118 protein-coding genes and 2 tRNA genes (2 of these 120 running past the window's edge) are annotated in these 110865 nt (G+C 61.9%); 66 read left to right on the forward strand and 54 right to left on the reverse strand.

Features of this window, described 5'->3' with window-relative positions; all coding sequences use genetic code 11:
* A protein-coding gene (locus tag MPC4_RS12655; protein ID WP_134487169.1) for an HNH endonuclease crosses the window boundary here: on the forward strand, positions 1-343 show its 3' portion. It extends 227 nt beyond the left edge of the window; 343 of the gene's 570 nt are visible here — the last part of the coding sequence; its start codon lies beyond the left edge, outside the window; the stop codon is at positions 341-343.
* On the opposite strand, the gene argE is transcribed toward MPC4_RS12655, so the two are convergent.
* The 3 genes from argE to MPC4_RS12670 form a co-directional block, all read right to left on the reverse strand.
* Positions 340-1533, reverse strand: coding sequence for an acetylornithine deacetylase (gene argE / locus MPC4_RS12660; protein ID WP_174512823.1), 1194 nt, complete (start codon positions 1531-1533; stop codon positions 340-342). The two genes, MPC4_RS12655 and argE, sit on opposite strands and share 4 nt — an antisense overlap.
* A 48-nt stretch (positions 1534-1581) precedes the next feature.
* On the reverse strand, positions 1582-1974 hold the full coding sequence (apaG, locus tag MPC4_RS12665) for a Co2+/Mg2+ efflux protein ApaG (protein WP_134487163.1): 393 nt from the start codon (positions 1972-1974) through the stop codon (positions 1582-1584).
* Positions 1975-2090: 116 nt separating this feature from the next.
* Entirely contained in the window at positions 2091-3317 is a 1227-nt protein-coding gene (locus MPC4_RS12670) for an O-succinylhomoserine sulfhydrylase (RefSeq protein WP_174512824.1), read from the reverse strand.
* A gap of 157 nt (positions 3318-3474) precedes the next feature.
* Between MPC4_RS12670 and MPC4_RS12675 the strand changes: the two genes are divergently transcribed.
* Both MPC4_RS12675 and MPC4_RS12680 read left to right on the forward strand, forming a co-directional pair.
* A complete protein-coding gene (locus MPC4_RS12675) occupies positions 3475-4632 on the forward strand; it encodes a 2'-deoxycytidine 5'-triphosphate deaminase (protein ID WP_174512825.1) in 1158 nt (385 codons plus the stop codon).
* Positions 4633-4721: 89 nt separating this feature from the next.
* On the forward strand, positions 4722-5294 hold the full coding sequence (locus MPC4_RS12680) for a cytochrome b (protein WP_134487154.1): 573 nt from the start codon (positions 4722-4724) through the stop codon (positions 5292-5294).
* Here MPC4_RS12680 and dapE read toward each other — a convergent pair.
* Positions 5291-6460: a succinyl-diaminopimelate desuccinylase gene (gene dapE, locus MPC4_RS12685; RefSeq protein ID WP_174512826.1), complete on the reverse strand. Its 1170-nt coding sequence runs from the start codon at positions 6458-6460 to the stop codon at positions 5291-5293. The genes MPC4_RS12680 and dapE overlap by 4 nt on opposite strands.
* Before the next feature lie 349 nt (positions 6461-6809).
* Here dapE and panD point away from each other — a divergent pair, with 349 nt between their 5' ends.
* The 3 genes from panD to metW all read left to right on the forward strand — a co-directional run bounded on the left by panD (position 6810) and on the right by metW (position 9341).
* On the forward strand, positions 6810-7277 hold the full coding sequence (gene panD, locus MPC4_RS12690) for an aspartate 1-decarboxylase (protein WP_134487148.1): 468 nt from the start codon (positions 6810-6812) through the stop codon (positions 7275-7277).
* A 220-nt stretch (positions 7278-7497) separates the two neighbouring features.
* Positions 7498-8694, forward strand: a complete 1197-nt coding sequence (metX, locus tag MPC4_RS12695; protein ID WP_134487145.1) for a homoserine O-acetyltransferase MetX — start codon at positions 7498-7500, stop codon at positions 8692-8694.
* 77 nt (positions 8695-8771) lie between these two features.
* Complete coding sequence (gene metW / locus MPC4_RS12700; RefSeq protein ID WP_244629004.1) at positions 8772-9341, forward strand: methionine biosynthesis protein MetW; 570 nt, start codon at positions 8772-8774, stop codon at positions 9339-9341.
* Between the two features lie 48 nt (positions 9342-9389).
* Here the strand turns inward: metW and ppa are convergent, their stop codons facing one another.
* From ppa to MPC4_RS12715, 3 genes are all read right to left on the reverse strand, one after another.
* Positions 9390-9926: an inorganic diphosphatase gene (gene ppa / locus MPC4_RS12705; RefSeq protein ID WP_174512827.1), complete on the reverse strand. Its 537-nt coding sequence runs from the start codon at positions 9924-9926 to the stop codon at positions 9390-9392.
* A gap of 594 nt (positions 9927-10520) precedes the next feature.
* A complete protein-coding gene (locus MPC4_RS12710; RefSeq protein WP_134487136.1) occupies positions 10521-11027 on the reverse strand; it encodes a GNAT family N-acetyltransferase in 507 nt (168 codons plus the stop codon).
* A 111-nt stretch (positions 11028-11138) separates the two neighbouring features.
* A complete protein-coding gene (locus MPC4_RS12715; protein WP_174512828.1) occupies positions 11139-12407 on the reverse strand; it encodes a hypothetical protein in 1269 nt (422 codons plus the stop codon).
* 377 nt (positions 12408-12784) lie between these two features.
* On the opposite strand from MPC4_RS12715, the gene MPC4_RS12720 reads away from it, so the two are divergent.
* Together MPC4_RS12720 and MPC4_RS12725 are read left to right on the forward strand one after the other, a co-directional pair.
* Positions 12785-13051, forward strand: a complete 267-nt coding sequence (locus MPC4_RS12720) for a hypothetical protein (RefSeq protein ID WP_174512829.1) — start codon at positions 12785-12787, stop codon at positions 13049-13051.
* Positions 13052-13471: 420 nt separating this feature from the next.
* A complete protein-coding gene (locus tag MPC4_RS12725; RefSeq protein WP_134487127.1) occupies positions 13472-13681 on the forward strand; it encodes a hypothetical protein in 210 nt (69 codons plus the stop codon).
* An 84-nt stretch (positions 13682-13765) separates the two neighbouring features.
* On the opposite strand, the gene MPC4_RS12730 is transcribed toward MPC4_RS12725, so the two are convergent.
* Positions 13766-14863 (reverse strand): hypothetical protein, encoded by a 1098-nt coding sequence (locus tag MPC4_RS12730; protein WP_244628997.1) that lies wholly within the window; start codon positions 14861-14863, stop codon positions 13766-13768.
* Positions 14864-14888: 25 nt separating this feature from the next.
* On the opposite strand from MPC4_RS12730, the gene MPC4_RS12735 reads away from it, so the two are divergent.
* The 8 genes from MPC4_RS12735 (at position 14889) to MPC4_RS12770 (ending at position 20966) form a co-directional block, all read left to right on the forward strand.
* Positions 14889-15227, forward strand: coding sequence for a hypothetical protein (locus tag MPC4_RS12735; protein ID WP_174512830.1), 339 nt, complete (start codon positions 14889-14891; stop codon positions 15225-15227).
* Between the two features lie 259 nt (positions 15228-15486).
* The gene (locus MPC4_RS12740; RefSeq protein ID WP_244628998.1) at positions 15487-15984 is read left to right on the forward strand and encodes a Na+/H+ antiporter subunit E; all 498 of its coding nucleotides are present in this window, start codon (positions 15487-15489) and stop codon (positions 15982-15984) included.
* Positions 15977-16264: an MrpF/PhaF family protein gene (locus MPC4_RS12745; RefSeq protein WP_174512831.1), complete on the forward strand. Its 288-nt coding sequence runs from the start codon at positions 15977-15979 to the stop codon at positions 16262-16264. Before MPC4_RS12740 ends, MPC4_RS12745 begins: the two co-directional genes overlap by 8 nt.
* Positions 16261-16554: a monovalent cation/H(+) antiporter subunit G gene (locus MPC4_RS12750; RefSeq protein ID WP_174512832.1), complete on the forward strand. Its 294-nt coding sequence runs from the start codon at positions 16261-16263 to the stop codon at positions 16552-16554. Before MPC4_RS12745 ends, MPC4_RS12750 begins: the two co-directional genes overlap by 4 nt.
* Positions 16551-17498 carry a hydrogenase subunit MbhD domain-containing protein gene (locus MPC4_RS12755; RefSeq protein ID WP_174512833.1) on the forward strand — a complete coding sequence of 316 codons (948 nt, stop codon included), beginning with the start codon at positions 16551-16553 and terminating at the stop codon, positions 17496-17498. The genes MPC4_RS12750 and MPC4_RS12755 overlap by 4 nt, the downstream gene beginning before the upstream one ends.
* The gene (locus tag MPC4_RS12760; RefSeq protein ID WP_174512834.1) at positions 17495-17839 is read left to right on the forward strand and encodes an NADH-quinone oxidoreductase subunit K; all 345 of its coding nucleotides are present in this window, start codon (positions 17495-17497) and stop codon (positions 17837-17839) included. Before MPC4_RS12755 ends, MPC4_RS12760 begins: the two co-directional genes overlap by 4 nt.
* Positions 17836-19329, forward strand: coding sequence for a complex I subunit 5 family protein (locus MPC4_RS12765; protein ID WP_174512835.1), 1494 nt, complete (start codon positions 17836-17838; stop codon positions 19327-19329). Before MPC4_RS12760 ends, MPC4_RS12765 begins: the two co-directional genes overlap by 4 nt.
* Complete coding sequence (locus MPC4_RS12770; RefSeq protein ID WP_174512836.1) at positions 19326-20966, forward strand: complex I subunit 5 family protein; 1641 nt, start codon at positions 19326-19328, stop codon at positions 20964-20966. The genes MPC4_RS12765 and MPC4_RS12770 overlap by 4 nt, the downstream gene beginning before the upstream one ends.
* Positions 20967-20978: 12 nt before the next feature.
* Here the strand turns inward: MPC4_RS12770 and MPC4_RS12775 are convergent, their stop codons facing one another.
* Positions 20979-22238, reverse strand: coding sequence for an alpha/beta hydrolase (locus MPC4_RS12775; protein WP_244628999.1), 1260 nt, complete (start codon positions 22236-22238; stop codon positions 20979-20981).
* Between the two features lie 224 nt (positions 22239-22462).
* On the opposite strand from MPC4_RS12775, the gene MPC4_RS12780 reads away from it, so the two are divergent.
* A complete protein-coding gene (locus MPC4_RS12780) occupies positions 22463-23953 on the forward strand; it encodes an alpha/beta hydrolase (RefSeq protein WP_425312466.1) in 1491 nt (496 codons plus the stop codon).
* 37 nt (positions 23954-23990) lie between these two features.
* On the opposite strand, the gene MPC4_RS12785 is transcribed toward MPC4_RS12780, so the two are convergent.
* On the reverse strand, positions 23991-24530 hold the full coding sequence (locus MPC4_RS12785; protein ID WP_174512837.1) for a DUF1269 domain-containing protein: 540 nt from the start codon (positions 24528-24530) through the stop codon (positions 23991-23993).
* Positions 24531-24636: 106 nt separating this feature from the next.
* On the opposite strand from MPC4_RS12785, the gene MPC4_RS12790 reads away from it, so the two are divergent.
* The 4 genes from MPC4_RS12790 to MPC4_RS12805 all read left to right on the forward strand — a co-directional run bounded on the left by MPC4_RS12790 (position 24637) and on the right by MPC4_RS12805 (position 29541).
* The gene (locus tag MPC4_RS12790; protein WP_174512838.1) at positions 24637-25698 is read left to right on the forward strand and encodes an AI-2E family transporter; all 1062 of its coding nucleotides are present in this window, start codon (positions 24637-24639) and stop codon (positions 25696-25698) included.
* Between the two features lie 370 nt (positions 25699-26068).
* The gene (locus tag MPC4_RS12795) at positions 26069-27109 is read left to right on the forward strand and encodes a patatin-like phospholipase family protein (protein WP_174512839.1); all 1041 of its coding nucleotides are present in this window, start codon (positions 26069-26071) and stop codon (positions 27107-27109) included.
* A gap of 3 nt (positions 27110-27112) precedes the next feature.
* Positions 27113-28573, forward strand: a complete 1461-nt coding sequence (locus tag MPC4_RS12800; RefSeq protein ID WP_174512840.1) for a GntP family permease — start codon at positions 27113-27115, stop codon at positions 28571-28573.
* Between the two features lie 377 nt (positions 28574-28950).
* Entirely contained in the window at positions 28951-29541 is a 591-nt protein-coding gene (locus MPC4_RS12805) for a TetR/AcrR family transcriptional regulator (protein ID WP_174512841.1), read from the forward strand.
* A gap of 72 nt (positions 29542-29613) precedes the next feature.
* On the opposite strand, the gene MPC4_RS12810 is transcribed toward MPC4_RS12805, so the two are convergent.
* The 5 genes from MPC4_RS12810 to MPC4_RS12830 all read right to left on the reverse strand — a co-directional run bounded on the left by MPC4_RS12810 (position 29614) and on the right by MPC4_RS12830 (position 36248).
* Positions 29614-32802, reverse strand: coding sequence for an efflux RND transporter permease subunit (locus MPC4_RS12810; protein WP_174512842.1), 3189 nt, complete (start codon positions 32800-32802; stop codon positions 29614-29616).
* Positions 32799-33890 (reverse strand): efflux RND transporter periplasmic adaptor subunit, encoded by a 1092-nt coding sequence (locus MPC4_RS12815; RefSeq protein WP_174512843.1) that lies wholly within the window; start codon positions 33888-33890, stop codon positions 32799-32801. Before MPC4_RS12815 ends, MPC4_RS12810 begins: the two co-directional genes overlap by 4 nt.
* Positions 33891-34024: 134 nt before the next feature.
* Positions 34025-35386, reverse strand: coding sequence for a TolC family protein (locus MPC4_RS12820; RefSeq protein WP_210253642.1), 1362 nt, complete (start codon positions 35384-35386; stop codon positions 34025-34027).
* Positions 35387-35847: 461 nt separating this feature from the next.
* Positions 35848-35923: transfer RNA gene (locus MPC4_RS12825), tRNA-Lys, on the reverse strand.
* 88 nt (positions 35924-36011) lie between these two features.
* On the reverse strand, positions 36012-36248 hold the full coding sequence (locus MPC4_RS12830; RefSeq protein ID WP_174512845.1) for a DUF1467 family protein: 237 nt from the start codon (positions 36246-36248) through the stop codon (positions 36012-36014).
* Between the two features lie 293 nt (positions 36249-36541).
* Between MPC4_RS12830 and MPC4_RS12835 the strand changes: the two genes are divergently transcribed.
* On the forward strand, positions 36542-37147 hold the full coding sequence (locus MPC4_RS12835) for a L,D-transpeptidase (protein WP_174512846.1): 606 nt from the start codon (positions 36542-36544) through the stop codon (positions 37145-37147).
* Positions 37148-37261: 114 nt separating this feature from the next.
* Here the strand turns inward: MPC4_RS12835 and MPC4_RS12840 are convergent, their stop codons facing one another.
* On the reverse strand, positions 37262-37639 hold the full coding sequence (locus MPC4_RS12840; RefSeq protein ID WP_174512847.1) for a gamma-butyrobetaine hydroxylase family protein: 378 nt from the start codon (positions 37637-37639) through the stop codon (positions 37262-37264).
* Positions 37640-37731: 92 nt separating this feature from the next.
* On the opposite strand from MPC4_RS12840, the gene moaA reads away from it, so the two are divergent.
* Positions 37732-38781, forward strand: coding sequence for a GTP 3',8-cyclase MoaA (gene moaA / locus MPC4_RS12845; RefSeq protein ID WP_174512848.1), 1050 nt, complete (start codon positions 37732-37734; stop codon positions 38779-38781).
* Between the two features lie 101 nt (positions 38782-38882).
* Here the strand turns inward: moaA and MPC4_RS12850 are convergent, their stop codons facing one another.
* From MPC4_RS12850 to apbC, 3 genes are all read right to left on the reverse strand, one after another.
* On the reverse strand, positions 38883-39248 hold the full coding sequence (locus MPC4_RS12850) for a hypothetical protein (protein WP_174512849.1): 366 nt from the start codon (positions 39246-39248) through the stop codon (positions 38883-38885).
* 68 nt (positions 39249-39316) lie between these two features.
* Complete coding sequence (locus MPC4_RS12855; RefSeq protein WP_174512850.1) at positions 39317-39970, reverse strand: XRE family transcriptional regulator; 654 nt, start codon at positions 39968-39970, stop codon at positions 39317-39319.
* Between the two features lie 116 nt (positions 39971-40086).
* A complete protein-coding gene (apbC, locus tag MPC4_RS12860) occupies positions 40087-41181 on the reverse strand; it encodes an iron-sulfur cluster carrier protein ApbC (protein ID WP_174512851.1) in 1095 nt (364 codons plus the stop codon).
* Between the two features lie 166 nt (positions 41182-41347).
* Between apbC and MPC4_RS12865 the strand changes: the two genes are divergently transcribed.
* From MPC4_RS12865 to MPC4_RS12875, 3 genes are all read left to right on the forward strand, one after another.
* Positions 41348-42250, forward strand: a complete 903-nt coding sequence (locus MPC4_RS12865) for an ABC transporter substrate-binding protein (protein ID WP_174512852.1) — start codon at positions 41348-41350, stop codon at positions 42248-42250.
* 123 nt (positions 42251-42373) lie between these two features.
* Complete coding sequence (locus MPC4_RS12870) at positions 42374-43246, forward strand: NAD(P)-dependent oxidoreductase (RefSeq protein ID WP_174512853.1); 873 nt, start codon at positions 42374-42376, stop codon at positions 43244-43246.
* Positions 43247-43317: 71 nt separating this feature from the next.
* On the forward strand, positions 43318-43605 hold the full coding sequence (locus MPC4_RS12875; RefSeq protein ID WP_174512854.1) for a GlsB/YeaQ/YmgE family stress response membrane protein: 288 nt from the start codon (positions 43318-43320) through the stop codon (positions 43603-43605).
* 134 nt (positions 43606-43739) lie between these two features.
* Here the strand turns inward: MPC4_RS12875 and MPC4_RS12880 are convergent, their stop codons facing one another.
* From MPC4_RS12880 to MPC4_RS12915, 8 genes are all read right to left on the reverse strand, one after another.
* Positions 43740-44594 carry a molybdopterin-dependent oxidoreductase gene (locus MPC4_RS12880; RefSeq protein ID WP_174512855.1) on the reverse strand — a complete coding sequence of 285 codons (855 nt, stop codon included), beginning with the start codon at positions 44592-44594 and terminating at the stop codon, positions 43740-43742.
* Entirely contained in the window at positions 44591-45427 is an 837-nt protein-coding gene (locus tag MPC4_RS12885) for a cytochrome b/b6 domain-containing protein (RefSeq protein ID WP_174512856.1), read from the reverse strand. The genes MPC4_RS12880 and MPC4_RS12885 overlap by 4 nt, the downstream gene beginning before the upstream one ends.
* Positions 45428-45858: 431 nt before the next feature.
* On the reverse strand, positions 45859-47235 hold the full coding sequence (locus tag MPC4_RS12890) for a chloride channel protein (protein WP_425312473.1): 1377 nt from the start codon (positions 47233-47235) through the stop codon (positions 45859-45861).
* Positions 47236-47352: 117 nt separating this feature from the next.
* On the reverse strand, positions 47353-50757 hold the full coding sequence (locus MPC4_RS12895; protein ID WP_174512858.1) for an error-prone DNA polymerase: 3405 nt from the start codon (positions 50755-50757) through the stop codon (positions 47353-47355).
* Positions 50754-52370 carry a Y-family DNA polymerase gene (locus MPC4_RS12900; RefSeq protein ID WP_342343632.1) on the reverse strand — a complete coding sequence of 539 codons (1617 nt, stop codon included), beginning with the start codon at positions 52368-52370 and terminating at the stop codon, positions 50754-50756. The genes MPC4_RS12895 and MPC4_RS12900 overlap by 4 nt, the downstream gene beginning before the upstream one ends.
* Positions 52279-53124 carry an ImuA family protein gene (locus tag MPC4_RS12905; RefSeq protein WP_174512859.1) on the reverse strand — a complete coding sequence of 282 codons (846 nt, stop codon included), beginning with the start codon at positions 53122-53124 and terminating at the stop codon, positions 52279-52281. Before MPC4_RS12905 ends, MPC4_RS12900 begins: the two co-directional genes overlap by 92 nt.
* Positions 53125-53257: 133 nt before the next feature.
* Positions 53258-53935 (reverse strand): TerC family protein, encoded by a 678-nt coding sequence (locus tag MPC4_RS12910; protein WP_174512860.1) that lies wholly within the window; start codon positions 53933-53935, stop codon positions 53258-53260.
* A gap of 9 nt (positions 53936-53944) precedes the next feature.
* Entirely contained in the window at positions 53945-54649 is a 705-nt protein-coding gene (locus MPC4_RS12915) for a pyroglutamyl-peptidase I (protein ID WP_174512861.1), read from the reverse strand.
* Between the two features lie 140 nt (positions 54650-54789).
* Between MPC4_RS12915 and MPC4_RS12920 the strand changes: the two genes are divergently transcribed.
* Positions 54790-56010, forward strand: coding sequence for an alpha/beta hydrolase (locus tag MPC4_RS12920; RefSeq protein WP_174512862.1), 1221 nt, complete (start codon positions 54790-54792; stop codon positions 56008-56010).
* Positions 56011-56452: 442 nt separating this feature from the next.
* Positions 56453-56752, forward strand: coding sequence for a hypothetical protein (locus tag MPC4_RS12925; protein ID WP_174512863.1), 300 nt, complete (start codon positions 56453-56455; stop codon positions 56750-56752).
* A 185-nt stretch (positions 56753-56937) separates the two neighbouring features.
* On the opposite strand, the gene MPC4_RS12930 is transcribed toward MPC4_RS12925, so the two are convergent.
* Complete coding sequence (locus tag MPC4_RS12930; RefSeq protein WP_174512864.1) at positions 56938-57513, reverse strand: type 1 glutamine amidotransferase domain-containing protein; 576 nt, start codon at positions 57511-57513, stop codon at positions 56938-56940.
* 83 nt (positions 57514-57596) lie between these two features.
* Complete coding sequence (locus MPC4_RS12935) at positions 57597-58376, reverse strand: phosphoadenylyl-sulfate reductase (protein ID WP_174512865.1); 780 nt, start codon at positions 58374-58376, stop codon at positions 57597-57599.
* 401 nt (positions 58377-58777) lie between these two features.
* Between MPC4_RS12935 and cysT the strand changes: the two genes are divergently transcribed.
* From cysT to MPC4_RS12970, 7 genes are all read left to right on the forward strand, one after another.
* On the forward strand, positions 58778-59614 hold the full coding sequence (gene cysT, locus MPC4_RS12940; RefSeq protein WP_425312469.1) for a sulfate ABC transporter permease subunit CysT: 837 nt from the start codon (positions 58778-58780) through the stop codon (positions 59612-59614).
* Positions 59607-60530 carry a sulfate ABC transporter permease subunit CysW gene (gene cysW / locus MPC4_RS12945; protein ID WP_174512866.1) on the forward strand — a complete coding sequence of 308 codons (924 nt, stop codon included), beginning with the start codon at positions 59607-59609 and terminating at the stop codon, positions 60528-60530. Before cysT ends, cysW begins: the two co-directional genes overlap by 8 nt.
* Positions 60531-60616: 86 nt before the next feature.
* The gene (locus MPC4_RS12950; RefSeq protein WP_174512867.1) at positions 60617-61696 is read left to right on the forward strand and encodes a sulfate/molybdate ABC transporter ATP-binding protein; all 1080 of its coding nucleotides are present in this window, start codon (positions 60617-60619) and stop codon (positions 61694-61696) included.
* Positions 61697-61825: 129 nt separating this feature from the next.
* The gene (locus MPC4_RS12955) at positions 61826-62488 is read left to right on the forward strand and encodes a DedA family protein (protein WP_174512990.1); all 663 of its coding nucleotides are present in this window, start codon (positions 61826-61828) and stop codon (positions 62486-62488) included.
* Between the two features lie 44 nt (positions 62489-62532).
* A complete protein-coding gene (locus MPC4_RS12960; protein WP_174512868.1) occupies positions 62533-63150 on the forward strand; it encodes a DedA family protein in 618 nt (205 codons plus the stop codon).
* 69 nt (positions 63151-63219) lie between these two features.
* On the forward strand, positions 63220-63558 hold the full coding sequence (locus tag MPC4_RS12965) for an invasion associated locus B family protein (RefSeq protein ID WP_174512869.1): 339 nt from the start codon (positions 63220-63222) through the stop codon (positions 63556-63558).
* Between the two features lie 85 nt (positions 63559-63643).
* Positions 63644-64600 (forward strand): MBL fold metallo-hydrolase, encoded by a 957-nt coding sequence (locus MPC4_RS12970; protein WP_174512870.1) that lies wholly within the window; start codon positions 63644-63646, stop codon positions 64598-64600.
* Between the two features lie 14 nt (positions 64601-64614).
* Here the strand turns inward: MPC4_RS12970 and MPC4_RS12975 are convergent, their stop codons facing one another.
* The 3 genes from MPC4_RS12975 to MPC4_RS12985 form a co-directional block, all read right to left on the reverse strand.
* On the reverse strand, positions 64615-65388 hold the full coding sequence (locus tag MPC4_RS12975; protein ID WP_174512871.1) for a DUF1499 domain-containing protein: 774 nt from the start codon (positions 65386-65388) through the stop codon (positions 64615-64617).
* A 19-nt stretch (positions 65389-65407) separates the two neighbouring features.
* Positions 65408-66370 (reverse strand): DnaJ C-terminal domain-containing protein, encoded by a 963-nt coding sequence (locus MPC4_RS12980; RefSeq protein ID WP_174512872.1) that lies wholly within the window; start codon positions 66368-66370, stop codon positions 65408-65410.
* A gap of 192 nt (positions 66371-66562) precedes the next feature.
* Positions 66563-66949: an RT0821/Lpp0805 family surface protein gene (locus MPC4_RS12985; protein ID WP_244605684.1), complete on the reverse strand. Its 387-nt coding sequence runs from the start codon at positions 66947-66949 to the stop codon at positions 66563-66565.
* 173 nt (positions 66950-67122) lie between these two features.
* Between MPC4_RS12985 and pdxH the strand changes: the two genes are divergently transcribed.
* From pdxH to MPC4_RS13030, 9 genes are all read left to right on the forward strand, one after another.
* Positions 67123-67737 (forward strand): pyridoxamine 5'-phosphate oxidase, encoded by a 615-nt coding sequence (gene pdxH / locus MPC4_RS12990; protein ID WP_174512874.1) that lies wholly within the window; start codon positions 67123-67125, stop codon positions 67735-67737.
* The gene (locus MPC4_RS12995) at positions 67734-68222 is read left to right on the forward strand and encodes an NUDIX hydrolase (protein WP_174512875.1); all 489 of its coding nucleotides are present in this window, start codon (positions 67734-67736) and stop codon (positions 68220-68222) included. Before pdxH ends, MPC4_RS12995 begins: the two co-directional genes overlap by 4 nt.
* A 27-nt stretch (positions 68223-68249) precedes the next feature.
* A complete protein-coding gene (locus MPC4_RS13000) occupies positions 68250-68822 on the forward strand; it encodes a TIGR02301 family protein (protein WP_174512876.1) in 573 nt (190 codons plus the stop codon).
* Between the two features lie 33 nt (positions 68823-68855).
* Complete coding sequence (locus MPC4_RS13005; protein WP_174512877.1) at positions 68856-69860, forward strand: P1 family peptidase; 1005 nt, start codon at positions 68856-68858, stop codon at positions 69858-69860.
* A 15-nt stretch (positions 69861-69875) separates the two neighbouring features.
* A complete protein-coding gene (locus tag MPC4_RS13010) occupies positions 69876-70877 on the forward strand; it encodes a c-type cytochrome (protein ID WP_174512878.1) in 1002 nt (333 codons plus the stop codon).
* A gap of 82 nt (positions 70878-70959) precedes the next feature.
* Positions 70960-72267: an adenylosuccinate lyase gene (gene purB, locus MPC4_RS13015; protein WP_174512879.1), complete on the forward strand. Its 1308-nt coding sequence runs from the start codon at positions 70960-70962 to the stop codon at positions 72265-72267.
* 50 nt (positions 72268-72317) lie between these two features.
* A complete protein-coding gene (locus MPC4_RS13020) occupies positions 72318-72959 on the forward strand; it encodes a hypothetical protein (RefSeq protein ID WP_174512880.1) in 642 nt (213 codons plus the stop codon).
* A gap of 4 nt (positions 72960-72963) precedes the next feature.
* Entirely contained in the window at positions 72964-73515 is a 552-nt protein-coding gene (locus MPC4_RS13025) for an RBBP9/YdeN family alpha/beta hydrolase (RefSeq protein ID WP_174512881.1), read from the forward strand.
* Between the two features lie 87 nt (positions 73516-73602).
* Positions 73603-73869: an RAG2 PHD domain containing protein gene (locus tag MPC4_RS13030; RefSeq protein ID WP_174512882.1), complete on the forward strand. Its 267-nt coding sequence runs from the start codon at positions 73603-73605 to the stop codon at positions 73867-73869.
* A 75-nt stretch (positions 73870-73944) separates the two neighbouring features.
* On the opposite strand, the gene MPC4_RS13035 is transcribed toward MPC4_RS13030, so the two are convergent.
* From MPC4_RS13035 to ygfZ, 7 genes are all read right to left on the reverse strand, one after another.
* Positions 73945-74631 (reverse strand): fumarylacetoacetate hydrolase family protein, encoded by a 687-nt coding sequence (locus MPC4_RS13035; protein ID WP_174512883.1) that lies wholly within the window; start codon positions 74629-74631, stop codon positions 73945-73947.
* Between the two features lie 241 nt (positions 74632-74872).
* Positions 74873-75505, reverse strand: coding sequence for a hypothetical protein (locus MPC4_RS13040; protein WP_174512884.1), 633 nt, complete (start codon positions 75503-75505; stop codon positions 74873-74875).
* A gap of 66 nt (positions 75506-75571) precedes the next feature.
* Positions 75572-75829: an exodeoxyribonuclease VII small subunit gene (locus MPC4_RS13045; protein ID WP_174512885.1), complete on the reverse strand. Its 258-nt coding sequence runs from the start codon at positions 75827-75829 to the stop codon at positions 75572-75574.
* Between the two features lie 71 nt (positions 75830-75900).
* Positions 75901-76413, reverse strand: coding sequence for a tyrosine phosphatase family protein (locus MPC4_RS13050; RefSeq protein ID WP_174512886.1), 513 nt, complete (start codon positions 76411-76413; stop codon positions 75901-75903).
* A 151-nt stretch (positions 76414-76564) separates the two neighbouring features.
* The gene (locus tag MPC4_RS13055) at positions 76565-77233 is read right to left on the reverse strand and encodes a phosphohydrolase (RefSeq protein WP_174512887.1); all 669 of its coding nucleotides are present in this window, start codon (positions 77231-77233) and stop codon (positions 76565-76567) included.
* The gene (locus MPC4_RS13060) at positions 77230-77820 is read right to left on the reverse strand and encodes a DNA-3-methyladenine glycosylase I (protein ID WP_174512888.1); all 591 of its coding nucleotides are present in this window, start codon (positions 77818-77820) and stop codon (positions 77230-77232) included. Before MPC4_RS13060 ends, MPC4_RS13055 begins: the two co-directional genes overlap by 4 nt.
* Positions 77821-78669 carry a CAF17-like 4Fe-4S cluster assembly/insertion protein YgfZ gene (gene ygfZ / locus MPC4_RS13065; RefSeq protein ID WP_174512889.1) on the reverse strand — a complete coding sequence of 283 codons (849 nt, stop codon included), beginning with the start codon at positions 78667-78669 and terminating at the stop codon, positions 77821-77823.
* Between the two features lie 110 nt (positions 78670-78779).
* On the opposite strand from ygfZ, the gene MPC4_RS13070 reads away from it, so the two are divergent.
* The gene (locus tag MPC4_RS13070) at positions 78780-80105 is read left to right on the forward strand and encodes a dihydroorotase (RefSeq protein ID WP_174512890.1); all 1326 of its coding nucleotides are present in this window, start codon (positions 78780-78782) and stop codon (positions 80103-80105) included.
* A gap of 194 nt (positions 80106-80299) precedes the next feature.
* Here the strand turns inward: MPC4_RS13070 and MPC4_RS13075 are convergent, their stop codons facing one another.
* From MPC4_RS13075 to glyS, 4 genes are all read right to left on the reverse strand, one after another.
* Positions 80300-80566: an RAG2 PHD domain containing protein gene (locus tag MPC4_RS13075; RefSeq protein ID WP_174512891.1), complete on the reverse strand. Its 267-nt coding sequence runs from the start codon at positions 80564-80566 to the stop codon at positions 80300-80302.
* 123 nt (positions 80567-80689) lie between these two features.
* On the reverse strand, positions 80690-81406 hold the full coding sequence (locus tag MPC4_RS13080) for an FkbM family methyltransferase (RefSeq protein ID WP_174512892.1): 717 nt from the start codon (positions 81404-81406) through the stop codon (positions 80690-80692).
* A 299-nt stretch (positions 81407-81705) separates the two neighbouring features.
* Complete coding sequence (locus tag MPC4_RS21505) at positions 81706-81831, reverse strand: hypothetical protein (RefSeq protein WP_280514802.1); 126 nt, start codon at positions 81829-81831, stop codon at positions 81706-81708.
* A gap of 216 nt (positions 81832-82047) precedes the next feature.
* Positions 82048-84219, reverse strand: coding sequence for a glycine--tRNA ligase subunit beta (glyS, locus tag MPC4_RS13085; protein WP_174512893.1), 2172 nt, complete (start codon positions 84217-84219; stop codon positions 82048-82050).
* 245 nt (positions 84220-84464) lie between these two features.
* Here glyS and MPC4_RS20945 point away from each other — a divergent pair, with 245 nt between their 5' ends.
* Complete coding sequence (locus tag MPC4_RS20945) at positions 84465-84992, forward strand: hypothetical protein (RefSeq protein WP_210253643.1); 528 nt, start codon at positions 84465-84467, stop codon at positions 84990-84992.
* Positions 84993-85011: 19 nt separating this feature from the next.
* On the opposite strand, the gene MPC4_RS13095 is transcribed toward MPC4_RS20945, so the two are convergent.
* On the reverse strand, positions 85012-85986 hold the full coding sequence (locus tag MPC4_RS13095; protein ID WP_174512894.1) for a glycine--tRNA ligase subunit alpha: 975 nt from the start codon (positions 85984-85986) through the stop codon (positions 85012-85014).
* A gap of 304 nt (positions 85987-86290) precedes the next feature.
* On the opposite strand from MPC4_RS13095, the gene MPC4_RS13100 reads away from it, so the two are divergent.
* Together MPC4_RS13100 and MPC4_RS13105 are read left to right on the forward strand one after the other, a co-directional pair.
* Positions 86291-86599 carry a hypothetical protein gene (locus MPC4_RS13100; protein WP_174512895.1) on the forward strand — a complete coding sequence of 103 codons (309 nt, stop codon included), beginning with the start codon at positions 86291-86293 and terminating at the stop codon, positions 86597-86599.
* 139 nt (positions 86600-86738) lie between these two features.
* The gene (locus MPC4_RS13105; RefSeq protein WP_174512896.1) at positions 86739-86963 is read left to right on the forward strand and encodes a hypothetical protein; all 225 of its coding nucleotides are present in this window, start codon (positions 86739-86741) and stop codon (positions 86961-86963) included.
* A 68-nt stretch (positions 86964-87031) separates the two neighbouring features.
* On the opposite strand, the gene MPC4_RS13110 is transcribed toward MPC4_RS13105, so the two are convergent.
* Both MPC4_RS13110 and MPC4_RS13115 read right to left on the reverse strand, forming a co-directional pair.
* Complete coding sequence (locus tag MPC4_RS13110; protein WP_174512897.1) at positions 87032-87805, reverse strand: tRNA1(Val) (adenine(37)-N6)-methyltransferase; 774 nt, start codon at positions 87803-87805, stop codon at positions 87032-87034.
* Positions 87798-88022 carry a putative signal transducing protein gene (locus MPC4_RS13115; RefSeq protein WP_134486937.1) on the reverse strand — a complete coding sequence of 75 codons (225 nt, stop codon included), beginning with the start codon at positions 88020-88022 and terminating at the stop codon, positions 87798-87800. Before MPC4_RS13115 ends, MPC4_RS13110 begins: the two co-directional genes overlap by 8 nt.
* A gap of 163 nt (positions 88023-88185) precedes the next feature.
* Here MPC4_RS13115 and MPC4_RS13120 point away from each other — a divergent pair, with 163 nt between their 5' ends.
* The 4 genes from MPC4_RS13120 to MPC4_RS13135 all read left to right on the forward strand — a co-directional run bounded on the left by MPC4_RS13120 (position 88186) and on the right by MPC4_RS13135 (position 93874).
* Positions 88186-89196: a polyprenyl synthetase family protein gene (locus MPC4_RS13120; RefSeq protein WP_134486933.1), complete on the forward strand. Its 1011-nt coding sequence runs from the start codon at positions 88186-88188 to the stop codon at positions 89194-89196.
* Positions 89197-89335: 139 nt separating this feature from the next.
* Positions 89336-90607, forward strand: a complete 1272-nt coding sequence (locus MPC4_RS13125; protein ID WP_174512898.1) for a cell wall hydrolase — start codon at positions 89336-89338, stop codon at positions 90605-90607.
* A 277-nt stretch (positions 90608-90884) separates the two neighbouring features.
* Positions 90885-92762, forward strand: a complete 1878-nt coding sequence (locus MPC4_RS13130) for a tetratricopeptide repeat protein (RefSeq protein WP_174512899.1) — start codon at positions 90885-90887, stop codon at positions 92760-92762.
* A gap of 236 nt (positions 92763-92998) precedes the next feature.
* On the forward strand, positions 92999-93874 hold the full coding sequence (locus tag MPC4_RS13135) for a 4-(cytidine 5'-diphospho)-2-C-methyl-D-erythritol kinase (RefSeq protein WP_174512900.1): 876 nt from the start codon (positions 92999-93001) through the stop codon (positions 93872-93874).
* 82 nt (positions 93875-93956) lie between these two features.
* Here the strand turns inward: MPC4_RS13135 and MPC4_RS13140 are convergent, their stop codons facing one another.
* Complete coding sequence (locus MPC4_RS13140) at positions 93957-94424, reverse strand: c-type cytochrome (RefSeq protein ID WP_244629001.1); 468 nt, start codon at positions 94422-94424, stop codon at positions 93957-93959.
* Positions 94425-95014: 590 nt separating this feature from the next.
* Between MPC4_RS13140 and MPC4_RS13145 the strand changes: the two genes are divergently transcribed.
* The 3 genes from MPC4_RS13145 (at position 95015) to MPC4_RS13155 (ending at position 96638) form a co-directional block, all read left to right on the forward strand.
* Positions 95015-95662, forward strand: a complete 648-nt coding sequence (locus tag MPC4_RS13145) for a c-type cytochrome (RefSeq protein ID WP_174512902.1) — start codon at positions 95015-95017, stop codon at positions 95660-95662.
* 60 nt (positions 95663-95722) lie between these two features.
* Positions 95723-96334 carry a c-type cytochrome gene (locus MPC4_RS13150; protein WP_174512903.1) on the forward strand — a complete coding sequence of 204 codons (612 nt, stop codon included), beginning with the start codon at positions 95723-95725 and terminating at the stop codon, positions 96332-96334.
* A gap of 230 nt (positions 96335-96564) precedes the next feature.
* Positions 96565-96638 (forward strand) — tRNA-Gly (locus MPC4_RS13155).
* Between the two features lie 77 nt (positions 96639-96715).
* Here MPC4_RS13155 and MPC4_RS13160 read toward each other — a convergent pair.
* The 5 genes from MPC4_RS13160 to zwf form a co-directional block, all read right to left on the reverse strand.
* Entirely contained in the window at positions 96716-97000 is a 285-nt protein-coding gene (locus MPC4_RS13160) for a hypothetical protein (protein WP_174512904.1), read from the reverse strand.
* 206 nt (positions 97001-97206) lie between these two features.
* Positions 97207-97875 carry a class II aldolase/adducin family protein gene (locus tag MPC4_RS13165; RefSeq protein WP_174512905.1) on the reverse strand — a complete coding sequence of 223 codons (669 nt, stop codon included), beginning with the start codon at positions 97873-97875 and terminating at the stop codon, positions 97207-97209.
* A 115-nt stretch (positions 97876-97990) separates the two neighbouring features.
* The gene (eda, locus tag MPC4_RS13170) at positions 97991-98638 is read right to left on the reverse strand and encodes a bifunctional 4-hydroxy-2-oxoglutarate aldolase/2-dehydro-3-deoxy-phosphogluconate aldolase (protein ID WP_174512906.1); all 648 of its coding nucleotides are present in this window, start codon (positions 98636-98638) and stop codon (positions 97991-97993) included.
* 163 nt (positions 98639-98801) lie between these two features.
* On the reverse strand, positions 98802-100613 hold the full coding sequence (gene edd / locus MPC4_RS13175; RefSeq protein WP_174512907.1) for a phosphogluconate dehydratase: 1812 nt from the start codon (positions 100611-100613) through the stop codon (positions 98802-98804).
* Between the two features lie 71 nt (positions 100614-100684).
* A complete protein-coding gene (gene zwf / locus MPC4_RS13180; RefSeq protein ID WP_174512908.1) occupies positions 100685-102157 on the reverse strand; it encodes a glucose-6-phosphate dehydrogenase in 1473 nt (490 codons plus the stop codon).
* On the opposite strand from zwf, the gene MPC4_RS13185 reads away from it, so the two are divergent.
* The 8 genes from MPC4_RS13185 (at position 102144) to truA (ending at position 108574) form a co-directional block, all read left to right on the forward strand.
* Entirely contained in the window at positions 102144-102467 is a 324-nt protein-coding gene (locus tag MPC4_RS13185; protein WP_174512909.1) for a hypothetical protein, read from the forward strand. The genes zwf and MPC4_RS13185 overlap by 14 nt on opposite strands.
* A 47-nt stretch (positions 102468-102514) precedes the next feature.
* A complete protein-coding gene (locus MPC4_RS13190) occupies positions 102515-103996 on the forward strand; it encodes a leucyl aminopeptidase family protein (protein ID WP_174512910.1) in 1482 nt (493 codons plus the stop codon).
* A gap of 15 nt (positions 103997-104011) precedes the next feature.
* Positions 104012-104875, forward strand: a complete 864-nt coding sequence (locus MPC4_RS13195) for a C40 family peptidase (protein WP_174512911.1) — start codon at positions 104012-104014, stop codon at positions 104873-104875.
* A gap of 186 nt (positions 104876-105061) precedes the next feature.
* On the forward strand, positions 105062-105286 hold the full coding sequence (locus tag MPC4_RS13200; RefSeq protein WP_174512912.1) for a hypothetical protein: 225 nt from the start codon (positions 105062-105064) through the stop codon (positions 105284-105286).
* Positions 105287-105544: 258 nt separating this feature from the next.
* On the forward strand, positions 105545-106033 hold the full coding sequence (locus MPC4_RS13205; RefSeq protein ID WP_174512913.1) for a hypothetical protein: 489 nt from the start codon (positions 105545-105547) through the stop codon (positions 106031-106033).
* Between the two features lie 113 nt (positions 106034-106146).
* Positions 106147-106734: a peptide deformylase gene (def, locus tag MPC4_RS13210; RefSeq protein WP_174512914.1), complete on the forward strand. Its 588-nt coding sequence runs from the start codon at positions 106147-106149 to the stop codon at positions 106732-106734.
* A gap of 138 nt (positions 106735-106872) precedes the next feature.
* Positions 106873-107829, forward strand: coding sequence for a methionyl-tRNA formyltransferase (gene fmt, locus MPC4_RS13215; RefSeq protein WP_280514803.1), 957 nt, complete (start codon positions 106873-106875; stop codon positions 107827-107829).
* Positions 107816-108574, forward strand: a complete 759-nt coding sequence (gene truA, locus MPC4_RS13220; RefSeq protein ID WP_174512915.1) for a tRNA pseudouridine(38-40) synthase TruA — start codon at positions 107816-107818, stop codon at positions 108572-108574. The genes fmt and truA overlap by 14 nt, the downstream gene beginning before the upstream one ends.
* 45 nt (positions 108575-108619) lie before the next feature.
* Here the strand turns inward: truA and MPC4_RS13225 are convergent, their stop codons facing one another.
* The gene (locus MPC4_RS13225; RefSeq protein ID WP_174512916.1) at positions 108620-108820 is read right to left on the reverse strand and encodes a hypothetical protein; all 201 of its coding nucleotides are present in this window, start codon (positions 108818-108820) and stop codon (positions 108620-108622) included.
* A 69-nt stretch (positions 108821-108889) separates the two neighbouring features.
* Here MPC4_RS13225 and MPC4_RS13230 point away from each other — a divergent pair, with 69 nt between their 5' ends.
* From MPC4_RS13230 to MPC4_RS13240, 3 genes are all read left to right on the forward strand, one after another.
* Positions 108890-109210 carry a PepSY domain-containing protein gene (locus MPC4_RS13230; protein ID WP_174512917.1) on the forward strand — a complete coding sequence of 107 codons (321 nt, stop codon included), beginning with the start codon at positions 108890-108892 and terminating at the stop codon, positions 109208-109210.
* Between the two features lie 71 nt (positions 109211-109281).
* Positions 109282-110058: a COG4705 family protein gene (locus tag MPC4_RS13235; RefSeq protein WP_174512918.1), complete on the forward strand. Its 777-nt coding sequence runs from the start codon at positions 109282-109284 to the stop codon at positions 110056-110058.
* Between the two features lie 117 nt (positions 110059-110175).
* Complete coding sequence (locus MPC4_RS13240; RefSeq protein ID WP_174512919.1) at positions 110176-110661, forward strand: DUF2380 domain-containing protein; 486 nt, start codon at positions 110176-110178, stop codon at positions 110659-110661.
* Between the two features lie 108 nt (positions 110662-110769).
* Here the strand turns inward: MPC4_RS13240 and pgeF are convergent, their stop codons facing one another.
* On the reverse strand, positions 110770-110865 hold the 3' portion of the coding sequence (pgeF, locus tag MPC4_RS13245) for a peptidoglycan editing factor PgeF (RefSeq protein ID WP_174512920.1). Its footprint extends 681 nt past the window's final position; 96 of the gene's 777 nt are visible here — the last part of the coding sequence; its start codon lies beyond the right edge, outside the window; it ends in the stop codon at positions 110770-110772.

The raw sequence follows: 110865 nt of genomic DNA on the forward strand, positions 1-110865 counted from the left end.
TATAAAGCCTTCGCGGCACCCTGCCTTCACACGGTTCAACGTCTTCCTTCGCGACCGATTCAGCTGCCAATACTGTGGCTCTCGCCATGATCTGACCTTCGATCATGTGATTCCCCGCTCAAAGGGCGGGATGACGACCTGGGAAAATGTCGTCGCGGCCTGTTCCACCTGCAATCTGCGCAAAAGCGACCGGCTTCCAGGCGAAGTGCATATGTGGCCAAGCCACAAGCCCTACCAGCCGACCGTCAACGATCTGCATCAGAATGGCCGGCTTTTCCCGCCGAATTATCTGCATGAAAGCTGGATGGATTACCTTTATTGGGATTCCGTGCTGGAGCCTTAGCTCAATTCCTTCGCAAGCCGCCGCATGAAGGCGATTCCGGCTTCCATTTGCGCGACCTCGATAAATTCGTCCGGCTGATGGGCCTGATCGATCGAGCCCGGCCCGCAGACCACTGTCGGCGCTCCGGCCGCCTGAAACTGCCCCGCTTCCGTCGCGAAAGGCACGCTGATCGTACGATTGGAATGGGCGAGCTTCAGCGCCAAAGTTTCAGCATGGGAGCCAGGCTCGGGACTGAGGCCTGGAACCTCGACCTCGGAACAGGTTTCGATGAAGGCGTCCTTGGCGTGCCGCCGCAGTTTCGGCTGCGCGACGCGGGCGATATAGCTTTCGAGATGGGCCAGCGCCAGATTTTGCGGAACATGCGGCAGGCTGCGAAATTCCCAGTCGAAGGCGCATTCCTTGGCGAGAATGTTGCGCGCCGTGCCGCCATGAATGACGCCGACCTCGATCGTGGAGGCCGGCGGATCAAATCGTCCCGAGGGGTCGCCCTGAGCCGCGAGCTGGTCGTTGAAGCGATAAAGTTCCGTGACCAGATCGCAGGCAGCCTCGACCGCGTTGGCCCCGAGGTTGGGCTTTGACGAATGCGCCTCATGCCCATGCACAATGGTGCGATAGGTGACGATCGCCTTATGGGCGTCGGCGACCTGCATCAGCGTCGGCTCGCCGACGAGCACGGCTCCCGGCCGCGGCAGATCGACGCCGAAGCGCGCAATCGTGTCGAGCGGCCCGCGGCAGGTCGTTTCTTCGTCATAGCTGAGCAAAATGTGGACCGGACGCGACAAAGAGGCCTGCTGAAACTCTGGGATCATCGCAAGGCAGATTGCGTCGAAACCCTTCATATCGCAGGTGCCGCGGCCAAACAGGCGGCCATTTTCCCGGCGCAGCCTGAATGGATCGCTGGTCCAGCTCTGGCCTGCGACCGGCACCACATCGGTATGGCCGGATAAAACCACGCCGCCGTCGACCTTCGGCCCGATCGTCAAGAAAAGCGCCGCCTTGTCGCCAATCTCATTTGGAACCTTGACGTAATCGACGCCGCAATCCTTGAGATAGGCTTCGACAGCCGCGATCAGCGCGAGATTCGACTTCGAACTTTCGGTATCGAAGCCAATAAGATGCTCCAGCATCTCGATCGACGCCGCGAGCCGCGCATCGCCGTCGCCGGTTGAGGAAGCATGATGCGAAGACATGAAACGGCCGCTCCTTGGTTCATGAAGCGGATCGGGCCCGCGCCCCGCTTAATTCAGAACGCGTCGCACGAAAGGGGAATCCAGCGAGAAAACCGGGATTTCCGCCTCGAAGACAACGCCGTTCTCATCCACCATGCTATAGGCCCCCGTCATGATGCCCGAGGGGGTCGTCAGATTGGAGCCGGACGTATAGCGGAAGGTTTCCCCAGGCTTCAAAATCGGCTGCTCGCCGACGACTCCGGGTCCCTGCACCTCGGCGAGCTTGCCATTCCCATCGGTGATTTTCCAGTGCCGCGCCGTGAGTTGCACGGTCTTGTCGCCCTGGTTTGCGATCTCGACCGTGTAGGCCCAGAAGAATGTCGCCTGCTCCGCGTTCGAGCGCTCGGGAATGAACTCTGGCAGAACGGTGATTTGTATGTCGTGCGTGACGGTGCTGTACATGGTCGCGATCTGATCTGCGCTCTCAACGTCCGGGCCGGAAGATTGTGGCGTCGTGGCAAGCCTAACACAGCTTTCCGGTCAGGAAAACGTCGCCGCGGATCGCGGTTCGCCTCTGCCTATTCGGCGGCGAGGCCGCGCCGGTCGAGCGCGCTCAACGCCGCCGACAGATCCTCAATCAGATCGTCGGCGTCCTCGAGCCCAACCGAGAGGCGCACGAGCCCTTCGGTCACGCCGAGCCCCGCGCGCGCCTCGGGCGTCAGCCGCTGATGCGTCGTCGTCGCCGGATGAGTGATGAGGCTCTTGGCGTCGCCAAGGTTGCTCGAGATCTTGATCACCTCGAGCCCTCTCGCGAAGGCGAAAGCCGCGCGCTTACCGCCGGCGATCTCGAAAGCGACAAGCGTGCCGCCGCCTGACATCTGCTTTTTGACGATGTCGGCATGCGGGTGATCCGAGCGGCCGGGATAACGGACGAAGCTGACGTGAGGATGGGCGGCAAGAAAATCCGCGATCCGCGCGGCGCTCTGCATCTGCTGCCGCACCCGCAAAGACAAGGTTTCGAGCGCCTTCAGAAGCACCCAGGCGTTAAAGGGGGACAGCGCCGGGCCAGTCTGGCGCAAGAACTGCTGCAAATCGCCTTCAATCAGGTCTTTGCGGCCAAGAATGACGCCGCCGAGGCATCGCCCGCCTCCATCGATATGTTTGGTGGCGGAATATACGACGAGATCGGCCCCCAGCGTCAGAGGTTTTTGCAGGATCGGCGTCGCAAACACATTGTCGACGACAACCAGCGCGCCATTCTCATGCGCGATAGTGGAGATCGCCGCGATGTCGTAGACGTCGAGACAGGGGTTTGTCGGGCTCTCCAGAAAGAGAACCTTCGTTTCGGGACGGATCGCGGCGCGCCACTCGTCGAGATTTGCCCCGTCAACCAGGGTCGAGGCGACGCCATAGCGCGGCAGCAGATCCTCGGCAATGTAGCGGCAGGCCCCAAAAAGCGCCCTGGCCGCAACCACATGATCGCCTGCCTTCACCTGCGACATCAACGAGGCGGTCACGGCCGCCATCCCAGTCGCCGTGGCGCGCGCAGCCTCCGCGCCTTCGAGCAGAGCCATGCGCTCCTCGAACATCGCGACCGTCGGATTGCCGTAACGCGAATAAACGAAGCCCGGATCGTCGCCCTTGAAGCGCGCCTCGCACGCCTCCATCGAATCAAAGACATAGCCTTGCGTGAGATAAAGCGCCTCGGAGGTCTCGCCAAAGGGCGAGCGCGTTCCGCCGCCGTGAACGAGCAGCGTCGCAGGGCGCAAGGCTCTGGAGCCGTGTTTCGACAGAGGATCGCCCATTTCATCTCCACGTCTTGATCTGCAACTCGTAATTCAAGGTTGATTACGCGCCTATTTCTTATATCTCAAGCTGCTTGAGCTCTCCTCTGGCCTCTTGCGCGCCCCTGCGCTCTAAGGCTTTTCGAGCCCTGCCCTTGGTCCTCGATGCGGGTTTTTAATGCAAACGCCTTTCCCGAAATCGGACCTGGACGACTTCGGCCCTCATTTCGGGTTGCTCTCGCGTCAGAAGATTGAGCTGATGCTGAGGCGCTCCATCATTCTTCCGCAGGAAGACGTCGAGGAGAGCCAGTTGCAGCCCGCGAGCCTTGATCTGCGCCTCGGCTCGCGCGCCTACCGGGTCAGAGCAAGCTTTTTGCCCGGCAAAGAGCGCACGGTCATGGATCAGCTGCGCGCGCTTGTGCGCGACGAGGACGCGATCAGCCTCGAACATGGCGCCGTTCTCGAGCGCGGCTGCGTCTATGTCATTCCGCTCCTCGAACATCTTAAGCTACCGGACAGCATCTCGGCGCTCGCCAATCCGAAAAGCTCGACCGGCCGGCTCGATATTTTCACCCGCCTCATCACCGATCGCTCGGAAGTCTTCGACCGCGTCGCGCGCGCCTATGAAGGGCCGCTTTACGCCGAGGTCTCGCCACGCAGTTTTTCGGTGCGCGTGCGGAAGGGCTCGAAGCTCAATCAAATCCGTTTTCGCCGGCTGAATTCGCAGCAGTTTGAGATCACTGACTTCAGCATCGGCGATAGGGAGTTGCGCGAGCATCATAAAGACGCGGCCCTTGTTGACGGCGATCTCAATCTTCGCGAGGGGCTGATCGTACGCGTGGCGCTCAGCGCCAGGGCGCATGGCGACGTCATCGGCTATCGCGCCCAAAAACATGCCGACATTCTCGACGTCGACCGGGTCGGCGCCTATAAGCTCGACGATTATTGGGACAAGGTTTTCGCCCGCGGCGACAATCGCCTCATTCTCGATCCCGGCGAATTCTATATTCTCGCCTCGCACGAGCGGCTGCACATTCCGCGCGACCTTGCCGCCGAAATGGTGCCGATAGACCCGGCGATGGGCGAATTCCGCGTCCATTACGCCGGATTTTTCGACCCAGGCTTTGGCGCCGCCCCCGATAAGCGGCCCGGCGCGCGCGCCGTTCTCGAAGTGCGCAGCCACGAGGTGCCCTTCATTCTCGAAGACGGGCAGATCATCGGGCGGCTCGTCTATGAGAAAATGGCCGAGCCGCCGCAGATTCTCTATGGCGAAGGCGACGTCTCGAATTACCAGGGCCAGGGCCTGAAGCTTTCGAAGCATTTTGTAATGGGATGAGAGCGAAAGGCGACTAAAAACCCCTGGCTTGATCGAAATGTCGCCAAAAACTTATAATGAAGCAGAGCTCAACAGCTCAAGGAGCATTCATGGCCAGCGTTCCCCAGGTCTCGACCTATGCGATCGATCGATATCATTTTGTCTCGCAATGGCTGCACTGGATCACCGCGCTTCTCGTCTTGGCGATCTTGCCCATCGCCTGGGTGATGGTCGTGCTGCCGCACGAAAGCCCGTGGGTCGGAACGCTGGTCATGTTTCACAAATCAATCGGCGTCACGATTTTCGCGCTCATCCTTTTCCGTATTTTCTGGCGCGCCCTAAACCCCGCTCCGCCGCTGCCCTGGACGCTCGAGCCCTGGGAAGCGATCGCCGCGAAACTCTCGCATGTGCTGCTTTACGTCGTTTTCCTCGTCATGCCGGTCAGTGGCTATATTTTGTCCGCGGCGAGCAACCATCCCGTCAATTATTTCAACCTTTTCACTCTGCCGCCTCTGCCTGAGAACAAGCCCCTGGCGAAGATCGCCGATGCGGTCCATGTCTGGACGCAATGGGCGGTCTACGCGCTCGTCGCCATTCATATTCTCGGGACGGCCTACCACATCATCGTCAAGCGGGACGGGGTTCTCGACCGGATGCTGCCAAAGCAGGTTAACGCGGATTAAGGGACGCTACTAAAGTAATCTTCGAGTAAAGTCGCGTAAATGGCTGTCAGAGTGCGTATATCCTTGACCGGGGCGCACTCGTCAATCATATGCATCGTCGCGCCGGCGAGGCCGAACTCGACAACGGGGCAATAGGCGCGGATGAAGCGCGCGTCCGACGTGCCGCCGCTCGTCGACAAGGACGGCCGGCGTCCCGTATGCCTTTCAATGGCGGCGCAGACGAGATCGGTGAAGCGATCGGGCGCCGTGAGGAAAGCCAGCGCGTTGCACGGTTCAAAGCGCATGAGGTAGTCGGCGCCGCGCCTCGCCGCCTCAATTCTTGCGTGAAGCTCGGCGCTCAGCGTCTCCGGCGTCCAAAGGTCGTTGAACCTGATGTTAAATCTGGCCTGCGCTTCGGCCGGGATGACGTTGAAGGCCGGATTGGCCACATCGACGCTGACGATTTCAAGGTTCGAGGCGTCGAAATGCGCCGTGCCGGAATCGAGCGGGGCGGCAATCAGCGCCCCGATGAGCCGCACGAGATGCGGGACCGGATTGATGGCGCGCTGCGGATAGGCGACATGGCCCTGCCGGCCCTTGACGGTCAAGGTTCCGTTGAGCGAGCCACGCCGTCCGATCTTGATCATCTGGCCCAGCGCGTCCGGATTGGTCGGCTCCCCAACGAGGCAATGATCGAACCGCTCGCCGCGCTCATACGCCCAGCGCAGCAGCTTTTCGGTTCCATTGATCGCCGGGCCTTCCTCGTCGCCCGTGATGAGAAGGCTGATTGAGCCCCTGCCCGCTCCGCCCCGTTCCGCGAAAGCGCAGGCGGCGGCGGCGAAGGCTGCGATCGCGCCTTTCATGTCGGCGACGCCGCGGCCGAAAATCGCACCGTCGGCGAGTTCGGCGCTGAAGGGATCGAAGCGCCAGCTGGCGGCGGCGCCAGGCGGCACGACGTCGGTATGGCCCGCAAAAACAAAATGCGGGGAACCCTCGCCAAAGCGCGCGTAAAGATTGGCGACGTCCGGCGTGCCTTCTTGCGAAAAAACAATCGGATGGGTCTTAAAGCCGGCCGCGCGCAGGCGCTTCTCCAGCACGCCCTGCGCGCCCGCGTCCTCAGGCGTTACGGAGGGGCATTGGACGAGGGCGCGGCAGAGATCGATCGCTGAGGCTGCTATATCCGACATTTTTCTTCCGAAGCCTTCTTTCGCCGCCCTTCGCGGCTGAAACCTGATTGTTCCGCCGGCCGCCAGACGTTTCTATCGCATGGGCGCCGCATCTGCCAAAGAGGCCGATTTTCGGCAAGATCCTTCTACAAAGTCGGAGCGAGCGATCCTATTTTCAGTTGTCGAAACGATGAAAATAGAGCATGTGCTGCGGGCGCCCGGCAGCGACGACGCCGGATCTTAATGCGCGCCCGGCGCGCGGACGGCTAAGAGCCAAGGCGACGGCGCGGCATGATATCCGCCGAAATCAAAGGGATTCTACGGAGGCGGCGGGGCAAAAGCCGGCGCGGCCGCGAATGGAAATTGATCGATGCGAAAACTGGTTGGCGGAAAGCTTCATGGCATCCGCGTCACAGAATCGAACCTCGAATATCATGGCTCGATCACGCTTGATCCGGACCATTGCGAAGCCGCTGGCATTCTGCCGCTCGAATTCGTCGACGTCTGGAACAAGAATTCCGGCGCCCGAATCTCGACCTACGTCATTTTGGGCCAGCGCGGCTCGCGTTGCTGCATCCTCAACGGCGCGGCGGCCCGCACCTGCCAGCCCGGCGACGAACTGATCATTTGCAGCTCCGTTTATCTGGACGGCGCCGGCATCACCGAGCTGAGCCCTTCGATCCTGACTTTCGACGCCTCAAATAACGTCATCGAGCGGCTGCGCTATAAGGTCAGCCGGGACGAGGCCGGCGGCTATCAATTCGCCATTCTCGACGAGGAAGGCGCGCGACTGGGCGTGCCTTTGAAATCCGGCCTACGTCAGAAGCGGGCGAGCTGAAGCGTTCGACACGCGCCAGATGATCCAGCTTTTGCTGGATTGAAGAAAGAAACGCGTCCAGATTGCGCTCCAAAGTCTGAATCCGTCTCTCCTCAATAAGTTAGGGCAGGTTGTCGCCCAAAAACCGGCGAGAACGCCACGGTCTAAACCTTGACACTCTCGACGCGGGTCTCCTATATATCGGACACCGTGTTCGCAATATCGAACGATTGGCAAGCCTTTGACCATCGTCGTGTCAAATAAGACCAGCGGCCTTCGCGAGGTTGACGCGCCGCACAGTCTCGTCGCCCATTTCGGGGCTGATCATCCGTTGCAGATGGACGCAGGCGGCTGTCTCGACCAGTGGACGATCGCTTACCAGACCTATGGTGAACTGAACGCCGACAAGTCCAACGCCATCCTCGTCTGCCACGCGCTCACGGGCGATCAGCATGTCGCCAATGAGCACCCCATCACCGGCAAGCCTGGCTGGTGGAGCAGCATGGTCGGTCCCGGCCGGCCGATCGATACGGATCGCTATTTCGTCATCTGCTCCAATGTCATCGGCGGCTGCATGGGCACCACTGGCCCGGCTTCGCTCAATCCCGCGACGGGCCGCCCCTATGGCCTCGATCTGCCGATCGTGACGATCCGGGACATGGTGCGGGCGCAAGCGATGCTGATTGACCATCTCGGCATTGAGACTTTGTTTTGCGTCGTCGGCGGCTCGATGGGCGGCATGCAGGTGCTCCAGTGGGTCGCGAGCTATCCCGAGCGCCTTTTCTCCGCCATGCCGATCGCAACCGCGGCCAAGCATTCATCGCAAAACATCGCCTTCCACGAGGTCGGACGCCAAGCGGTCATGGCCGATCCCGATTGGCGCAACGGACGCTATCTCGAGGAGGGCGTCATCCCGACGAAAGGTCTCGCCGTCGCCAGAATGGCCGCCCACATCACCTATTTGTCGGACGAGGCCCTGCAGAGCAAATTCGGCCGCAAGCTGCAGGATCGCGAGGCGCGCGCCTTCACTTTCGACGCCGAATTCGAGATTGAAAATTATCTGCGCTACCAGGGATTGAGCTTCGTCGATCGTTTCGACCCGAACTCCTATCTCTATGTGACCCGCGCCTGCGATTATTTTGATCTCGCCGCCGACTATAACGGCTCGCTGGCGCAGGCTTTCCGGGGAGTCAAGGCGCGCTTTTGCGTTGTCTCCTTTACGTCCGACTGGCTGTATCCGACGTCGGCCTCGCGCGCCATCGTGCACGCGCTGAACGCCGGCGGCGCTTCGGTTTCATTCGTCGACATCGAAACCGATCGCGGCCACGACGCCTTTTTGCTCAATATCCCCGAATTCATCGCGACATCGCGCGGCTTTCTCGATTCCGCCGCGCGGGCGCGGGGATTGCCGCCGGCCAAGCCACGGGCCGAGCCTTGAGCCTTGCCCCAAATGCCGCAGCGGCCGCGCTGCCGCGTGAATCGACGGCGCGCGTCGACCTGCTTCTCGTCGCCTCGATGGTGGAGGCGAATAGCCGCGTTCTCGACGTCGGCTGCGGCGACGGCGCGCTCTTGCGCCTGCTGGCCGAAGAAAAGGGCGTCGACGCGCGCGGCATCGAATTATCGCAGCGGGGCGTCAATGATTGTGTCGCGCAGGGGCTTTCAGTCATTCAGGGCGACGCCGATACGGACCTTGCCGCCTATCCCGACGACGCCTTCGACTATGTGATCCTGTCGCAGACGCTACAGGCCACTCGGCGCCCGCGAGAAGTGGTGGAAGGGATGCTGCGGATCGGGCGCCGCGCAATCGTCTCATTTCCGAATTTCGGCCATTGGCGCATTCGCGCGCAGATCGCGTTAGGCGGCCATATGCCTTTGACGCGGAACCTTCCGACCATCTGGTACGAGACGCCGAACATCCATTTCTGCACAATTCAGGATTTCATCGATCTCGTTCACGCGATCGGCGCGCGAATCGAGCGCGGCGTCGCGCTCGACCGTTTCGGCAGGCCTTTGGCCTATAGCGCGCCCTGGGTCTGGAACCTGTTCGGCGAGCAAGGCGTATTTTTGCTATCTCGCAAGGAATGAGGCAGGCCGCGCCGCGCCCACCCCAAGCGCCGACAAAAACAGCGAAGCCTATTTCTTCTCCGCTTTCGCCCGTTCGATCGATTCAGAAACCAGCTTTCGCGCCTCCTCAGCATCGCCCCAGCGCTCGATCTTGACCCATTTGTTCGGTTCAAGGTCCTTGTAATGGGCGAAGAAATGCTCGATCTGCTGCAAAGTGATCTCAGGCAGATCCGTGTAGTTTTCGACTTTCGCGTAACGCTGGGTCAGTTTCGCGGACGGAACGGCCAAGATCTTTTCGTCCTGTCCGGCCTCATCGCGCATGATCAGCACGCCGACGACCTTGACGCTCATCACAGCTCCAGGGACGATCGCGCGGGTGTTGGCGACAATGACGTCGCATGGATCGCCGTCCTCGGAGAGTGTGTGAGGAATGAACCCGTAGTTTCCGGGGTAACGCATGGATGTGTAAAGGAACCTGTCGACGATCAGGGCGCCGGCCGCTTTATCCAGTTCATATTTGATCGGCTCGCCCCCGATCGGGACTTCGATCACGACATTGACTTCACCAGGCGGATTCTTGCCGATCGAAATTGCGTCGAGGCGCATGGACGTCTCCTAAGTTTCCCAAGTCACGATCGTCTTCTGGCGATCATGGTTTCTACCTCTTTTGTCAAAGCCCGAACGCCGCGCCAGGAACGTTTGATGCTCCACGGATCCGCCGCGCTACGTCATTGTTCCCTGGAGTGAAGGAAATTGGCATGACGCGACGCCAGACAGCAAAGACGTCAATGAGATCAGCTGGATCAGCGAAAACGACGTTCCCGCAAGAGTGACGGAGAGGATAATCGACCCGAAAGCCTGAGATTGTTTCAAGCCCGGTTCCCGGGCCTTATGCTCCAACCTCCGGCGTCCTTCAAGTCCAACCTAAGCATTATCCCAAATGCCGCGACGGTCCTTCTGCGCGGCGAGCCTCTGCGCGAAACAGCAACCAGCGAGTCACGCCGGCGATGCGCCGGCACGATGCTTCGGCGTCGGATCGGCAGCGCTCCTTATCTCTCTGTTTCGACGCATGATCTTGTTCCCAACGTCGTCTGCAATCTTTGTGCACCCAGCCCGTGAGCAGAATGCGTTCAGGCGGAATTGCATTCCTCTCTCTAAGCCTTTGTTTTACCGCATGATGTCGGCCCGAAAGGTCTCGCTTCAACTGAAGGCGAAGGCGTGCCGCGCCCGTATCTCTGAGCCGAAACGCTCATTGGCCTGACGCACGTTCAATCCCCCGAGCCTCTTATAGAATTGCACGGCCCGCTCATTGTCGGCGAGCGCCCATACGAGGAAGGATGGATAGCCGTGCTCGGCGAGATCCTTGCGCGCCGTCTCGAACAGGCGCTTGCCGAAACCAAGGCCCTGAAACTCCGGCGCTACATAGAGCTCAAAGACCTCGCCGCCATAGCGCAACGACGGCACCCTGTTGCGCCCATAGCTGGCATAGCCGCCGATCGTCTCGTCAAAATCGAGAACAAGCAGCCGCGATCCCCGAACGATCGCCGAATGCCACCAGCGCGGTCCGCGCCGCGCGATCATGCGCTCAAGCTCCCGACCGGGGATGATTCCCCGATAGGCGTCCCGCCAAGCGGCGTCATGCACGTCGGCGATGCCCTGGGCGTCCCCTTCACGCGCGTTTCTGATGGTGATGACTGCCTCGATCATAAGGCAATGTTAAAACCGCTTGCCCCACGCCCGCAAGACCTTCTTGGAGCCGCATGCAATAATCGGGCGCGCGGATTCAAAAACCGCGCCGGCGCTCGACAAGCGCCGCCTTCAGCCGCTCCGCAGAGCCGCCGAAGCCGCATCTTCGCCATCGTAATCAAGAGCCGTCTCGGTCATCGGCGCCGCCGGCCGCTGCGTCCGGTAAATGCCTTTGATCAGGATGATGAAAGCGATGACGGCGCAATCGATCAATGTCACCCACCAGATCTGGGCCGTGGCGACGCCGAGAATAGACAGAGTGAGGACGGCGACGAAACCTGCCAGAACGGAGGGAGCGACGATGGCCGGACTCCTGGCGGCCAATCGGAAAATTCGCGCCGTTAGAAACGCGAACGCGACGGCGCCGATCACGCCGAGATCATACCAGATGACGAACAGGAGGCTTTTCGGCGTCAACGGGGGCAAATAGCCGAGGCCGAGGCCGTGATTGGCCGTATCAAAGCCATGCCCGGTGATAAGGCGGGGCCATTCCGAAATGATCAGATCGCGCCAGATCAACATGGATTGCGAAGCGGCGCCCGGATCGCGGCCGGTCCAGTGAAAGATCGGGGCGTAGATCAAGGGCAGCATTGGCGCGAACAGAACCAAGCCCGCGAAGACAAAGCCGAGAATGCGGGCGAGCGCGCCAGGATTCGACATTGCTAAAGCAAAGACGAAGGCCGCCGCCCCCATCGCCGCGAGGCCGATCTGAGCAAATCCAACAAGCGCCACTGCGGCGGCGAGCATGGCCAGTCCCGCCGCTAAAATCCAGTGTTCCCGCAAGGACAGAGCCCCGAGAGCCGGCCAGACCAGAACGATCAAGGTGATCATCGAGCGCTCAAACAGCGAATCGTCGAATTCCGAAGCGCCGATGAACCAGTCCGGAGCGCGCCATCGAAGGACCAGCATCGCGAGGGCGCTCAGCGTGGCGCCGACCGGCAAGAGATAAAGATCGACCGCTCTCGTCCGCGCCGGCAGAAATGCGGCGACGAGGGCGACGAGAAAGGTCGTCCCGACGATCTGCGCGAAGCGCTGCGCCGCCTCCCCCGGGAACGGGGTCCAAGCGAGGGAAAGGCCCGCCCAGAAAGTCAGAAAAAGCGCCGTGAGGCCTGCCGGAGAAAGCAGCGCGGTTCGCAAGTGACGCGGCCCATGGTCCGGCGCGCCGACGACGGCGCCGATCAGGATCAGAATGGCGCCGATCGGCATCAGCACGTAGATCGCGCCGCGCGCAACCACGCCGACGCAGGGCAGCGCCACCATCAAAATCGTCAATCCGAGCCGAATGAGCAGCTTTGCGGCGTCGGCGGCGGGCGTTTCAGTATGGTGGGAGGCGACGGACATGGCCCACTTCGGTCAAAGGGGCGCAGATAATCTGCCCCGCACATTCATCTTAGCGTCCAAAATCTTCCGGCGCTGTGGATCTTGCGCAACAGTTTATAGCCGAATTGCAAAAAGAAAGCGGAAGCCAAACGCCTCGCCGGGCGCGCTCCCATCGCGCAATCTGGATAGAACTTTAAATCACGCTCCAGAACATCTGTTGGGGCGCGACGCCATTTCCACGCGATCCGCCGTCCTATTTCATCGCCCGGTGAGAGGACTAAGAGCGCCGCCGCAAATGCGCCATGCCGTTTCGCCAAGGTCCATCCGGGATCAAGAATCCCAAAGGGTCGATCAGTCCATAAAAACGGGGCCAATGCGGCTCCCAAAGGAGATTTCCGATGAAAAGGCAATTTATCTTCGCGGCGGCCCTTGTCGGGGCGCTAGCGTTGCCGCTGGCGGCCGAAGCTCAAGGCGTCGTGCGTGGCGCGGAGCAAGGCGCGGCGACAGGGCATCGCGCGGCGGGTCCCGTCGGTGGCGTTGTTGGCGGCGCGGTGGGCGGCGCGGTCGGAGGGGTCGCGGGCGGCGTCAAAGGCGTGCTCGGCATTCCGCAGCACACCGGCCGGTATCACCACCATCACCGGCGCTATCGGCATTACCGGCATTAGAGCTGTTTGTTGGCGGCAAATCGCACATTGCGCTGCTTTGGGTCATGCGCCCGCCTTGCAGTGCGGTTAAGCACTCAGATTTCGTAAACACCGCATTAAGGATAGGGGCGCAGGCTCTTCCGACGCGGTCGCTCCCGCCAGGCGGATGGGGGGTTCTGCTCTTAAAATGGACGCAAAGCCTATGAAACTTCTTCGCAAAGCTTTCGCCAATGACACAAGGACGATCGCCGCCCTGGCACTGCTTGGCCTCGTGATGATGGCTCTTTTCAGACCTTAAGCGTCTGACGCGTCAGTTTTGTTCGCTCGAGGCGCTAAGGTTCGATCGCGGTCTTGGGCCGGCAAGCGCCAGCGGCACGGTACTTGCTTGTAACGGGAAAATGATGTCGGGAGGTCGGCGTCCAGAAAGACTGGAAAGCAGTGATGACCAAGATCTTGATTCTCGTTTGTTCCTTGTCGACCCCTGTCGAAGAATGTTCGCCCATGAACGCCATCAGCGCGTCGCGCGGGCCCGATGTTGGCAACGCCATGATGTGCGGCCTTTGGGGCCAGAGCCAGCTCGCGCAGTCTGCAATCGGTCCCCAGGGCGAAGAATATGAAAAAATCGTCTGTTCCGTCGGCGGCGCCGGCTGACCGTCGATCATGGCTCAGCTCAATCTTTATCGACGCGAGGCGGATCGCGCGCGGGCGCGATCGCACGGCGGGACAGGCCTCGCCTCAAAAGCGCCAGCCTGTCTTGAGCGCCGCGCCGACCGTCCATGTGCTGAAGCTCGAATTAGAGAAGCTTGACGAGGCCCTCTCGTAGGACGTCTGAAAATCGAGAGCCGGCTGGCCGAAAAGCCGCGCGTTTCCCCCTGCGCCGAGCCACGAAGCCGGCAGCACGAATTCGAGCGTGGCGATCGGTTCGACCAGCCAGTCCGCGCGCGAAACGCCGCCGTTCGAATCAAACCAGCGGCGGATCGTTTCCACGCCAAGGCTGACGTTCCATTGCTCGTCAATGACGTAGGATACCGATGGAATAACATAGAGAGCGTAAGATGACGGCGTTGGATCTCTGAACCTTCGCTGAGCAAAAAACGTCAATCCGAAGGACCAGACGGTCGAGGCGCGGGTATTGCCGGCGGCGGGGATGGCCTGAAAGTTTGCATCGAAATTGAAGATCTTGTTGAAGCCAAGGTTGAGATCCTGACGCGTCGCGATTTCCTGCGCGAAAGTTGGGGCAAGATCCATCCTCGGCGCATAGACGAGATAGGGAGAAAAGCCCTGATCATTGTTGGGGTCGATCGCCTGCAGGCGGAGCGTACCGGCGAGCTTGTCAAGATCTGGACCGCTCGACCCGGTGAATCGATCTGATTCGGCGCGCAGATTGGCCGAAACTCTTAGAGGCAGATCAAAAACCGGCGCCGCCCAGGAGAGCGATCCAACCGGGCTGACCTCGGCCGTCGAGACGCCTCCGGCCGAGGCCGATTCGGGGTTCGAATTGAAATAGACAGGCGTCAGAACATTGAACGTGAAACGTGGCGAGGGCGCCTGCTCCTCAAGGCCGGGACTGGTTGCGAAGATGTTCGTCTGCGGCGCTGGAGTCAGCGCGCTGGGAGTCGCCAAAAGCGCGTCGATCCGCGCTGCATCGGCGTCGTCCCTCGCATCACTGGCGCCTGCCTGAGCCGCGAGCCGCTGTGTCGCGCCAAGCAGCAAGATGGCCGAAAGGGCAATGAGCGCAGGGCGCGGGCAGATTCCACGAAGCCGTCGCCCTTGTCCCCTGCCCCCGAATCCCATTGCGCGATCTCCGACGATCGCCCCGCCGATGCCGGTCATCGCGACGAGGCGTCATAGGGAGCCTTTGCGACCCAATCTTGTCGCCGTTGCGACATGGCAGCGCGAAAGAGCAGAGAAAAGAGACGAATCTGCTGGCGTCGAAGCGGGCGAAAGAGATCTGCGGCAGGGATCCAGATCCCTGCCGCAGACCAACGAACCGACAATCTTTATGGAGGGGGGCCAGGAGAAAATTGTCGGGTCGATGGCTTATGAGGCGATGCCTGCGGCTGCTGGAGGGGCGCGGCGCTTCCGTGCAATGGTTTTGCTTTTCCTGAACTATGTCGGATTTCTGCTGGTTTGGATTGAGCTTGAAGTCTCGATTCTGTGCGCGATGTCCCAATCTTTCCTGCGCTCGAATTCATGATCCGCGCCGGCGAGGGTCGCAGCGGTCAGTCAATGCTATGCCGTGCGTCTTCGACGCATGAAACGCAGAGCCATTGTGCCGATGAAAGAAGCTGATAAAGTTTTTCAGAATCTCGGACGCTCGTCGTTTGGCGACGCCAGCCAAACGAACAGGCGGCGCGAGATGCCTCCGCGGTTTCGTGAATGTCCTTGAGCTTTTCGCGTATCTTGACCTGCGATTTCGCTCGTTCTGCGTCCCGCGCTGACGCGGGACGGTCGCTTTGAGCGCGTTGAGGGCCGAAGCCGGAATCCCGCGGGCCGCGGCGGCGCGCGGCGCGATTTTTTTCGCCTTTTGGCTGATGATCTCCGGGCGCGACCTCGCTAATCTCCCTGTCGGGGCCGCCGCCGCAACAGCCGCAACTTGGACAAGTCTGCGCCTGTTGCCTCCAGGAGAGTCGCGGCTGCGGCCGTTAGCGCTCGCAGCGCTGATCCTGCGGTTCGCGCGACAGTCTGTGGTCTCCGGCGTCGAGGTCGCCTGGCGCGCGCTCGACCCAAGGCTGCCGCTGCGTCCGGGATTTGTCGCCTACCCTTTGCGGCTGCCGCCCGGCGGCGCGCGGAGCGCCTTTTGCGCGTTCAGCAGTCTTCTGCCCGGAACCTTGCCGACCGGAATCGACGACGCTGGAGTTCTGCTCGTCCATTGCCTTGATGTTGAGCAACCCGTCGCTGCAAATCTAGCCGCAGAAGAATCCTTATTCATGCGGGCTCTCGGGCATGAGTGATTTTCTCCTCGCCGCCGCCGGCTTCGTTCTATTCACCGTCGCGATCGGCCTCAAACGGATTCTCGGCGGCCCCGGCAACGCCGACCGAATGATGGCGGCGCAGCTTCTCGGCACGGGCGGCGTCGCCTCGCTTCTGCTCGTCGCCGCGGCGACCCGCGCGCGCGGCGTCGAGGATGTCGCCTTGGGCCTCGCCCTGCTCGCCGCTTTCGCGTCGGTCGCTTTTGTCGGCGGCGGCGCGCCGGCCGAGCCGGACGACACGCAACGGACGACAGGCAGATGAGCCTCGTTCTCGACATCTTCAGCACCGTCGCGATCTGCGCCGGCGCCTTCTTTTTCTTCGCCGGCGCCGTCGGACTGCTGCGCTTTCCGGACGCGTTGAGCCGGCTGCACGCGCTGACCAAGGCCGATAATCTCGGTCTCGGCCTCGTTGTGCTCGGCCTGCTGCCCCGCGCGGACAATCTGCTTGGAGCGCTGAAACTCATCGCCATCTGGGCGCTCGTGCAATTGGCCGGAGCGACCACAGCGCAACTCATCGCGCGCGGGATACGGCGCAAGGGTCCTGTCGCATGAGCGTGCTTCAGGCTCTCGATGTCGGGCTCGGAGGCCTGGTTCTCGCCGTCGCGGCCTGGACCATACTCGCGCGTGAGGCTTTCGCGGCGGTCGTCGGCTATGTCGCCTATGGATTGCTGCTCTCGATCGTCTGGGTTCGCCTGTTCGCGGTCGATGTGGCGCTGACGGAGGCTGCGATCGGTAGCGGCGTGACCGGCGTTCTGCTGATAGGCGCCGCGGCGCGGCTGCGCGAGGCCGAAAGATCGACCGTGGACGAGCAACTCAGCACGCCCTTGCGCGTCCTTGCCGGAGTCCTTTGCGCCGTTGTGGCGGCGGCGCTCGCAGCTGTTGTGCTTCTTTTGCCTGATCCGGCGCCGACGCTGGCCCCGGCCGCGGCTGAGCACCTCGCCGCGACCGGCCTTGGCAACCCGATCACCGCTGTCCTGATCGCCTATCGCTCGTTCGACACCATGCTCGAGAAGGTGGTGCTGGTCCTCGCCGTCATCGGCGTATGGTCGCTCGCGCCTGACCACTTGTGGGGGGGCGCCCCCGGCGCCCCACGTGCGGGGCGGCCTGAGGGCGCGCTCGCTTTCCTCGCTCAAATGTTGGCGCCGCTCGGCGTGCTCATCGGCATTCATATCTTCTGGGTCGGCGCGGATGAGCCGGGCGGCGCTTTCCAGGGCGGAGCCCTTCTCGCCGCCATGTGGATGATCGTCATCATGGCAAGACTCGTGGAAGCCCCGCAGATCAATTCCTTCTGGCTGCGCATGACGCTCATTGCCGGGCCGGTGGTCTTTATGGCGATCGGCGCCGCGGGCGTTCTGGCGGCGGGAAGCTTTCTTGCCTACCCTTCAGGCTTCGCCAAGCCGCTTATCCTTTTCATCGAGGCGTTCATGACGCTGACCATCGCGGCGATTCTTCCCATGCTCGTCGCGGGTCCGCCAACACGGGCGCCACGCCCATGACCGCTGCGACGCTGGCGGGGCTGATCGGCGCGGCGCTGGTCGGTCTTGGCCTTTACGGCCTCATCGTCAAGCCGCAGCCGCTGCGCAAGATCCTTGCCTTCAATCTGCTCGGCAGCGGCGTGTTTCTGATGTTTGGCATCATGGCCCGCAAGGGCGCGGCCGCCGGATTTCCCGCAGACCCCGTGCCTCAGGCAATGGTCATCACAGGCATCGTCGTCGCTTTTTCCGCAAGCGCGCTCGCCATCGCTTTGTTGCTCCGGCTGTTTCAGGAAACCGGGCGGACGTCGCTGCGACCAACAGCCCCGCCGCCAAAGCCTCCTGCCGACGGAGCCGATACGTGATACACGCCACAACCGGCGGCTTTCTGCTGGTCCTTGCGATCGTCTTACCGGTCGCGGGCGTGCTTTTGTCGTTTCTGCTCGGCGGGCGAAACGCCGAACGCATCGCCCTCGCGCTCATGCCGTTTTCACTAGGCGTCGCCAGCGCCATCGCGTTCGCCGTTTTCCGCGCGCAGAGGCCGATTGTCTACGTTCTTGGCGGTTGGAGTCCGCCGCTTGGGATCGCCTTGCGGGCCGATGGATTCTCGGCCGTGATGCTGGTGACGGCGGCGTTGGTGATCGCGGCCGCGGGACTTTTCGCGCGCGCCAATTTCCGCACGCCCGAGGACGTTCCCGAGGCGCGCGCGCCGCTGGCGTTCTGGACGCTGCTGCAGGCGCTTCTGGCGGCGTTGAACATTGTTTTCGTCGGCGGCGATCTCTTCAATCTTTATGTCGCTCTGGAGCTGTTGACCTTCGCCGCCGTGCCGCTTGTTTGCCTCGACGGGCGGCCGGAAACGCTTGTCGCGGCGTTGCGCTATTTGCTCTTCGCCCTGTTTGGGTCGGTGCTCTATCTGCTTGGCGTCGCTTTGCTCTACGGCGCTTACGGGACGCTCGACATCGTGCTTCTGTCGGGCCGGATTCAATCCGAGCCCGCCGTCTGGGTCGCGGCCGGGCTGATGACGGCGGGCCTTCTCGCCAAAACCGCTCTCTTCCCGCTGCATTTATGGCTGCCGCCAGCGCACGCCAACGCGCCCGCGGCGGCGAGCGCCGTACTCTCGGCATTGGTCGTCAAGGCGTCATTTTTTCTGATCGTGCGGCTGTGGTTCGACGTGCTGCCGGCCATTCCCAACGAGACGGCAATGGCGATCCTCGCCTCGCTTGGCTCGGCGGCGATTCTGTTCGGCAGCGTGCTCGCCCTGCGGCAGGCGCGGCTCAAACTCCTCGTTGCCTATTCGACCGTCGCGCAGATCGGCTATCTGTTCCTGATGTTTCCGCTCGCCGCCGGCAGCGCGCATCCCTGGGCCGCGGTCGCCTGGAGCGGCGGCTTGATGCAGACCCTCTCGCATGCCTTCGCCAAGGCCGCGATGTTTCTCGCTGCGGGCCTTGTCGCCGAATGCCTCGGCCATGACCGCATCAAAGAGCTTGGCGGCCTTGGCCGGGCGATGCCGATGACCGTGTTTGCGTTTGGTCTTGGCGGCCTGTCCCTGATGGGATTGCCCCCGAGCGGCGGCTTCGCGGCAAAATGGCTTCTGCTCAAAGCCTCTGTCGAGGCCGGCCAATGGATCTGGGCTGTTGTAATATTGGCCGGCGGCCTTCTCGCCGGCGGTTACATTTATCGCGCCCTCGCCCCGGCGCTGGCGAATGGAAGCCCGCTTCTGAAGGCGCGGCCGCGGCGCGGCCGCGAAGCCATCGCGCTGGCGCTGGCTGTTGTCGGGGCGCTTCTCGGCTTCGCGCCGCCGGCTTTCTTCGAGCTGCTGCAAATCGGCCGGCTGCCTTTGGGAGGGCTCCCATGATCGGCGGCGCGATTGGCCAAGGGATGCTTGTCGGAACGCTGGCGGCGCCGCTTATTCTGCTCGTCGCCTGCCTGTCCGGCAGGCTGCGCCGCCATGCGCTGGCGCTGGCGCCCTTCGCTCCGCTCCCTGGGCTCGCCGCTGCGCTGCTGGCGATCGGCGGTCCACCATTGACGTTCGCGCTACCAGCGCTCCGGCTCGGTCTCCTGCTCGATGCGCCGGGCGCAATGCTGCTCGCCGTCGCAGCCCTGCTCTGGATCGGCGGCGGCGTCTACGCATTCCGGGATTTGCGCGGTAAACCAAAAGCCGAACTCTTTGCTGTCGGTTGGCTTCTGACGCTGACCGGCAGCCTCGGCGTCTTCATCGCCGCCGACCTTCTCACCTTCTATTTTGTTTACGCGCTCGTCAGCATCCCGGCCTTTGTACTGGTCGCGCATGATGACGACGCGGCGGCCGCGCGTGCGGGCGGCGTTTACATGGCGTTCACCGTGCTTGGCGAGACTTTTTTGCTGATGGGCTTCGTTCTGCTGGCGGCGGGCGAGCCGAGCGGCAGCCTTGCAATCCGTGACGTCATGGCGGCGCTGCCGGGTTCGCCCTGGCGCGATGCGGCGCTGACGCTCACCGTCCTGGGATTCGGGCTGAAAATCGCGCTCGTTCCCATGCATGGCTGGATGCCTCTTGCCTATTCGGCGGCGCCCATTCCGGCGGCAGCGGTTCTGAGCGGCGCCGCCGTGAAAGCCGGCGTCATTGGCTTGATCCGCTTTTTGCCGTTGGGCGCCGCCCTGCCCGGCTGGGGCGAGACACTGGCGGCAATCGGGCTGTTTTCCGCTTTCTATGGCGTCGCCATCGGCGTCACGCAGCAAAATCCGAAGACGGTTCTCGCCTATTCCAGCATCAGCCAGATGGGCGTGATCGCCGCCGTGCTCGGCATGGGGCTTGCCGCCGGCGACCGGAGCGCGGCGCTCGACGCCGCTTTCTATGGCGCCCATCATGTGATTGTGAAAGGAGCGCTTTTCCTCGCCGTCGGGGTCGCGGCGGCGTCATCCCGCCGCCGCCTGTGGCTGGCGTTGGCGCCGGCTTTGGTGCTGGCGCTGAGTCTGGGGGGATTGCCCTTGACGGGCGGCGCGCTGGCGAAACTCGCGGTCAAGACGCAACTGGGAGGCGGCCCTGTCGGCGCGCTCGCAGCATTTTCGGCGGCGGGCACCACGCTTTTGATGCTGCATTTCCTGCGCCGTCTCGCCGGCGCGGCCTCGCAGGACGCCGAAGCAGCGGCGCCGGCGGGGCTCATCGCACCCTGGCTCGCAATGGCGCTGGCGGCCGTGCTGGTTCCCTGGCTGCTCTATCCGCGGATGGGCGGCCACATCGCCGATGCGCTGACCCCTTACGCGCTTTGGGAAGGCCTGTGGCCGGTTCTCATCGGCGCTGCGCTCGCCCTCCTCTTGCAGCGCTGGGGCGACCGCCTGCCCCGCCCGCCCGCGGGGGACATTATCGGCATCGGCGAGGACGCCTTCCGCAAAAGCTTCGTCATTGGCGCGGCTTTGGAGCGGGCGGACGGCGAAATCAGGCAGTGGCCCGCCGCCGCCGTCTCGCTTCTCGTTCTGGCCATCGTTTTCGGCGCCGCGATGATGATCCGGCTCTGACAGATTGACCGACTATTGATCCGTCGCGGTTCCCACTGTTTCGTCGACGACATCGCCGAGGTTCTTCAGCTGATCGTCATAGGCGCGCCGGGAATTCGGATCGACGACGGCGATCGGGGCGCTGAGCGCAACGCCGGCGACGCCGCCAACCGTCTGGCCGACGCCCATGGCGAAGCCGCCAACGCGCTCGCCGAGCGTCGCCTCCGAGCCGGACAGCGTCTGGCCGGCGATCAACCTTTTGCCAATGAGTTGGACGATCTCAGGATTCTCGGCGAATTTGGAGTGATTGAGAGAGCCGGCGACCGAAAGGGCGCTAAGGTCGATCACGTCGATCCCCGATTTCTCCAGCGCCGAGTGATAGGGCTCCGCCATTGGATCGATCTGTCCCAGCCTGTCGACATCGCCGGCGAGGCGGCGCGAGACGCGCAGCGCGGCGTCATTTCGCGACGTGAATACGGTCAGGCGTGGACGCGGTTGCCCGATGTCGCGCCATTGCGTCGCAAAAACATCGACGTCGACATCCGGCGACGCAAGAATGACGTTTCGCACCTTCGCCGCCACGCGGCCGTCGCGGATCGACATTTGGCGCAACGCCTCCATGACGAGCCAGGAGCCCATGGAATGCGCCATGACGGTGATTTCGCCGACGCTCGGGTCCTTCGCGACGTTTCGCAGCATTTCTTCGAGCGCGTCGCGGGAAGCGTTCGTGCTCTCCCGGTCATAGACATATTGGAAAATATTTCCGCGCGACGGCCAGGTGAACAGGATTGGGGCGGCGTCGGCGCCGGAATCGTGCGCGATTTGCGCCAACTGATAGACAGCATCGTCAAAATGATTGTTGAAGCCGTGCACAAAGACGAGCACGCGGCGGTTGCGCGGCAGATGCTGTTTCAACCAGGCTTGCGGTTGCCGGCCATCCGTGAGCGGCGTCACGTTGAGCGTCGCGAAATCGGTCTCCGGATTAGGCGGCAGGCTTGTCGGCCACTGGATTTGACCGACTCGCCGCCGGTCGTCCGGCGGAATGGAGACAGTGATGTCCGTCAGCGCAACCCTGGTTTCGCGTTCGCCCGAGAAAAGTATGCCGGGGTCCTTTGAAGGCGCCCGCGTCGTCGCGACGAGAAGATCAACCCGCGCGGCATTCGGCACGGTTGCCTCGATGGGGGCCAGCACGCCGGCCGGCCGGCCGCACCCCACTAAAACGCCGCAGACCAAAATGAGAGCTGCAAAGCGCATGGATCCCTCTGCGTCAATATCGACTTCAAGCTCTGTCATAGCTCAAAATTCTTGAGCTTCCCATAATGCTTCGCGCCAAAGCCCAACTGAGCGCTGCGTCCCCCCGCTTGGCGCTGCGTCCAAAAACCCATCGGGCGCCTCATTTCCGTCTATCGCAGCGGGCGGCGTCATGTTTTGTGTTCCGCGTCATGCGATAGCGTGAGTCGCCGCGGCGAAAATCAGGCGCCGAACCGGCCTCTGGCGATCGGGAGGGATAGGAAAGCGTGCGTGCTCGACTGACGAAGATCGCGAAGCGGGGCGCGATGGCTCTCGCTTTGATCGCCGTGACGTTGCTCGGCGCCCGTATTTACGCCTCGCAGCGCGGGGCGCCTCTCGAGCTCTGGCACACTTACGCGCCGCACGAGCTGACGGCCGAGGCGATCGACCACGCGAGTTGGACGGATTATCTCAGCGCCGAGGATAAAATCTTCGCGGATGTCCGGCGGGAAGTGACCGATAAACTCGAGGCTGACGAGCGTATCCCGGTCAATCGCTATTTCGCAGGCAGTCCCGTCTATCCGGAAGGTTTTGCGCAGGACTGGAACCGCTCCTATGAGCTGGAGCCCGAGGGTGCGTCGCTCGGCGCCGTCGTGCTGCTGCACGGACTGACGGATTCGCCCTATAGTCTGCGCCACATAGCGAGAACCTATCGCGACCATGGCTTCGTATCAGTCGCCATCCGCCTGCCGGCGCACGGCACGGTTCCAGGCGCCCTCACCGACGTCCAATGGCAGGACTGGATGGCGGCGACGCGGCTTGCGGTCAGGGAAGCGCGACGGCGGATCGGTCCGACGCTGCCGCTGCATCTCGTCGGCTTCTCGAACGGCGGGGCGCTCGCGCTGAAATATGCCCTCGACGCCATCGAGGATCCGCGCCTGACGCGCCCGGATCGCATTGTGCTTATTTCCCCGATGGTCGGCGTCACGCGATTTGCGCGCTTCGCCGGATGGGCGGCGCTGCCGTCCGTGCTTCCAGCCTTTGCAAAGGCGGCGTGGCTCAGCGTGCTGCCGGAGTTCAATCCGTTCAAATACAATTCTTTTCCGGTGAATGGCGCGCGGCAATCCTATTTGCTGACGCATGTGCTTCAGCAGGAGATCACCCGCCTCGCGCGGGAAAAGCGGCTCGATCGGCTCGCGCCGCTTCTGACCTTTCAGTCGGTCGTCGATTTCACTGTCTCGACGCGCGCAATCACATCGTCGCTTTACGCGCAGCTTCCATCGAATGGAAGCGAACTCGTGCTGTTTGATCTGAACCGGAGCGCCAAATTTGGTCAACTTTTGCGGACCGCGTCGGAGACGGCCTTGTCGCGTCTCCTGCCGCAGCCGCCGCGGCTGTTCAGAACGGCGACCATCGTCAATGCGAACGGAGATAGCAGCGAGGCCGTTGAACGCGTCACCGAGGCAGGCGCGGTCAGCGAAGCCTCACGCCCGCTCGGGCTTTTCTATCCGCCCGGCGTCTATTCTCTGTCGCATGTCGCCCTGCCATTTCCGATCAGCGATTCACTTTATGGATTGCGGCCGGATCCAGCAGAAAACTTCGGTCTCAACCTTGGCGCTATCGCCCCGCGCGGCGAGCGCGGGACTCTCATCATCAGCCTGGATTCAATTCTGCGTATGTCATCCAACCCCTTCTTTCCCTACATGATCGCAAGGATCGAAGAAGGCCTTCACGTGGGAGCGGCAGAAGAGCCGGTCAAGGCGGCGGCGCCGCCTTGATGCGCTGTCGCAACGCCTCGCTGGGATGTGGCGCGCCTCAGGATGAAGCGCCGCCCGCCGGGACTTCAGCCGGAGCCGCGGCGGCGGCGGCCGTGGCGCTGGCGAGAGCGTTGCGAAGCAACTGCTCTTTGGTCTCATCGAACGACGTCTTCAGCACGACGCCGCCGTAGTCCTTGATCTGCGCGATGACCTTGTCCCCGGTCATATCCTCTATGAGCACGAACAGAGCGGCGTTGCCGGGCTGGATGCTTTCCGCGAGTTGCTTCATGAAATCATCATTGATGCCGACGTCCGTGAGCGCGCCGCCAAGAGCGCCGCCCGCGGCTCCCAAAGCCGCGCCGAGAAGCGGATTGAGGAAGAGAATCCCAACGAGGAGGCCCCAGAAGCTGCCGGAAACAGCGCCGGCGGCTGTTGTATTGACGACCTGGTGCAGCTTGATCTGGCCATCGGGGGATTTGGTGGCGATGACGGCGTCCCCGAGCTTGATCAGATATTCCTTTTGCAGCTCGAAGAGGCGCTTGCGCACTTCCTCGGCTTTCTCCTCAGTTGGATAGACAATGACGACGAGATCGGACATCGGAAATCACCCTGGATGCGCATGTGCCGGAACGGCGAGGCAACATGCGCCGCCACTTTCTTTTTTTCAAGCCGGTCGCCTTGCGCATCGTGTGGGGGAATGAAACATGGACAATAATGTCGTTCGCATCGCATGCGCGCTGATCATCGCATTTCTGATCGTGGAGGCGCTTTATTTCGCCCCCGCCGTTTTTGAACCGGTCGCTTTTGCGCTCTTCGCCATCGCGCTGGTTTGGCCCCTGCAAAAGGCGCTGCAAAGGTGGATTCCACGCGGCCTCGCGCTGATCGTAACGGTTCTTGTGACGGTGATCATCGTCGTCAAGCTCGCCTCGATCGTCGTGTGGGGCGGCGGTCTCATCGCACAATGGCTCAGCCAGAACTTCGACCGCTTTCAAAGCCTTTACGTGGCGGGAACACAGTGGCTCGAATTGCATGATATTTTCATCGTCGCAATGGTCGCCGAGCGCTTCAATGTGATCTGGCTTTTGCGCGTCTTTCAGGAGGTCGCCGTCCGCGTCAACACGCTGGTGGGCTTCTCTCTTCTCGTCTTCATCTTCATGGCGATGGGTCTTCTCGAAGCCGAGGAATTCGCCCAGAATCTGCAATCGCTCGGAAATGAGGCCAATGGCGCAAGGCTCCTCGCCGCCATCGCCAAAATTGCAAAAAAATTCCGCCGCTACATGCTGGTGCGCACCATAGCGAGCATTTTGACCGGGCTTGTGGTTTGGGGATTCTGTCTTGCCGTCGGCCTTGAACCGGCCGCCGCGTGGGGCGTGATCGCATTCGCGCTGAACTACATCCCCTTCATCGGGCCGCTGATCGCAACGCTGCTCCCGGCTCTGTTCGCATTCGCTCAAACCGGATCATGGGAAACGGCTCTTTTCGTCCTCGCGACGCTAAGCATAGTCCAGTTCCTCATCGGCAGTTATTTCGAACCGCTGTTTACGGCGAAGACCCTCGCCATCTCGCCCTTTCTCGTCGTTTTTTCGGTGTTCTTCTGGGGCTTCATCTGGGGCCTGCCAGGGACCTTCATCGGCGTTCCGATCGCAATCGCATGTCTCACCGTCTGCGAGCAATTTCCAGGCAGCCGCTGGATCGCAGTCCTGCTTTCGGGGCGAGCCCCCGACGACAAGCCCGCGCCGCCCGAAACATCGATCCCCGGCCGCTAATTTGGGACGAGGCGCATAGGATTGAGATGCTACGCTCTTCGTCGCCGCGCCCGAACCTGCTTAACCTGCCCGCCGGCCGTAAGCCTTTCATGACCGTGCGGGGCGAACGCCTTTAGGCGCCTGCGTCACAGCGACTGAGATTTCAATCATTAGAAATCGAACCCGATGCTCGCTTGGCCTGCCTTCTCTTTTGCGCAGACTTAGCGGCGTTCGCTGGTTTCTCCCCTCCTCGAGGGCGGCGCAGAATTCCGCCCTTGGGCGGTACGCGAGCCGTCCGCGTCACAGCAAAAAAGCGTGACGCTCTGGCTTGAGTAACTTATATCGGGAGCGAGATGGCTTGTCCCGATGGCTCCCACAAGGTCAGACGTCAATGGAAGCGGCCCAACCCAAAATCACACGCGATCCCATCCTTGTCGATCTCGCGTTGCAGGGTGGCGGCGCGCATGGCGCTTTCTCCTGGGGCGTGCTCGATCGTTTGCTGGAGGAGCCGTGGCTCGAAATTGACGGCATTTCGGGGACGTCGGCCGGCGCCATGAACGCGGCGGTGCTGGTTCACGGCTATCAAAAGGGCGGCCCCGAGGGCGCCCGCGAGGCGCTCGAGGCCTTCTGGCGGCGCGTCTCGGACGCGGCGCGCTTCAGCCCATTCCAGCGCGGGCCGATCGATGTGCTGCTTGGCCGGTGGACGCTGGACTCTTCGCCGATTTATGTTGCAATGGATCTGATGTCGCGGCTGTTTTCGCCCTACGATCTCAATCCGAGGGGCTCGAACCCCTTGCGTGACATTCTGGCCGATCTTATCGATTTTGAGGTGCTGGCGCAGTCGCCGATCCACCTCTTCGTCACCGCCACAAATGTTCGCACGGGCCGAGGCAAGGTCTTCAAGAATAGCGCCATTACCCCTGATGTGCTGCTCGCCTCGGCGTGTCTGCCGACCATGTTCCAGGCCGTCGAGATCGATGGCGAGGCTTATTGGGACGGCGGCTATTCCGGCAACCCAACGCTCTCCACTCTGGTGCGGGAGTGCAAATCGCACGACACCATTTTGATACCGATCAATCCGGTCGAGCGCAAAGGCGTGCCGCGCACCGCCGCGGAAATCTTGAACCGTCTCAATGAGGTGTCCTTCAACGCCGTTGCGCTGAAGGAGTTGCGCATGATGGCGCTGTTGCGGAAAGTCGCGGATCCGGGCGACGGCGAAGGCGCGCTTTGGGCCAGCATGCGCATTCACCTCGTCAGGAACGACATCATGACCGAGCTTGGGGCATCCTCGAAGCTCAATGCCGAATGGGCCTTTTTTTCGATGCTGCGCGATGAGGGACGAAAATCCGCCCAGAACTTTCTGGAGGCCCATGCGCTGGATCTTGGGCGTCGCTCTACCTTCGACCTGGACGTTCTTCTCGAAGGAATTTAACGCATGGGACTTCTCGGCATCCTTGTCGCTCTCGGCCTCCTCATCTGGTTGGCTTATCGGGGCTGGAGCGTGCTTTTGCTCGCCCCCGCCGCCGCTGTGCTCGCGGCCGGATTGGCCGGGGAGCCGCTGCTCGCCCATTGGACGCAAACCTTCATGGGGAGCGCAGCGCGCTTCATCATGCAGTTCTTCCCGATTTTTCTTCTCGGCGGGCTGTTCGGCAAGCTTATGGAGGACAGCGGCTCGGTCACCGCGATCGCGAACTTCATGACCTTGCGGCTTGGACCACAGCGCGCCGTGCTGGCCGTCGTGCTCGCGGGCGCGCTCGTCACCTATGGCGGCGTCAGCCTCTTCGTCGCATTTTTCGTGCTGGCGCCAATGGCGCATGCGCTGTTTCGCACTGCGGCGATCCCCAAACGCTTGATGCCGGCGGCGATCGCGCTCGGCACATCCACCTTCACCATGTCAGCGCTCCCGGGAACGCCGGCGATCCAGAACGCCATTCCGATGCCGTTTTTCGGAACCACCCCCTTCGCCGCGCCGGGCCTTGGCGTCATCGCATCAGTCATCATGCTTGGCTTCGGCCTCTGGTGGCTTGCGCGCGCGGAGGCCAAGGCGCGCAGCAAGGGTGAAGGCTACGGCGAGGACGACGCCCCGGGCGCCGCGGCGGAGCATGCTGCCGAGGATCTGACCGTCCGCGAGCGCGCCACGACCTCGGGCTCCTTTGATCCCGCCGAGATCAAGCATGGCGATCAGAGCGTCGGCGGGCCGCCGATCGGCTTGGCCGTTTTGCCGCTGATCATCGTGGTTGGCGTCAATTTATTGATGTCGCTATTTATCCTCCCTCGGCTCGACGCGTCCTATCTCGCCGACGAAGCCTGGGGTGGGACGTCTCTGGCCGCCGTAGGCGGCGTCTGGGCCGTCGTTACGGCGCTCTTTGCCGCGATCGTCGTGCTGATCGCCGTCAACTACCGACGTCTGCCGACGCTGCGCGCAACCATGGACGCCGGCGCCAATGCGTCCGCCCTCCCCGTCCTCAGCGTCGCCAGCCTCGTCGGCTTCGGCTCGGTCGTGGCGGCGCTGCCGGCCTTCGCCATGGTGCGCGACTGGGTGCTCGGCATCGAGGGTGGTCCTCTGGTGTCGCTCGCGGTGGCGACGAATGTGCTTGCGTCTCTCACCGGTTCGGCCTCGGGCGGCCTCACCATCGCACTCGAGGCGCTCGGCGACGCCTATATGAAGGTCGCCGCCCAACAGGGCATCGACCCGGCGCTGATGCATCGGGTCGCGGTGATCGGCGCGGGCACGCTCGACAGCCTGCCGCATAATGGCGCGGTCGTCACGCTGCTCGCGGTCTGCGGTTCGACGCACCGCGAAAGCTATTTCGACATCGTCATGGTTGCGATCGTCGGCGCCATTCTCGGGCTTGTCGCCGTGATCGCGCTGGGGACAGCATTCGGATCCTTTTAGAGCAGGCAAGGCGCGTTCGCGATTGCGCCAAGGCTCCAATGCGAACTGAACCGGATGCCGCTGACGATCGCTCGCCTCTCCGGCGATCCAATCAATCAGGGCTATGTCGGACGGCCTCGGCAGAACGCAGCCAGTTTGCAGCAGGCCTTCGCCGGGGCCGATTCAGCTCCCCTTATCGGATCGCCAGGCAGATTTTCGCCTATTCATTTTTACGGCGACGGACAGTACAATATAACGAAAAGCAGCGCTTTGGAAATCAGCCATTCTAGATCAGTATGACAATTTCTTCATTGGGAAAATCAGACAGTTCTGACAAAATAGGTTATTCATAACCGGTCATAGCGCTATTTGCTTCTCCAGCTTATTTGGATTGCGGGATGAAAAACTCGTTTGATCTGAGAGAGCATGACACTTATCTCAACATTGTCGACGTTGCGGAGCGTTTGTTCGCCGGAGTCGGATTTCAAAAAACGACCGTCGCCGACATCGCGCATGAACTCCATATGTCGCCTGCCAACGTCTATCGCTTTTTCTCCTCAAAGGCCGAGATCAATGAGGCGGTCGGACGCCGCCTTCTGAGCGAAATCGAGACGACGGTCGGCGATATCGTCAGGCAATCAGATTCGGCCCGTCAAAGACTGCGCGAAATCGTGATCGCGATCAGAGAGGCCTTTGCACAGCGCTTGCGCTCCAATCGAAAGCTGTTCGAACTTGTCGAAACGGCATTCAATGAGAACTGGCCAATTGTGCATGAACATGTGGAGAAACTGGACAAATCGCTGGGCGAAGTCATAGCCCAGGGCGCGAGAGAGGGGGAGTTCCATGTCAGCGATCCCGAACTCGCGGCGATGCTCGTGCGCAGCGCCTGCCTGCAATTTTGCCATCCGCGGCTCATGCTCGAACGCGAGCAGGAGCCGGAGCCGACCGTCGATCAGATGATTGATTTTTGTCTCGCAGCGCTCGGCTGAGCGGGGACGCCGATGGGTTCACGGGCGGCAATCGGAGGCGATTACCGCGCCCATGGCGGCGTCTCGCATGTATTAAGGCGGAGCCAGCCTGGCGTCAGTCTGGTCGAAGGGCAACTGCGTGGTTCCTGGCGGCCTAAAGCGGCCGAAATGCAAGGCTAGCGTTGGCAGAACGAGAAGGTTCAGCGCCGAGGAGCTGAAAAGGCCGCCCAGAATCACCAGCGCCATCGGACCCTGGATCTCGCGGCCCGGCTCGCCCATGCCGGCTGCGAGCGGCAGCAACCCAAGAGCGGTGACGAGAGATGTCAGCACGATCGGCGTCAGCCTGTCCCCGGCGCCCTTGACGGCCGCTTGCAGCCCCCATCGCATGCCGTCCACGCTCACCAGATGTTCGTAGTGCGAAATCATCATGATGGAGTTCCGCAGGGAGATGCCGAAGAGCGCGACGAACCCCACCATCGACCCGATGGTCAGTATGGCGCCTGTGAAATAGATCACGACCACCCCGCCGACGAGCGCGAACGGAATATTGACGAGGATGAGAACGAGATTGCGCCAGTTCCGGGTGATGAGCGACAGGAGAAGAAGGACGCCCGCGAAGGCCATGAGCGAATGCACGACCAAATCGCGGCGCGCGTGCGCCTGCGCCTCGGCGGAGCCCGCGAACTCCACATAGACGCCCGGCGGCAGCCGGACTTTCGCCGACACCGCTTTCTGCGCCTCGGCGACGTAGGAGACAACGTCGCCGCCAACGACATCGGCGGTCACGGTCTGCAGGCGGCGGGCGCCGAAGTGATCCACCTGATATCGGCCGGTGGTCTGGCTCACATCGGCGATCTGACCCAAAGGAACGTAGGCTCCGCTGCGCGTCCGCAGAGGAAGATCCGCGATCTTGGCCACGCTGTTGCGGCTTTCAGCGTCGAGCAGCGTTATGACGTTGAAGGCGCGATGCCCTTCGTACGCCTGCCCGACAACGTCGCCCTGATAAGCGGCCCGGACGATATCGAGCACATCGACGGCATCGAGGCCCCACCTGACGAGATCTTCGTCACGCAGCCTGATGGTGAGCTGCGGCGTCGCGGCGGGCGTTCGCAGGCGCACGTCCCTCGCGCCGCGGACACTCGCCATAACAGCGGCGACATTCTTCGCCACGCCGTCGAGCTCGTCGAGGTCGTTCCCATAAATGTTGGCCGCGACCGCCGCGGTATAGCCCGAGAGCGTCTCCTCGACGCGTTCGGTCAGGAACGGCTTCAAAGAGAAGTTTAGGCCGGGAAAGCCCTGAAGCGCCGTTCTTATGTCGGCGTCCGCTTTGCTCAATTCGGCGCCCGACAGCCCGGCTCGCAGGTCGACTTCGATCTCGCTGTAATTTGGTCCCCAGGTGTCGTCGGCTGATTCGGCCCGGCCGACGCGCTGCGAAATCGACCGGACTGCCGGCACGTTAACGAGAGCTGAGGTGACGAGGAGGCCGAGGCGTTCGGATTCTGCGATCGACGTGCCAGGGACGGCGGACATGTGCAATGTATAGTGACCCTCCTTGAATTCGGGAAGGAACGCGCTGCCGAAGAAGGGCAGCAGCGCAGCGCCGCCGAGCGTGAGGGCGGCGGTGGCCAGCATCACCGCGGTCGGCCGTTTTGCGATTCTGCCGAGAAGGCGCTCGTAGGGCTCGCGCATCCATCGAACCAGAGGGGGCGCATGCCGCGATGCTTCGTCCGCGCCCGCGCGTCCCGTCAGAAGCATCATGCAGAGCGCCGGCGTGACGGTGAGCGCGATGATCAGGGAGGCCAGCAGCGCGAGAATGTAAGCAAGGCCGAGAGGGGCGAAGAAGCGGCCGGCGATCCCTGGCAGCGTGAGCACGGGGATGAAAACAAGCAGCACGATGAAGGTCGCGTAGACGACGGCGCTGCGCACTTCCAGCGAAGCGTCGAGGACGACGCTCGCGGCGGGTCTTGGCCGCGCCGCGTGCCGGTTCTCGCGCAGACGCCGCACGATGTTTTCCACGTCGATGACGGCGTCGTCGACGACTTCGCCAATCGCAATCGCGAGGCCGCCGAGGGTCATCGTATTCAGCGTTATGCCAAGGCTGTTCAGCACGATGACGGCGGCCAAAAGCGACAATGGGATTGCGATGCAAGAGATCGCCGCGGTCCTGATGTCGAATAGAAAGAGAAAAAGCACGACGATCACGAAGACGCCGCCGAGCAAAAGCGCGTCGCGCACGCTCTTCGTCGCGACGTCGATAAAGGTCGCAGGGCGGAAAAGAGTCGCGTCGAGCTCTATGCCCTGAGCCTCCAGCGCGGGCCTTAGCGTCGCAAGCGTCTCCTCCACGCGCTTCGTGACGTCCAGCGTGTTCGTCCCGAACTGCGCCGAGATGACGAAAACCACACCGGGCCGGCCCATGATCGTCGCCGCGCCGATCGCGGGCTCCGGCGCATCAGCGATGGTCGCAACGTCTGACAGGACGACGCTTGCGGCGCCGCTGGTCGTAACGACGGTGCGTCCGACCTCCGCCGGCGTCACCGCCTGTCCCTCGCTGCGAAAGATGATGCGCTGGTTTGGCGTATCGAGAAAGCCCGCGCCGCGGACCGCGGTGGCCTTGCGCGAGGCCGCGACGACATCTTCGAGCCCGACCCCATAGCGCACGAGATCGCCGGGATGGACCTGCACCTGTATCGACCGGACCTCGCCGCCGAAGACAGCGACCTTGGACACTCCCGGCACGGCGAGGAGCCGGAGGCGCACGGTCCAGTCCGCCACTGTCCGTATGTCCATGAGACTTTTCGTCTTCGATGTCAGGCCGGCCACAAGGACTGTGCTGCTCGACGAGGTGAGCGGCGTCAGGACGGGAGGCTTCACGCCGGCGGGAAGCTGCTGCGTCGCGTAAGCGAGGCGCTCGGCGACGACCTGGCGGTCGAGGTAGATATTGCTGCCCGGGTCAAAGGTCACGTTGACGACGGATAGCCCCTGGCTCGACGAGGAGCGCAGCATCTGAATTCCGGAGACCCCGCTGATTGCGTTCTCCAGCGGTTGCGTGACCAGAACTTCAATTTCCTCCGCGGCGAGGCCCGGCGCCTCCGTCTGGATGCCGACCTGAGGCGGAGCAAATTCAGGAAAGACGTCGTATTTCGCCTGGGTGACCGAAAGGGCGCCATATCCGAGAAGCAGAAAGCTCAGGGCGACGACGATCCGGCGAAACCTGATCGCCGCCCCGATGATCGCGGCCTGGAATCCGGTGCGCGGTCGTTCGAAGACGCCGTCTGCGGTCAATTGCTGTCCTCGTCGGATGGAATCTGTGATTTCGATTCCTCCGACAGCAGCGTTTGCGCGCCGGCGACGACAATCAGCTTGTCATGCTGCAGGCTTGTCGCCGGCAACACATAGCCGCCGTCTGCGGTCGGGGCCGCCTCTTCGCCGATCGCGCGGCGCTCGAACCTGTCCGACCCGGCCCGGACATAGATCCAGGCCTTTCCCGCCTGCCAGATAACCGCTGAGGGGGGTATGCCGACGCCGGGTTTGGCGGCGCCGTTCGGCAAATACGCGAGCACGCTCATTCCAGCCAGGACGCCGGGCGCCATGGGTATCTTATAGAGATAGCTGACGTTCGGGATCTTGGGATCGGTCCGCGCGGCCTCGGAGACGAAGTCCGCTTCGGCGGTCGATCCGCCGCCCAGCGTCACGCTGATCCGGGCCGGAGCCGCGATCGTCGCGCTAGGCGGCAGCGACAGCTGGATCAAAGCCGACTTGCGAAGCACAAGTCCTTCCGCCAGGGGCGATCTCGCGACAATGGCCTGGCCGAGGATCGGTCCCCATTCCTGGATCGCGGTGTTTCTAACAGCCTCTCCCTCCGCCTGCACGGCCTCGAACGCGGCGGCGTCGATTTTGTAGGCGCCCTCGGCCGATTCGGCCTGCGCGACGGCTGTCGGGAATACCTTAAGCAGATTTTGCGCACGCTCGTTCGCGGTCCTCGATGCCGACAGTTTGACCTGCGCCGACTTAAGCTGCGCCGATGCGGCGAGGGAGGCGTTGTAAAGGCTCGTCAGCCGGTCCAGCGGCAGAATCGAGCCATAGGCGCGCGTCTGACCCTGATAGGCGATCTCCTTTGGAGCCGCCGTTTCGATCCCGCCCTTCTCCTGGCCGCCGGAATCCAGCTTCACGACCGCCGCTTCGCTTCCCGGCGAAGACGATTGCGCCACCGCCTTCGGCGCGTCGTCAGCGTCGCTGGAGCCGGCAGGCTCTGACGTCTGGAAGTTTGATATCAAAAACACGCCGGCGGTCAGGACGGCGGCCGTGACGGCCACGCCGCGCACAGCCCGAAGAACGGCGCGCCCGAAGATCGACCTCGTCCCAGATGACATTTTCCTTTTTCCCGGGAATTTTTCCCGGCTGACTTTGCGCCGAATTGCGTTTCTTTTGCAAGCCGCCGGCCGACAACGCCGCGAGAACTCTACTTCCTTCGCCGGAGCCTTCCCCGACGCGGCGGGCGACGGGCCTATCGAGAAGTGGCTTGAAACAGCCCGAGCACATCGGCCGGCGGCGGTTCCGGGCCGATCGAAATCCGCGGCATGCCGGCGCCGATCAGCGTGGCCAGCGCGACCTGCCCGTCGAGCAGGGCCTGCTGCAGGCCGATCTTCTCCTGCTCACGCGTCAGTTGCGCCACCTCGATGTCGACATAGGCGCGTTCGTCGAACGACCCCTGCTTGAACGCCGCCTCGGTCTTTTCGGCGATGAGGCGAGCCTCTTTCAGGCGCGGCTCAATGGCGGCCAACTGGAGGGCGAGCAGCGACTGTTCCGACAGGAGGGCGCCGATTTCTCCCTCCGCAGCGGTCAATCGCGCATTGAACTCGCGATTGAGCTGCTCGCGGGTCGCCTGCTCCAGGGCGATGGCCCCCTCGTTGCGATTGAAGACCGGTAGTTCAACCGACGCCTCCGGACCGAACGAATAGATGGAGCTGCTGTCCCGGCCGCCGACCAGTCCAATCGCGAGGTTGGGGAATTGCGAGAGGATCGCCTGACGAAGCTTCGCATCCTCCGACCTGTAGCCATATTGCAGGGCGATGAGATCCGGCCGGCGGTCGGGGAGACTCGCCATGTCCGCGCGGATTCGCTGCGCGTCGATGCGCGGGGTCTCGCTCGCGCCGGCAAGAAGCAGTGGCGCGTCGGGCGCGAGACCAAGAAGCGCATTGAGTTGATGCCGGCGATTGAGCTGCAGCCGTTCAAGATCGTCGTAGCTCTTTTCGACGTCGCCAACCGCCACAAGATCGGGCGACAGCGCCGCCAGCGTCGCATTGCCCTGCTTGATCGCCGCCTTCGTGAGGTCGAACCGTTCCTGGAGGAACTTGCGACTGCGCTGGAGCGCCTTCTCGGCCCGCTCGCCTGAAACAATGTCGACAAAAAGAAGCCGCGCCTTGCCGAGGGTCTGCCATTCCTGCCAAAGCAGCGAGGCATTGATCGCGGAGGCGGCGTTGTCGGCAATTTCGCGCCGCGTCGGACGCAGGAGGATCGACTTGAGGTCCTGCGCAACCCCCACGCTGAACGCGTCCGATCCGTTGGGGCCGGCCATATAGAATGGATAGGAGAGTGCAATCTGCGGGTTCGGCAGCAGGTCGGCCTCGATGACCTGGGCTGTCGCGACGCCCAGCTTCGCCCGCGCGGCGCGAAGGTCCGGATTGTTGCCAAGCACCATCCGATCGAGGTCGGCAAGCGTAATCCGCCTGTTGTTTGCCCCTACGAGGTCCGAGACGCGTGAGGCGAGGTTCGGCGCCCGGTCGAGAGGCGCGGACCGGTAGGATGCGCAGGCCGCCAGCGTCATGAAGGCGGCGACGAGAGCCAGCCCCGGTACGCGCTTTTCCATCATGCGAACGCCAGTCGAAATATCATGCGTGAGAAGGGTGTACGGAGGACCTAGCATGAACAGGCGAGGCCATGACGGTTTGTTCCCGCTGTGACAAAGAGATCGTCGTTTTGTGATGCTTATCTGCCACGATTCAGGATTTGCTCTGCAAATGGCGGCAATCCATTTGCATTTGCGAGCAGTTTGTCTCGTTCCCGGCGACAGCGCCGAGCCGGGACGCTTTTGCGCGATCCGAGGGATCAGGGGCGGCGCAGAACGCCATAATCCTCGAGAATTTTAACGGTTTTCCTCAGACTCCGGACATCGAGCTTGCGGTCGACGGATTCTTGACCCGCCAGCAGGACGGCTGACGTTCGTCCAAGAGATCGCTGTCGTGGCCGACTTCGCGCCTGGAATGTGTGCTGGGCGGTTGCCATAGCGATGAGGCTATGAAATCAAATGCGCTAACCATTTGATTTGCTTGGTGAGCGCGATGGGATTCGAACCCATGACCCTCTGATTAAAAGTCAGATGCTCTACCAACTGAGCTACGCGCTCTCCTAAGGGAGCGTGCGTCAAGTAACCTTATCGGCCCGCACCGTCAATAGAACGCGCATGCGCGGACCGTTTGTCGATCGTCCGGACGTCAGGATTCGGCAAAATGCGCAAAAATCGAGAGCGCGGCGAACGCCGCCGCCGCAATGACGGTCGTCCATAGAGCTTTGACGAGCAGGCGCGGCGCAACAGGAGCGCCCGGATCCGTGCCTTCGGTCACATCACCGGATTCCCTCTGCGATTTAACGCCAAAGGGAAGCACCGCGAAGAGAACGATGAACCAGGTCACGAAAAAAATAGCCAGAGACATCGGCGTCGAAAAAGGCATTTTCGTCCCCATTCAAGTTGAATGGCGCTCGGTCCCCGCGCGAAAAGAAACCCGGGGCGACCGCCCACGAAAGGCGCCGTCGCGCGCCGGCCTATATAGAGCGCGGTATGCGCTGAAGCCAAATCCCGCCTGCGTTGTTGCCATTTGAACACGCGCCGCGACAAAACAGGCGGCTTGCCGGCTCCGATCGCGTCATCGCATTGTCAGGCTGGCGGCAGGATCAGATTATGGCGGCAATGCAGCGCCCGCCGCTGGTTCACCGCAATTCAACCCATCTTCAAGGATCGTCAAACATGCGCCGTCGCGTTTTGGCAGTGGTCAGCGCCGCTGCCGGGCTTACGCTCGCTACCTTCTTCTCTCCGGCTGTGAAAGCCTATGAATATCAACAACCGCCTCAGGCTCCTGGCCAAGGCTCATTCACCCAGGATCCGGGAGAACTCTCCGGCCGGCCGCAGGCAGCCGCGCCGCCGCGCGAACTCGTGCCTTATGCGGGCCGCTATGCGCCGGGAACGATCATCATCTCCAATCAGGAGCGGCGCCTTTATTATATTCTGCCGGGCAATCAAGCGATCCGGTATGGCGTCGGGGTCGGCCGTCCCGGCTTCTCCTGGACGGGAACCAGGACCGTCGCGATGAAGCGCGAATGGCCGTCGTGGAAACCGCCGGCGCAGATGCTGCGTCGCCGCCCGGACTTGCCGAAATTCATGGAGGGAGGCCCGGCCAATCCGCTCGGCGCGCGCGCCATGTATCTCGGTGGCACGCTTTATCGAATCCACGGATCAAATGAACCGCATACGATCGGACAGGCGGTTTCATCGGGCTGCATTCGCATGACGAATGAGGACGTCGTCGACCTTTACGAACGCGTGAAGGTCGGGACTCGCGTCGTCGTTCAATAAATATCTTTATCGGAAAAGTGATTCGTTCCTCGACAGACGCCGTCGAGCCTGAGAATCTGTTCGTCCGGTCGATTCGGCCGCCCGGGCGATCGGCAAAGGAGCGCCCAAATTGCCTCAAGCCTGGCCGGGTTTGTCGCGATCGAGGCCTTTGGATTTCAGTTCCGCCTCATACTTCGCCCATTTTTGGTCAAATCCGGCGCCAAGGTCGTAAAGATAGTCCCATGTGAAGATGCCTGTCGTGTGCAGGTCGTCGAAACTGAGCCGCACGGCGTAGGCGCCGACCGGTTCGACGCCAATGATGACGCAGTTGCGTTTGCCGCCGACGGTCACGCGATCCTCCTCGCGGTGGCCCTGAACTTCCGCGCTCGGGCTCATGACGCGTAAATATTCCGCCGCCAACGCATATTCCCCGCCGTCGTCGAACTTGATATGGAGCAGCCGGCCGTTTTCCTTCAGGCGCAATTCGCTTGGCCAGTGAGTCGCATTTCTCATTTTGCCGCCTGTTCTTTTGAAACTTTTTTCATGCAATCAACGTTTCTGTGTATTGCTGATTTTCACGCTTTCGCATAGGCATACGCTCCGGCATGTCAATAATAAGCAAATTTTCCCAAGCTGACGCACAGCGTGCTCCGACAGCGTCTCCGCTTGTTGATCCGTTCGGCCGAACCATTAGCTACGTCCGCGTTTCGGTGACGGACCGCTGCGACATGCGCTGCGTCTATTGCATGTCGGAAGACATGAATTTCCTGCCGAAGCGCGACGTCCTAACGCTCGAAGAACTAGATCGCCTGTGCACGGCTTTCATCAATCGAGGCGTGAGCCGATTGCGCATCACCGGCGGCGAGCCGCTGGTTCGGCGCGGCATTCTCAGTTTTTTCACCTCGCTCTCGCGTCATCTCGAATCCGGCCTGCTGCGCGAACTGACGCTGACCACGAATGGCTCGCAGTTGGCGGCTCATGCGGCTGATCTCGCAGCGCTGGGCGTGCGGCGGCTGAACCTTTCGATGGACACGCTCGATGCGCAAAAATTCCGGACGATCACGCGCTGGGGCGATCTGTCGCAGGTAATGCGGGGGGTCGACGCGGCCCAGACGGCCGGCATCGCGCTCAAGATCAATATGGTCGTGCTGAAAGGCGTCAATGACGCCGAGATTCCGGCCATGCTCGAATGGGCGCACGGCCGAGAGATGGATCTGACCTTGATTGAAGTCATGCCGCTTGGCAGCATTGAAGCCGAACGCGTCGATCAATTCCTGCCGCTGACCATTGTCGAGCAGCAATTGTCGCAGCGCTACACCTTGCAGCCGATTGATTACAAGACCGGCGGCCCCGCCCGCTATCTCCGCGTGGCCGAGACCGGCGGTCGTCTGGGCCTTATAACGCCCCACACGCATAATTTTTGCGAAGGTTGCAATCGCGTCCGCGTAACTTGCACGGGGACGCTGTACATGTGCCTTGGCCAGGAAGACGCGGCCGATTTGCGCGCGCCGCTGAGAGCCTCTCAATCCGATGACCTCTTGAACGAGACCATTGAAGCCGCTATAGCGCGCAAGCCCAAAGGGCATGATTTCATCGTCGATCGTAAGGGCGCGAAGCCTGCGGTGACGCGGCACATGAGCGTCACCGGCGGCTAGCGCAAGCCGGCTCATTTCGTTGAGAAGCGAGCCGTTGCCTCAATCTCGACGCGGTATCGGCGAGTCAGGCCCGGGCGGCTTTTCGCCTCCTTGAGTGGGCGTCAGGCCGCGCCGGTTTCGGCCTCCGCCTCCCTTCGCACAAAATCGAGAAGCAACGACAGCCGCTCCAGCCGGGCCGTCTTCGCAAGCGTAAAGAGCTCAGACGCCATTTGGGCAAGATATTCAGCGGTTTCGCCCTTATTTGCGTCAATCGCATTGTCAAAGGCAAACTCGCCGATAATGGCGTTTGTCTTGCGTATCGTTCTTTGGTCGCTGCCCTGTTTGTCCATTGCGCTAACCCTTCTCTTGGACCGTGGCCGCTGATCAGCGGCGACAACGTACTGTACATAACGCACAGAGAAGCACAACACAAAATGTACAACTAACAGCAATTTTACAAATAGCGCTGCGCGAAAGAACGATCGCATTTACTCGCGCCTCCGAGGCTGCATAATTAACGGATCGCGGGGCGATCTCCGGCCCTGATCGGACCAGATCACCTGGAACGGCGCGGCGCTCTTTCCAGCAAGTTCCATTCGCCGGCGCGGATATTGCCAAAAACTTTGCAGGCCCATTCGATCTGAACATTCAAGATCGGGGCGGCGTTATGGCTGACGAGATCGAAACGATCCTTGCTGACCCTTCGAATTGTCTTGAGATAACGCCTGCCATCGGTCAGACGCACGGCGGCTTCCCAACCATCGGCCTCGGTGCGGGTCTGCGCCACTTTCCAGCAGATAACGATGTCGCCTGGGTCATAGCGCGGCCACATACTGTCGCCGACGATCTCGAAGGCGACGGCGCCGTCCGGGACAGGATAAGGAATTTCGATCTCGGCGAAGCCTTCCGGCGGCTCCTGCTCAAAATCGGCGTCGATGACCGCCCCGGCGCCAATGCGGCCGACCAGCCGCACGATATTTTTGGGTTCCGGCGCCGCTTCGGCATCGCCCTCCCCCGTCAAAAGCCAGGCGGCGCTCGTCTCGAATGCGCGTGCGTAGCGTTCAGCGATCGCAAGCCGCAGGCCGCGCTCGCCGTTCTCATGGCTGCGGTAGGTATTCTCGTTCCAGCCGAAGGCGCGCGCCGCATCCGTCGCATTCTCAAAGCCCGCATTACGCCGGGCGATCGCCAATCGATCGTGAGGTTCTTCCATGCCTCACATATAACAATACGTGTTGTACCTTGCTACCGTAATACACGATTTGAGGTCCGTCCGGATCCAAAACCCTTGAATCTGCCCGGTTTCACGCAAGCCTCGTCAACGATTCTCTATTCGATGACGATTTTGGGCGGGGCGCGCATAGTCCCCCCCTTCTCGAGCCTGGCCTTGATCTGGCTCGCGATGTCTCGGTAGACCTTGGCGTGAGGGCCCTCCGGGTCGGTCGCCACGACCGGGCGCCCCGAATCGGAACGCTCGCGAATGTCCATATGCAGCGGCACTTCGCCGAGAAACGGCGCGCCGTCGCGCTCCGCCTCGCGCCTCGCGCCGCCGTGATTGAAAATGTCGGACCGTCCGCCGCAATGAGGGCAGATGAAATAGCTCATGTTTTCGACGATGCCGAGGACTGGCACCTCGACCTTGTTGAACATGGCGATGCCGCGCCGGGCGTCGATCAAGGCGAGATCCTGCGGCGTCGATACGATGACCGCGCCGGCGAGCGGCACGTTCTGCGCAAGGGTCAGTTGCGCGTCTCCCGTGCCGGGCGGCATGTCGACGACAAGGCAGTCAAGTTCGCCCCATGCGACGTCGCGAAGCAACTGCTGGATGGCGCCCATGACCATCGGCCCGCGCCAGATCATCGCATCGTCTTCCGCAACGAGAAAGCCGATCGACATCGCCTTGACGCCATAGGCCTCGAGCGGGGTCATGACGCGCCCTTCGGAATGGGGCCTGCCGCTGAGGCCGAGCAGGCGCGGCAGGGACGGCCCGTAAATGTCGGCGTCAAGGATGCCGATGCGCCAGCCGAGAGCGGCGAGACTTAGCGCCAGATTGACGGCGGTCGTTGATTTGCCAACGCCCCCTTTGCCGGAGGCGATCGCGATAATGTTGGCGACGCCAGGGATGCCGATTGTGCGCGCGGCCGGCGCCTTGGCGGGGCCAGGCGGCGCTTTCGGCGGCGCGCGGTCGGCGGTGAGGCTGACGAGCGCGCTGCTGACGCCGCTTATTTTTCTGAGCGCGATTTCGGCGGCCGCGCGCATCGGCTCCATCGCAGCCGCGCGCGCCGGATCGATCGCAATCGAGACATAAACCTTGCCGTCCCGGATCGAGACGCCGGAGACCGCCCCCGATTCCGGCAAAGGGGTCCTGCCATCGGGTCCCGGCACAGCCCGCAGCGCCGTCAGTACGTCTTGCTCGCTGGCCATTCCGTTCTTTCTCCGTCAATCCACGCCGACTGAAGGATCGGCGCCCTTTCGAAGTTTGCTATAGGCGATTGACCGGTCTCATTCAATCACGGCGCGACGCCAGTTGAAGAGGCTTGTCCTGCCCTTGTTTTGGACACGCCAAGTGAGTTCTATATAGTCCCGCCCGATGCGGCCGCGAGCCTCAAGAAGCGCGCCGCTGAGCCTTATCACTTCCATTCCAAGGAGAACGCCCCTGCCCGCGCGCGATCCCTTTCGCCTTGATCCTGGCGGATCCTCCGCATATTCGCGCCTGCTCCAGATAATCGCGGCCCTCGCCGCCCTGCTTGTGTTTCTGGCGCCGTCCGGCACAAAAGCGCAGGAGCAGGTCTGGACGGAGATCAAAATCGCCAGCGAGGGGGCGAGGCCTCCCTATAATTATCTTGACGCCAACAATGAACTCGCCGGATTCGAAATCGATCTCGGACGCGATCTCTGCGCGCGCATGAAGGTGACCTGCCGCTTCGTGACGCAGGACTGGGACGGGCTCATTCCGGGGCTCCTCAACCATCAATATGATGCGATCATGGCCGCGCTCGAAATCACCGACGAGGGGCGTGAGAAGATCAGCTTTACGAGGCCTTATATTCGCATGCCTTCAGCTTTCATGGCGTCCAGGCAGAGCAGCATCACGAATACGACTCCGGACGGCCTCGTCGGCAAAACGATCGGCGTCGAATCGGGCGGCGCTCATGAGAGCTATCTCGATGAGGTCTACAAGCGATCCGACATCCGCCCCTATGCGACCCTCGAGGAAGCCATTCTCGACCTCGCAGAGGGCCGTCTCGATCTCGTCATCGGCGATAAGGACGCCCTTGTCGATTTTCTGAAAAGCCGCAAAGAAGGGCAATGTTGCAGGCTGGTCGCCGACGCTCCGCATGATCCGGCCTTTTTTGGCGACGGCATCGGCATCGGCCTGCGCAAACAGGACGTCGATCTGAAAGCGATGTTCGAGAAGGCGCTCGACGAGAGCATGGCCGACGGCTCCTTCGCGCGGATTCGGGAAAAGTATTTCGACTACAAGATCAACTGACCACCGATCCGTGAATGAAAAGCGCGGCGCGGCGCTTGAGACGAAGCCGCAAAAAGGGCTAGATCGTTGCAGGATCGAAACCTCGGGCCGGCTTACGTCCCGCGCGGCAAAGGATGGATGGCAATGGCGAACATCGGGTTCCTTGGTCTTGGCGTCATGGGCTATCCGATGGCCGGGCATCTTCAAAGGAAAGGCCACGCGGTCACCGTCTATAACCGCACGGCCGCCCGCGCTCAGAAATGGGTCGCGGAATTCGGCGGCGCGGATGCGGCGACGCCCAGGGCCGCCGCGGAGGGACAGGAATTTGTTTTCGCCTGCGTCGGAAATGACGATGATCTGCGCAGCGTCGCGCTCGGCGAGAACGGCGCCTTCGCAGGCCTTGCGCGAGGCGCGGTCTTCGTCGATCACACCACCGCTTCGGCGGCGGTCGCGCGCGAACTCCACGCGATCGCCAAGCAGAACGGCAACGGTTTCATCGACGCGCCGGTGTCGGGCGGCCAAGCCGGCGCCGAGAATGGCGCGCTCTCCGTAATGTGCGGCGGCGACCCCGACATTTATACGCGCGTTGAACCGGTCATTTCCGCCTACGCCAAGGCTTCGCGGCTGATGGGACCGTCAGGCTCCGGCCAGCTGACCAAGATGGTCAATCAGATCTGCATTGCCGGACTCGTCGAGGGCCTCGCCGAAGGTCTTCACTTTGCCAAACGCGCCGGACTCGACGCAGCCGCCGTCATCGAGGTGATTTCCAAGGGCGCGGCGCAGTCCTGGCAAATGGAGAACCGCTCCAAAACGATGATCGAGGGCAAATTCGATTTCGGCTTCGCCGTTGACTGGATGAGAAAGGACCTCGCGATCTGTCTTGAAGAGGCGCGCCGCAATGGCGCCAGCCTGCCGGCGGCGGCGCTGATCGACCAGTTCTATGCGGAAGTGCAGACCATGGGCGGTTCGCGATGGGACACGTCGAGCCTCATCGCGCGCCTCGAACGGTCGCGATGAACGAGCCGCCAACGCAACTTTAGACAACAGAGCGCGTTTGCTTCCGGCAATTCAAATTTGCGAGGCGGCCTATGCATATTCTCTACATCATTCTTATTGGATTTGTGGCCGGCCTGATCGCCCGTTTTCTGGCGCCTGGGCCTTACAATCCATCTGGCTTTATCATGACGGTGGTGCTCGGCATCATTGGCGCTTTCGTCGCGACATGGCTCGGGCAGACAATTGGCTGGTACAGGCTCGATCAAGGCGCGGGACTGATCGGCGCGACCATCGGCGCGGTCATCGTGCTTTTCATCTGGCATGTCATCAAGCGCAACACGGATTCGGTTGGCCCGGAGGGCGGTAGACGCTGGCTGTAGAATCTTGGAGCCAGCAGCGGCCTTCTGATGTTGAAAAATCCCGTCTGACTCGTGCGACTCGGACGGGATCGGCGATGTCAGGCGTTGTTTGTTCCTGGCGCGAGCGCGTTCCGCCTAGTCGAAAACGAAGCTCATTAAATCCCTGCGTACCAGTCGTAGCCGCGATCTTCCCAATAGCCGCCCTTGCCACGCCCGATCCCGGCAAAGCTTTCTACAAGTTCGATGCGCATGATGTATTTCGCCATCTTATAGCCGAGTTGACGTTCGACGCGAAGACGCAGCGGCGCGCCATGCGCGACGGGGAGAACGCGGTCGTTCATGTCATAGGCGAGGATCGTCTGCGGGTGGCGCGCGTCGATGAGATCGATGGTCTCGTAGGAGTGCGTCGACGGGTCGTCGAGGGCGGCGCCTGTTTGCGGCGGCTGTTCATCTGGATCAGTTTCCTGATCGCTCTCGGCCTCGTTCGGGTTGCTCGCGGCCTCGTCGGCGCCAAGCCGGTCCGCGCAATAAAACGCGACATAGCGCGCCTGCGGCTTGACCCGAACCTCATCAAGCAGGGTCGATAACAAAACGCCCTTCCATTTGCCGATGCAACTCCAGCCTTCGACGCAATCATGCCGCGTGATTTGCGTGCGCGATGGAAGCGCGCGAAGCTCATCCAGCGAATAATCGCGCGCCTTTTCCACAAGGCCCCCGACGTTCAGCTTCCATGAGGTGAACTGATCGCGGACGAGTTCGCGATAGGACGGCGCCTTCGGATCGATCGATCCGTTGGCCCTGAAGTTCCTGGAAATCTCCGTTGCGGCAAACTCCGGCGCAAGACGATCGGCGCCAATCAACAGGCGTTGCGCCTTGTAGCTCAACTCATTGACGCCATCGAAAACGTCTTGCGCCTGGTCCGATTCACTGATGCGATCACATCCGGCGAGCGCGACGCCAGCCGCGCCGATAAGGAATCCACGGCGATCCAGCCGGAAAAATCGTTTCATCGATCCTCGCCTTCGACGGCGTATCGTCCGGTGATCATCGAACGCAAATTATTGAGCGGTCCAGTCAGGATGACCATCGCAAGATGGATGATGACGAAAGCAACCAAACTGAACGCCAGAATGAAATGGACCGTGCGCGCGCTCTGCCGGCCGCCGAACAACGCGGGCAGCCACGGCGCCGCGGCGTCCATACCCGGCGACATGGCAAGGCCTGCGAGCACTATGACGGGCAGCACGAGAAACAGAATGACGGCGTAAGCCAATTTTTGCAGGGGGTTGTAGCGCAGCGCCTCCTCACCCTTGCTGAAGCGCAGCCGCGCATGCTCGATGATGCTTTTCGGGATGGCCCGAAGATCGCGCCATGCTGGTGCGACATCCTTGCGAAGATGTCCGCTTGCGAGTCCATAGATGAGCGCGAGAACGCCATTGGCGACAAGCAGCCAGGCGAAACTAAAATGCCAGCGGCGGCCGGTCGCAAGGTCCTGATAGGAAGGAAGCGTGAGCGCTGGCGGAAAGGCGCGCTCGAGAGGTTCTCCCTCCCCCTTGAAAAGACCTAGAAGTCCCGTCGTGTCGAATGTGCGGCCAAGGATTGTCGTCTCACCGCGCGTCGCGTCGGCATTGGACGCGATCTGTAAAATCGGATGATCGAATCTCGACTTGCTTCCGAGATAGAGCGCTGGATGCGCATTGAAGATTTGAAGGCCGCTCATGAACAAAATGCTCAGACAGAGCACATTGATCCAATGCGTCAGGCGAATGAAAACGCTATGGCGGTAGACAATGCGCCGCTTCCGGGCGGCGCGCCGAACCTGCGTCAGAGAAGCGTCTGTCATGGTTTCGTTCGGCGCGTTGGCGATGCCCCTATAAATACGCCCGAAGACGCCAGAAAGGTTACGTCTCTCGAAAAAAAGATTTCCTTTCCCGGAATTTCTGAAACAAATATCTCGACCGGGGCGCAAGGCTCCGGCTTATTGGGAGGTAGAGCCAATGCGAAATCTCATGTTTCTCGTGACGGCGACTTGTTTTCTTGGCGCCCAGGCTGTGACTGCGGCGCCAATTCCGGCCGCTGGCGTGACGACTATCTCCAGCGACGAGGGCCTCATCGTCAAAACCGCATATCACAAGCATAAGAACATGAAAAAGGTTCATAAGGCGCAAGGAAAGGGGTCAAAGTAATTTAGCTTTGCGCCCGACCTTAAGGTCATCCTGCCAAACACAAAATAGTTTCAAAGGCCGGGGGCGGACGGCAACGACCGCCCCCGGATCAAGAGCCGCCGCCGAAGTTTTGCTTTTGCGGATCCTGCGCCATTCGGCTCGGCGATGGGCTCCCATCTCCCGCGGCCTCGTCCGCAGCCGGCGTCAAGAAAACCTGCGACAGCGCGCGATAAATGCTCTCGGGACAGACAAGTTTCGACGTCGTATTGGCGATGAGCGCAGTGGCCATCAATGGAATGATCATGGCGTGGTTTTGCGTCATCTCCGCCACGATGACGAATGATGTGATCGGCGTTTGCACAACGCCTGTCAGATAGGCGACCATTCCCAACAGCGCCAGAGCGCCTATCGGAACGGATTGGAACAGAATATGAAGGTCAGCGCCAAGGCCGGCGCCGACCGCGAGCGAGGGCGCAAAAAGCCCGCCTGGAATGCCGCTGATCGAGGAGAACAGCGTGCTCAGCAGTTTGAGCGCGCCGAACGAGGCGGGAAGCGTCGCCGTCGCATGCACGATGGAGCGGGCCTCGGCATAGCCCGTGCCGTAAACCGTATCAGCCGAGGCGAAGCCGCAGAGGGCGACGCAAAATCCGCATGCCATTGCAAAAGCGATCGGGCGGCGTTTGGTGAAGGCCCTTGGAAGGCCGGTTGAAAATGCGATGACAATGCGGCTGAATAGGCCGCCTGCGAGGCCGCCAGCGATCCCGCAAAGAGGCACGATCAGCCAGCTTCGTCCGAGCGGCAGAGTTTCCGCGGTTGAGCCAAAATAGGCGTAATCGCCCATGATCGCGAGCGACGTGATGCCCGCGGCGATGACGCAACCGATGATCAGTCCGCTCGTCCGGGCCTCGAAAGACTGGCTCAGTTCCTCAATGCCGAAAACAATTCCGGCGAGCGGCGTATTGAAAGCCGCGGCGATGCCCGCCGCGCCTCCTGCGAGCAGGAGCCCGACCTGATAGCCGGCTGGCGCCCAACGCCCAAACGCCGCCATGATCGACGCCCCGACCTGAACCGTCGGACCTTCGCGTCCGATCGACGCCCCGCCGGCGAGGCCGAGCATCATGACGATCACCTTGCCCGCCGCGATCTTCAATGAAACGAGAGCGCTGCGGTCCTCGGAATCATGCAACTCTGTCGCGGCGATGACCTGCGGAATGCCGCTGCCTTGCGAATTGGGAAAGGCCTTTCGGGCCAGAAAGGCGCAGAACCCAAAGATGCTTGGCGTGACGATGAAGGCGGCATAGGGCGTAAGCTCAAGAATGCGATGAAAAATCATTTGCGCTGGCTCGGCCAGCGCGGCCATCAACATCGCTGCGCCACCGACGCAGAGGCCGCCCATCAAGAAAAGCGTTCGATGCATCAAACGCTTGAAAGCGGTTTGCGAGCGTCCAATGGAAGGGATCGGGCGGTTGGATGTTGGCATCGGCAGCCTGGTCTATCTCGATTTCAAGGTTCTACCTTGTAATGCTTTAAGCGGGCCTTGCGCCGCCCGCCACACTGGGATGAGCCGCGAAACTGCGGCAAATCGGACAGGTAGAGGCGCGGCTCAATGAAAATTGCGCCCCTTTGGCAAAATGCGCCGGAGATTGATTGCATCGGGCGGCGGCGCATCGTTGAAGAGACTGGGCTGGATGTGCTTGCGCGGTTCGCGGGAATCACGCTCGTTTGGCCGCTTGACCTCGTCAGCGCGGGCAAGGGATGGGATTTCTTCCCCATGCCTCGACAGCAGCCCCAGAAGAGGCGTCAAATCCTCCGCCCGCTCCACCACGACATGGATGACGCCAGCCTCGATCTGAACGCGCCCCGTCGCCGCGATGAAACGGGCGCCGATGACGATTGGGCGTAAAGCCTCGAAAACCTTTGGCCAGACGACGAGATTAGCGGTTCCGGTTTCGTCCTCGATCGTCAGGAAGATAACCCCCTTGGCCGAGCCCGGACGCTGACGCACGAGAACAAGGCCGGCGACCGATACGCGCGCGCCGCTGCGCTGGCTCGCCATATCTTCGGCGCGCCAGACTTTTCTCTGTGCGAGGTGCGCGCGCAGGAAAGCGACCGGATGCGCTTTGAGCGACAGTGATAAATGGCGATAATCTTCGACAACATGTTCGCCGAGCCGCATGATGGGAAGCTTCGCGTCGGCCTCGATCGCGCGCCAGCTCAAGCTTTTAAGTAGCGGCAGATCCTCTTTGTCGCCGACACGGCCAAGGCCGCGCACCGCCCAAAGCGCCGCGCGCCGATCAAGGCCCAATGATCGAAATGCGTCGGCGCCTGCCAGGACTTCCAATGCGCTGCGAGATAATTCTGCGCGCAGCCAGAGATCGCGCACGGAATCATAACCCTTTCCGCGCATCGCGACGAGTTGCTCCATGTCAGCTTTGCTGACGCCCTTGATCTGACGAAATCCAAGCTGGATCTTATGCGTCGAGCGAATTTCGCCTTTCATCGACGCATGACGCGAATGCAGCGGCGCTGGCCCCGCGCCTTCCGTCAGCGTCGAGTCCCAATCGGACCGATTGACGTCGATCTCTTCGATCACAACGCCATGTTCGCGCGCGTCGCGCACGATTTGCGCGGGCGCGTAAAAGCCCATCGGCTGGGCGTTGAGCAAAGCGCAGGCGAAGACGTCGGGATAGCGGCATTTCATCCAGGCCGACGCATAGACCAGCAAAGCGAAGGAGGCGGCGTGGCTTTCGGGAAAGCCATAGGAGCCAAAGCCCTCGATCTGCTTAAAGCAGCGCTCGGCGAAATCACGCGAATAATTCCGTGCAACCATGCCCTCGACCATTTTCGCCTGGAATTTGCCAATCGTCCCCACATGTTTGAATGTCGCCATGGCGCGGCGCAACTGGTCAGCCTCGGACGGCGTGAAGCCGGCGGCGACGATGGCGATCTTCATCGCCTGTTCCTGAAACAAGGGCACGCCGAGCGTCTTGCCGAGCACATCTTCAAGCTCTTTCGATGGATAAACGACGGGGTCGAGACCCTGCCGCCGGCGCAGATAGGGATGCACCATATCGCCCTGAATGGGACCTGGCCGCACGATCGCGACTTCGATAACAAGGTCATAGAATTTGTCAGGCTTCAGCCGCGGCAGCATCGACATCTGCGCTCTGCTCTCGATCTGAAAAACGCCGATCGTATCTGCGCGGGAAATCATCTCGTAAACCGCGGGTTCCTCCGCTGGCAGGCTCGCCAGGGTAAAGGCTTTTCCATAATGTTTCTCGATGAGGTCGAAACCTTTGCGCAAACAGGTCAACATGCCGAGCGCCAGCACGTCGATCTTCAAAATTCCGAGCGCGTCGAGATCATTCTTGTCCCATTCAATGGTGGTGCGATCCTCCATCGCCGCATTGATGATCGGAACCACTTCGTCGAGCCGCGAACGGGTGATGACGAAGCCGCCGGTATGCTGCGAAAGATGGCGCGGAAAGCCGATCAGCTCTTCGGCGAGCTTTAACGCCTGCGCGAGCCGTCTTTCCGTCGGATCGAGACCGGCTCTACGCGTCTGCCCGGCGTCGACGCTGGCTGATGAACGGCCCCACACTGTGCTCGACAGAGTCGCGACGACATCCTCCGAAAGTCCGAAAGCCTTGCCGACTTCGCGGATGGCGGAGCGGGCGCGATAGGTGATGACGCTCGCCGTCAGGCCGGCGCGGGCGCGGCCATAACGATTGTAGATATATTGCATGACCTCTTCGCGCCGCTCATGCTCGAAATCGACGTCGATGTCAGGCGGCTCGTTTCGTTCCGGCGAGATGAAGCGTTCGAACAAAAGGTCGTGAAAGACAGGATCGACTTCCGTGATTCCAAGACAAAAGCAGAGCGTCGAATTCGCCGCCGAGCCGCGCCCCTGGCATAGAATTTTCTTTTCTCGGGCAAAGCGCACGATATCGTGGACGGTGAGAAAATAAGGCGCGTAATCAAGTTCCTCGACAAGCTTTAATTCATGCGTGATGGCTTTTTCGACATGCGCTGGAACGCCATTTGGATAGCGGAATTTCGCGCCTTCACGTGCGAAAAACGCCAAGGCCGCCTGTGGCGTCGCAAAACCGTCGCGCAATTCCTGCGGGTAATCGCCGCGCAATTCATCGAGGCTGAAACTTAAGCCTTCAAGAAAACGCAACGTCTCGCAGATCGCGTCCGGCGCATCGCTGAACAGGCGGCTCATCTCAGCGCTGCTCTTGATGTGGCGCTCCGCATTGGCTTCAAGACGCAACCCCATCTGGTCGAGCGTCTCCCCCTCGCGGATGGCGGTCAGCACATCCTGCAGGAACCGTCGGTCCGGCGCATGCATGAGAACGTCATTGACGGCGACAAGCCGCAGTCCGGTTGTGTTGGCGAGAGCGATGCGGCGGCCAAGATCACGGCGCATCGACTGGCTATAAATCATCGAGGCGGCGAGCCAGACCCGGCCATTGGCGCACTCGCGCAGCTTTCTGAGCAAAGCCGCGTCATCGTCCGCCTTTAGCGGCTGAGGGTCATATGAATGACCGTCATATAAATCGGCGTGGATTTTCGCCGCTGTCTTGGCGTCGTCTCTGTCATCCCATGTGCTGGCCGGCATGACGATGAGCTGCTGGCCCTGCGCCGTCTCAAGGAGATCGCTGACGCGCAGAAGACAGGTTCCTTTTTGCGCGCGGGCGTTGCCGCGGGTCAACAGCCGCGTCAGGCGGCCATAGGCGGCGCGATCGCGCGGAAAAGTCAAAATGTCCGGCGCGCCGTCGCAGAAGACGAGCCTTGCGCCGATGGCGAGACGAAAATCAGCCGCGCCTCTATTGGCCTTGGCGAAGCTATGGGCGCGGACGACGCCAGCCAGCGAATTGCGGTCGGCTATGCCGATGCCGGCAAGGCCGAAAGCCATGGCCGCCGCAACGAGTTCTTCAGGGTGGGAGGCGCCGCGCAAAAACGAAAAATTTGTCGTCGCCGCCAGTTCGGCATAGCGCGGCGTCATGCAAAGAGGCCGTGCATGAACCAGCGTGGACGCGGTGTTTCGCTGTTGAAGAGACCTTCGCGGAAAAGCCAGAATCTTTGCCCTTCGCGATCTTCCATGCGGAAGTAATCGCGGGTCAGCGCGCTCTCCCCGCGCCACCATTCGGGCGCAATGCGCTCCGGTCCTTCGAACGCCGCGACCTCGTGCAGGACGCGGCGCCAGCGAAACCGCAGCGGCGGTCCATCCGGCACGCCGGCGATGGCCTCGATCGGTTCCGGCCGTTTCAAAAGCCGGATCGGCCGCGAGGGCAGATGGCCGCTGAGCGCCGCCTCGGATGTCGGAAACGCAGCGACGCCTTTCGACGCCGTTTTTATATGATGGCCTCTTTGCGCATATTGCGCCGCAGGGACCGCGATGACGGCAAATTCTGGCGTATGCGCAGCATTGAAGGCGAGCCGCGTCACGCGCCGAAGACCCAGTCGCGCGCCGAGCCTGTCGACGAGATCGGCGAGATCGCCTGCAGCGTCCGGATCGCTCCATCCGGTTTGCTCCGGATCCTTACGTTCGACGACAAGCGCTGCGAGCCGGATGACGTCGAAGCCGTAGCCGGCGTCGAAGGCGTCGCCGTCATTGGCGATGCTGGCGGCCTCGAAACGTTCGCGAAAGAGTTTTGCGATAAGACCGGGCTCGCGCAAGGGCCGGCTCGCGCCGACCTCGAAATGTTTGACCATGCCGTCGACGCGAAACAGGCTGGCCCTGAGCCGACGCGCGCCTTCGCCATGCCGCGTCAACAGGACGGAAAGATCCTGCGCCAGCGACAGGATCGAAGGTTCGATGTCTTCGCGCCGCAAAACGCCGTCGAGAAAACGCCGCTCGGTCATGAAGGCCGGCGCTTCGAAACGCGGCGATATGGGAGTCTTCGCGCGGCCGAGCAATCCATCGAGCCGGGCATAAAGAAGAGCGCCGCAGCGGGCGGCGATCGGCGCGCGCGGGCGCATTAGGATGTCGCAAAGGCGGCGCAGGCCCGCTTCCGCGAGCGCTTTGAGCGTCGCCTGATCGAGTCGCAAGGCGGCGAGCGGCAGATCCCCAAGACGATGGGCGAGTTCCGCCGCGTCGAGCCCCAGTGGCAGGATGCGGGCGTCGATCCGCGCGCCGCCATAGCGCGCAAGGGCGAAAGCCGCTTCCGGCGTCGACGCCAAAGCCGCCCTGGCGAAAAAGCCCTGAGTTTGAAGCCGTGTCTCGATTTCGGCGAGAAGGCGCGCCTCGCCGCCAAAAAGATGCGCGGCGCCGCTGACGTCGAGCATGACGCCGTCCGGCGCATCGAGAGCCGCAAGAGGGGTGAAGCGGCGGCACCAGTCTGCGATATGCGCCAGCGTCCTTGCTTCCGCCTCTGGGTCGGCGTCGGCGCAGATGAGGGTTGGATGCATGGCGCGCGCATCGGGTAAGGTCATGCCAGGCTTGAGACCGAGAGCTTGACCCCGCGCATCGAGCGCTGCGAGCTTTTGCGCGCCGTTGATTTTAGCGGCTGTCGCCAGAGGCGCCTCAGGCGGTTTGACCAAACCCTGCGCGCGCATCAGCCGGATGATGCGGTCGGTCGCGAGCGTTGGCAATGAGACGGAGAGGAAACGCGTCACGGAAACAGCCCTCTTCATGATCCCAGAGAATGGCGACGGGATCGGCGCCATTGGCGCGTTCGACCGCGCGCGCCTTGACGATGCGCACAGACCAGCAGGCAAGACCCGGCAGCGGCAAACCAGCCAAGGGCGAGCCCCGCGCGTAAATCCCTTTATGCGCAAAAACCTCGAAGCGCGTGTGCGCGCATGAGGACAGCCGCTCCCCTGCGCCCGCCATTCCGGCCGCCAGCATCAGGCCGGCGCCGCCGCTCGCCTGCGCCGCGAGGGCGAGACGGCGGGAGGCGGTGAGGCTGTAAATCTTCTCGAGATTCCATATTTCGCCGATCACCGCCGCGGCGGCGCGGCATTTCAAGGCCTCCTCCATGGTCCACAGGCTGTCCTTTGCGCTCGCCGTATGCACGAGGATAAGGCGGGCGGGATCGACGCCATGGAGGGCGAGCCCCGGTCCGTAAGGCGCGCCCCCTTCAAGGCCGGCGAAATCCTCGACGATCCAGATGATGGCGGAGCGGCCGGCGGGCGCTTTCGCGGCCAGGCGGGCGGATAGCGCCAGCGCGAAACCGGACGCCGCCGCGCCGTCGCCGGCTCGTCCCGGCGCGATCTCATGCAAAGCGCCGCAGCGCAAGCCGCCGCCCAGCATCCTGTCGAGGCTGCAATCCTCGCCGAGATTTCTTTGCGCGAAAGCGACGCTATTTTCGGCGCGGGCGATCTTTTGACGCAAAAAATCCAGCCGTTCCGATCTGCCGCCTGGCGACATCGGCCTGCTCCATGATGAAACTGCGGGTTAGTTCTCTATTTGTTCTTATAGATTCCCGCTTCAGGCGCGAGAGTCAAGGCGATTTTGACCTCGTGCCAACATCAGCCTAGCCCGGCGCAAGCCAGGCGGCGAGTTACGCCGAAGCTTTGCGGCGGACGCGTAACCCTGAGAAAAACAGGACCATGGCCGCCGCCACGGCGGCAAATTGCCAAGTCTCGACGACCACGGCATTTTTTCGTAAAAAGCCTGCCAGCGCCGGATCAGAGCCGATGAGTTCACCGGCGACCCAGCCGAGGACGCCGGCGCCGATCCAGACGAGGGCGGGAAACCGCTCCAACAGCGCGATCAAAAAAGTCGAACCAAGAACGACCAGTGGAATCGACAGAACGAGCCCGAAAATAATCAGCGCCATCGACCCTTGCGCAGCCCCGGCGACGGCGATGACATTGTCGAGCGACATCACGGCGTCGGCTATGACGATGATGCGGATCGAGCTCCAAATCGAGGTTGGGGCGGGCGCTTCTTCCTCGCGCTCCTCCTCGCTGGCAAGACGTATGGCGATCATCATCAAAATCGCGCCACCGGCGATCTTGATGAAAGGAAGCGCCAGCGCCTGCAAGAACAGCAGCGTGTAAATGATGCGCAAAAGCACGGCGGCGCTGGCGCCGAGCACGATGGCCCAGCGGCGTTGCCGTTTCGGCAAGGAGCGGCTGGCCATAGCGATGACGAGCGCATTATCGTCGGAAAGAACAATGTCGATCCAGATGATCTGGAGCAGCGCCGTCAGAAATTCAGTTGAAGCTGAATCCATTGCTTGCAACTACGGCGCGGGGCGATGAATGAGCGCTCGCCGCGAACGCAGGGCTGGCGCCAAAATGCGAATGGCGACGAGCGCGGCGCGGACCGCATCATCGAGACTGAAGCGCCCCGTCCCTCGCCGATAGCGCACGGCTAGAGGCGGAACATGAACGAAGCCGACAAGAGGGGCATGATTTTGCTGCATGTGACCTTGGTTGAGCGAGAGAAACAAGGTCTGGTTGCAGACATAGTCGCCGGCGTCGGTCGAAACGGCGGCCGCAAATCCGTTGCGGCGCAGCTCAGCCGCGATCAGTCCGCAGGGGACGCTCGATGTCAGGCTCATCGGAGCCCCCGCGATAATGGCGCGGCGAGGCGCCGTTGCGCCGCTTGCGTCCGGATGCAGGATGCTCACCCGGTTCAGGGCTCGCGCTTCGACGCAAAACTTCGTCCGCCGCGTCGCGACGCCGAAATGCAAAATCGCATCCGGCTCGATCTCTTTCTGGAGGCGGACGAGACGCGGCGCGATCTCGGCATAGATCACGGGCAAGACATGGGGCTCGAGGCGAATGCCGGTGAGCGCGAGGCGCAACCGATAGCTCGCGAGCGCCGCCATCATTTTCGCCGTTGGATTTTTGGGTGAGCCTGGAAAGCCGGCAAAACCGGTGACGAGAATGCGCAGCGGCGCGCCCGGGCCGCGTGCTAACGGCGGCGGTCGCATTCCCGACATGATCGGAGGCCATTCAGACATGAGGCTAAAAGGACCTCGTTAAGCTTTCGTTAAGTTTCGATGCGTTGATAGATGCTCGAAAATCGCCGTGATCCCCGTCTACATGTGGCGGATGCAGTTGTACCAGAAGAGACAATGAGATGCGGCTGGCCTTTTCATGCGCGGCGCGGCGAGGAACGGCCGAAGGCTCGCCTTGCGCGGTTTGGGCTTTCCTGATCGCCGGCCTTTGCGCGCTCGCCCTTTCGGGCTGTGGTTCGGCGGGAATGGAAATCGCTGATTCCGCCGCGGGTCCGCGCCCCCTTTCGATGTTTGTCGTCTCGACGCGCAAGGGCGAGAGCGGCGCCTTGAGCGAAGCCGGCAACGATGGCGAGATGCGTGATTCACTGCAAATGATCGGCGTGCCCCCTGGCCACCAGGTCGGGCAGCTGGAGCGTCCCTCGATCGGAGCGCCGGATCCCTCACGCCATTTTGCGCTGGTGAAGCGCCGTAACCTCGACGAGACCGCCTTTCTGACGGAGCTTGCGTCACACCTTTCGGGCCGCATCGGCTCCAATCGCGACATTCTGCTTTATGTGCATGGCTTCAATACAGGCTATGATGAGGCGCGTTTCCGTCTCGCCCAAATCGTGCAGGACGGCCGCTTTGGCGGCGTGCCAGTGCTTTTCACCTGGCCCTCGACGAATAATTTGCTCGACTATGGCGCAGCCAAGGAGAGCGCGACGGTTTCACGCGACGCTTTGGCGAAAGTCATCCGTCTATTGACGGAAACGCCCGACGTCGGGCGCGTGCATATTCTCGCGCATTCCATGGGCGCATGGTTGACCATGGAGGCTTTGCGGCAGGACGCCATAGCCGGCAGTCCAAAGCTCAACGAAAAGCTGGGCGATGTGATGCTGGCCGCCCCTGACATCGATTTGAACGTCTTCCGCCAGCAATTGGCGCGGCTCGATCCCTCGCATGTGTTCGTTCTGGTCGCGGCGAACGATCGCGCCTTGTCGCTGTCGCGCACGCTCGCGGGCGACCGTCCGCGGCTCGGCGCTCTCGACCCGAAGAATGAGGCCGATCGCGCAGCGCTCGAGGCGTTGGGGGTCAGGGTCTATGATCTCACACGGGAAGCGGATATTTTCATCGGCCACGGCGCCTATGCCGACGCTCCCGACGCGGTGCGCACGATCGGCGCGCAGATCACGGCGCCGCGGCCGCAGGACGCCAATGTTCAGGCTGTCCTTGGCGACAGGCCCGTCGACGATCGCATTATTGCGGCGCCCCTCGCGCCTCCAGCGGCCCCGGCCGCCCCGACGGTCCCGGCCGCCTCTCCCTCCGCTACGCCCGCGACCGTCGTGGGCGCGCCGACACCCTGAAGCGAAGCGCAAAAAAATTCTTTTGCGTTGGAACTTCTTGCGGTGGTCGGCGTTGCGCTTCATAGCGGCGTATCAGGTCGATATGGCCGCAGTTTCCGTATGTGCAAATTTATGGCCTCTCCGCGCGGTGAGAAGCGCAGCCGTATCGCTTTTCAGTAAATCGCACCACTTTGAACACGATTTATTTATTCTACTTCAAATCACAACTGGCTTTCGGAAATATTATTTAACATTGGAAGGATTCCAGGCCTATCTCCTCAAGTTTTGTTGCACAGCAGCATAAATTATTCGTATTGACGTCATAATAACATTAGCATTAACCTATATATGCATAGGCGGCATTGATGGTGGAGGCATAGCTATCCTTTCAATTCGCCGGCCGGCCCTCAGCTGTGGCCAGGCCCCATCACTTGGTTGAGTTCAGTACGAAAGCGAGGGTGTGATGTGCTTGATCGCTGAAGTCGTGCATTCCTGCTCCAACGAGAAAGTCGCGCAAGCGGCGGTAGCCTCGATCGGCTCGGAATTCGCGGGTAAGGTCAGGGCGACCGCCAGCGTCTATGGGATGTCCATGGGCGCATTCGCAGCACGCACAGTCATCCAGTTCGACCGCAATTGTGGAGGAGAGGAGAAACAGGCTCTCCGCCGGATCATGAAGGGAGCCGATCAACCTATTCTGATCGCCCTTGAACATATTCTGAAACCCGCGGTCGATGGAGTGGTCCCAGGATCGGTCGATGCGTGAACGCGCGTTTTACAGACGCCTGACCGATTGATCTGGAATTGATTATGCTCGTGGCCGACGGCTTTCCTGTATTTTGCGAGAGGCGCTCCAGCGGTTCCCGATGGGGAGGGCCGGCCGCGGCGCCCTGCCCTTTGAGGCTTGCATTTTATTAAGCCGCCAAGGGCCGGGACAGCGTGGCCTGGCCTTTATGCATTCTGGCGAAACGGCTCGCCTTCGAGACGTTCGCCGGTTTCAATTTGCTCGATGATCGTCGCGATAAAGGCGTCGAGATCCTTCGGCGACCGGCTCGTGATGATGCTGTCGTCGATCACCACCGGCTTGTCCGTCCATTGGCCGCCCGCGTTTTCAACATCCGTCCGGATCGAAGGATAGGACGTCAGTTCACGTCCTTCGACAGCCCCTGCCTCGATCAGCAGCCACGGCGCGTGACAGATCGCAGCGACAATTTTTCCGGTGTTCAAGAAATCGACGATGACATCGATCGCATCGTCATTCGTCCGCAATGAATCCGGATTCATGACGCCGCCGGGCAGGATAAGGCAGTGGAAATCGGTGCTGCGCACCGAGTCCAGCGAAAGATCAACGCTGACGCTCTCGCCCCATTCCTTTTCGTTCCAACCTCTGATGGCCGGCCCCTGCGGCGCCGCGATCCGCACCAACGCCCCCGCCTCCCGTAGCTTGCGCAGCGGAACCATAAGCTCAGACTGCTCAAAACCGTTGGTCGCCAAAATCAGAATTTGCGCCTCGCGTATCGTCGGCATGCTTGTTCTCCATGAAAGATATGGAGGCAAACCCGACGCCTGCACGCAGGTTCCACCTTAGGCGCATCCGCTCCAGCCAGCGTTCAGGAGAGCGGTTCTTCCGCCAGTGCCGCGGCCTGAAGCGCGACGCCTGTCAACGGCTGGGTATGAAGCCCGCATTCGACCTTGGCGGCGCCGCGCCAGCGCCCGGCGCGCGGATCCTCGCCTGGCCTGACCCTTGACGTGCAGGGGACGCAGCCGATCGAGGGATAGCCCTTGGCGACGAGTTCGTGTCGCGGCAGATCATGCGCATGGAGATAGCCAAGGATCTGCGCCGCCGACCAGTTTGCCAGCGGGTTGATCTTGATGCGCTTCTCTTCCGCCTCGAAGAGGGGCAGCGACCGCCGCGTTGAGGACTGGAATCTTTTACGTCCAGTGATCCAGGCGTCAAATCCCTTCAGCGCTTCGGCGAGAGGCAGGACTTTACGGATGGCGCAGCAGCGATCCGGATTGCTCGACCACAAAAATGTCTCAGGATCTTCCGTCGCCAGTCGGTCCTTTTTGGGCGGAATGCTGATCACATTGCGAAGATCGAGAAACTTTATGAGGCGGTCCCGATAGGCGAGCGTTTCTGGAAACAAGACGCCAGTATCGAGGAACAGGACCGGAAGCGCCTTATCGATTTGCGCGACCATATGCAGCAGCACGGCGGAGTCGGCGCCGAAACTCGAAACCAGAGCGATTTTGCCGGCAAACAGATCCTCGATCGACAAGCGCAGCAATGCTGGCGTATCAAGAGAAGCGATCTTTTCGGCGCTATGCCCGAGCGCCGCCGCATCCGCCAAAAAGCCGGCGTCGTCAGCGCTTATGTCGTTCGCGCTCATCAAGCGCCTCCATCACGTTTTGTTGCGCGCGGCAACATGCTTGCCATAAGGCCTACGACCGCTCCCGCGGACGAAGCCTCGGTTTTTCAGAGCCTGGCTTCATCGAGAACAGGCCAAGCAGGGCTGCGCTGAACTCTCGCGCTCGCGTTCATCAACCAGATTGGAATGAACCTTTGAAATGAGAGAAATCGACGCGGCTGCTTCCTGCTTATGTGGAATATAGGATAAACACCGCAGCTTTGCGATATATAAATAAATATACATTATATGTCTGTATTATGGGAGGTTGCGATCCAGCGCGAACTCCGCTACCTTAAACTCTATAAGCTTGATAGAATGCGTTGCCTTCCCAGCGGGCGGAGCGCGCTTCGGGGCCGCGGGGTTAGCGCGAAAGGGTTCACGTGTCTCTGTTTACGCAGCGCAATTCGATTCTTCCGGGCTTCGGACTGACGCTCGGATACACGCTCGTCTATCTCAGCGTGATCGTGCTCCTGCCGCTCGCCGCGCTTGTGCTGAAAGCCAGCGATCTCGGACTTTCGGGCCTTTGGCATATCGCCGCCGAACCGCGTATTTTCGCAGCCCTCAGAACGAGCTTTTCGCTCGCGCTGGCGGCGGCGGCGATCAATGTCGTTTTCGGCGCCATCGTCGCATGGGTCTTGACGCGCTATGATTTTCCGGGCCGCCGCCTGCTCGACGCCGCCGTCGATCTTCCCTTCGCGTTGCCAACGGCTGTGGCGGGCATCGCGCTTGCCGCGATTTATGCGCCGAACGGCTGGATCGGCGGGCTGATTGCGCCGCTCGGATGGAAAATCGCCTATACGCCCCTCGGCATCATCATTGCCCTCGTGTTCATAGGCCTTCCCTTCATCGTCCGCACGGCGCAGCCCGTGATCGTCGAACTCCAGCAGGATGTCGAGGAAGCTTCGGCTTCGCTGGGCGCGAGCCGGCTCCAAACCCTCCGCCTCGTTATTTTGCCCGCACTAACTCCGGCGTTGCTGACCGGCTTCGCCCTCGCTTTCGCGCGGGGCGTCGGCGAATACGGATCGGTCATTTTCATCGCGGGCAATCTGCCTTTTGTCTCCGAGATCGCGCCTTTGCTCATTGTGGTCAAACTCGAGGAGTTCAATTACGCGGGCGCCACCGCGATCGCGGTTTGGATGCTGGCGATTTCCTTCTTCATTCTCTTGACCATCAATTTGGTTCAGGCCTGGAGCCGCCGGAGATTTGGAAATGTCTGACGCAGCAACCGGGCTGGCCGCGCCGATCGAAGAGCCGTGGCTCGCGGCAAAAGCCATAAGCCCGAAGCGGACTCGCAGTCCTGTCACCAGCGAAGGCAAGGTGCTGGCGGGCGTTTTGATCGGCGTCACCCTCGTCTTCCTTCTGCTCTTTCTGGTGCTGCCGCTCGCGGTCGTATTCTTCGAGGCGTTCAGCAATGGCGTCTCCGCCTATTTGACGGCGCTCGCCGAGCCGGACGCCCGTTCGGCCATCGGGCTGACGCTGCTTGTCGCGGCGATCGCCGTACCGGCGAATATCGTTTTCGGCCTCGCCGCGGCCTGGGCGATCGCCAAATTCCGCTTTCCCGGAAAAAGCTTTCTGATCACGCTGATTGATCTCCCCTTTTCGGTTTCGCCGGTGGTCGCGGGCCTCATGTATGTGCTGCTCTTTGGCGCGCAGGGACTGTTCGGCTCCTGGCTCAGAGCGCATCATCTCGAAATCATCTTCGCCGTTCCTGGCATCGTGCTGGTGACGATCTTCGTCACCTTCCCCTTCGTCGCGCGCGAACTCATTGCATTGATGGAGGATCAAGGCGCGGTCGACGAGGAAACCGCGCTGTCGCTTGGCGCAAGCGGCGCCGCAACGTTCTTTCGGGTGACTTTGCCCAACATCAAATGGGCGTTGCTCTACGGCGTCTTGCTTTGCAACGCGCGAGCGATGGGCGAATTCGGCGCTGTCTCGGTCGTGTCGGGCCATATCCGCGGCAAGACCAACACCATGCCGCTACACGTCGAAATTCTCTACAATGAGTACAATATAACCGCAGCCTTCGCGGTCGCGTCCCTGCTCGCCCTCCTGGCGCTTGTGACGCTTCTGGTCAAGACTGTGCTGGAATCGCGCTCCAGCAGCTCCGCGCCGGGCAAGGCGCGCGGTCACTAGCTCGACGCCCGGTTCCTCCGCGGCGGGCGCCGGTTCGGACGATGGTTTGAGACAAAGACTTTGCGAGAAGCAACAAAGGCAACGCCATGCAAATACGCGCCGTCGACATCGTCAAATCCTTCCCCGCAGCGCGCCGCGCGGCGCTGGAGGGCGTCAGCCTGACCGTCGGCAGCGGAGAGCTTGTCGCTTTGCTCGGACCATCTGGCGGCGGCAAGACGACCTTGCTGCGCATTATCGCGGGTCTCGACATTCCCGATGCCGGAAAAGTTTTCTTTGGCGACGAGGACGCCTCGCAAAAAACCGTGCAGGAGCGGCGCGTCGGCTTCGTGTTCCAGAGCTACGCGCTTTTCAAGCACCTGACGGTCGAAGAAAATGTCTCCTTCGGTCTCGACGTGCGTGAGCGCGCGCAGCGTCCGCCCAAGGCTGAAATTCGCAAGCGGGCTCTGGAGCTGCTGGATCTCGTACAGCTGGGCGGCCTCGAAAAACGACGTCCCGCGCAATTGTCGGGCGGTCAACGGCAACGCGTCGCCCTCGCCCGCGCGCTCGCCGTCGAGCCCCGCGTGCTGTTGCTTGACGAACCTTTCGGCGCGCTCGACGCCAAGGTGCGGCGCGAATTGCGCAGCTGGCTGCGCGAGCTTCACGCCCAGACCGGGCACACGACAATTTTCGTGACGCATGATCAGGACGAAGCGCTCGAACTCGCCGATCGCGTCGCGGTGCTCAATGGCGGCCGTATCGAGCAAATCGGCACGCCGGACGAGATCTACGACCATCCGGCGAGCGCCTTTGTGAATTCATTCATAGGCGAGGCGACCGCTCTTCGCGCCCACCTGCGTGACGGGCAGGTTTTCATCGGCGACCATCAGGTGGCGCTTCCCGCCTCGAACCGGCAGGCGGCGAGCGGCGCAGGCGAAGGCCGGCTGTTCGTGCGCCCGCAAGATATCGCCATCGGTGACGCGGGGCCTGACGCGCTTCAAGGCGAAATCCTGTCCGTGCGCCGAAGCGGCCCGACGCGGCGCGCGGAGATCGCAATTCCGTGCCAGGCCTCGAGCATCGAGGTCGATACGCCCGCTTCCGCCGTCTACCGCCCCGGCGAGAAGGTTCCGGTCCGCTTTTTGCGCGGCACGTTCTTCTTGAACGGGGAATCGGCGCCCGCCGGCGCGTGAACCAATCGGCCCCGGCTGCGGCGCCGTGGATCTGACGCCGGCGGCCTTTGCGCGGCGGTCAAACTTTTGTCTTGATGGCGCCTCTGCTCGGCTATCCATCTCCGCGCCGAAGCCGCGATGAAGGACAGCATGTTTCTCTCCGATCAGATTCCCGCTTTTATAGAGCATTACGGCTACCTCGCGATTTTCTGCGTCGTCGCGATTGAGAGCGCCGGCATACCTTTTCCGGGCGAAACGATTCTGGTCTCCGCCGCCATTTTTGCCGGCGGCTCGCACGCGCTCCATCATGAAAGCCTGAATATCTTCGCCGTGATCGCGACGGCCGCGGGCGGCGCCATCCTCGGCGACAATCTGGGCTTTTGGGCCGGCCGCACCTTTGGCGTTGCGCTGCTCGCGCGATATGGGCGTCTCGTCCATCTCGACGAAGGCCGCCTGAAGCTTGGGCAATATCTGTTTCGGAGATACGGCGGAGCGATCGTCTTCTTTGGCCGATTCGTCGCTGTGCTACGCGCCTTCGCCGCTATTCTGGCGGGCGCCAACAGACTCGAGCCCTGGCGATTTTTCATTTTCAACGCCGCCGGCGCCATCGTTTGGGCTTCTTTATTTGGCGGTCTTGGTTTTCTTTTCGGCGCCGAAGCGCATCGGATCGCCGGTCCGCTCGGTTTGATCGGCCTCGCCGGGGCGCTGGCCGTTTTTGCATTCTGCTGGCGATTCTATAAAAGGAATGAGATCCGGTTGATCGCAGAGGCGGAAGCGGCGTTGCCCGGCCCGATTCAAACGCAAGTCCGATGATGGTGAGAAGTCAGCCGCGCAACATCCGATAAGCAGGAGCCTTTGTGTTCATTGAACATATCCAACCGTTGATCGTCCAACACGGATATTGGGCCGTGTTCCTCGTTGTCATGCTGGAGAGCGCGGGCGTGCCGCTGCCCGGAGAAACGGTGCTGCTGCTTGGAGCCGGCTATGCCGGCGCGACGGGCAATCTCGATATAGCCTGGGTTATCGCTGCGGCGGCCGCGGGCGCGATCATCGGCGACAATATCGGCTTTTGGATCGGCCGCACGTTCGGGGCAAACCTGCTCCTGCGGTATGGCAAATTCATTCATTTGCCCGAAGCCCGGCTGAAGCTCGGCCAATATTTGTTCGAGCGGCATGGCGGAAAAATCGTTTTTTTCGGCCGCTTCGTCGCCTTCCTCCGGGTTCTTGCGGCCCTGCTCGCCGGCGTCAATAAATATAATTGGGGCAAGTTCGTCTTCTTCAACGCGAGCGGCGGCGTGATCTGGGCCGTCGTCATGGGCGCCGGGGCTTATTTCTTCGGCGACGCCATGCATCGCGTCAGTGGCCCTCTCGGCATCGTCGCGCTCGTCATTGTCGTCGGCGGCGTGGTCGGCGCAATGATCCTCATGCGCCGTGAAGAGAAGAAAATGGAAAGGGAACTCGCCGACGTCGGTTGAGCCGGCGCGCGGAACGATGAGCGGAAAGGAGCGTTCGCAGCCGAAGCCACCCTCAAGGGAGACGCATCGATGCGAAAAGAAATTCCGCTCATTCTCGCAGCAGCCGTGGGATTTTACGCAATTCCCGCCGTCGCCCAGACAGCGCCGGGGGCGCCTGGCGGCAATGAAGTGATTCCGGAAAAAAACCGGGCCATCCCCAGCGCGCAGCCAAAGGACGGCGTTCCCCTGACTTCCGGCCGCAGCGGGAGCCTCAGCGACAGGCTCGACGCCGGCGATGGCGTCATCAAGCCAAAGCCAGGCGTTGATCCCGGAATTGTCAGGCCAGCGCCCGTGCCGAATCCAAATTCGACTCCCGTCATTCCTCCGGCCGGAACGCCGGGAGGACCTCCCGGCGCCGAACCGAAATAGAAGGGCGCGGCTCTCCCTCACGCCGCGCCAGACGGCTTTGACCGAAAATGCTGCGGCCGCGCCCCTTACGCGCTATTATCTCAGCATGAGCGAAACCTTAATTGACACCGCCGCCGAAACAGCCGCGGACGAGATTTCCTTCAACCGCTCATTTGAGGGGCCTCCGGGGGAACTCGTCCGGCTGTCGCCGCTGGTGCGCCGCATGGTCGCGGGCAATCCCGGCCCGATGACCTTCACCGGCACCTGCACCTATGTCGTCGGATCGGGCGAGGTCGCGATCATTGATCCGGGACCTGACAGCCCCCGGCATATTTCGGCGCTGATCGGCGCTTTAGCGCGCGAAAACGTCGTGGCAATCCTCGTGACGCATACGCACAAGGATCATTCGCCCGGCGCGCGCGCCCTCCAGCAGGCGACCGGCGCAAGGATTATCGGCTGCGCGCCCTTTGCTCCTGCGAAGCAAGCAGCCGGCGACGAGGCGGGCAAAATCATCCGTCTGGAGGGCGCGCATGACCCCGGCCACGCGCCTGAAAAAATCATGCGCGAGGGCGAGGCGTTCGAAACCAGCGATTTCTCTCTCGTCTGCGTCGAGACGCCCGGCCATACGATGAACCATTTGGCGTTCTGCCTGCCGCAGGAGCAGGCTCTCTTCTCGGGCGATCACGTCATGGCCTGGTCGACCTCTGTGATCACGCCGCCGGACGGCTCCATGCGCGATTATATGGCCTCTCTGGAAAAGCTGCGGCTCCGGGACGATCGAATTTATTGGCCCGGCCACGGCGGCCCGGTCACCGAGCCACAGCGTTTCGTTCGCGCTCTCGCCCAGCACCGCCGCCAGCGCGAACGCGCCATTCTTGCGCGCCTTGGGAACGGCGACGAAACCATCGAAGCGATCGTCTCCCGGGTTTATGAGAGTCTCGCCCCTGCCCTGCGCGCCGCCGCGGGCCTTTCGGTGCTGGCCCATCTTGAAGACCTCGTCGACCGCGGGCTCGTCACCGCCGACGGGCCAGCAACCCTTGCGACGCATTTCCATCCGGCCTGAGCGGGCCGCACGTGCTATTTCTTGTCGACCTGCGCCTCGAGCGCGGCTTCGAAGGTGTGGATGTTGCGCTGATTGGCGCCAAAATCATAGGGACCGAAGCGCGAGACTGAGCGCAGGTCGATACGCGTTTGCCCGGCGAGCGGGCGAATGCGCAGGGTGATGTCGCAAGGAAAGCCGAGGATCAGACTGCGGGCAATGGCGTCGATATGACCGACGCCCATGCGCCCGCCGGGCGGCGTCTCATCAACGATGCGCCAGCCGCTGGCGGCGACGGCTTTGGCGACGGCGACGAATGCTTCGTCGCCGGTGAGATCGAGGATGATCGGCAGTATTTTCGGATAGGCTTGCGCTTGCGCCCTGCGCATCGACGCCGGCAGCGTCTTTGGCGTCCGCCCGCCTCGGGCGGCCTGTGCGACGCGCGAGGCCGAGAAAACCGGCGGATCGGCAATATCAGTGGAAAAATCGGTCAAACGCGGCAAATGCGTCGTCTTGGCCAGTTGGTAGGCTGGATAGGCAAGAAGCAGGAGCGCGAGAAAGAGCCCGGCGGCCGCCTGCCCTGCGCCTTGGCGCCCGGTACGCCAGATCACCGCGAACGCCAGCAGCGCGCTAAGGATCGCAGCGGCGGCGAGAGCTATAGAGCCGCTGAGCACGGTAAGCGCGGCTGGCGGATCGATCCCGCTTCGCGCCGCGGCGACGCCGATCAGCGCGACAGCCAGAGCGAAGGCGGCGAGCCGCCGGCTGAGCAGCGCCGATTTGGAATAAGGTTCTTCGACGATCAGCCGCCGCATTATCAGCCCCGCCTGCGCCTCAACTCAAGTCGCTGCGCGGATTATAGGGCTTTCCGCTCTCCCATTTGCGCATCAAATTCGTAAGTTCCGGGTCTGACTCATCCGGGAGCACGATGCGCAATGTAACAAGGAGGTCGCCGGCGGCCCCATGCGGATTGGGAAGGCCCTTGCCGCGCAGACGCAGGGTCCGGCCGCCATTCGAGCCAGCCGGAATGGCAAGCTCGACGGCGCCGTCAAGGGTCGGCGCATTGACCTTGCCGCCGAGCACGGCCTCATAAAGCGTCACGGGCAGATCGAGCCGCAGGTCGCGTCCTTCGACACGGAAAAAGGGATGCCTGGCGATTTTGACGGTGACGATGGCGTCGCCCGGTTCGCCTCCGGAGGGGCTCTGATGACCCTGGCGTTTGAGGCGGATCTGCTTGCCGTCTTCGATCCCGGCCGGGATCGTGACCTCAAGGGTGCGTCCCGTCGCAAGCGTTACACGCGCTGCGCCGCCCTTGACCGCCTCACCGAGGCTCACGGTCACGCTCGCCTGGATGTCCTCGCCGCGGGGCTGCGGCGCGGCGGCTCCGCGCCCGCCTCTGCGGCCAGCCGCGCCAAACAGCTCGCTGAAGATATCACCGGCTTCGAAGCCGCCAGGGCCAGCGCCCGGACGCCCGCCGCCGAAATTAAACTCGAAACCTTCAAAACCGGGGCCGGCATGAGCCCGACGGCCAGCGCCCGGTCCCCCGGCGGCAAATCCCTCAAATCCTGGATGGCGCGGCTTGCCTTCGGCGTCGATCTCGCCGCGGTCGAAAGCCCCCCGCTTTTTTTCATCGCCCAGAATCTCGTAGGCGGAGCCGATCTCGGCGAATTTTTCCTTCGCTTTCGGCTCCTTGCTCTGATCCGGATGGAATTTTTTGGCGAGTTTACGGAAAGCTGATTTGATCTCGGCCGCCGATGCGGTTTTGGCGACTCCCAGAACAGTATAAGGATCACGCATGAATTGAGCCCACTCCCACGCTCGCCCTGCATTGGCGCGAACGCCTATGTCTCTTCTCGAATTTGGGGGATGTCCAAGCGCGGCGCAAGGCTTGCCGCGCTTTATCGCGACGCTTGCGGCAAAGTTTGTGACAAATGTTTGGCGCAGTGGCGAAAATATAGAGCGTTTACCGATTAGGCAAACCCTGACGGGTCAACCTTTTTTCGAAGGATTGATTTGAGCGATCGTCCACTCGTCGCCCTTGTCGGAGCAGGCGACGCCCTGCATCGACTGGGAGCCGCTTTTGCTGTCGATGTCCGTTCTGAAAGCGCGACAGATTTTGGCGTCCGACGCATAGGCATTGCCGAGCGGAGCGAAAGAGCCTTTGGCGCCGGATTCCGGATTATCCCACGACACGAGCGAGCCGTTGCCCTGCGGATCAAGCGCCGTCGACAGAGCGGCCCTGGCCCTGCGCCAATCCTCGGGGTTGAGCTGACGCTCCAGCGCCGAACTTGGAATGGCGCCCGTCGCATCCTCGTTGGAGGTCGCGAGAGTAGCGATCGGCATGGACACGGCGCAGCCCGCGAGGGTCATGGCCATACAGGCCAAAGGCAGCCATCGAGCCGCGACGCCATGCGCGCGGCACAAGTCCGGCGGCGATGATGTAAACCGGGAAAGCCTGGAGACAGATTGTGTTTGATGATAATGCCGCACGAGCCGTCCCGTCACGAATTAAGCCGCTCGCGAAAGAGTTACTTTAAGGAGATTTAGCCTTGAACAAGTTAACGGGGCGTGACTTCACCGAGGCCGGGGAGCCCTTCGATCTGTTTGATTCCTGGCTCACTGAGGCGCGCAAGAGCGAGGTGAACGATCCCGAAGCGATGGCGCTCGCAACCGTCGACGCCAACGGCCTGCCGGACGTGCGCATGGTGCTGTTGAAGGAGGCAAAGCCGAAAGGTTTTGTCTTTTACAGCAACGCCGAAAGCGCCAAGGGACGGGAGCTTCAGGCAAATCCCAAGGCGGCCGGCGTGCTGCATTGGAAATCGCTGCGCCGGCAGGTCCGCTTTCGCGGAGCGGTCGAGCGCGTTTCGGACACCGAGGCCGACGCCTATTTCGCCAGCAGAGCTCTGCAAAGCCGCATCGGCGCCTGGGCGAGCCAGCAATCGCGTCCGCTCGAAAGCCGCTTCGCGCTCGAAACGGCGGTCGCCAAATATGCCGCGAAATTCGCCTTCGGGGAAATTCCGAGGCCGCCCTATTGGGTCGGCTATCGCGTCGCGCCGGTCTATATTGAATTCTGGTCGGACGGCGCTTTTCGTCTGCACGATCGAATTGTGTTCGAGCGCGCAACGCCTGACGCGCCGTGGCGCAAGGAACGGCTCTATCCATGAGCGCGATCGAGGCTGAGCCGCCGCGGCTCTATCCGAGCCGCCCCTTCCTTGCCGTGAGCATCGCCGTCTTCCGCGCCGGCAAGGTGCTGATGGCGACGCGCACACGGGCGCCTTTCATCAACGCTTTCTCGCTGCCCGGCGGCCTCGTCGAAACCGGCGAAACCCTGGCCGAGGCCGCTTTGCGCGAACTTCGCGAAGAGGTCGACGTCGAGGCGCGCGTCATCGCATTCAACCGCCATGTCGAATCGATTGAACGCGACGACGCCCGCGGCATCAAACGCCATTTCGTCATCGCTTCTTTTATCGGCGAATGGATCGCGGGCGAAGGGACGCCGGGTCTTGAAGCCGGAGAAGTCGTCTGGGTTGAGCCATCACAACTTTCGCGGCTTCATTGCACCCCCCATACCGCCGAAGTCGTGGCTGGCGCGGCGGCGATGCTTGAATCAGGTCGATTTAACTTGCCGGAAAGCGGCGTAAGCTTATGAATGCGCTTTCACAACCGGCGAATTAAAATGGCAGCGGTCCTTCTGACGCCTCTCAAAAGCTGGCTGCGCGTCATTATCGCCGCTGCGACCGTCGGGGCGGTGTGCTCCCTCGCGGTCGCCGCGCCTCAAGACGCGCAGCCTCGGCCCGCGAGCAAGCGACCGCATCTGAAAGCGATCCATCCCGGCAAAGCAGCCAACACCAAGGATAAGCCTGCGTCGAAATCCGAGGCGAAGCAGGAGCCTGGCCAGAAAAATCCCGGCGCGGCCGATCCACACGATCCTGCCCCGCCGGAATCGCCGCCGCCGCCTTACGAGCCCGAGGTTCTGCGGCTTGCGGAGATTCTCGGAGCCCTCGCCTATCTCGACGACCTCTGCGGATCCAAGGCCGATTGGCGCGCAAAAATGCAGAACTTTCTCGAGGCCGAAGCAAAGACGGAAGATCGCAAGGAGCGGCTCGCCGGGACCTTCAACCGCAGCTTCCATGATTACGAACAATCCTACCAAGCCTGCACGCCGAATGCGCAGATCATCATCAGCCGCTTCCTCAGCGAAGGCGGCCGGCTGGCGCATGAGGTGGTCAATCGTTTCAGCGCGTCCTGATATTTCGGCGCGCGACGCACAGAGGGCCCCACGTTGAACAACCTCATCACTGACATCGCGGGACTGAGCGTCGGCAATGCGCAAGACGCAAAACTCGCCTCCGGGGTCACCGCCGTGCTGTTCGATGCCCCCGCGATGGCCTCGATCGCTGTTCACGGCGGCGCGCCGGGTCTGCGCGACGCGACTCTGCTCGAACCTGGAATGACGGTCGAGCGGGTCGATGCGCTGGTCCTCTCCGGCGGCTCCGTCTATGGGCTCGATTCGATGGGCGGCGTCCTCGCCTTTTTGCGCGAGAGCGGCCGGGGCTTTCCGGTCGGCTCGATCAAGGTCCCGATCGCGCCGGGCGCGGTTCTCTTTGATCTTTTGAACGGCGGCGACAAGGATTTCGGCCGTGAGCCTTTATATTGGCGCCTTGGCTACGAGGCGGCAGCCGCGGCGGGGCAAGATTTCGCGCTCGGCAATGCGGGAGCTGGCTATGGCGCGACCACCGCCAATCTGAAGGGCGGCCTGGGTTCTGCGAGCGCTGTGACGGCGAGCGGCTTTCACGTGGGCGCCCTCGTCGCCGTCAACGCCGTCGGCTCGGCGACGATCGGCGGGGGGCCGCATTTCTGGGCGGCCCCCTATGAACGAGACGACGAGTTCGGCGGGCTCGGCTGGCCTCCCGCGTGGCCGGGCGAGCCCAAGGACTTTCACATGAAAGGCCTCGACCCGCAGAACACCACGATCGCCATCGTCGCCACCGACGCCGCGCTGACCAGAGCGGAGGCCAAACGCCTCGCCATCATGGCCCATGACGGCATGGCCCATGCGCTGCGCCCGGCCCATGCCGCTATGGACGGCGACACGATTTTCGCCGCGGCGACCGGCCGCGCAGCCGCGACGCCAACGGTGAGCGATGCGGCCGAGATCGGCATGCGCGCCGCCGACTGTCTCGCACGAGCGATCGCGCGCGCGGTTTTTGAGGCCGAAGCCCTGCCCTTCGCCGGCGCCTTGCCGGGCTGGCGGGAAAAGTTCGGCGTGCATGAGAAGAATTTTTAGCGCCGGGGGAAGAGAATGACGACGCTTCTGGCGCGATATGGCCTTGCCATTCTTGCATTGATTGCACTCGCATCTCCGCAGCAAAGCCGAGCGCAGACATCACCAAGCGGCGCGGTCTGGAGCATTCCGGACATTGACGCCCTGCCCGATGACGCTCACGGCCAAAATGTCCGGTTCGGGCGCCGCCTGGTGACGCAGACCTACGCTCTGATCGGACCGCTGACGGCGGATCCCGCGAGGCGCTTCGCGGGCAATAATCTCGCCTGCGGCGATTGCCATCTCGAAGCCGGAACAAAGAAATTCGGCGCGCCTCTGTTCGGGCTATTCGACGCGTTTCCCCGTTACAGCGCCCGGCGGGGCCTTAAGATTTCCATCGAGGAGCGCCTCAACGCCTGCATGACGCGAAGCATGAACGGGCGTCCGCTGCCGGGCGAAAGCCCCGAAATGCAAGCGCTCGTCGCCTACGTCAAATTCCTTTCGTCTGGGCTCGCGCGAGCCGACACATTGGCCGGACACGGATCGGGCGACATGCCGGAACTCGATCGCGCGGCGGACCCAAAGCGCGGCGCAGCCGTCTACGCCCGCGTTTGCGCCGGCTGCCATCGAAGCGATGGGGCGGGACTTCCAATGGATCCCGAAGCCTTGAACCTCGGTTATGCCGCCCCGCCCCTTTGGGGCGACGACAGTTTCAACGATGGCGCGGGCATGGCGCGCATCAGCTCCTTGGCGAATTTCGCTCATTCCAACATGCCGCCCGGAGCCGATTATCTGAACCCGAGGCTGCCGGTTGAAGACGCCTGGGATGTCGCGGCCTATGTCGAGTCGCAGCCCCGCCCGCGCAAAGCGGGTCTTGACCACGATTTCCCCGATCTTCTCGATAAGCCGGTTGACGCGCCCTATGGCCCCTATGCCGATGGCTTCAGCGCGGCGCAGCACAAATACGGCCCCTTTGCGCCGATCCGGGCGGCGATCGCGCGCCTGAAGGCTGACGAGGAGGCGACTGGCAAGGCGCCATAGGCTTTCGTCGCGTGGCTTTCTTTTGCGTTTCGCCCGCCGCGCGTGCTAGAGCGCTCCCTTACCAAGGGAGTGCTCCACCTCAATGATCCCCCGTTATTCCCGCCCCGAAATGGTCGCCGTCTGGGACGCGCAAACGCGCTTCAGAATCTGGTTCGAAATCGAGGCCTACGCCTGTGACGCGCTTGCGGAAATCGGCGTCATCCCGAAATCCTCGGCCGAGGCGATCTGGGCCAAGGCGGGCAACATCGAATTCGATGTCGCGCGGATCGACGAGATCGAAAAAGTCACCAAGCACGACGTCATCGCCTTTTTGACCCATCTTGCCGAGTTCATCGGCCCGGATGCGCGTTTCGTGCATCAGGGCATGACCTCCTCGGACGTGCTCGACACCTGTCTTTCGGTGCAGCTTGCGCGCGCCTCCGACATTCTGATCGCCGATGTCGAGGCGCTGCTCGCCGCCCTGAAGCGTCGCGCTTTCGAGCATAAGCTGACGCCGAGCATTGGCCGCTCGCATGGCATTCACGCCGAGCCGGTGACGTTCGGCCTGAAACTGGCGCAGGCCCATGCCGAATTTGCGCGGGCGAAAGAACGCCTCGTCAATGCGCGCAAGGAAATCGCGACCTGCGCCATTTCGGGCGCGGTCGGCACTTTCGCCAACATTGATCCGCGCGTCGAGGCGCATGTCGCGCAAAAACTCGGCCTTTCCGTAGAGCCCGCCTCGACCCAGATCATTCCGCGCGACCGGCACGCCATGTTTTTCGCGACCCTTGGCGTCATCGCCTCCTCGCTGGAGCGGCTCGCCATCGAGATCCGGCATTTGCAGCGCACGGAAGTGCTCGAGGCGGAGGAGTTCTTTTCGGAAGGGCAAAAAGGCTCCTCGGCGATGCCGCATAAGCGCAATCCGGTGCTGACCGAGAATATCACCGGCCTTGCCCGGCTCATACGCGGCATGGCGCTGCCGGCGATGGAAAATGTCGCGCTGTGGCATGAGCGCGACATCTCCCATTCCTCGGTCGAACGGATGATCGCCCCCGATGCGACGATCACGCTGGACTTCGCCCTGAACCGCATGACCGGCGTCATCGACAAGCTGCTGGTCTATCCGGCCAACATGCAAAAGAACCTCGATCGGCTCGGCGGCCTCATCCATTCGCAGCGGGTTCTGCTCGCCCTGACGCAAAAGGGCGTCAGCCGCGAGGACGCCTACGCCTATGTCCAGCGCAACGCCATGCCCGTCTGGCGCGGCGAGGGCGATTTCCTGACGCTGCTCAAAGCCGACCCAGACGTCGGCAAAGCGCTGAGCGCGGCGGAACTCGAACAGCTCTTCGATCTCGGCTATCATCTGAAAAACATCGATTTCATTTTCAAGCGGGTCTTTGGACACGCGTGACGCTTGAACGCGCCAGGATAACCGCTTGAATTTTATGAAGAGAGACTACAATGCTTGCACAAAATCGTCTTGAAACCGCCGTCGGCGCGATCGTCGCGAATTCGCAGCTTCATGCGCGGTGGCTGAACACATTCTCCTATCTGGAATATGTCGGCTTCCGCAAAATCGTGAAAAGCCAGAGGGCGGAGGCGCTAACGGCGGAAATCCTCACCCATGCGCTGGAAGAAGGCCGCCATGCGCTTGGCCTCAAGAAGATCGCGCTGAAGATCGGCGGCGACGCCTTCTCCGCCTATGCGCCGGAAACCATGCTGTGCGGCGACGAGGCGGAGGACTATTTCCAAAAACTCGACGCCGCCTGCGATGAGGTTTTCGCCGACCGGCCCGACGCTCTGCGCGCAAAACTCGTCTATTGCTATGTGACCTGGCTGGTCGAACGGCGCGCGCTGCAGGTTTACGGCGTCTATAAAACGGCGCTCGGGGCTTCGCCGGTCGCCGGTCGCATCGGCGGCTTGCTGATGGAGGAAGAAAAGCACCTGTCCGACGTCGAGAGCGAGATCGCCAAAGCCGATCCCGATTTTGCAACGCGCGCCCCGAAACTCGAGGCGATCGAGGGACGGCTCTATGAGACCTTCATCGACGCCCTCGTTGCCGATCTCGCGAGGCCAAAGACCCTGGCCGCGGCGTCCGCCTAAAGCCATGCGGACTTCGGAGGCAGATATTCTGATCGTTCCCGGTCTTGGCGGATCGGGCGCGGACCATTGGCAAAGCCGCTGGGACGCCAAGCTGCCGACGGCCCGGCTGATCCTGCAGGACAGTTTCGACCGGCCGGTGCTCAGTGAATGGCGCGAACGCCTGATCGAGGAGATTCTTCGCGCCGAGCGTCCCGTGGTCCTCGTCGGTCATAGTCTCGGGTCGCTTGCCATCGCTCACGCCGCGCCTCACTTGCGCGATTCGGGCGTCAAGGGCGCCTTTCTCGTCGCGCCGCCCGCCCCCGATGTGGTGGCGACGCTTTCATCGATCGATCCGGCCTTCGCCGCATCGCCGATGGAGCCGCTGCCCTTCCCGAGCCTTATTATCGCCAGCCGGGACGATCCCTATTCCTCCTACGCCGAGAGCGAGCGGCTAGCCGGAAGCTTGGGAGCCGAACTGGTCGACGCCGGCAATTCCGGCCATATCAACGCCGACAGCGGCCATGGACCCTGGCCCGAGGGTCTCATGCGTTTCGCGGGATTCTTGAAGAACCTTTAGCGTTGCAGTGGAAAAGCTACTCGCGCGTAGCGCCCCTGTTCCTCTCCCAAGGCCTTCGGGACGGCCATGCTTTCAAGAGGGAAATCCTTGAATTTTTTGAATGAAACGGCAGACGGAGACTCCGCGTCGAAACAGGAGCCTCCGAGTTTGATCGTCGGGCGCGACGACGCAAATCATTGGGTCGTTGTCGAAGCGCACGGCCTTTGCGGCGGCATTTTCGGAACCGAGGCGGCGGCGATGCGCTACGCTTGCGAAGAAAGCCGCGGCCGCGCAGGGGCGGTGCGCGTCGCGCGTCACCTTGTGGCCTTTGATCTCGCCTCGCCGCCGCGACGGCGCGCGCTCGGCCAATCCTGATCCTTACCCTTCCTGCGAGCGCGGTCTTGATCTGACGTCAAGCCTTTTGGACTATCAGCGCCGGCGCGATGCGCCTCAGCCGATCGTGATCGTCAGCGGCTCCAGTCCTTCGATTGTCGCTTCAATCATGTCGCCTGGCATCACCGGCCCGACGCCGGCGGGCGTCCCCGTGAAGATGAGATCCCCCGGCCTGATTTCGACGAGAGCCGACAGGAATTGCACGATCTGCGGCACTTTCCAGGTCATGTCGCTCAAATCAGCGGACTGGCGGAGTTTCCCGTTCACCTTGCAGGCGATAGCGCCTTTGACGAGCGCACCCGTCTCGGCTTTCGGCGTGATCGCCGCGCAAGGAGCTGAAGAATCAAAGGCCTTCGACATGTCCCAGGGGCGCCCTTTTTTTTTCGCCGCCGCCTGAATGTCGCGCCTTGTCATGTCGAGCCCGACGGCGTAGCCGAAAATCAGATCCTCGACCTTCTCGGCCGCTATATTGGAGCCGCCGCCGCTGAAGGCGACGACGAGTTCAACCTCGTGCTGGAAATCGCTTGTGCCGGGGGGATAGGGCACGCTCGCGCCATTCGCGACGATCGCATCGGCCGGCTTTGTGAAGAAAAACGGCGGATCGACGTCCGGATTGCTTCCCATCTCCCTTGCGTGCTCGGAATAATTTTGGCCGACGCAAAAGATGCGGCGCACCGGAAACGGTTTTGTCGAAGTCGAGGCAAGCGCGACGACCGGCGGCGCGGCGAATGCGTAATCACCCATCAGTCGGTATCCTTTGTCGGTGATGTATGCCTCAGCAGCTTTTCGCGTGTTGCGGTGAAAGGCGCAATCTTTCGAGCAACTTCACGTGGCGGGAGGTTTGAGGAAATACCGTCGAGGCCCGAAGAGTCGAGGCTCGACTTCGACATAAGGGCGCGATGGCGCGCCAGCACGACCTCGCTTGGGAGTTCTGACACCGCAGCCATTTTATCCGAAAAATCGGCTCCGCCTTTCGGGAATAAAGCTAGCGGCGCGCGCCGAGCAAAGCAGTTCTGCACGCCTCGGATAAAGATGCTGCGTTGGCGCGAAGGCACGCCGCGATGCGGCCCTGGCCCGGGCGCTCTCCTGCGCAAAGCGCACGATAATCGGGGCCGCAAGCCCGGCGGATCACCATCATTTCTTCGCGCGGGGATAGCGGCGGATAGGTTTTTGCGGGAGCCGCTGTCTTTGGCGTGGCAGGCGCAGGCGCGGCGGGCGTGGGGGCCGGCGAGGCCGCGCCGGCGGCAGGGGGCGCGGCGGGCGCGGCGGGCGCGGATTGAGGCGTCGTCGAGGCGGCTGGGGGTGAGGCCGGCTCGCTTTTGGCGGGAGCCGGCGCAGCTTCCGCTGGCGCCGCCGCGCCGCCGGCGGCGTTGACCGCTGTCTGGCAGGAGGGCGACAGATTTGCGAGGTTCTTGCGCAAGCAGGCGAGCGCCGCCGACCCGCCGGGCGGCACGCCGGCGCAATTGGCGCGGTAATCGCTCTGGCATGACGCGCGGATAGCGCCGATTTGCGCTTGCGTCGGTTCGGCGCGCCCCGGCGACGTTAGCGTGAGAAGCACAGCCGTCGCGGCGGCGCCCAAGAGTTGCGCCGGACCAGCGCTGCGCATAGCTTTGAACATTGTTGTTTCCCCTCACCTGCGGGCAGCATGCCAGCGCCGCCGATTCAGCGCAATGGCGGCGGGGGGTTATTCGACGTCGAGGGGCTCCGTGCCGGTGGGGCGCCCGTCAGGACCGAAGGTGATTTTTTCGATTCTCTGTTCCGCGCTTGTCAGCATGGTCGCGCAGTGCGTCTTGAGCGCCTCGCCGCGCGCGTAGATCGCAATCGATTCTTCGAGGCCGACGGAGCCCTTTTCGAGTTGGTCGACGATCTTTTCAAGCTCGGCGAGCGCAATCTCGAAAGAGAGGCTCGCGACGTCTTCATTCGGCCCGGGCTGCGCAGCCATTTTCGCAATCCTCATCCAGTGTCGCCGTTGTTGGAGGGTTTCTGCGACTCTGGTCTAGGGGGGGATTGGCCTCAGTGCAACTCGAGGGCGAACGGGACGCCCTCGAAACACTCTTCGCCGCGGCCGATCTGTTCGATCGCCGCCGTCATCCGTCCCCTGCGGCGCAGCATTGCGTCGGCGATGGTGACGAGCCGCGCATTTGGCGTCGCAGTCGGCGATACGCGTCTGATCGCCAGCGCGATCTCGACCTCGTTGCGCTCCGGATTCAGGGCGCAGGCGGCGATGAAGGCGGCGGCGGTGGAGCGGCTGACCCCCGCGTAGCAATGGATCAGCATGGGTTCGGAAAGATCCCAACGCCGCACAAAATCGAGAAGTTCGGCGACATGCGCGTCAGTTGGCAGAACATGGCCGTCGATCGCCTTAACGATGTCGGATATGGACACGTGGAGGTGCCGGTCCGCCGCAATTTCCAGCGGGCGCGCGACCGGCGTGCCCTGATCGAGCAGCGTGACGAGACTGCGGGCGCCTGTCTCACGAACGGTCTGAGGCACTTTTGCCAGCGAACAGACATGCAAACGGCCCATCCATCACCTCTTCGAGGCTGCGCCCAATTTGTGGCGTTGCAGCATCCGCCACGGTTCAACCAGCCCAGGCGGTTTACCTATATACCGCATTGCAACAAAATTCGAAAGGAAAGTTACGAATTTTGCTGCGTTGCGTCCGGTCCAAATGACATCACCCCGATGCGCCGAGACGCCCGCTCAAGCGATGAAGCTCGTTGAGGAAACGCTCCGCCGCGAGCGCCGGCGGCCAGGGCTCCCAGGCCGTTCCGCCGTAGATCGCCGTCAGCGGATCCTTGGCCAATGGCTGATGCGGGATGCGCAAGGTCGTGCGCACCTCTTGTCGCGTCCAGCCGACGACGTGGACGGCTTCGGAGGCCGCCGCGACGCGATCAGCCCTTTTGTGCGGCTTCCTCTCGAGGGAAGTCCACGGCGCCAGGCCGTAGCGCAGCGCCACCGCTCTCTCCAGGGCTTCGGTCAGTTTGCGATAGGCCTCGCCGAGGAAAGGCTTCACGACCGAGATGCAGTCGAAGCCGAGGAGCCCTTCGTCCGCGTCATGCAGCAATTCGCGCAGATCCGCCCGCGGATCGTCGATCTGGGGAAACCAGAGGCCGCGGAGCGCCAGAACGAGCAACGAATGCTGGGCGACGGAAAGCGGCAGATCCCAGGCCGAATGGCCGCCCCAGCGATAAGTCCGCGCGAGTCCGATCGCAAGATCGGCGTCCTCCCAATCGAATGGCGTCGGATTTAACAGATCGAGGCGCTTGCCTGAATAGAGCCGCACCCAGGCGCGGGTGGGGGCTCGTTCTCCCGCGGGTCGAAATTGAAGCGTTTCTGAACTCATGTCCTTTTGGCCAAAGCCGCGCATTCGGCGTGGCGCCAGCACGTCACAAGATGATCATTGACCATGCCGATCGCCTGGCAAAAGGCATAGATGATGGTCGGTCCGCAGAAATTGAACCCCTTGCTTTTCAGATCCTTGGACAGCCGGAGCGAAAGCTCGGTCTGCGCGGGGATCTCCGACGAATGGCGATAGGCGTTCTGCACCGGCTTTCCGTCGACGAAATCCCAAAGATAATTCGAGAAGCCCGGGCCTTCCTGAATCTTCAGATAGGCGCGCGCCGAAACAATCGCCGCCTCGATCTTGGCGCGGTTGCGGACGATGCCGGCGTTCTGCATCAGGGTTTCGACCTTGTCCGGCCCATAGAGCGCGATCTTTTCGGGGTCAAAGCTGTCGAAAGCCGCGCGAAAAGCGTCGCGCTTGCGCAAGATGGTGATCCAGGAGAGGCCAGCCTGAAATCCGTCAAGGATCAGCTTCTCATAGAGCGCGCGATCGTCGCGCTCGGGCACGCCCCATTCCTCGTCGTGATAGGCGCGGTAGAGCGGATCAGCCCCGGGCCAGACGCAGCGGATCTTGTCGTCGTCAGTCATTCAGCCGGCTCGCTCCGGCGCCGTGACGGCGATCGGCGTCTCGCCCGCTTTCACGATGGCGCCGGCCGCCCGCGCGTCCTCCAGCCTGTCGAGCCGCATCATGGCGAGCCCTTCGGAATGCGCGGTCGAGCCCACTTGCCCGATCGGCGCGCCGCCCGCGACGATATCCGCGCCGGGGGGCGGCGCCTCTCCGTCGAAATGAAATTTCAGGATGCGCTTTTTGGCCGATTTGCGGAAATGCACGCGCGCCACGACTTCCTGGCCGACGTAGCAGCCTTTTTTGAAGTCGACGCCATTCAGCCAGTCGAGATTGGCGTCATGCACGAACGTGTCGCCATAGACGAAATCGCGGCCGCCCCGCGGCACGCCGTGCGCGATCCGGCGGGCCTCATAGTCGGATTCATCGGCGTTGCTGATCTTTTCCAACGCCTCGCGCGCCGCGATAATGCGCTGCCCCATGCCCGGCGCGCGCATGTCGCGGTAGACGACGCCTTCCACGCCCTCTGGCGCCCCGCCTTCCAAAATCGCGGCGACGCCGAACGTTTCGGACTGGTCCTGAATGTCGATTTTCGCGCGCATTTTGTGCAGATTCAGACGCTGCGCCAAGGCGGCGCTTTGGTCGCGCACGCAATCCATCAGATAGCCGGCGTCAGGGCCTTCCGGCAGCGGAACCACGAAAAAGTCGAACATCAGCTTGCCCTGCGGCGATAAAAGCGCCGAAAAACGGCTTTCGCCGGGGTCAATTTCGAGCACGCTATTGGTGATGAGCCTGTGCAGGAGCTTGGTCGCGTCGGCGCCGGCCAGTTTGATCACGCCGCGATCGGCAAGAAGGCAAATCTTATTTTCCATGCAACATCCTCGACTTTGGTCCCGCCCGGCTTGTATGTGTTCCGCGCCCGACATATCGCAAGTTTTATCGCAAGCCTTGTGCCCCACGCTTTGTAGACAGGAATGAACCCATGCCGCAAACCTTTGATCTCATCGTAAAGGGCGGCGTCGTGGTCGATCATAATGGTGTTGGCGCGCGGGACATTGGCGTTCGCGCCGGAAAAATCGCTGAAATTGGCGATCTTTCTTGCGCCAGCGCGGGCGAGACCATTGACGCGACGGGCCTCACGATCCTTCCCGGCGTCATCGACACGCAGGTTCATTTTCGCGAGCCGGGCCTGACGCATAAGGAAGATCTTGAGACCGGCTCCCGAGCGGCCGTTCTTGGCGGAGTGACGGCGGTGTTCGAGATGCCGAACACAAATCCGCTGACCACCAGCGCTGAGGCCCTCGCCGATAAGGTTTCGCGCGCAAAGCATCGGATGCATTGCGATTTCGCCTTCTGGGTCGGCGGCACCGCCGACAATCCAAAAGATATTCCAGAACTTGAGCGTCTGCCCGGGGCGGCGGGGATCAAGGTGTTCATGGGATCTTCAACCGGATCGCTGCTGGTCGAGGACGACGCCGGCATCGCTGCGATCTTGCGCCAGACGCGGAGGCGCGCGGCTTTCCACAGCGAGGACGAGCCAAGGCTCAATGCGCGGAAAAATCTGCGGGTGGAGAATGATCCCTCGTCCCATCCCGTCTGGCGCGACGAGATCGCGGCGCTGCAATCGACCCAGCGGCTCGTGCGCATCGCGAGAGAGTGCCGCGCGCAAGTGCACGTGTTGCACGTCTCGACTGCGGAAGAAATTGATTTCCTGAAAGATCACAAGGACATCGCCAGCATTGAAGTGACGCCGCATCATCTGACGCTTTCCGCCGAGGATTACGCGCGCCTCGGCACGAAGCTGCAGATGAATCCGCCGGTCCGCGACGCACGCCATCGCGATCATCTCTGGCGCGGGGTACGACAGAGCATCGCGGATATTCTCGGCTCCGATCACGCGCCACATACGCTGGAGGAGAAAGCGAAATCCTATCCGCAGAGTCCCTCCGGCATGACCGGCGTGCAGACGCTTGTGCCGATCATGCTGGATCATGTCGCGAGCGGGCGGCTCAGCATCGAGCGCCTCGTTGATATGACGAGCGCGGGGCCTGCGCGGCTGTTCGGCATCGCGGGCAAGGGCCGGATCGCCGTCGGCTATGACGCCGATCTCACCATTGTGGATCTGAAGCGCCGCGCCACGATCGAGGATCGCTGGATCGGATCGCGCTGCGGCTGGACCCCCTACGACGGCAAAAGCGTTCTGGGCTGGCCGGTTGGAACGATTATTCGCGGCGCGCGCGTGATGTGGGAAGGCGAGATCGCGGCTCCCTCGCGCGGCGAGGCTGCGCGCTTCTGGCAGGCGCTTTGATAAATCAAAATATTTGAACCGGAACTTGCCGCACATGCCTCGTGTGTCATAGGGGAGAGGCGCGCGGCGGTTGGATTTCGGTGGAATGACGGGCTTGGCCTCGCGTTTGAGGACAGCCTCACGCAAGTGATCGGCGTCATGATCCTTGTCGGCTTGACGTCAGATCAAGACCGCGCTCGCAGGAAGCGTAAGGCTCAGGATTGGCCGAGCGCGCGTCGTCGCGGCGGCGAGGCGAGATCAAGGGCCACAAGGTGATGCGCGATGCGCACCGCCCCTGCGCGGCCGCGGCTTTCTTCGCAAGCGTAGCGCATCGCCGCCGCCTCGGTTGCGAAAATGCCGCCGCAAAGGCCGTGCGCTTCGACAACGACCCAATGATTTGCCTCGTCGCGCCCGACGATCAAACTCGGAGGCTCCTGTTTCGACGCGGAGCCTCCGTCTGATGTTTCATTCAAAAAATTCAAGGATTTCCCTCTTGAAAGCATAGCCGTCACGAAGGCCCTGGGAGAGGAACAGGGGCGCCCCGTGCGAGCAACTTTTTTCCGAAACAGATCAAAGCCGATACGCGGAATCCGATGACGATTTAATCAGCTCGAATTCCGCTCTGGCGGGAGCCACGCCTTGGGAATCTGAGCTTCCTTGTCGCGGGGAATGAACAGATAATCATTGGCCTCTGTTGTTTCCGTGCTCCAAACGTCCAACGGGAATTCAGTTAGCGGCGTCAGGCTGACCACATGGCTGGCGTCAGTGGTCTTGTTGATACGAAACACAAGGTAATTTGAACTGGCCAGTAGCGACATGAGGCGGCCAACATTGTTCTGGTAATTGACCTTATCTGCATGAGCATCCATGCGCAGTACTTCGCAAGTGATGGGCGGCTTCAACTCAGCCAATATTTCTGGCATACCTTCAAGAACCTGTCGTTCTGCCCCCTCCACGTCGATTTTCATGAAGGCTATTTTATCTATAGCGAGGGCTTCGCGGATATCATCGAAACGATGAACAGGTACTAATTGGAAATCACATCTCTTTGCTGGTCGCAGATCGGCAACCGTGGTTGCTCCCGGATCTCTGAGCGAGGTAGAACCGGAGTAAAGGGACAGGATCGTATTTTTGTCCGACAGTCCGACAGGAGCGATGGAATAGCCCTCCAATCCATTCTGCCGAATGATCTCCTGCAAAGCAGAAACGCAATCAGGGTTAGGCTCAAAGCCGATGTATCTGCCTTGATGATTCAGACTATAGAAATCGGACAAGGTTTGCCCGACGTTCGCTCCGATGTCGATAAAATCCCCGGAATTCAACTTGACGAAATGCCCGATTAGCTCAGTTTTCCAGGATGGTCTCCATTTGTTAAGGTACGTCGCAAATGGAACACGAAGAGTCTTTTCTCCGAGTTTAACTGTGAATCTGGGCTTAATCCGGCTCCATAGCAGTGGAAGCCGAGCCATGTAATAATTTATGTCAGTTGTTATATCCATCAAAATAGACTTTGGAGGACAATGCGCAGGCCTATAAATGGCCTCGTTACTTGGGGCAGACTTTCAGAAATTTACGCGAAAGTCTAGACACGATAAGCCCGTCGATGGAGGCGCTTATTATGCTACGGCAGCGGCAGAATTCCCATTGCCCGCGCCATCAATCCGACGCCTATGATCAGCGCGACAAGGCCCGCATAGACGAGATCTGGATGGTTGAGGAGGGCTCTCACCTTTGATCTTGCTTTCATCTTTTGCTCCATCGGCCGATTGAACCGGCCTCAGCACGAAAGATGGGACAACTGGCATAAGGGATCGAGCCGAAAGACGAAGCGCGGGCCTAAGGGAAAGATAAGGACGCGTTTACAGCAGAATGTCCTATCAGCGAGGCCGCATCCTGCTCCTTAAGCCTTTGTCTTGATGCATGACATGGGTCCGAAAACTCTGCTGCTTTTGAGCGACGGGGTCTAACCGGCGATGCGGGAGAGATCCGCGACCTCGTTCACCACGCGGCGCAGGCGCGCAAACAGCCGCAGCCGATTGAGCCGAAGTTCCGGGTCCGGCGCATTGACCGTCACCTTTTCGAAAAAGGCGTCGACCGGCGCGCGGAGCGAGGAGAGCTCCGCCATCGCGTCTTCGAACGGCCTTTGACCATCGAACCCCGGCCGTCCGACGCGCTCTTCCGCAAGCCGCAAATGCCTGCGCGCCTCGATGGCGAGGCTTTCGATCTTGTCCCACAGCGCGACTTCTTCCGGCTCTTGCAGCAAAGAGCGGTCCGGCGCTCCTTCGAAGGCGCCAATGGCCTCTTTCTTTTCTTCCGCACGCAAAATATTCGTGGCGCGGCGATAGCCCGCCAGCAGATTGACTCCATCTTCCGTGTCCAGAAAGCCGCCGAGCGCCTCGACGCGGCGGACGATCAGCAGCAGATCGTCCTGGCCCGGCAGAGCGAAAACCGCGTCGATCAGATCATGGCGGGCGCCGCGCTCGCGCAGATAGATTTTTAGGCGGTCCCCGAAAAAGGCGAGAAGCTGGGCGCAGATCTCTTCTTCCTCAACGCGCAACGCCGAGCGATCCAAAGCGCCCTGCCCGACATGATGCGAGAAGGCGGAACGTAAAATCGGCAGAAGCGGCAGCCGCAGTCTGTTTTCGAGAACGAGCGCAATCACGCCAAGGGCGGCGCGGCGCAAAGCGTATGGATCCTTGCTGCCGGTCGGCTTTTCGTCGATCGCCCAAAAGCCGACCAGAATGTCGATTTTGTCGGCCAGCGCGACGGCGACGGCGACGAGCGCATTTGGCACCCGATCGTTCGGCCCTTGCGGTTTGTAATGATCCTCGATCGCCTCGGCGACTTCAGTGCGCTCGCCCTGCGCGAGCGCGTAATAGCGGCCCATCAGTCCCTGCAGCTCGGGAAACTCGCCGACCATTTCAGAGGGCAGATCCGCCTTGGCGAGAAGCGCCGCGCGACGGGCGACTTCAGGGTCGGCGCCGATTTTTCCCGCGATGTCTTCCGCGAGCCTGACAAGCCTTCCGACCCGCGCGCGTTGCGTGCCGAGCTTTTCATGAAACACGACAGAATCAAGCTTTATGAGACGATCCTCAAGCTTGATCTTAAGATCCGTCTCCCAGAAAAACTTGGCGTCCGACAGGCGCGCGCGCACCACGCGGGCGTTGCCGGCGGCGATCGCGGCCCCGCCGTCGCTGGCGTCGATATTCGCCACCAGAGCGAATTTATGGGCGAGCCGGCCCGTCGTCGCATCGCTCAGTACGAAACATTTCTGATTGGCGCGAATGGTCGCGCGAATGACCTCCGGCGGAATTTCGAGAAAGGCCGGATCGAATTCGCCGATCAGCACGACCGGCCATTCGACCAGTCCAGCGACCTCATGCAGCAAAGCCTCATCCTCGATCAGCTCGAGGCCCTGCGCGAAGGCGAGATCGCGCGCGTCATGAAGGATGATGTTGCGCCGGCGCGCGGGATCGAGCACCACCTTGGCTTTTTCGAGGGCTGGAGCGTAATCGTCGAAACGGCGCACGAGAATTGCCCGCGGCGCCATGAAGCGATGCCCGTAAGTGACATTGCCGGCGGCGATCCCATCGACTGAAAAGGGCACCACCTCCGGGTCTTCCGTTTCCGGTCCGAAAGTGGCGAGGATCGAATGCAGCGGGCGCACCCAACGCAGCGAATCCGGCCGGATCGACGCCGCGCCCCAGCGCATCGACTTCGGCCAGGGAAAGCGCCTGACGACCGAGGGCAGAAGCTCGGCCAGAACCTCGATCGTCGCCTGCCCCTTGCGTTCGACGACCGCGATATAGAATTCGGTCTTTTTCTTCGGGTCCACTTCGATCTTCGCTTCGGAAATCGAAGCAAGGCCGGCGCTTTTCAAAAAGCCCTGCACCGCCGCGTCGGGCGCGCCGACGCGCGGGCCCTTTTTTTCCTCCCGCACGTCCGGCTGGCGCGCCGGCAATCCGGCGACATGCAAAGCGAGCCTGCGCGGCGTTACAAAACTCGCGGCGCCCTCGAACGCAAGGCCACGCTCGCCCAAAGCCTCCGTGACGAGACGTTTCAAATCATCGGCCGCCTGCGCCTGCATACGGGCCGGAATTTCCTCGGAAAACAATTCAAGAAGGAGGTCGGGCATGATCTCGTTTCGGTTTGGGCTCAGTCTTCGCGACCTCGACCGGAGGAAACCAGCCGGGCATGCGTCCGCCGCTCGAACCGTTGACTAAGCTCTGAATTTCCCTTCGCCAAGCGGAAATTTGGTCTCAGAGCGCCCCGCATCGGCCGCTTTGGAGTCGATCACGCAAATTGTGCATTCGATTCGGGCGCCCCGAGGGAACATGGAAAGCGCCCAGGCGTTGCCATAACTCCTATGGAGGCATTGCTATGAACACTCCAAGATTTCTTGCGCTTTCTGGCGCGGCCTTGATTGCCTTGACCTCAAGCGTTTCCGCGGGTCCCATGAGCATAGCGACCAGCGGTGTGGCGCCGCCGACGCAGTCTCAGATCGAAACGGTCGCCTACCGCCGCCATTACCGTCACTACGCCCATGGGCGCCATTACCATCACTACGCCTATCGGCGCCACTACTACGGCGTAAATCCCGGCGCGGCTATCGCGGGCGCGGCGCTCGGCGCACTTTCGCTCGGCGTGACAGCAGCGACGCTTGGCGACTGCGGCTTTTATGGCTGCGGATATGGCTATGGCGGCCCATATTACGGCGGCTACTATGGCGGCGGGCCCTATTATGGCGGCGGCTACTACGGTGGACGCTATGCGGGATGGGGCGGCGGAATGCGCACCGGCCGCAGCGTCGGCTTTGGCCATGCGGGCGGTTTCCATGGCGGTGGGTTCCACGGCGGCGGCGGAGGCTTCCATGGCGGAGGTTTTCATGGCGGCGGCATGCACCGCTGACCCCTTGCCTCGCGCCTGATCAGTCCTGAACGAGACCATCTCCGCCGCCGGCCGCCGTCTTGAGCCAGGCGGCGCCGCAGGCCTTGGCGAGTTCGCGAACGCGCAAAATGTAACTCTGCCGCTCGGTGACGGAGATGACCCCGCGCGCATCGAGCAGATTGAAGAGATGCGAGGCCTTGAGGCATTGGTCATAGGCAGGCAATGCCATCAGATGGCGCCCACCCCGATCGCCCGCCGCGAGCAGAGCCGCGCATTCGGCTTCGGCGTCGCGGAAATGCTGGAAGAGAAGCTCGACATTGGCCGCTTCGAAATTATAGCGCGAGTATTCTTCCTCGGCCTGCTTGAAGACATCGCCGTAAGTGACCTTGCTGTCTCCTTCGCCGCCGTTGAAATTAAGATCAAAGATGCTTTCGACGCCCTGCACATACATGGCGAGGCGCTCCAGCCCATAGGTCAATTCACCTGAAACCGGAGCACATTCGATCCCTGCGACCTGCTGAAAATAGGTAAATTGCGAGACCTCCATGCCATCGCACCAGCACTCCCAGCCAAGGCCCCAGGCGCCGAGCGTCGGGCTTTCCCAATCATCCTCGACGAAGCGTATGTCGTGCAGGCGCAGATCGACGCCAATCGCCTCGAGCGAACGCAGATAGAGCGACTGAAGATCGGGCGGCGACGGCTTCAGGATCACCTGAAACTGATAGTAATGCTGCAGCCGGTTGGGGTTTTCGCCGTAACGCCCATCCTTTGGCCGGCGCGAGGGCTGCACATAGGCCGCCTTCCACGGCCGCGGACCGAGCGAGCGCAAGGTCGTGCCCGGATGAAATGTCCCGGCGCCGACTTCCATGTCGTAAGGCTGCAGGATGACGCAGCCCTGCGCCGCCCAGAATTGCTGCAGGGTCAGCAGGAGGCCTTGAAACGAACGTGATGGAGCGAGCGCTTGGGGCGCCGCTTTTTGGGTGGATAAGGAGGTTTCGTGCGCAAGGTCGGTCATGAGGCGCCTTGTATCGCTACTCGGGATCGCATGGAAGAGCGATTGCGCCAGCGACGCGTCGACGGAACGATAAGCTCAAAAGGTCAAGATGGCGGTTCAGACAGCATGATGATCGAAGTCACGGTCGCGCCTGGGCAATTGTCAAGGCTATGTCATAATACTTTAAGTTGAAAAACAAAATGCCTGTAAAAACAAGTTTCCCATTGCGTGATGCTAACTTTCAATGCACGCTTTCATGGGAGATGATTGTTGCAAGTCAACTGGTCTCTTGATCCTCCAACGCTTGCGCTTCCGGGAGGGATAAATGAAATTTCATTGCCTATTGGCTTCCGCCGCCCTCGCCGCTTCAGTGTTTTTCATAGGCGACGTCGCCGTCCAGGCCACTCCGGCCTCCGGTCTTTCACAGGCCGGGTCCAGCATCCGCGCTTTGGAAACGCCCGCCGCTCAGCAAGGCGTCGAAAAGACCTATTACTACCGTCGCTATTACCATCGGCGCTATTACCACCCTTATTATCGCCATTACTATCGGCGCCATTACTATCGCCCTTATTATCGCAGACATTATTACCATCCATACTATCATCGCTACCGCTATTATCGTCCGTTTTACTGATAGACAGGCCAGAGTGCTTTCCGCCTGAATGAAATCATTGGAGCGATTGAAATCGCTCCAATATCAGAAGTTTGAGCATATTCTTGTCGATCAGATTAAAACGATCTGATCGGAATATGCTGTGGATAGGGATGAAAACATGCGTAGATTTGCAAAGATTTTGTGGGCCGCCGGAGCGCTTTGCGGCTTCGGTTTTGGCCTTGCGGGGCTGGCGCAGGCAATGCCGATGGCGGCCAGCGGGATCACGACCGCCGGGAGCCCGGCCTCCGCCGTGGAAAAAGCGCATTATTATCACCGTCACTATAACTATCACCACCATTACTATCATCACCATCACCACTACTATCATCGCAGGGGTTGGTGACGAGGGAGGCTCATCAAAGGAGGCGTCTCCGCCGGAGGCGCCTTTCCGATCAATAAGCTCCGGAGTTCCTACCAATCAATCGCCGCCTCGCCGCGGTGAATCGCTTCGGCCATCGCCGTGAATCGCGATCCTTCGTGTAGCGTCAGCGCCGGCGCGATCGACAAGGGCGCGCGGCTGCCCTTTTTCGCGCGCAGAAGAATGCGGATCGCCGGCGCGCCCTCGCGCGCATGCACGGGCAAGACGGTGACGCCCCCCGCGCGTCCCTCAAGGCTCGCAAGAATCGCGGCGAGATTTTCCGGCCGGTGAATAAGGATGAATGATCCGCCGGGCCGGGCGAGCGCGAGGCAGGCGGCGATCCATGCCTCGAGCGCGCCCGCGCCCTCTCCCGGCATCACATGGGCGCGGCGTTTGCCCTCGTCGGGCGATGGGCGCGACCGGCGCGCATCGAAAAAAGGCGGATTGGAGATCACAAGTCCCGCGCTTTCATCGGCGAGGCCGGCGGCCCGGCGGCTTCGCGGAGAAAGCGCATCGGCTTCGAAGACCTGCCCGCGATCCGGCATTCCGTTGAGAACGAGATTTTCCCGCGCGAGATCCGCGGTCCGCGGATCATTCTCGATCAGACCGACTTTCGCGCCTCGCCGCGTCAAGGCGAGCGTCAGGCCGGCGGCTCCGACGCCCGAACCCACGTCAAGCGCCAAACCGGCATATTCCGCTGGCGCCGCGGCGGCGAGCAAGATCGCGTCGGTGCCGGCGCGATGGCCGCGCTCAGGCTGGCGCAGGAAGAGCCGCCCGCCCAGAAATGCGTCCGGCTCGCGTGAGCGGGCCTGCGCCGGTTCAGCCATCGGATAATTCCTCGGAGAGCCCGCCCTCGGCCAACGCCGCGCGGGCTTCCGCCGCATCGTCCTCCAGGACCAGAACACGCCGCGGCAGAAAGCCCAGCGATCCCTCCAGCGCGCTCATATGCTGATCGGCGATGAAGATATCGATGCCGGCTTCACGAAGGATTGCTTCGACCAGAGAAATCAGCACAAGGTCGTTGGTGCGCAGCAGTTCGACCAATGGGCCTCCTTGGAATCACGTGCGCGCGCAAGACGCCGGAGCGCGGCTACAAGACCTCGCATGCGGCAAAAGAACCGGCAAGATGGTTCGCGCGGCTGTCGCGAGTTGAAAAGTGTCCGGGAGCGCCCTAATAAGCGCAGGCGGATCCGCGGAGTGTTGGATATTGGGCGTTGTCATTCCTTTAGAAGAAAAAGCAGAGCCCGGCATCGAGCCGCTTCTTGGCCTTGTCGGCGCGGACATGGACCGCGTCAACCAGACCATCCTCAGCCGCTCGGCTTCCGACGTGTCGATGATACCGGAAGTCGCGAACCACCTGATTTCCTCCGGCGGCAAGCGCCTTCGCCCCATGCTCACTCTGGCGACCGCCGGCTTATGCGGCTACCAGGGCTCCGGCCACATCAAGCTCGCCGCCTCGGTGGAGTTCATGCACACGGCGACGCTTCTGCATGATGACGTTGTCGACGAGAGCGACATGCGGCGCGGCAAGCTCGCGGCGCGCATGCTCTGGGGCAACGAGGCAAGCGTCCTCGTCGGCGATTTCCTGCTCGGCCAAGCCTTCAAGATGATGGTCGAGGTCGGCTCCTTGCCCTGCCTTGACGTCTTGTCCTCCGCCGCCGCCGTGATCGCGGAAGGCGAAGTCATGCAATTATCCGCCGCCAAGGATACGCAGACGAGCGAAGATGACTACCTCGCGGTGATCCGCGCCAAGACCGCCGCCTTGTTCGGCGCGGCTTCCGAGGTCGGGCCCTTGCTGGCGGGGCGCCCAAAGGCTGAAATCGCCGCCTGCCGCGGCTATGGCCTCAATCTCGGCATCGCCTTTCAGCTGATCGACGATGCGCTCGATTATGGCGGCACCTCAGCCAAGCTCGGCAAGAATGTTGGCGACGACTTCCGCGAAGGAAAGATCACCCTGCCGGTGGTGCTCTCCTTTCGCCGCGGCACGACGGAACAGCGCGAGTTCTGGCGCCGCACGCTGGAAAAGGGCGAGATCGAGGACGCCGATCTCGAAGCCGCGATCGCCACCATGCACAAGCACCGAGCCCTCGAAGATACGGTTGAACGGGCGCGCCATTATGGCGCGATGGCGCGCGACGCGCTGGAGCTCTTTCCGTCGTCTCCCTGGAAATTCGCGCTGAGCGATGTCGTCGACTTTTGCGTCAACCGCGCTTTTTGAACGGCCTGCTCCATTCTGGTACGGCGCCGCCCGTTCAGCGGTAATGGTTTCGCAAGCGTAACCGAGAATATTCAAATCGAGTGGCGGAATTGGCGCTTCGCAAGACGCCGCGAGAGCTCGGGATGAGCGTGAGACGCGTATGGGTGGGTCACGGTTCGGTTGGGCGGTGGGCGCGATCGCCCCTTGGTGGCTAGGCGTCGCGCTCGCGCTATCAATGCCCGCCGACGCGGAACAGGAGGCCGTCTCCGGCGCTTCGCTCGCGGCTTTGTCCCTGCGCGCCCCGGCTCCCCCGCAGGAGTTGATACCCCCTCAAATTCCCGGACTGGCTGGCGCGCTCCGCCAGGCGCCGGCCGCTGACTCAACTGGACGAGCAGACGCTTTCGACTCGATGCCGCGTCTGCTGCGCGAGGCGAGCCTTGTCGTCGGCGAGGCGGACCGTTCCGAGCGCCTTCCCGACGAGATTGAGCCGCGCTCTGATCTTAAGCGCAATGCCGGGAAATTCCCGACGCTCGACCGCAGCCGCAGGGCGGATCCGGTCGTCGGGCTTCGTCCGACCTTCGACACGCGCCTGCGCCAACGCGGCGGCCTCGCCAATCTGCGGGCGCACGATCTCCTGTTCGAACACGATGAAGCGTGGCCGGTCAGCGGCTTTGATGTATCAGAAGGCGATTTCGCCGGGCCGGACAGCGTCTCAGCCTTCGAGCCTTGGCCCGATGGCGAAACCCCAACGACCGCGCCCTCGGCCGCCGACGCCTCCCCGCGTCAGAATGGCGGCGCCCAGACGATGCGCCCCGCGGCGCTCACCGAGCGTCTGATGCAAGGCGCGACGCCCGAGGTCCGCCGCGCCGAGGCGCTCGCGTCAACGACGCCCGCTCCGACTGATTCGACGCCGGTTGAGGTCGCCGCCATCGCAGCGCCGCCTCAGGTCGAAGCTCCAGACGACAGCACCGCGTCCTACGTCCCGTCGCGGCCCGGCTTTGCCGCTCTGATCGGCCACGATCGCGCCGCGCAGGAGCAACGCTGCCTTGCCGAAGCCATCTATTTCGAAGCGCGCGGCGAATCCGACGAAGGACAAGCCGCGGTGGCGCAAGTCGTCATGAACCGCGTCTCAAGCGGCCTTTATCCGCCGACGATCTGCGGCGTCGTCTTCCAGAACCGGCATCGCCGCAACGCCTGCCAGTTCTCCTTCGCCTGCGAAGGCAGGGCGCTGCGCATCACCGAAGCGGAGGCCTGGCGCAGGGCCGTAAGGATCGCGGGGGAAGTCACCGCCGGCACAACCTATGTGTCCGACGTCGGAGGCGCGACCCATTATCACGCCAATTATGTCCGGCCGCGCTGGGCCAGAAGTCTTGAAAAAATGGATGTGATCGGGCATCATATATTTTACAAGCTCAGGCCGGGCCAGACTTGATGCTGATATGGGATTGTGACCGTTTTAGCCTCAAGGCATGGCTCTAGACTTCAGCCGCTGGACGTCAATACGCGCGCTTTTTATCGGCGACGCGAAAAAAATCAGCCGATCGGCTGTGAATTTGCTGGCGCCGTTCTTTCGCCGATCGCGAAAACGTGGCCGGCCAAGCAAATCCACGCACTTGCTTGGCCGACGCAAAACGGCCATGTTCGGCGTGAGAACTCACCCTGAACTCATCCCCCTCGGGGCGCCGCCTCCGGTACGGAAAAACGATCGCATGTCGCTTACGCACACATCAGTACGCAGAGAGTGTAACGAGGCCATTGCTGGCCAGCCTGCCGCCGCTCATTTCGCTCAGCGCGCCGCCACCAAGGCGCTGAACTGGCGCGGCGTGGCCCTTGGCGGTTTCGTTCTGGCGGTTCTCACGAGCTTTTTCTTGCCGGTGACCCTCGCCAGCGCCGAAGCGCGAGCGCGCGAGAATCTGGCCATCGCGGCGCCGTTCGAAGTAGGCGAGAGTCCGGCGGGCAATTACCTCGCGGCGCTTGTCGCCGGCGCCGAACGCGACACCGTCGCAGCGGCGACGTTCTTCCGTGAGGCTCTGCGATTCGATCCGCATAATCCGAAACTGATCGAGCGCGCCTTTGTCGCCTCCCTGTCAAACGGCAATATGGACGACGCCTTCAGCCTGGCGCAGCGTCTTGTCACGCGTGAGCCCGACAACAGCCTCGCCCATCTCGCGCTCGGCGTCGAAGCGATCAAGAATAAGCAGTTCGCCGCCGCGCGCGCTCATTTTGGCAGAGGCGGCGCCGGACAGCAGCGCGATATCACCGCGACGCTGCTCACCGCCTGGTGCTACCTTGGCGAGGGCAATCCCAAAAAAGCGCTGGAGCTGGTCGACCGCTTGCGCGACGAGAATTTTGCGGTGTTCCGCGATTATCATGCAGGCCTCATCGCGAATGTCGCCAATAATGTCCCGGAAGCGACGCGACGGCTGAAGGCCGCTTATGAGGCGGACAAGAATACGCTGCGCCTCGTCGATACTTACGCCCGCTTCGTCGCCAAGCGGGGCGATCCGGCCCAAGCGGCCAAGATCTATGAGGCTTTCGACCAGATCCTGCCGAGTCATCCGATCGTTGTCGCGGCGCTTGCCGACCTCAAGGCTGGCAAGCCCCTCGATTTGCTGGTCAAGAACGCGGAACAGGGCTCCGCCGAAGTCCTTTATGGCTTGGGCGCCGCCGGCGGCCGGCAGGGCGATGAGCTCGCTGCGATGATCTATCTGCGGCTGTCGCTCTACCTTGCGCCACAAAACAGCCTCGCCATCATCAGTCTCGCGGACATATACGAGCGCATCAAACAAAACGAGCAGGCGATCGACGTCTATGCGCTGGTTCCGGCAAAGGATCCGCTGCGCACCACCGCCGACGTTCAGACCGGCCTCATCCTTGAGACGCTGGGGCGCACGGAGGAATCCGCGACGTTCCTGAAGCGCATCGTCGATGAGCATCCGGACAATGGCGACGCTCTCTCGGCGCTCGGCAATCTGCAGCGCGCGCACAAGCAATATGCCGAAGCGATCGCGACCTATACGCGAGCGATCGACCAGGCCAATAAAACCGGGAAAGCGAGCTGGGCGCTTTACTATTTCCGGGGCATTTCCTACGAGCGCGACAAAAAATGGCCGCTCGCCGAGGCCGATTTCAAACAGGCTTTGACGCTTTACCCTGATCAGCCGCTCGTTTTGAATTACCTCGGCTACAGCTGGGTGGATCAGGGCGTCAATCTCGATGAAGCCTTCGCCATGCTGCACAAGGCAGTCGAACTGCAACCGACCGACGGCTACATCGTCGACAGTCTCGGCTGGGCCAATTACAAGCTCGGCCGCTACGACGAGGCAGTGAAGGAGCTGGAGCGCGCCATCGACCTTAAATCATCGGATCCGGTCATCAACGATCATCTCGGCGACGCCTATTGGCGCGTGGGACGCAAGCTCGAAGCGCACTTTCAATGGAATCACGCGCGCGATCTCGGCCCCGAGCCGGACGATAAGGAAAAGATCCTCGACAAGATCGAGCATGGCCTGCCGGACGATCCAAAGCCCGCCGCGGCGGAGGCGACTCCGAAGGAGCAAGAGCCCAAAAAGGAAAATGGCGGCTGAGGGCGCGAAGCCTTCTCTTTGACCGCCAAAGTCGGAAGCCCTCGTCCCGGGCACCTCGGGATTGCGTGGAGACGCCGAGGCTATTGACCACGAGTTGCCTTGCTAGAGCCTTTATCGATCGGATCGGTTCAATCTGATCGATAAGAACATGTTCAAGCTTTTCAAACCGGCTCAGTTTCCCTCGCGCCTTGCTCCCACTGACGCTTTCACAACGAAATCCATTGCAGCGAAATCCATTGCCTAGACTTCTCAGAGAACGCGCGCCCGCGAAAATCAATCTCACTCTGCACATCCTTGGCCGTCGCGAGGACGGCTGGCATAGGCTAGAGAGCTTTGTCGCTTTTTCCCGCACGGGCGACCTGTTGTCCTTCGTCGAGGATCAGCCCCTGGCGCTATCGATCGAAGGTCCTACAGCCCCCGCGGCGGGAAACATCGCCGACAATCTCGTGCTGCGCGCGGCGCGGCATTTCGCTGAGAGTTTTCCGGGCGCAAAACTCGGCGCGTTCCATCTTGTCAAACGGCTGCCGGTCGCAGCCGGGATTGGCGGCGGCTCGTCGGACGCCGCGGCGGCCCTCCGGCTTCTCGCCCGCGCCAATGGCGTTTCGCTCGACGATGAAAGATTGATCGCGGCCGCTCGCAAGACCGGCGCGGACGTTCCCGTGTGTCTTGCGGCGCGCGCCCGCATGATGCGGGGGCTTGGCGAAGAACTCGGACCTTTGCTGAAGCTGCCGCCGCTCATTGGCCTGATCGTCAATCCCGGCGCGCCGCTCGAGACCAGACATGTATTCGCGCGCATGAATATCCCGCCGGGCGGCTCGACTGCCTTCGGCGGACATCCCGAGCTTTCTTCCGGCATGCATGTCGAGGATTTGGTCGGCGCCTTGGGCAAGGGCCGCAACGACATGGAATCGGCGGCTTGCCGGCTTGCTCCCATCATCGGCGACGTGCTCGCGGTCTTGAGCGCCGCGCCCGGATGCCGCCTCGCGCGGATGTCGGGATCGGGGGCGACCTGCTTCGCCCTTTTCAAGGATTGCAAATCCGCCGCGCGCGCGAAAAAAGCAATTCTTCGTGCGCATCCGGGCTGGTGGGTCAAGAGCTGCGTCTTGAACTGAGGCAAGGCCGACTGGCTTTTCGAGGTCTTTCCGGGGCATGCGGAGCCGCCCGTCAGGACTCTCGCGATGAGCAAGGTAAGGATTACTCCAGATAACTGAGATAGGCGGCGACGGCTGCTATTTGCGCCTGCGTCAGCTTGTGTGCAATCGGCTCCATGATAGCTGATGTGTCTGGATGCGCCGGATCCTGACCTCGCTCTTTGGTCCAGTTCGTCAGCTTGTTGAAGATGTAGTCATTGAGCTGGCCGGCCAAGCGGGGAAACGAGCCGTCGCCCTTAGCCTCCGGACCGTGACAGGAAGCGCATGGGGGAACATCGGCGCTGGGAAGTCCGTCCTCGAAGATCGTTTTACCCTCTGCGACAAGCTCCTTCGGAGCGCCGCCCAATGGTTTGGGATTGAGTTCCTTGAACCGCTCGGCCAGGCCATCGATCATCTCCGGGCTCAACACATGGGCCACGTTGAACATGACGGGGTTCGTGCGCCTGCGCTCGATAAAGGCCCGCAACTGATTCTCGATGTACTCGGGCTGCTGACCGGCAAGCCGCGGCATGGGATAAGCTCCGCGAAAACCCTGCCCCGACACCCCATGACATGTTCTGCAATAATCAAACTTGGCCTGGAGCTCCTGCGCCGGAACGGTGCCCTTTTGGTTTTCTTCCGCGTGACCGGCTGTTGTGAAAGCAATTGCGAGAATTGCGGCGCGCCACGGGGACATTGAGCTTATGATTTTCATGATCCGGCCTCCAACATTATCTCACGCCGCGACATGACTGACGCACTGATCGAGACCGAGGCGGCGGCTTGGGGCGCCGGCCGCTGACAAAGGCCTCCCTCTTCCGCGCTGGCGCCTCGAACATCTTTTTCAGTCATAACCGAGAGCGGCCCAACTGAAAAACTGAACTTCCCCACCAATTCGCTTTTACGCTCGGAAAACAGTTCTTCTTAGTGGACGGCGGTGAAACGAGAATTGTTCTACATCAAAGGACATTGTAGAAGGATACGATAATTGTTAGCGCGCGCAATTGCCTTCGGCTCTATCTCGCCAAAGCAAGCTGATCGAACAGCCGCTTAAGTCCGGTTCCCACTGATGGCGGGAAGGTCAGTTGGCCAATAATATAGAGCAAGGGCGGAGACCGGATCATGAAGGTCATTAGCTTACGATTGGCGTTTCAAACAGCAATCCTTGCATTGGTGTTCGCCGCGCCGGGTCGCGCGGAAGTGAAAGGCCCGACCGACCCTTCGCCGCAAGGGCTGCAGGCGAAGCTGACATATTGCAAAACCTGCCACGGACTGTCGGCGGAGGGCTATCGCGGATATTATCCCATGCCGCGACTCGCGGGGCAGCAGCCGGTATACATCGAGAATCAGTTGCGGGCCTTTATTGAGCGCAGGCGCACGAACCCCGTCATGTTCAACGTAGCCCATGTGTTGAGCCCGGAGATGGTCGCGGCCCTGGCCGCGCATCTCAAGGAGCTCAATCCCGCTCCATACGGCGGCGCTCCTAAGGGATCGCTGGCCTTGGGAAAGACAATCTTTGAGCAGGGATTACCTGAGTCCAACGTTCCTGCGTGCTCCGCTTGCCACGGTCCGGAGGGCAACGGTAAAGACGAAATTCCCCGGTTGGCGGGTCAACTCTTCTGGTACACCGAAAAAACAATGACGAACTGGACCAAAGAGCGAGGTCACGGCTCTGTGAAAGACACATCGGCCATTATGGTGCCGACTACGCACGACTTGAGCCAATCACAGATTGCCGCCGTCGCGGCTTACGTAAGCTACCTGAAGTGAATCCGATCGTTTTATAGGGCGCCGGTTTCGATGAATGCATAAAGCGCGAGAACTCGGATCATGAAGCTCATCAGGTCAAAACTAGCAATTCTGGCGATCATTTCCGTTGCTGCCGGTCCACTGTCAGCGGATGAGTCCCTGCCCGTGCGAAATTGCACCTGGTGCCACGGGTCCTCGGCGCAAGGATTTATGATGGCGCCACGATTGGCCGGACAGAGAGATCAATACATTGGAAATCAGCTTCTGAGCTTTCGCGACCACATCCGGGATAATCCGCTTTCGAGGCAATATATGTGGGGCGCCGCGGCAAACCTCAGTGCCCAGACGGTGCATGACTTATCAGCTTATTTTTCGACCTTGCCGACCCTGCCCGCCGATGACGGAGATCGGCAGCTGGCAGCCGCGGGAAGAACGATCTACGAGCAGGGAATCGCCGAATCCAACATCGTGTCCTGCCTCGTCTGTCATGGCCCAAATGCAGAAGGGGTCAGAGAAATTCCCCGTTTGGGAGGACTATCCTATTCCTACCTAAAAAGAAGGCTCGAGCAGTGGGGCGAAGGGTTTCACGCAGCCGCTGGCCCGATGCCGCACATTGCAAGCACATTGTCTCCAAACGAAATTGACGCCCTCGCCTCATACCTGAGCTTCGTCGGATCCGCTTCCGTGGAATGATTGTGCGGCGACATCTTTTTCCGCGCGCGTTTTGGCGTTGAGGAGTCGGACCGCAGAAGGCGCCCCTTGGCCGCCCGAGCCCTTATCTTCTGATCGCCGCTGTTTTCATGCGCCGAACATGGCTCTTTCGATGGCCGCTCTCGGTTGGAGTCGGTCGAGTTTCAAACGTGCTGCGCGACAGCGCCATCGCCATTGAAATGGCGATGGCTGTGGGCTAAGGTTTCGCCGTCGCGGGCGTAGTTCAATGGCAGAACGGAAGCTTCCCAAGCTTCATACGAGGGTTCGATTCCCTTCGCCCGCTCCACGCCTTCCGCGAGGCGGCTTGATAGCCGACCGCCGTTCCACCAACGCCACCCATTGCCAGAAGCACGAGGATTCGCGTCAGTGTGCCGACTGGGCGCTCGCTTCAGTGTCGGGGCTGGCTTTAACGCGAAGCACGGCCGGGTCATCAAGATCGCGCCTGGTTTGGATCCTGAAAGCCTCCGCGAGCAAAAATGCGTCGCGCTCGATCGCGCCGGAGGGCGCCATCCGAACGGCGCCGATGCGTTCAAGCGTAATCGTATCTTGCGCTGAAGCCGCGCCGATCATGGCCTGAAGAATCAGCGCCGCGAAGAGGTGAGCCGGCAACCGAGGTTTGATCTTCATGTCGCAAATATTCAAAGTCACGGCACGATCTCCTTTCGTGCGTCGCTGGGCTTTGCCCGAGCGCGCTTCTGTCCTGGCGACTGATCGCCAGAGACGCGGCGCCCCGCGAGGGCTGCGCCAATAGATTTCGAGGATGATGTTTTTAGCTTGCGGTAAGCTTGCGCTGCACAATGCCGTTTTGCAACGCACCAAATTGTCTCAGGGGGATGCTGCCCCGCCTGACCTTCTCAAGCGTTTTTGGGGTTTCGCCTGCGCCGCAGGCCGTAGTCCCTGAATTTCTCGACCGTTCTCGCGACCTCGGCATCGCTGAGAATATGCGGCGTCCCTATTTGTAGCGCCGCCGCATATTGCCGGGCAAGCGTCTCCAGTTCGACCGCCAGCCACAGCGCCTCGCTCAGATCGGGCCCTGTCGCGATCATGCCGTGATTGGCGAGCAGCGCGCAGGCGCGGTCCTCAATCGCTTCCAGAACCGCGACAGAGAGTTCCGGCGTGCCATAGCTTTCATAACGCGCGCACCGGATCGTCGGGCCGCCCGCCGCAGCGATCATATAATGCGCCGCCGGAATTTCCATGCGGCACATGGCGAAAGCCGTGCAATAGACCGGATGTGCGTGCACGACCGCGTTGACCTCGGGCCGATGGCCCAGAATATCGCGATGGAACCGCCACTCGGAGGAAGCGACGAGATCGTGCTCGTAGACGCCATCCATCGTCATGAAGACGATGTCGTCGGCGCTCATCTCGTCATACGGCAGGCCGGACGGCGTGATCAAAAGCCCGTCGGTCCAGCGAACCGAAATATTGCCCGCGGTTCCCTGATTGACCCCGAGCCGCGCCAGGCTGCGGCAGCCGTCGATGATGGATTGTCGAACGGCGAATTCTCTGGTTTTCGCCAATTTCCCTCTCTCAACGCAAATCACGCTATGATCCGGGGGCTCATTTCTGAACTGGCCTTGCGGCAAAGCACAACGCGGGGGCCGAACGAGCCGATCTTCTCAAGGCGATGATACTCTAAACGGGCGCCCGAAGCGCGCAAGCTTCCTTCGCCAGACGCTCGACGGCGGCGTAATCGCCGGCGTTGATCAGCGCGGGCGCGACCATCCATGAGCCGCCGACGCAAGCGACATTGCTGAGCTCGAGATAAGCCTTGGCTTTCTCTGGATTGATGCCTCCGGTCGGGCAAAAGACAAGATCCTGCAGGGGCCCGGCAAGCGACGAGAGATATTTCACGCCGCCCGCGGCTTCGGCCGGGAAAAACTTCATACAGCGAAACCCATGCTCATGAAGCGTCATCGCTTCGGACGCTGTGGCGACGCCGGGAAGCCAGGGGATCGGCGATTTCCGCGCCGCCTTCAAAAGTCGCCGCGTCATTCCAGGGCTGACGAGAAAGGCCGCGCCCGCGTCGATCGCCGCCTCCATCTGATCCGCGTCTGTGACCGTCCCCGCGCCAATGATCGCTTCCGGGAAGGCGCGCGTCAGCATCTCGATGGATTTCAGCGCCGCCTTGGTGCGTAGCGTAATTTCGAGCACGGTGAGGCCGCCGCCGATCAATGATTTCGCCTGGGCCAGCGCATCCGCCGCATCGGCGACCTGCATGACGGGGATCACCGGCGCTTGCTTCATCAAAGCCAGGGTGGCATCGGTGTGTTGGTATTGCATAGATCCGCGCCTCTCCGCAGCGATGAATCATTTTCAGGCGAAGCACAATTCTGGTTCGCGTCGAGAAAATGCGATCGAACCGAGAGATAAAGATTTTTCTGATTTTGTGAATCGGAAAATCACGCGGCGGCGGCGCGCATCATCCCGCCGCGCATGACCCGCGTCAGCTGATGCTGCTCGCGCCGAGTTCAGGCCCGCTCGCAACCATGCGAAACATATGGAAAAGTTCGCGGCCATATCCATGCTGATATGAGTCAAGATCGCAGGTCGCGAGTTCGCGCCGCTCGAACTCCTCAGGGGAAACATCAGCGCTCAACACGCCTGCGACGGCGTCGAGGGTGATGATGTCGCCGTCGCGCAATTTCGCGATCGGTCCGCCCGCTTGCGCCTCCGGCGTCACATGGATCGCCGCCGGGACTTTTCCCGAGGCTCCCGACATGCGCCCGTCCGTGACGAGCGCCACCTTATGGCCATGCGCCATCACCGACGCCAGAATTGGCGTCAGCTTGTGCAGTTCCGGCATTCCGATCGCCTTGACGCCCTGGAAGCGCACCACCGCGATGAAGTCGCGATTGAGCTGACCCGCCTTGAACGCCGCCTCGACCTCCTCCTGCGCATGAAAGATCAGCGCTGGCGCGCGCACGATATGGCGCTCGGGCGCGACCGAGCTGATCTTGATCACCGCGCGGCCGAGATTACCGTCCAGCACTTTGAGCCCGCCATCGGCCGAAAAGGAGTTCGCCAAGGGGCGCAAGACGGACCGATCGTGGCTCTCAACCGGCGCATCGCGGAACCTGAGTTCGCCGTTTTCGAGATAAGGCTCTTTTGCATAGTCCGCGAGCGGCGTTCCCGTGACTGTGTTCGCATCGGGGTGCAACAGCCCTCCCTTCAGCAATTCACCGATGAGATAGCCCGTGCCGCCAGCGGCGCTGAAGTGGTTCACGTCGGCCGTTCCATTGGGATAGATGCGCGTCAGCAAAGGAACGACCTTCGAAAGCTCGCCGAAATCCTCAAGCGTCAGGATCATTCCGCCCGCGCGCGCCATGGCGACGAGATGGATCACATGATTGGTTGAGCCGCCCGTCGCATGGAGAGCGACGACGCCGTTCACGAAAGCGCGCTCGTCGAGGATTTTCGAGGCGGGCGTATAGTCATTCCCGAGCGCTGTGATGGCGAGAGCGCGCTTGGCGGCGGCGCGGGTGAGCGCATCGCGCAGCGGCGTATTCGGGTTAACGAAGGAGGCGCCGGGCAAATGCAGTCCCATCGCCTCCATCAGCATCTGGTTGGAATTGGCCGTTCCATAGAAGGTGCAGGTTCCGGGCGCATGATAGGAGGCGGCCTCGGCGTCCAAAAGTTCGGCGCGTGACACCTTTCCTTCCGCATAGAGCTGGCGGATCTTCGATTTTTCGTCATTGGGAATGCCGGATGGCATCGGGCCTGCGGGAATGAACACGGCCGGCAGATGGCCATAGGCTTGCGCGGCGATGACAAGGCCAGGCACGATCTTGTCGCAGATGCCGAGAAACACGGCGGCGTCGAACATGTCATGTGAGAGGGCGATCGAGGCCGAGAGCGCGATGACATCGCGCGAGAACAGCGACAATTCCATGCCGGCGCGGCCCTGCGTGACGCCGTCGCACATGGCGGGAACGCCGCCCGCGACCTGCGCGACGCCGCCCGCCTCCCTCGCCGCCTGCTTGATGATCGCAGGAAAACCCTCATAAGGCTGATGCGCCGAGAGCATGTCATTGTAGGCGGTGACGATGGCAAGGTTCGGCGCGATGTCGGCGCGCAGCTCCTGCTTGTCGTGGACGCCGCAAGCCGCAAATCCATGCGCAAGATTGGCGCAGCCGAGCGCCCCGCGGCGCGGCCCCTTGCGCGCCATCGCCTCCATGCGCGCGAGATAGGCCTCTCTTGTCGGCCGGCTGCGTTCGACGATGCGCGCCGTCACGCTGGCGACTGTCTGATGAACCATAGCGCCTCTCGATCTTTTCTGCCGTGCATGAAATCGGGCCGCGGGGAGCGCGCTCCGGCAAGCCAAGAAGCTTAACTCGTCTCCTCGTACCAGCTTCTTCCATCCCGCTCAACGAGGGCGGTGGCGGAGGCTGGCCCCCACGTGCCGGCAAGATAGAAACGCGGCTCCAACGGCGATTGGTTCCATGCCTCACGGATCGGATCGATCCAGCGCCACGCCGCCTCGACTTCGTCCCGGCGCATGAACAAGGTCGCATTGCCGCGGATAACGTCCATCAGCAGGCGTTCATAGGCTTCCGGCGCGTAGATCTTGAACGCTTTGGCGAAGTTCATGTCGAGCGGCACATGGCGCATGCGCATGCCGCCGGCCCCCGGCTCCTTCAGCATCAGCCAAAGCTTGATCCCCTCATCAGGCTGGAGCCGGACAACGAGCCGCGTCGGCAATATCTTCACATCCGCCCCGAAGATCGAATGGGGCACATTGCGGAACGACACGATAAGCTCGGACACCCTCTTTGGCAGGCGCTTTCCGGTGCGCAAATAGAATGGCGTGCCGGCCCAACGCCAATTGGCGACATTCACCTTCAACGCGACGAAAGTTTCGATCTCCGTCGCCGGATTGCCGACCTCCTCGGGGTATCCTGGCACGGCTCCCGCGGCGCTGGCGCCGGCGCGATATTGACCCCGGACGGTCAGCGTCTCGGCGTTGCTTGCGTCGATCGGCGCCAGCGCCTTCAGAACTTTGAGCTTTTCGTCGCGCACGGCGTCGGCCTCCATCGAGGCGGGCGGCTCCATGGCGACGAGGCAAAGAAGCTGGAGGAGATGGTTCTGCACCATATCGCGTAAAGCGCCGGAGGATTCATAATAGGCGCCGCGGCCTTCGACGCCGATCGCCTCGGCGACGGTAATCTCGACATGGTCGATATGGGCCGCGTTCCACAAGGGCTCGAACAGAGCGTTGGCGAAACGCAGCGCCATCAGGTTCTGCACGGTCTCCTTGCCGAGGTAATGATCGATTCGATAGATCTGACTTTCGGCGAAGACCGCGCCGATGGCGTCATTGATCTTCGCGGCCGAGGCGGCGTCGCGGCCGATCGGCTTTTCGACGATGATGCGGGAGCTTGGCGTAATCAGGCCGTAGGCGGCGAGCTGGGCGGAGATGGCGCCGAACCTGTCCGGCCCGGTCGCCAGATAAAAGGCCCGGATCGGCGTCGAATTTTCCGGAAATTTCATGCCGAGGACGTCCCATCCGGCGTCCGTTCCAATATCGAGGCTGACATAATCAACTATGCGCAGAAAATCGTCGACGGCCTCCCCTTTGGTGCCTTCGGGCGCATATTGGCGCAGGGCCTTGGCGATCGTCTGCCGGAAGGCCTCCCCGTCATAATCGTGGCGCGAGGCGCCGATGATGCGCGTCGGCTCGGAGAACTGCCCGTCGAGGAAGCGCCTGAACAAGGCGGGAAATAGCTTGCGGTAAGCGAGATCGCCGGTCCCGCCAAAGACGACGAGATCAAAAGGATCGACCTTTACAATGCGCGAAACCATCGCTTGCCTTTCCTCCATCGTTGACGCGAACACTGCAAGATCCGGTCCGCAGGGCCGATATGATTTCCTTATCTCCGGCAAACGCTTATCATCGCCGCAGGCATCATTTCCGGCTAATGGACGCCGGTTCCCGGATCAAAATTATGCGAAATCAGTAAATTCCGAGCGCGAGTGCGTTGGCGGACAAGCTGCAAACCTGCCCGGCGGACGAACGCGCGCCAGAAATGCCCAAGGATTTGGCGTCATCGCACCGACTCGCCGAGCTTTTGCTTTGCAAGCCGCGCCGCGAAACGCTAACCCTGAAACGTGACGATGGCGCCGCCCTTCGACGATTTTGCGGCTTTGGGGAGTTTTTCAATGTCTCTTCTTCGTGAACCTTCGGCAGAGGCTACGCCGATCTGGTTCGTCACGACCGAGACATGGCCGGAGATTCGCGCCGGCCTGCCTCCCGCGGCGGCGGCTTTCGCAGACGCCAATGGCTTTGAGCCAAAGCCCGGGCGCAGTCAAATCCTGCCGAGCGAGGCCGGCGCGATCGCCGCCGTGCTGTTTGGCATTGAGGCCCATGGCGCGCGCGCAAAAGACCTGCTTTTGCCGGGAAAGCTCGCGACCTTGCTTCCGCCGGGACTCTACCGTTTCGCCAACGGCCCGCATGATTCCACACTCGCCGCGCTGTCCTGGCTGCTGTCCGCCTATCGATTCGACCGTTATAAAGCCAATCCGTCCAAGCTGCCGCAGCTCGCTACGCCAGACGGGATCGACATTGCGCGCATTGAGCGCATCGCCAAGGCCGTGGCTTTCGGGCGCGACCTCATCAGCACGCCCGCCAATGATCTTGGCCCCGCGGCGCTGGAGGCCGCCGCTTTGAGCGTCGCGGCGCAGTTTCAGGCGAGCGCGTCAGTGACGCGCGGCGAAGCCTTGCTCGCGGCCCGGCTGCCGCTCATCCACGCCGTCGGCCGCGCCGCCGAAGAGGCCCCGCGCCTCGTCGATTTCAGCTGGGGTGATCCGGCCTATCCGAAGCTCACTCTTGTGGGAAAAGGAGTCTGCTTCGATTCAGGCGGCCTCGACATCAAGCCTTCGGCGGGCATGCTTTTGATGAAGAAAGACATGGGCGGCGCGGCGACGGCCTTGGCGCTCGCTTCGATGATCATGGAGGCGGGATTGAAGCTGCGCCTTCGCGTACTGCTGCCGATCGTCGAAAACGCCATCGCCGGCAACGCTTTCCGGCCCGGCGACATCTACCCGAGCCGCAAGGGTCTTTCGGTCGAAATTGGCAACACGGACGCGGAAGGACGCCTCATTCTCGCCGACGCGCTGGCGCTGGCCGATGAAGACGCGCCGGACCTCCTCATTGATTTCGCGACCTTGACCGGCGCGGCGCGGGTCGCGCTCGGCCCCGATCTGCCGCCCTTCTATACGGCGGACGAGCAGCTTGCATCGGAGATCGCCCGCTTCGGCGCCTTGAGCCAGGACCCCGTGTGGCGGCTGCCGCTTTGGGACGCCTACGACAAGATGCTCGATAGCAAGGTCGCTGACATCAACAATGTCGGCGGCGGCCCCTTCGCCGGCTCGATAACGGCGGCGCTGTTTCTGCGGCGTTTTGTAGAAAAGGCCAAATCCTGGGTCCATTTCGACGTTTACGGCTGGACCCCGGCGCAACAATCCGGCCGGCCCGAGGGCGCCGAGATCCAGTCCGCTCGGCTGCTCTATGAGCTGGTCGAGGCGCGCTTTGGCGCCCCGGAAGGAGACAGCCCGAGGATCGTCCATCACATCGTCGCCCATATAGACGAGAGCGAGGAAGAATTCGAAGAAGAGATCGGCCACGATGACAAATCGCCGTAACGCTTCGACTTGCTTATGCCCCCTCCGGATCGCCGCCTGACCCCTGCCCGCCCCGACCTCGCCGCCGCGCATCTGCGCGGAAAAGTCGAGGCGGACGACTTCGTCGAAGGCCGGCGCGTCACAATCCGCGCGGGACTCGCGGATCTGCGCCCCGAGCCCGCCAATGACGTCTCGATCGACACGCAGGCGCTCTATGGCGAAACCGCGATGCTCTATGAGGACAGCGAGGGGTTCGGCTGGCTTCAGCTCGAGCGCGATGGTTATGTCGGCTATGTTTCGATGGTCGCGGTCGGGGAGTTCGATGCGCCGCCCACCCATCGGGTGAAGGTCAACCGCAGCTTCATTTATCCAGCGCCGAACATGAAGCTTCCCGTCATCGACGCCCTCCCGCTGGGCGGGAGAGTCAGCGCCGGCGAAACGAGCGGCGCCTTCGTCGCGCTCCAGGGCGGCGGCTTTATGTTCGCCGATCATCTCAGCCCCTTGAACGAGCCGGACCGCGACTTCGTGACCGTCGCCGAGCGTCTTTTACATGCGCCCTATCTCTGGGGCGGCAAATCGAGCCTTGGCGTCGATTGCTCGGGCCTCGTGCAGATCGCGCTCGACGCGGCGGGCGTAAAATCGCCGCGCGACACGGATTTGCAGGAAAAGGCGCTTGGGGTTCCGCTGGCCATAAGTGACGATCTCAAAGGTCTCGCGCGCGGCGATCTTGTCTTCTGGCGCGGCCATGTCGGCGTCATGCGCGACGCGCAAACGCTTCTGCACGCCAATGCGCATCATATGCAGGTCGCAAGCGAACCCCTCGCAGAAGCGCGGGCGAGAATCGCGGCGGGGACCGGCGCCGCGATTACGTCGATCCGAAGACTGGCGCCGGCCGGCTGACAGGGCCGAGGCCTCGAGATATCACCGGCTCCGCGCTGGCCTCTGCAAAGTCTGAGCTTAATCCATTGTTGCCGCGGGAAATATAATGTAGTGCAATTATAATACATTATCGCCAAGCTGCGCGATATCTATGTATCTCTCGTGGTCTTGAGACAGAGTCTTCTCAAGATCTGAGGAGATATCAAAATGAAAATGATCAAACTCTCTATCGCCGCGCTGGCTCTGGTGTCGTCTCTTTCAGCCGCTTCAGCCAAAGATGCTTACGTGGATCATACCAACAAAGCAGCTACACTGATGACGGGCCGCTCCATCGGCGCCGATAGCGCCGCCAAAGAGGCGCCCGACCCTCTGCATCAGCAGATTTTCCGCCGCGGCTGCACGCAGAATTACGGCACTGGCTATTGCGATTGATCGCGTCTCTGTGAATCAATCGGACATTCCCCCAAATAGCGCTGGTCCCGTCCCTGGTTCGGGACGGGCTGGCTCTTCGTTCAGCGCCGCACCATAGCGCTTCTTTCCTGGTCTTGGGCCCGAACAGAGGTTTTGGCCGCACGGACAGTTGTTCGAGCAGCGAGGAAACCGCAGCGAGCGACGCGGCGTTATCGTGCTAGACGCATGGTGCGACTCATCGCGGAACTGGAGATGCGGACGATGCGCTGGGGACAACATATGGCAATCGTCTTGGCGTTCGTGGCGCCCGCGGTGACGGGCGGGTCCCCTTCGATGGCGTCGCCCCGCGCGCGTCACATAAGCGCTCATCATGTCGAAGCCCGTAGCGTCGTCCGCGGCACATACGCCTCACACCGCATGCGCGGGCGGCTCACAACGGTTCGGCGGCATGGCCACTTTGCCGAACTGGTCGGTGATCCGGGCAGCGGATACGGCTTTTACCCCTTGCCCTGGGTCTATCGCGCCGGCGCATGGCGCGCGCGGCAAAGACGGGCGATGGCCTCCGCCGAGGCCATCGGCGTCGCCGTCGCAAGCACGGCCATTTACAGCTATGGCTTCCCCTATGGCGACGACTATGGCTTTGGTCATCACCACGGGGTGTTTAATCCCATTGATGGCTATGGCACGCCCTTTTTCGCGGGCTATTACGGCCCCGCCGGCGGCGCCGGCCGGGAACGCGGACCATTTGGAACTCCCTACAACAACTAGATAATCGGTCCCCGATTTCGCGTAACGACTCGAAATCAAGGAATCCTCGGCTGGCGGGCCACTCGCTTCATTAGCAAATTGATTTTCAAGCTCCGCCGCCTTATTTCTTTGTCATGTCGCTTCGCCCCATCATCATTCTGCCCGATCAACGTCTGCGCGTCGTCGCCAAGCCGGTCGTCGCCGTCGACCACGGCGTTCGCACGCTGATGGACGATATGCTCGAGACCATGTATGACGCGCCCGGCATCGGCCTGGCCGCGACGCAAATCGCCGTCGATCAGCGCGTCATCGTGCTCGACGTCGCCAAGCGCAAGGACGAGGGGTCGGCGCGGGAACCTATGTGCTTCGCCAATCCCGAAATCCTCTGGGCCTCGGAGGAACTCTCTGTCTATGAAGAGGGCTGCCTCTCGATTCCCGAATATTACGAGGAGGTCGAGCGCCCTGCCCGCGTGCGCGTCGGCTATTTCGACCGGGAGGGACGGCGCTGCGAAATCGAAGCCGACGGCCTTCTGGCGACCTGCTTGCAGCATGAGATCGATCATCTCGACGGCGTGCTGTTCATCGACCATATTTCGCGGCTGAAGCGCGAGCGCGTCGTCAAGAAATTCACCAAAGCGGCCAAGCTGGAGGCGCCCGAACGCAAACGCGCGCCAAAGCCAGAGCGCGCAGCGAGCGCCGCAAGCGGCGGCGAGATCAGATAAAGGCCTCGAAGATCGAGGCGCATTGAACGTCATCCGCGTCATTCTGAGCAACGCCAAGCCAAGACACGAGCCAGACACGCTCGTTAAAGCTTCTTCACTTCGAAACGGACTTTCCCTCCATCATCCCGGGCTCATCCTTTGCGCATCGTCTTCATGGGAACGCCGGAGTTTGCGGTTCCCGTCCTCACCGAGATCGTCGGCCAGGGCCATCTGGTTGCCGCTGTCTATACGCGCGCGCCGAAACCCGGCGGACGGCGCGGCCTCGAGCCGACGCTCTCCCCCGTCCATGCGGCCGCGCTACGCTTTGGACTTCCCGTTCTAACGCCATCGAGCCTACGCACCGAGGACGCCGCTGCGACCCTCGCGGCGTTCGAGCCGGACGCCATCGTCGTCGTCGCCTACGGCCTCATACTGCCAAAAGCAATTCTGGAGATTGCGCCGCGCGCGTGCCTCAATCTGCATGCCTCCCTGCTGCCGCGCTGGCGCGGCGCGGCGCCAATCCAGCGCGCCATCATGGCCGGAGACGATGAGACCGGCGTCATGGTGATGGCGATGGAGGAAGGTCTCGATACCGGCCCCGTGGCGATGGTCGAACGCATCGAAATCGGCCCGGAAGCGACGGCGGACGAAATCCATGACAGGCTCTCCCTGATTGGCGCCGATCTGATGGTGCGCGCGCTAGCGGCCCAAAATCGCGGCAGCCTGCACTTTACGCCGCAGGCCGAGGAAGGCGTCACTTACGCGAAGAAAATTGAAAAGGCCGAGGCGCGGATCGATTGGGAGAGGCCAGCCGCCGAGGTGCATAATCTGATCCGCGCGCTCGCGCCTTTTCCGGGCGCCTTCTTCGAGGCCGATCTCGGCAAGGGTTCCGAGCGCATCAAGATTTTGCGCGCCCATCTCGTTGATGGATCAGGCGAACCCGGCGAAGCGCTTGATGATGCGCTGACCATCGCCTGCGGCGAAGGCGCGATCGCAATCATTGAGCTTCAACGCTCCGGCAAGGCGCCGATGTCGGCGGCGGATTTTCTGCGCGGCGCGCGCCTTTCGGCAGGAACCCGGCTCGCGGCGCAAAAAAGCTCCGATGCCGCGCTATAAGCTCATCATCGAATATGACGGCGCGCCTTTTGTCGGCTGGCAGAGACAGGCCAATGGCCTTGCCGTGCAGGAGGCGATCGAAACCGCGCTGCATGCGCTGACCGGCGACAGGGGGGCGATTCGCGGCGCGGGGCGTACCGACGCCGGCGTTCACGCCAGAGGCCAGGTCGCCCATGCCGATCTGACGAAAGACTGGCGTCCTGACGTCTTGCGCGATGCGCTCAATGCCTATCTGCGTCCCCGCCCTGTCGCGATCCTCGCCGCAGAGCGGGTCGCCCACAGCTTCGATGCGCGTTTCTCGGCGGTGCGGCGGCATTATCTTTACAAAATCACCAATCGCCGCGCGCCGCTGACATTGGAGGCCGGCCAAAGCTGGCTGGTCAAAAGGAGACTTGACGCAGGCGCCATGCATGAGGCCGCGCAAATGCTGCTCGGCTACCATGATTTTACGACCTTTCGAGACTCAGAATGCCAGGCGCAAAGTCCGTTGCGAACGCTCGAACGGTTCGACGTCATGCGCACGCACGAGGAAATTCACATCTTCGCGGCGGCGCGATCCTTCCTGCATTCGCAGGTGCGCTCGATGGTCGGCTCGCTGGAGCATGTCGGCTCCGGCAAATGGAGCATCCATGACCTCGTCGCCGCGCTGGAGGCGCGCGATCGCCGCCGCTGCGGCATGGTGGCGCCGCCCGATGGGCTCTATCTCATGCAGGTCGATTACGCGGACGAAAACCCGGCGGATTAGGCAACCGCCATTGATGCGCCAGCGCTCTTGCGCGATTTACATGATTTACATCATTTCATATGGAAGCATCGCGGCCGCCTTTAGAAAACTGACGCTGAACCTGCGGGTCTTTCGCGTGGTCGAGGGCGCAACAAAGACGATCGAAATAATGCGAAGAATTGAGGGCGGCCACAGCGCGATGAACGCAAGGGCGTCCGCCTTTTCCGCCAGTACATTGCAGACCGCGGCGCCGAACATTCTATTCATATTACGTTCAGTTCGTCCCTGTCATGCTCTCAACGTTGAAAGTTATGATCCGCAAATCTGGAGACACATATGATTATAAATATCTTGCGGCGGGGCGGCCTCGGCTGCGCGGCTTTGAGCCTCGTTGCATTGGTCTCATCGCCGGCATTTGCCTACACTGGCGAGAAGCTGGCCGGGGAAGCAAAAGTGACCATCGCTCAGGCCCGCGCGATTGCCTTGAAAGCGCATCCGGGCAAGATAACGGATGAGGAACTCGAACGTGAGTCCGGTGGCACTGGCCTTCGCTATTCATTCGATATCAAAAGCGGCGGCATTGTACAGGAGGTCGGCGTGGATGCTAAAACCGGCCAGCTATTGGAGAACGCCAAGGAAGGTCCACACCCCGACTGAGACATAACTTAATGCGCCTGAGCGGGCCGATTGTCTGCTCGCAGCCTGGCTGACAAAACGGGGCCCGTCGCGTGAATCGTATTCCTTCGGCTGGATTGAGCAAGGTTCCTGAAGTCACCCTCGTCTTCTGGATCATCAAGATTCTCGCGACGACTCTCGGCGAAACGGGCGGCGACGCGGTATCCATGACGATGAATCTGGGCTATGCGGTCAGCAGCGTCATTTTCATCGGCATCTTTGTCGTCGCCGTCGCCGCCCAGATTGCCGCGAGATCCTTCCATCCGTTCCTGTACTGGGCCGTGATCGTCGCCACCACGACCGCGGGCACGACGATGGCGGATTTTGCCGACCGCTCGCTCGGCGTTGGCTATGCCGGAGGAGCGTCGGTCCTGTTTGTGCTGCTTATGGCTTCGCTTGCTGTGTGGCGCTGGTCCGCCGGGTCCGTTTCAGTTGACGTCATCACTTCGCCGAAAGTTGAAATGTTTTATTGGGGGACCATCCTGTTCTCGCAGACCCTGGGCACGGCGCTGGGCGACTGGATGGCCGACACGACCGGGCTCGGCTATGAAGGCGGGGCGCTCGTATTCGGCGCTGGCCTGTTGTTAATCGCATGGGCGTATTTCTATACGAATGTGTCGCGCACACTCCTGTTCTGGGCCGCATTCATCCTCACGCGGCCGCTCGGCGCAACGGTAGGCGATCTGCTCGACAAGCCACTGGCCGACGGCGGCCTCGCCTTCAGCCGCCTTTATGCTTCGGCTATTCTTGCGGCCGTTATCATCGCCTGCATCCTGTTTCTCCCGCAAAAGGCCGGCAAGCATCCGGAAGCGCGCGAGCAGAGCATATGAATGGGTGATTCTTGGGTTGAGGCCGATTATGGGAGAAAGCGAATGGATGGATTACGGGATCGGATCGCCGGCGCCCGTCACAAGGCAACGCGCGGGGCCACGCGGACGTCAGCCATTTTGGCTCGATGGACGCTCATAGCTTTCGCGCTCGCCTCTAGCGATAGCGCGGTCGCGGCGGAGCGGAGCGACCCCACCGCCGTCGCGGTGGCTGAGTTCAGCTATGTGGACACTTCGGGGGAAGAACGCGATCAGCGCGCGGACCATGCGGCGCGCATCGCCGCGTTTTCGGAGACGCTTCGCGCTTCTCTTACTGACGGCGGCTCCCGCGTCGTGGCGCCGCTCACCTGCCGCGAAGTCCCCTGCTCAACGCCTGAAAGTCTCATCGAGAGCGCGCGTCAGGCGCGCGCCAGAATTCTGATCTATGGCGGCATCCATAAAATGAGCACGCTCGTGCAATGGGAGCAGCTCAATGTCGTCGACGTCGATGACGGAAAGCCTGTCTTGACGCGCCTTCTGACCTTTCGCGGCGATAATGACGAGGCTTGGCGAAAAGCCGCGCTCTACACCGCAAATCTGGTTAATGAGATGATCTCGGCGCACTGATGGCGCGGCTCTACCCGAATGCGTTCGAGCAAAACCCCATCCTGCTCTCTAAACCTTTGTTTTGACGCATGATGGTCGAAAAAGTCAGCAACTTTTCGGCGTCATGGCCTAAACCAGCGCGATCGCCGAAATCTGGCGGCCGTAGTCGGGCTCCTGCCTGTGCACCGACCGCCGGTAGGAAAAGAACTGCTCGGGCTCGGCGTA

It is taken from the genome of Methylocella tundrae, from assembly GCF_901905185.1.
GTDB lineage: Bacteria > Pseudomonadota > Alphaproteobacteria > Rhizobiales > Beijerinckiaceae > Methylocapsa > Methylocapsa tundrae.

Bases quoted from the DNA above. Each gene is read 5' to 3' on its own strand.
- truA (WP_174512915.1), top strand. From the start codon at position 107,816: ATGCCGCGCTATAAGCTCATCATCGAATATGACGGCGCGCCTTTTGTC.
- MPC4_RS13000 (WP_174512876.1), top strand. From the start codon at position 68,250: ATGGCAGCGGTCCTTCTGACGCCTCTCAAAAGCTGGCTGCGCGTCATT.
- MPC4_RS12910 (WP_174512860.1), bottom strand. From the start codon at position 53,935: ATGGATTCAGCTTCAACTGAATTTCTGACGGCGCTGCTCCAGATCATC.
- MPC4_RS13205 (WP_174512913.1), top strand. From the start codon at position 105,545: ATGGCAATCGTCTTGGCGTTCGTGGCGCCCGCGGTGACGGGCGGGTCC.
- MPC4_RS12855 (WP_174512850.1), bottom strand. From the start codon at position 39,970: ATGGAAGAACCTCACGATCGATTGGCGATCGCCCGGCGTAATGCGGGC.
- MPC4_RS13040 (WP_174512884.1), bottom strand. From the start codon at position 75,505: ATGTTCAAAGCTATGCGCAGCGCTGGTCCGGCGCAACTCTTGGGCGCC.
- MPC4_RS12755 (WP_174512833.1), top strand. From the start codon at position 16,551: ATGAGCGTGCTTCAGGCTCTCGATGTCGGGCTCGGAGGCCTGGTTCTC.
- MPC4_RS13020 (WP_174512880.1), top strand. From the start codon at position 72,318: ATGCTTGCACAAAATCGTCTTGAAACCGCCGTCGGCGCGATCGTCGCG.
- MPC4_RS12970 (WP_174512870.1), top strand. From the start codon at position 63,644: ATGAGCGAAACCTTAATTGACACCGCCGCCGAAACAGCCGCGGACGAG.
- MPC4_RS13190 (WP_174512910.1), top strand. From the start codon at position 102,515: ATGTCTCTTCTTCGTGAACCTTCGGCAGAGGCTACGCCGATCTGGTTC.
- MPC4_RS12935 (WP_174512865.1), bottom strand. From the start codon at position 58,376: ATGAGCGCGAACGACATAAGCGCTGACGACGCCGGCTTTTTGGCGGAT.
- MPC4_RS13225 (WP_174512916.1), bottom strand. From the start codon at position 108,820: ATGAATAGAATGTTCGGCGCCGCGGTCTGCAATGTACTGGCGGAAAAG.
- MPC4_RS13230 (WP_174512917.1), top strand. From the start codon at position 108,890: ATGATTATAAATATCTTGCGGCGGGGCGGCCTCGGCTGCGCGGCTTTG.
- MPC4_RS13070 (WP_174512890.1), top strand. From the start codon at position 78,780: ATGCCGCAAACCTTTGATCTCATCGTAAAGGGCGGCGTCGTGGTCGAT.
- MPC4_RS13025 (WP_174512881.1), top strand. From the start codon at position 72,964: ATGCGGACTTCGGAGGCAGATATTCTGATCGTTCCCGGTCTTGGCGGA.
- MPC4_RS13095 (WP_174512894.1), bottom strand. From the start codon at position 85,986: ATGACCGACCTTGCGCACGAAACCTCCTTATCCACCCAAAAAGCGGCG.
- MPC4_RS12800 (WP_174512840.1), top strand. From the start codon at position 27,113: ATGGGACTTCTCGGCATCCTTGTCGCTCTCGGCCTCCTCATCTGGTTG.
- def (WP_174512914.1), top strand. From the start codon at position 106,147: ATGTCGCTTCGCCCCATCATCATTCTGCCCGATCAACGTCTGCGCGTC.
- MPC4_RS12840 (WP_174512847.1), bottom strand. From the start codon at position 37,639: ATGAGAAATGCGACTCACTGGCCAAGCGAATTGCGCCTGAAGGAAAAC.
- apbC (WP_174512851.1), bottom strand. From the start codon at position 41,181: ATGGCCAGCGAGCAAGACGTACTGACGGCGCTGCGGGCTGTGCCGGGA.
- MPC4_RS12965 (WP_174512869.1), top strand. From the start codon at position 63,220: ATGCGAAAAGAAATTCCGCTCATTCTCGCAGCAGCCGTGGGATTTTAC.
- MPC4_RS13130 (WP_174512899.1), top strand. From the start codon at position 90,885: ATGTCGCTTACGCACACATCAGTACGCAGAGAGTGTAACGAGGCCATT.
- MPC4_RS13100 (WP_174512895.1), top strand. From the start codon at position 86,291: ATGAAATTTCATTGCCTATTGGCTTCCGCCGCCCTCGCCGCTTCAGTG.
- MPC4_RS12995 (WP_174512875.1), top strand. From the start codon at position 67,734: ATGAGCGCGATCGAGGCTGAGCCGCCGCGGCTCTATCCGAGCCGCCCC.
- eda (WP_174512906.1), bottom strand. From the start codon at position 98,638: ATGCAATACCAACACACCGATGCCACCCTGGCTTTGATGAAGCAAGCG.
- MPC4_RS12760 (WP_174512834.1), top strand. From the start codon at position 17,495: ATGACCGCTGCGACGCTGGCGGGGCTGATCGGCGCGGCGCTGGTCGGT.
- MPC4_RS20945 (WP_210253643.1), top strand. From the start codon at position 84,465: ATGAACACTCCAAGATTTCTTGCGCTTTCTGGCGCGGCCTTGATTGCC.
- MPC4_RS12750 (WP_174512832.1), top strand. From the start codon at position 16,261: ATGAGCCTCGTTCTCGACATCTTCAGCACCGTCGCGATCTGCGCCGGC.
- metW (WP_244629004.1), top strand. From the start codon at position 8,772: ATGGTGGAGGCGAATAGCCGCGTTCTCGACGTCGGCTGCGGCGACGGC.
- MPC4_RS13050 (WP_174512886.1), bottom strand. From the start codon at position 76,413: ATGGGCCGTTTGCATGTCTGTTCGCTGGCAAAAGTGCCTCAGACCGTT.
- MPC4_RS12675 (WP_174512825.1), top strand. From the start codon at position 3,475: ATGCAAACGCCTTTCCCGAAATCGGACCTGGACGACTTCGGCCCTCAT.
- MPC4_RS12795 (WP_174512839.1), top strand. From the start codon at position 26,069: ATGGAAGCGGCCCAACCCAAAATCACACGCGATCCCATCCTTGTCGAT.
- MPC4_RS12770 (WP_174512836.1), top strand. From the start codon at position 19,326: ATGATCGGCGGCGCGATTGGCCAAGGGATGCTTGTCGGAACGCTGGCG.
- MPC4_RS12720 (WP_174512829.1), top strand. From the start codon at position 12,785: ATGAAAAGGCAATTTATCTTCGCGGCGGCCCTTGTCGGGGCGCTAGCG.
- MPC4_RS13010 (WP_174512878.1), top strand. From the start codon at position 69,876: ATGACGACGCTTCTGGCGCGATATGGCCTTGCCATTCTTGCATTGATT.
- MPC4_RS12950 (WP_174512867.1), top strand. From the start codon at position 60,617: ATGCAAATACGCGCCGTCGACATCGTCAAATCCTTCCCCGCAGCGCGC.
- MPC4_RS13110 (WP_174512897.1), bottom strand. From the start codon at position 87,805: ATGGCTGAACCGGCGCAGGCCCGCTCACGCGAGCCGGACGCATTTCTG.
- MPC4_RS12835 (WP_174512846.1), top strand. From the start codon at position 36,542: ATGCGCCGTCGCGTTTTGGCAGTGGTCAGCGCCGCTGCCGGGCTTACG.
- MPC4_RS12955 (WP_174512990.1), top strand. From the start codon at position 61,826: ATGTTTCTCTCCGATCAGATTCCCGCTTTTATAGAGCATTACGGCTAC.
- glyS (WP_174512893.1), bottom strand. From the start codon at position 84,219: ATGCCCGACCTCCTTCTTGAATTGTTTTCCGAGGAAATTCCGGCCCGT.
- MPC4_RS12830 (WP_174512845.1), bottom strand. From the start codon at position 36,248: ATGCCTTTTTCGACGCCGATGTCTCTGGCTATTTTTTTCGTGACCTGG.
- MPC4_RS12790 (WP_174512838.1), top strand. From the start codon at position 24,637: ATGGACAATAATGTCGTTCGCATCGCATGCGCGCTGATCATCGCATTT.
- MPC4_RS13125 (WP_174512898.1), top strand. From the start codon at position 89,336: ATGGGTGGGTCACGGTTCGGTTGGGCGGTGGGCGCGATCGCCCCTTGG.
- MPC4_RS12980 (WP_174512872.1), bottom strand. From the start codon at position 66,370: ATGCGTGATCCTTATACTGTTCTGGGAGTCGCCAAAACCGCATCGGCG.
- MPC4_RS13055 (WP_174512887.1), bottom strand. From the start codon at position 77,233: ATGAGTTCAGAAACGCTTCAATTTCGACCCGCGGGAGAACGAGCCCCC.
- MPC4_RS13045 (WP_174512885.1), bottom strand. From the start codon at position 75,829: ATGGCTGCGCAGCCCGGGCCGAATGAAGACGTCGCGAGCCTCTCTTTC.
- MPC4_RS12820 (WP_210253642.1), bottom strand. From the start codon at position 35,386: ATGGAAAAGCGCGTACCGGGGCTGGCTCTCGTCGCCGCCTTCATGACG.
- MPC4_RS12875 (WP_174512854.1), top strand. From the start codon at position 43,318: ATGCATATTCTCTACATCATTCTTATTGGATTTGTGGCCGGCCTGATC.
- MPC4_RS12775 (WP_244628999.1), bottom strand. From the start codon at position 22,238: ATGACAGAGCTTGAAGTCGATATTGACGCAGAGGGATCCATGCGCTTT.
- MPC4_RS12865 (WP_174512852.1), top strand. From the start codon at position 41,348: ATGCGGCCGCGAGCCTCAAGAAGCGCGCCGCTGAGCCTTATCACTTCC.
- MPC4_RS12725 (WP_134487127.1), top strand. From the start codon at position 13,472: ATGACCAAGATCTTGATTCTCGTTTGTTCCTTGTCGACCCCTGTCGAA.
- MPC4_RS12905 (WP_174512859.1), bottom strand. From the start codon at position 53,124: ATGTCGCCAGGCGGCAGATCGGAACGGCTGGATTTTTTGCGTCAAAAG.
- MPC4_RS12975 (WP_174512871.1), bottom strand. From the start codon at position 65,388: ATGCGGCGGCTGATCGTCGAAGAACCTTATTCCAAATCGGCGCTGCTC.
- MPC4_RS12925 (WP_174512863.1), top strand. From the start codon at position 56,453: ATGTGCTTGATCGCTGAAGTCGTGCATTCCTGCTCCAACGAGAAAGTC.
- MPC4_RS21505 (WP_280514802.1), bottom strand. From the start codon at position 81,831: ATGAAAGCAAGATCAAAGGTGAGAGCCCTCCTCAACCATCCAGATCTC.
- MPC4_RS12815 (WP_174512843.1), bottom strand. From the start codon at position 33,890: ATGTCATCTGGGACGAGGTCGATCTTCGGGCGCGCCGTTCTTCGGGCT.
- MPC4_RS12745 (WP_174512831.1), top strand. From the start codon at position 15,977: ATGAGTGATTTTCTCCTCGCCGCCGCCGGCTTCGTTCTATTCACCGTC.
- MPC4_RS12710 (WP_134487136.1), bottom strand. From the start codon at position 11,027: ATGATCGAGGCAGTCATCACCATCAGAAACGCGCGTGAAGGGGACGCC.
- MPC4_RS12785 (WP_174512837.1), bottom strand. From the start codon at position 24,530: ATGTCCGATCTCGTCGTCATTGTCTATCCAACTGAGGAGAAAGCCGAG.
- MPC4_RS12920 (WP_174512862.1), top strand. From the start codon at position 54,790: ATGCGGCTGGCCTTTTCATGCGCGGCGCGGCGAGGAACGGCCGAAGGC.
- MPC4_RS12895 (WP_174512858.1), bottom strand. From the start codon at position 50,757: ATGACGCCGCGCTATGCCGAACTGGCGGCGACGACAAATTTTTCGTTT.
- MPC4_RS13150 (WP_174512903.1), top strand. From the start codon at position 95,723: ATGAAGCTCATCAGGTCAAAACTAGCAATTCTGGCGATCATTTCCGTT.
- MPC4_RS12670 (WP_174512824.1), bottom strand. From the start codon at position 3,317: ATGGGCGATCCTCTGTCGAAACACGGCTCCAGAGCCTTGCGCCCTGCG.
- MPC4_RS12730 (WP_244628997.1), bottom strand. From the start codon at position 14,863: ATGACCGGCATCGGCGGGGCGATCGTCGGAGATCGCGCAATGGGATTC.
- dapE (WP_174512826.1), bottom strand. From the start codon at position 6,460: ATGTCGGATATAGCAGCCTCAGCGATCGATCTCTGCCGCGCCCTCGTC.
- panD (WP_134487148.1), top strand. From the start codon at position 6,810: ATGCGAAAACTGGTTGGCGGAAAGCTTCATGGCATCCGCGTCACAGAA.
- cysW (WP_174512866.1), top strand. From the start codon at position 59,607: ATGTCTGACGCAGCAACCGGGCTGGCCGCGCCGATCGAAGAGCCGTGG.
- MPC4_RS13140 (WP_244629001.1), bottom strand. From the start codon at position 94,424: ATGCCGCGGCTTGCCGGTCAGCAGCCCGAGTACATCGAGAATCAGTTG.
- argE (WP_174512823.1), bottom strand. From the start codon at position 1,533: ATGTCTTCGCATCATGCTTCCTCAACCGGCGACGGCGATGCGCGGCTC.
- MPC4_RS13185 (WP_174512909.1), top strand. From the start codon at position 102,144: ATGCGCGAAACCATCGCTTGCCTTTCCTCCATCGTTGACGCGAACACT.
- apaG (WP_134487163.1), bottom strand. From the start codon at position 1,974: ATGTACAGCACCGTCACGCACGACATACAAATCACCGTTCTGCCAGAG.
- MPC4_RS12680 (WP_134487154.1), top strand. From the start codon at position 4,722: ATGGCCAGCGTTCCCCAGGTCTCGACCTATGCGATCGATCGATATCAT.
- edd (WP_174512907.1), bottom strand. From the start codon at position 100,613: ATGGTTCATCAGACAGTCGCCAGCGTGACGGCGCGCATCGTCGAACGC.
- ygfZ (WP_174512889.1), bottom strand. From the start codon at position 78,669: ATGGAAAATAAGATTTGCCTTCTTGCCGATCGCGGCGTGATCAAACTG.
- MPC4_RS12885 (WP_174512856.1), bottom strand. From the start codon at position 45,427: ATGACAGACGCTTCTCTGACGCAGGTTCGGCGCGCCGCCCGGAAGCGG.
- purB (WP_174512879.1), top strand. From the start codon at position 70,960: ATGATCCCCCGTTATTCCCGCCCCGAAATGGTCGCCGTCTGGGACGCG.
- moaA (WP_174512848.1), top strand. From the start codon at position 37,732: ATGTCAATAATAAGCAAATTTTCCCAAGCTGACGCACAGCGTGCTCCG.
- MPC4_RS12930 (WP_174512864.1), bottom strand. From the start codon at position 57,513: ATGCCGACGATACGCGAGGCGCAAATTCTGATTTTGGCGACCAACGGT.
- MPC4_RS13035 (WP_174512883.1), bottom strand. From the start codon at position 74,631: ATGGGTGATTACGCATTCGCCGCGCCGCCGGTCGTCGCGCTTGCCTCG.
- ppa (WP_174512827.1), bottom strand. From the start codon at position 9,926: ATGCGCCTCGACGCAATTTCGATCGGCAAGAATCCGCCTGGTGAAGTC.
- MPC4_RS13145 (WP_174512902.1), top strand. From the start codon at position 95,015: ATGAAGGTCATTAGCTTACGATTGGCGTTTCAAACAGCAATCCTTGCA.
- zwf (WP_174512908.1), bottom strand. From the start codon at position 102,157: ATGGTTTCGCGCATTGTAAAGGTCGATCCTTTTGATCTCGTCGTCTTT.
- MPC4_RS12880 (WP_174512855.1), bottom strand. From the start codon at position 44,594: ATGAAACGATTTTTCCGGCTGGATCGCCGTGGATTCCTTATCGGCGCG.
- MPC4_RS12915 (WP_174512861.1), bottom strand. From the start codon at position 54,649: ATGTCGGGAATGCGACCGCCGCCGTTAGCACGCGGCCCGGGCGCGCCG.
- MPC4_RS13200 (WP_174512912.1), top strand. From the start codon at position 105,062: ATGAAAATGATCAAACTCTCTATCGCCGCGCTGGCTCTGGTGTCGTCT.
- MPC4_RS12870 (WP_174512853.1), top strand. From the start codon at position 42,374: ATGGCGAACATCGGGTTCCTTGGTCTTGGCGTCATGGGCTATCCGATG.
- MPC4_RS13105 (WP_174512896.1), top strand. From the start codon at position 86,739: ATGCGTAGATTTGCAAAGATTTTGTGGGCCGCCGGAGCGCTTTGCGGC.
- MPC4_RS12985 (WP_244605684.1), bottom strand. From the start codon at position 66,949: ATGGCCATGACCCTCGCGGGCTGCGCCGTGTCCATGCCGATCGCTACT.
- MPC4_RS12850 (WP_174512849.1), bottom strand. From the start codon at position 39,248: ATGCGATCGTTCTTTCGCGCAGCGCTATTTGTAAAATTGCTGTTAGTT.
- MPC4_RS12805 (WP_174512841.1), top strand. From the start codon at position 28,951: ATGAAAAACTCGTTTGATCTGAGAGAGCATGACACTTATCTCAACATT.
- MPC4_RS13195 (WP_174512911.1), top strand. From the start codon at position 104,012: ATGCCCCCTCCGGATCGCCGCCTGACCCCTGCCCGCCCCGACCTCGCC.
- MPC4_RS13060 (WP_174512888.1), bottom strand. From the start codon at position 77,820: ATGACTGACGACGACAAGATCCGCTGCGTCTGGCCCGGGGCTGATCCG.
- MPC4_RS12715 (WP_174512828.1), bottom strand. From the start codon at position 12,407: ATGTCCGTCGCCTCCCACCATACTGAAACGCCCGCCGCCGACGCCGCA.